This window comes from Bacteroides sp. An51A (assembly GCF_002161565.1).
GTDB lineage: Bacteria > Bacteroidota > Bacteroidia > Bacteroidales > Bacteroidaceae > Phocaeicola > Phocaeicola intestinalis.
In genome coordinates this window covers 115,344-230,686 of sequence record NZ_NFIC01000005.1, presented here as the reverse complement: position 1 = coordinate 230,686, position 115,343 = coordinate 115,344, and the positions used below count along the sequence as shown (strand labels likewise).

The window sequence follows — 115,343 nt, the reverse complement described above, 5'->3', positions numbered from 1 at the left end:
TTACAAAACACTCCACAACGTGAGGCTATGGGATAAATACGTACAGCCTGCAAAGCCAGTTCGTTCAACTCATCGATGCTTACTCCCAACAATACAGCCATCTGGTCGATAAAAGCTCCTGTACCTCCGGCACAATTGCCGTTCATACGTAAATCTGCAGCTTTCCCTTCCTTAAAAAACACCACTTTCGCGTCTTCACCTCCTATATCAACCATCGAAGCAGTCTGGGAATAATCGTGGTGAATGGCTTTGGTGGCCGCTACAACTTCCTGAATGAAATCAAAAGCATAGCGTTCTGCAAATCCCATGCCTACCGAACCTGTTATCTTTAGCCTGATTTCCCTATCCCCGACCTTTGCCTGCAATTCCTGCAAAAGGATGATTAAAATTTCTTTTGCACGGGCATGATGTCTTTCATATTTCGAAAACAATATCCGATCCGTTTCATCCAAAGCCACAACTTTGACCGTAGTAGAACCTATATCAATTCCTATTCTAATCATAAACCATCTTCCTTTTTACAATGCAAATATCGCACATTATCCGTTGACAACGCTTATCCTCCACGAATGAAAAATGTTCAATATTTCACATTCAGCCTCCTTACACTTACTTTGGCATACGGCATTTCCTTTCCTCGTGGTCTAATATTCAGAAGCTGTTTTGAATTTATCGTGCGATGATTTGGGATGAGTTTTTGAGGCATTTTCGCTTCTGTGATGAGGAAGATAGCGGGCTATCTGACGAAGAACAGGAGCGAAAAAGACCAAAAAATCGCCCAAAGCACACACGAAAACGTATACATCAAGACAAGAAAAACTTTTTGGAGAAATTCAAAACAGCTTCTCATATAAAAAGGAACCATGACAAATGTTCCGTCATGATTCCTTCCTCATATTTCCGCACATTGTCCGATAACGGACCTACAACTATCAATTAGCCATTTCTGAAATGAACTTGATGCGCACCAACCGGATTTCTTCTTCCGTATAATCACCTCCCAGCTCACTCATGGCATCGTCTATCTTGTCTGTAGTAGACTCTTTGAAATAATCATAAATATCAAGCATGTGGTCTTCATCCATGACTTCTTCCAAAAAGTAATCGATATTCAGTTTTGTGCCAGAATAGACTATAGCCTCGATTTCATCAAGCAATTCATTAAATTCGATTCCTTTTGCTACAGCTATGTCATCAAGCGCTACTTTACGGTCAATACTTTGAATAATAGAGACTTTCAGTTTCGACTTATTGGCAACTGTACGCACACGCAAATCTTCCGGACGGTCGATTTCGTTCTCCTCGCAATGCTTCTTGATCAAATCGCAGAACTCCTGTCCGTAACGTTTAGCCTTACCGGCACCCACTCCCGGAATATTCTGCAGTTCCTCCAATGTTATCGGATAGATGGTAGCCATTGCTTCCAACGACGGATCCTGAAATATGACATAAGGCGGTACATCCAGTTTCTTTGACATCTTCTTGCGCAAATCTTTCAGCATAGAGAACAGCACCGGATCAACGGCACACGAAGCACCGCCGCGCATCGGCACGTCTTCGATTTCTTCTTCATCGAAATCTGTATCTTCTACAATCTTGAACGATTTAGGCTTCTTCAAGAACTTGCGTCCCTCAGCCGTCACTTTCAGCAAGCCATAGTTTTCTACATCTTTACTTAAATATCCGGCAATCAGCGCCTGGCGAATCACGGCATTCCACAACCTTTCTTCTTCGCCCATACCCGAACCGAACACTTCCAGTTCTTCGTGTTTGTGCGCCAATACCTCGCTTGTCTCTTTTCCCAAAAGGATATCAACAATATAATCTTGTTTAAAGTTTTCTTTAACTGCAATGATTGTTTCAATCACTGCACACAATGAATCCTGAGCCTCCACTTGTTTCTTCGGATTTAAACAGTTATCACAATTACCACAATTATCTTCTGTATATTCTTCACCGAAGTAATGCAACAACACCTTTCTACGGCACACTGATGATTCGGCATAAGCTGCAGTTTCCAACAGTAATTGCTTTCCAATTTCCTGTTCGGAAACAGGCTTTCCCTGCATAAATTTTTCCAATTTCTGCAAGTCTTTGTTCGAATAGAACGTTATACATTGGCCTTCCCCTCCGTCACGTCCAGCACGCCCAGTTTCCTGATAATACCCTTCCAGGCTTTTCGGCATATCATAATGAATTACAAACCGGACATCCGGCTTGTCTATTCCCATACCGAAAGCAATGGTGGCAACAATCACATCAACGTCTTCCTTCAAAAAAGCATCCTGATTGGCATTCCGTGTAGCCGAATCCATACCGGCATGATAAGGACGCGCCTTAATGCCATTTGCCTGAAGGATTTCGGCAAGCTCCTCCACTTTCTTCCGGCTCAAACAATAAATGATACCTGATTTTTCCGGATTCTGCTTAATGAAACGGATAATATCCTTGTCTATATTATTGGTCTTAGGACGTACCTCATAATACAAGTTCGGACGATTGAAAGAAGACTTGAACTCAGTTGCATCCACCATCCCTAAATTTTTCTGGATATCCATTTTTACTTTAGGTGTAGCCGTTGCCGTCAATGCTATCACCGGAGCTTTTCCGATTTCATTGATAATCGGCCGAATACGGCGGTATTCCGGACGGAAGTCATGTCCCCATTCAGAAATGCAGTGCGCCTCATCAATTGCATAAAAAGAGATTTTTACATGCTTCAGGAAATCAACATTTTCTTCTTTCGTCAATGATTCGGGAGCCACATACAACAACTTGGTTTTTCCAGCCAAGATGTCCGACTTCACCTGATCAATCGCTGATTTCGTGAGTGAAGAATTAATGAAATGCGCTACTCCATCTTCTTCGCTGTAGTTGCGCATCGCATCTACCTGATTTTTCATCAGAGCAATGAGCGGAGATATCACGATAGCCGTACCTTCCATCAATAAGGAAGGCAACTGATAACACAAAGATTTCCCTCCACCGGTAGGCATTAACACAAATGTATCTTTGCCTGCCAGCAGGTTACGAATAATAGCTTCCTGGTTTCCCTTAAATGTATCGAAACCGAAATACTTTTTCAATTGTGCTGCTAAATTGATGTTTTCCGCCATTGTCTCTTCATTTTAAGTGATGTTAGTATTCAAGTTTTTCAAGAGAATAATTCCTTTTTCCTCTTAACAAAGTTATAAACAAGTTTTGATATTATGCAAATTTCTTAGGAATAAATTCAAGAAAAAACTACTTTTTTCATCACTTTCCATGTTTTTAAGCCATTTGAAGACGCGAGATGTTCGCTTTTCCCATCTGTTCTTTCGCATAATCGAGCGTCACGACAAAGGTATCCACCTTGTGCGAAGGAACCTCGAACATCGTGTCCATCATAATGGTTTCCACGATGGAGCGCAAGCCGCGGGCTCCCAACTTATACTCGATAGCCTTATCGACAATATATTCGAACACCTCCGGCTCGAACTCCAATTTCACGCCATCCATTTCGAACAATTTGATATATTGCCTGATAATGGAATTCTTGGGTTCGGTCAGAATGTTGCGCAATGCCGTACGGTCCAACGGGTTCAGATAAGTCAGTATCGGCAAACGTCCGATAATTTCAGGAATCAGGCCGAATGACTTCAAGTCTTGAGGTGCAATATACTGCATCAAGTTCTTGCGGTCGATATTCACCGTATTCTTTGCTGCACCATATCCTACCACGTGCGTATTCAGGCGTTGGGCAATCTTACGTTCTATCCCATCGAACGCCCCTCCACAAATAAACAAGATGTTCTTTGTATTTACCGGAATAAGCTTCTGCTCCGGATGCTTACGTCCGCCCTGGGGAGGCACATTGACGATAGACCCTTCCAAGAGCTTCAGCAAACCTTGCTGAACCCCTTCACCACTGACGTCACGGGTAATAGAAGGATTATCCCCCTTACGGGCTATCTTGTCTATTTCATCAATAAACACAATACCTCGTTCTGCCTCGGCAACATTGTAGTCTGCTACCTGCAACAGGCGGGTGAGGATGCTTTCGATATCTTCGCCCACATAACCGGCTTCGGTCAAGACCGTAGCATCGACAATGGTAAAAGGTACGTGCAGCAACTTGGCTATGGTGCGCGCCAGCAATGTCTTTCCAGTTCCGGTGCTTCCTACCATTATGATATTCGACTTCTCGATTTCCACATCATCTTTGCTCTCGGGCTGCAACAAACGCTTGTAATGATTGTAAACAGCCACCGAAAGGTAACGCTTGGCACTATCTTGCCCGATGACGTATTGGTCAAGAAACTCCTTGATTTCTTTCGGTTTCGGTAAATCCTGCAAATTCAGATTCAAACCGTTTCCTTTCTGGCGAACAGCTTCCTGTACGATTTCATGCGCCTGTTCGGCACAACTGTCGCAAATACATCCGTTGACCCCCGTTATCAAAAAGCCCACTTCATTTTCCGACCGTCCACAAAAGCTGCAACGCCGTTTGCCTCTTTGATTCGTTTTATCTTCCAATTTTCTTGTTTTTTAGTTGAAAAGTCAACAAGCTGGCAAGACTTCTTAATTACCATTCAGGTCTTTGCCAACTTGTTATCTGATACTTTGTTTACTCGTTAATACTACAATACCGGTTTACGCGACAACACTTCGTCAATCATACCATATTCCTTGGCCTCTTGTGCTGTCATCCAGTAATCACGGTCCGAGTCTGCCCATACCTTATCGAAATCGGTATGCGAATGTTCGGCGATAATCGTGTACAATTCTTTCTTCAATTTCTGTATTTCACGTGCCGTAATCTCAATGTCGGATGCCTGACCCTGTGCTCCTCCCATCGGCTGATGAATCATCACCCGTGAATGCGTCAACGCAGACCGCTTGCCTTCCTTGCCAGCCACCAGCAACACCGCAGCCATCGAAGCAGCCATACCGGTACAAATGGTAGCCACATCACTACCGATAAACTGCATTGTGTCATAAATACCCAGACCGGCATATACCGACCCGCCCGGAGAATTGATATAAATAGAAATGTCTTTACCCGAATCTACTGAATCCAGATATAGCAGCTGTGCCTGCAAGGTATTGGCTGTATAATCATCAATCTGGGTTCCGAGGAAAATGATGCGGTCCATCATCAAACGCGAGAACACATCAAGCTGCGTCACATTCAGCTGACGTTCTTCCAAAATATAAGGATTCAAATAACCTGCCTGCGACTTGATTACGTCATCAAGCACCATGCTGTTCATGCCTAAATGCTTGACAGCATATTTTCTAAAATCATCCATTCGTCTATTAAGTTTTTAATTGTGTTTTAATCTGAATAAAAAGAGAAGCTTTTAAACTGGCCTCTTCTTTCCGCTTGGGCAAAAGTACAAAAACTTCCACTCACTTAACGGAATGCCAAATTAAAAGCTCCTCTTTTAGCAAGTTTTAGCAATTCGCCTTCACCACAGGAAGGAAATCACTCAAACATCTTATTGAATTCTTCTGCCGAAACGGCCTTGTGGTTTAATGTAACCTGTGCTTTCAATGCTTCTGCCAGCTTGCTTTCCACAGCACGGTTTACCAAAGCTTCCACACTTTCGCGTTTCTTCAACATTTCCTTCGAATAGTTATCCAGCAGTTCATCCGGAACATTGATCATGCCATACTGGGCAAATTGAGCACGAGTAGCTTCCTTGGCCATTTCGTTAATATCTGCCTGTTCTATTTTAATTCCGTTGGCAGCCACCAGTTTTTCCTTAATCAGGTGCCAAGTCAGTTCTTCCAGGCTCTTCTCATAGTGTTCTGAAACGAACTCTTCGCCTTTATCCTTGTTGTTTTCCAGCATGATGCGCTTCATCAACTCATCAGCGAACTTCAATTTTCCGATTTTTCCGGATACATACGAGCGCACATCAATCAAGAATTTATAATCACTGTCTGCTTCGTATTGCTTGGCAATGGTTTCCTTGATTTGTGCACGGAATTCCTCTTCACTATGCACCTTGCCTTCACCCAAAACCTGATCGAACAGTTCCTGATTCAAGTCTCCCGGAATCATACGTGTAATCTCTTCTATCTGGAAGCTGAAATTGCCGGTATGTGCACCCACTTCTTCTTTCTTGATTTTCAAAAGTGACGACAATTCGGCTTCATTGTTGTCGAAAGCAACAGACGGGTTGAACACCAACACAGTATTCACCTTCGCACCGTTGAATACAGCCTTCTGGTCATCATTCTTCATATAAGTAGGCATCATTACTGCACCTTCTACCTGAATGCCGCCTTCTTTGGTATTTCCGTTTTCATCCAATTCGGCAAGCAAACCTTTCAACAAATCATTGTCCTGATAGTCTTCCACCTTTTCATATTTGGCCGTACGCTGAGTATACAACTTCACCTGTTGGTCTACCATCTCGTCTGTGACATTGATGTCGTAATAATCAATGGTATCAGCAGCCGACAAATCTACTGTAAATTCGGGAGCCAAGGCAATATCGAAAGAGAATTCAAAGTTTTCGTCATTGGCAAAATCTACATTGCTTTCTTTGGGAAGCGGAGCGCCCAACATATCCACTTTATTTTCACGAATATATTCGTTCACCTTTTCCTGCATCAATTTGTCAACTTCCTCTACCAATACTGACGTACCATACTGCTTCTTGAGCAATGTCATCGGAACCATGCCTTTGCGAAATCCCGGCATATTCACGTTCTGACGAAGCTTTTTCAATGTTTTTTCTACTTTTTCCTGATAGTCAGCTTTTTCAATCTGAACGGTAAGCACCGCGCTCACCTTGTCTACATTTTGCAATGAAATATTCATTTCCGACTTATTGTTTTAATTACTACTATATTTCCTATTCAATTTTTGAGGTTGCAAAAATAGTGTTTAATCTTACAATAACCAAAAAGTCAACGTAAAATTTCACAAAACACCTGGCAGATAATGCTATTCGCGTATATCTCTCATCTGAAAATCTTTCCGGCGGAGCACAAAACTGTTACTCAAATATTTCTCACGCACAATCTTGTTGGCCGCCAGTTCCTCGGGTGTGCCTTGAAACAAGATTTTACCTTCGAACAACAGGTAAGCCCGGTCAGTAATGCTCAATGTTTCCTGCACATTATGGTCGGTAATCAGAATGCCGATGTTCTTATCTTTCAATCTCCATACAATATGCTGGATGTCTTCTACAGCAATAGGGTCGACTCCGGCAAAAGGCTCGTCCAACATGATAAACTTAGGGTCGATGGCTAAGCATCGGGCTATTTCCGTACGCCGACGCTCTCCCCCTGACAACTGGTCCCCCAAGTTCTTCCGGACCTTCTGCAGACGAAATTCGGCTATAAGACTTTCCAGCTTTTCCTTCTGATACTCTTTTGAAGTCTTGGTCAGCTCCAATACTGAAGCGATATTGTCTTCCACGCTCATCTTCCTGAATACGGAAGCTTCCTGCGCCAGATAACCGATACCGTTCTGCGCACGCTTGTACACCGGATAGCTGGTTATATCCTGGTCGTTCAAGTAAATATGTCCCTCATTGGGCACAATCAGTCCCGTCGTCATATAAAAAGAAGTGGTCTTCCCTGCCCCGTTCGGTCCCAGAAGCCCCACGATTTCCCCTTGCTTCACATTAATGGAAACGTGGCTCACCACGGTACGCTTGCCATACTTCTTCACCAAATTCTCAGTACGAAGCACCATACGTCCGTCAGCCGGAAGCTCGAAATTGCCTGTAGCCTGTTGCTGGTTTTCCTGTTCTGCCATATTGCTCTAAAATTCGTTTGCGTGATAAAAATCTTCGGCAAAAGTAGTAAAAAACTTGGGTTATGTGGTCATTCGCCCTAATTTCCTCTTCCCTTTTATTATAATATAGCTAAAAAACCGTACTTTTGCACTAAAATCAGACTTGAATAAGATATGGTAAAGCCAATTTCAAACTTCGGAAAATACATCATGCTGATGGGCAGGGTATTCGCCCGTCCTGAACGGTTCAGGATGTATTTCAAACAATACGTCAACGAAATGGCACAGCTGGGCATCAATTCCATCGGAATCGTCCTGCTGATTTCCTTTTTCATCGGCGCAGTCATCTGCATCCAAATCAAGCTCAATATAGAAAGCCCTTGGATGCCACGTTTCGTGGTCGGCTATACGACCCGTGAAATCTTGTTGCTGGAATTTTCCTCCTCCATCATGTGTTTGATTCTTGCCGGAAAGGTGGGCTCGAACATTGCATCCGAACTGGGAACCATGCGCGTCACCCAACAGATAGATGCACTCGACATCATGGGCGTAAATTCGGCATCGTACCTGATTCTCCCTAAAATAATCGGACTGATGACCATGATTCCCCTTCTGGTGGTATTCAGCATCTTTGCGGGCATTATCGGAGCCTTCTGTACTGCCTGGTTTGCCGGCATCATGAATGCCACCGACCTGGAATATGGTATCCAGTACAGTTTCGTGGAATGGTATGTGTGGTGCAGTTTCATCAAGTCGTTGTTCTTTGCTTTCATCATCGCCAGCGTTTCGGCTTTCTTTGGATATACAGTCGAAGGCGGTTCCATAGCAGTGGGTAAAGCAAGTACCGACGCTGTAGTATCGAGCAGCGTACTGATTCTGTTTTCCGACCTGATTCTAACCCAATTACTCAGCTAAAGCGAAACCAATCATGATAGAAATAAAATCAATATACAAATCTTTCGAAGACAAGAATGTGCTGGAAGACATCAGCTTCACTTTCGAAAACGGGAAAACCAACCTGATTATCGGACAGAGTGGCTCGGGAAAAACCGTGCTGATGAAATGCCTGGTAGGACTGCTCGCTCCCAATAAAGGTGAAGTATTATACGACGGGCGTAACTTTCTCACAATGGACAAGAAAGAAAAAAAATCATTGCGCAGAGAAATGGGGATGATTTTCCAAAGTGCAGCTTTGTTCGATTCGCTCACCGTACTGGAAAACGTGATGTTTCCCCTCGACATGTTTTCCAACAAGAATTACAACGAGCGGGTCAAACGTGCCCAGTTTTGTCTGGACCGGGTCAACCTGCTTGATGCCCAAAAGAAATATCCCGGCGAAATAAGTGGAGGTATGCAGAAACGTGTGGCAATCGCCCGTGCCATTGCTCTTCAGCCCCAATACCTGTTTTGTGACGAACCCAACTCCGGACTGGACCCGAAGACATCGCTGGTAATTGACGAGCTGGTACACGACATTACCACAGAATACAATATGACCACCATCATCAACACCCATGACATGAACTCGGTATTAGGTATCGGCGATAGCATCCTTTACATTTACCAAGGGCACAAGGAATGGGAAGGCAACAAAGACCAGGTATTCAGTGCCACAAACGAACGGCTGAACAATTTCATCTTTGCTTCCGACCTGCTTCGGAAAGTGAAGACCGAAGAGGCCTCGAAAGTAAAATAACCTTTGCAAAAGAAATGAACCTATGTTCATCAGCCCACGAACTTATCTTCGCCCGCTGATGAACATAGGTTCATAAGCATACGGACCTATATCCGCCCATATCATCTTTTATACTTCCAGTTGTATTTCATCACCAAGTCAAGGAATGTCAAAGAGGCTTCCTTCATCCGGTTCTCCATTGTTGCAATCCGATTCTGGATGTAAATGTAAAACACATAAAGCACAATGGCCGCAACCAAAGCAAATATCATAGGAAACAGAGCCGTACGTATATTCCCCGCCATATCCGATACCGAAAATCCACCGGTATAGCAAAGAGAATCAAAAGCCATAGCCATACCAATTACTGTGCCCAATACGCCTAACGCCAACGTCGTGACAATAAACATCCTTATCCACAAGCACCTTTTCTTCAGATTACCCGATTGTACTTCCCGATAAGAAACGACCATCCGTTCTACCACATCCGAGTCCTCATCGATTCTCGACAAGCCGTGATAACAAACAGCCGCTACTGGTCCACGCGTGTTATGACAAAGATTCGTAGCTCCTTCCACATCACCTTTTTCCAATGCAGACGCTACTTTTTCCATCAATTTCCGGATATCGATATCCGCCAAGCCCAACGACAGGATACGCTCTACGCAACAAGCCAAGCCTAATACGAAAGCAATGCCGACCAATGACATCAAGCCAGAATCTCCTTCTTTCCATCCTGAGGTCAGAACTCCGGGCACACCTCTTTGCCCAGCGGTCTCAACTGTGTCCTTGTCCATCACCTCATACTCTTCCGCTTGTTCGAATCCCTTGCTAATATCTGCATCTTGAGCCCTTGCAGAATGAACCATTCCCAATGACAGAATACCTGCCACCGCGAAAAATGCAAAAAACTTCTTCATCTTGGATTTGTTTAAAGATTCATATAAGACCTGATAAATCTTACCTTGCTGCGGAGAGAACGGGATTCGAACCCGTGATACGCTTTTGACGTATACACGCTTTCCAGGCGTGCCTCTTCAACCACTCGAGCATCTCTCCTTGACTCTTATGACCGTATCTTAGAAATTCGTGTGCAAAAGTATTCTTTATTTTTGGTTTTGCCTAAGATTTGGCGTACAAAAGTCTTCCAGCAAAGATGAATTTAATATATTTTAAAAACTTTCAGTGCGTTTGCTGATGTCACAGAGGCTATTCCAGCCATCGGGACTCCATAAATCTCAGACAACCTCTCTGCTACTTTCACAATAAATGCACTTTCGTTCCGCTTTCCCCGATAAGGCACCGGAGCCAAATAAGGCGAGTCGGTCTCCAGCACCAAACGCTCTAATGGCACCGACGATGCCAATACAGCCGGTAAGGTACTCTTCTTGAATGTCACAACGCCATTTATCCCCAACATAAAACCGGGATAATCCAACAAGCGGAGCGCCTCTTCCTCTGTACCTGTAAAACTATGGAAAATACCTGTCAGACTCTTTTTGTCATACCGCGAAAGCACTTCCAACAATTCGGAACAGGCGGCACGGCAATGGATGACCAACGGCAAACCATACGTCAATGCCCATTCTATCTGTCTGTGCAACACCTCTACCTGCTCTTTCAGGTAAGTCTTGTCCCAATACAAGTCAAGCCCCACCTCTCCGATACCATAAAACCTCCAGTCTGAATGCAACCACCGTTCTACACGCTCCAGACGGATTTTCCAATCAGCATCTACCGATGTGGGATGCAATCCAATCATCGGATAACATCCTTCATGTTCGTCGCACAAAGCCAGCATCTGCTCTACCGATGCATCATCAATGTTGGGCATAAACAAACGTGTCACTCCTGCTTCACGGGCACGAATCAATGCCAGTTCGCGGTCTCCGTCAAACTCTTCGACAAACAAGTGTGTGTGTGTATCTATCAAATGAACCATAACCCCTCCTTTCATTTATCCGGTTACAGGTTACGGTGCATCAGACCGACTACAAAATCCAACAGATGCCGCTTGTTCTCCTGCGGAACCTGCACCTGTTCCAATAAACGCATCCCTTGCCCGTAATAATCTTCTATCTTCTTCTGGCACAGTTCTCCGATTTTCTCCTTATTATATATAGCCGTCACAGCAGCTATCTTTTGTTCAGGCATATAATCTCCGGCAGTAATCCAGTGCATCAGTTCGGTACGGGTTCCGGCATCAGCTTGCTCGAAAGCCGTAATCAGCATAAAGGTTTTCTTGTTGCAAAGAATGTCTCCCCCGATATTCTTACCAAAGACTTTCGGATCGCCATACACATCCAAATAGTCATCCTGCAATTGGAAAGCCAAGCCGATCTGGATGCCGAAGTCATACAACTTCCGGGCATCTTCCTCGGATGCACCTCCTAAAATCGCCCCTATCTTCAACGAACCCGCCAACAACACCGAAGTCTTCAAGCGTATCATCTCAATGTATTCATCTACCGACACATCATTACGGTGCTCGAATTCCATATCCCATTGCTGCCCCTCGCAAACTTCCAGTGCCGTTTGCGAAAATACTTCCATTACCGGTTTGACATACTGCGTAGGACAATCTTTCATCAAGAACTGATAAGCCAAGATAATCATGGCATCGCCCGAGAGAATTGCCGTATTTTCATTCCAACGCTTATGTACCGTCGGCTTCCCTCTCCGCTTGTCTGCCTTATCCATCAAATCATCATGCAAAAGAGTAAAATTATGATATGTCTCCAGTGCAGCAGCCTGCGAAAATACAGCCTCCACATCTTCCTTATATAAGTTGTATGCCAATAGCAACAACAATGGACGGATACGTTTTCCGCCAATGGCAAGTACATATTCTATCGGTTCGTACAAACCTTTCGGGTCGCGCATATAAGCCAGTTTTTCCATATACACATGGAAAAGCCCTTGCATTTCTTTCGTGGTCAATTGTTTCATAATTCTTTGGTATAAATAATGCTCCGGAATACTCCGTACTGCAAATATAACAGAAATCTTTAAAGGGTTGTCAAGAAAGAAAAGAAATCTAACAAAAATGTGTATCTTTGAAGCGCAAACCATAAAAACGAAACAACGTATGAAAAAAATAGTCATCGCCATCGACGGTTTTTCGTCGTGCGGAAAAAGCACTATGGCAAAAGACTTGGCAAAAGAAATCGGCTATATCTATATCGACAGCGGTGCCATGTATCGTGCCGTAACCCTATATTGCATCGAACATGACTTATTCGACCCGGACGGAAACATCCGGACCGAAGCCCTCAGACAACACATGGACGAGATACACATTACGTTTCGCATAGACACAGCCACCCAGCGCCTGCACACCTTCTTAAACGGAAAAGATGTAGAAGAACAGATACGTACACTTGAAGTGTCCTCAAAAGTCAGCCCTGTGTCAGCACTTGATTTCGTGCGCCATGCTTTGGTGCGCCAACAGCAAGACATGGGCAAAGACAAAGGCATTGTAATGGACGGACGCGATATCGGCACCGCCGTATTCCCCGATGCCGAACTGAAGATTTTTGTCACAGCTTCACCCCAAATCCGTGCCAAACGCCGCTACGATGAGTTGTGCGCCAAAGGACAGAAAGCTTCATTCGAAGATATCCTGCACAATGTAGAAGAACGCGACCGTATTGACCAGACCCGTACCGTAAGCCCCTTACGAAAAGCTGAAGATGCTATCTTACTGGACAACAGCAATCTGACACTCAGCGAACAGAAAGACTGGTTGTTGGATCAATTCAAACGTGTAGTCTATGAATAACAAGACATCCCCCCAAATAGAAATAGACGAAAGTTCAGGCTTCTGTTTCGGTGTGACTACTGCTATCCAGAAAGCCGAAGAAGAATTGTCTAAAGGTGCTCCTCTGTATTGCCTGGGAGACATCGTCCACAACGGACAAGAATGCGAACGCCTGAAAAGGCTCGGGCTCCTTACCATAGACCATGAGAAATTCGGCACACTGGAAGAAGTAAAAGTCTTACTACGGGCACACGGCGAACCTCCCTCTACATACGAACTGGCTCGGCGAAAACACATCGAAATCATCGATGCCACTTGCCCCGTCGTATTACGGCTTCAGAAGCGTATCAAGCAAGAATATGACACCCCTGCCCCTGAAGGACGAAAAAAACAAATAGTCATTTTCGGGAAAAACGGACACGCGGAAGTTTTAGGACTGGTAGGACAAACCAATGGTGAAGCTATCGTAATTGAGAATCTGGAAGAAGCCAAACAACTGGATTTCAACAAAGACATCCGGCTCTATTCACAAACTACAAAATCCCTGGACGAATTCAGAGAAATCGTTGCTTATATCCAAGCACATATTGCCCCTCATGTCACGTTCCAGTTTTACGATACCATCTGCCGGCAAGTAGCAAACCGCATGCCAGAAATACGCCGTTTTGCTGCAGCCCACGACTTGGTATTTTTCGTTTGCGGACATAAAAGCTCGAATGGAAAAATACTTTACCAAGAATGCCGCAAAGTAAACCCCAACTCTTACCAGATAGACCAACCTGAAGAAATAGACCGCAACTTGTTACAACAGGCACGTTCAATCGGCATTTGTGGAGCGACCTCTACCCCTAAGTGGCTGATGGAAGCCTGTAAAGAAACCATTTTGTCACTCAACCGACAGCCCGGATAATGTCAAAAAATGGAAATATTTATTTGCTTGTAAACTAGTTTTTTGATACCTTTGCAGTATCACTATATAACGAATAACAATTTTATGGGAACTATTAAATGTATTGGTATTCTGACTTCGGGAGGAGACGCCCCAGGTATGAACGCAGCCATCCGTGCCGTAACACGCTCTGCTATCTATAACGGCTTGAGAGTAAAAGGCATTTACAGAGGATACAAGGGATTGATTACAGGAGAAATTCAAGAATTCAAAACGCAAAACGTAAGCAACATCATCCAACAGGGAGGAACAATCCTGAAAACAGCACGTTGCCAGGAATTCAAGACCCCGGAAGGACGTAAGATTGCATACGAAACGATGCAACGTGAAGAAATCGATGCCTTGATTGTCATCGGAGGGGACGGTTCGCTGACGGGAGCACGCTTGCTGGCCCAAGAATACGACATTCCGTGTATCGGCCTGCCCGGAACCATCGACAATGACCTGTATGGCACAGATACAACCATCGGTTATGACACCGCACTGAACACCATTCTGGATGCAGTGGATAAGATTCGTGATACAGCCACCTCACACGAACGTCTCTTCTTCGTAGAAGTAATGGGACGTGATGCCGGATTCCTTGCCTTGAATGGCGCTATTGCCGCAGGAGCTGAAGCTGCAATCATCCCCGAATTCAATACAGAAGTCGACCAACTGGAGGAATTCATCAAAAACGGATTCCGCAAGTCAAAGAGCAGTTCCATTGTGCTCGTTGCAGAGAGTGAAATCACTGGCGGAGCCATGCATTATGCCGAACGCGTAAAGAACGAATATCCGCAATATGACGTACGTGTCACTATCTTAGGGCACTTGCAACGCGGAGGAAGCCCCACGGCACATGACCGTATCATCGCCAGCCGTATGGGAGTGGCAAGTATCCAAGCGCTCATGGAAGGTCAGCGCAATGTAATGATCGGTATCGAAAACGACCAAATCGTATATGTGCCGTTCAGCAAAGCCATTAAAAACGACAAGCCCATTGACCGTGAATTAGTCAATGTATTGCATGAATTGTCCATCTAAACTTTCATTTACAGAGAACAAAATAGTCTCAAAACAAGGGTGACAAAGATTTAAGAAATCATGCCATTTCATGTTTTGAGACTATTATTCGTCTATGCCTCTTAAATTATATCATACTTTATTCTTGATAATCATGACTTCGATAATAGAGACCGCTGTCTGCACAGGTATCTGCAAAACCTCTGCCAACTGATTAATAATCGACTTCTCTTCCTCCTCCAAAACGCCATCTGCCAAAGCAATATCTACCGCACAAGCAAATGCTGTCAGTTTCAAATCATCAGACAAGCCTTCTGCAGAAGCTTTCACCAATGCAGCCGCACCATCTTTCTTCAAAATAGTAAAGAGTTTATCAAATAATTTATCAAAAGCCGGACCTGAGAAGTTATCGTATATCCTTAACCGACGGATATAATTAACGATGCCATCCCATTCAGAAGTAGCAATATTTCCGTCCGCACCAGCCAAAGCTACAGCTATTCCCGCAAAAGCCTCTTGCTGTGTCAGCTTTGTTTCTTCCGGAGTTGCTTGGAAAATTTTGTCAAACAGTCCCATAATACAAGAATTTAAAAGTTAATAATAAGTTTATTTAGCAAGCTATGCAGCTTTATTCTCAAAGGTAGTAAAAAATTAAAGAAGGTTGTTTTACCTCCTATTATTTAACACATATTTAATGTTTTAGATTTCTTATCACCTTCCTCGCTTCTTTAATCCTGAGGAACAAGACGAATGCCTTCTTTTTCCAAGACAATCAGACGTTTCTTGTATAAATCGCCGACCGCCTTTTTAAATGTTTTCTTACTTACCCCGAATGTATTGTAAATCACAGCGGCATCGGTCTTATCGTTCATCGGTGTAAATCCGCCTTGTGCCTCAATATATTGAAGCAAGGTCTCCGCAAAGTCGTCTATCTTTTCAAATCCTGCTTTCTGCAAAGCCAAATCAATCTTTCCGTCTTCACGTACCTGCCTGATATAAGCCAGGACACGTTTTCCCGGACTCAATGGCTGGAACACCTCGTTGTGATATAACATCCCGCTGAATTTATTATCCACAATGACTTTATAACCTAAATCCGTACGTTGCCATACCAACGCATCCACTTCTTCACCGGCTTCATATACCGGATGTTCTTTCGACAAGAAATGCTCCACTTTGGCAGAAGCGGCAATACGGTAACTTTCCTCATCTATGTATACATAAACAATATACTTACCACCCTTCACCATCTTTGTCTTCTGTTCCCGATAAGGGACAAACAGGTCTTTCATCAACCCCCAGTCCAAAAAAGCACCAAACTGATTGACCCACGCCACTTCCAGGCAAGCAAACTCTCCTACCTGTACATAAGGTTGGAGTGTGGTAGCTATCAGCCGCTCTTCCATATCCAGATAAATGAAAACATTCAAGACATCACCTGGAACGCAACCTTGTGGAACATAGCGTTTTGGCAACAAGATTTCCCCGTCTTCCCCACCATCCAGATACACACCGAAATCTACCTCCTTCACAACCTCTAACTGATTGTATTTTCCTAACCGTATATGACTCATAAAAATATTTTTGTTACAAAGATAGAAAGTTTTTTCCATATATTTCGTATCTTAGCCGGATATAAGGAACATCCCGTATAAAACCAACCTATCAAACCATTATAAAGATTATGAAAAGACTTTTTTTAGCCATTGCCGTTATCACATCGGCATTCTTCTCCTTACCCTGCCAGGCGCAAACGATTACTTGGGCGACATTCAACATCCGGTATGATAACCCTGCCGACCAATCGAACAACTGGCAATTCCGCAAAGACACCGTCACACGGTTCATCCAGGCACAAGACATGGACATCGTAGGCATGCAAGAAGTGCTGCACAACCAATTGGAAGACCTGCTGCAGCGCCTTCCGGGCTATAAATCTATCGGAGTAGGACGCGATGACGGGAAAACCAAAGGCGAATATGCTCCTATATTATATAAGGAAGACAGATTCGAAGTATTAGACAGCAACACATTCTGGCTTTCACAATATCCTGACAGCATAGGGTTTATCGGATGGGACGGAGCCTGCACACGCATTGCAACCTGGGCGAAAATGAAAGACAAGCAAAGCGGAAAAATCTTTATGGCAGTCAACACACATTTTGACCATGTCGGTGTTACTGCCCGACGGGAAGGCGCCTTGCTGATTATCCGGAAAATAAAAGAAATAGTAGGCGACCGCCCCGCAGTACTGACGGGCGACTTCAACGTAAACGACCAATCGGAAGCTTACCGCACCATTACCTCCAACGCATTCGTACTGAAAGACGCGGCTAAGATTGCCGGCAAACAGACGGGAGTGGACTACACTTTCCACAACTTCGGGCAAATTCCTTCGGAGCAATGCGAGAAAATAGACTTTATCTTTGTCACCCCGCAAATAAAAGTACTCGACAGTTTCATTCCGAAAGAAGCGGCACCGGGAAGCAAATTCCTGTCCGACCACAATCCGCAAATCGTACACCTTATATTATAACAATATATACAAAAGACTAAGTGACATGAAACAACAAAATCAAACGGAAGACCTTACCGGCCCGATGAAAATGATATTCAACTACAACAACATTTTCTTCAGCTTCTTCTACGATGATACCAGCGGATGCATTCACCGCTCCCGTGAATTTGCCATGAATTATGTTTATTCGGGGGAAATGTTGCTCGATAACGGCAAAGAACAAATACACGTGGGCAAAGGCGAATGCGTATTTATCCCTCGCGACCATCATATCACAATGTATAAACGGACAGCCAATGGCGAAAAATATTGCGGTATTTTCCTGATGTTTACCCGCAACTTTTTAAAAGAGATGTACACCAAATCCGAACAATACAAAGCACCGGCAAATACTCCTAAATTGGATTCGGGAGTCATCAAACTGCCCAAGACAGCGGAAATCACCAGCCTTTTCGCCTCCATGACTCCTTATTTCGACCCCGATGTAAAACCGCAAGACGACCTTATGCAACTCAAACTGCAGGAAGGATTGCTTGCCTTGCTCCATATCGACAAGCGTTTTGCTCCTACACTTTTCGATTTCAATGAGCCCTGGAAAATAGACATTCTTGATTTCATGAACAAAAACTATATGTACGAGTTCACGATGGAAGAACTGGCACATTATACAGGCAGAAGCCTTGCCACCTTTAAACGTGACTTTAAGAAAGTGAGTGACCTTACTCCGGAGAAATGGCTGATACGGAAACGGCTGGAAGCAGCATACGACTTAATGAAAGAAGGCAGACGAAAAATAGCCGATGTATATACGGAGGTCGGCTTCAAGAACCAGTCTCATTTTTCGTCTGCTTTCAAGAAAATGTATGGCGTATCCCCTACGGCTTTGTAACCGTACGCCCTTTAACGGGGATTCTGCACCATATTCGGATTGGCATCTATTTCGGTTTGCGGGATAGGCAAAGCAATACGAAGGTCATTGGGCTGGATAGTCCATGCGTCAGAGGTATCCAACGTCACCAAGTGCCAGCCCTTGTTGCGCACAATAGGCTTGCCGTTGCGCAGGAAATCAAAAAACACTTGCCCCTCTCCTACCAGTTCCCGGCGCACTTCTTCCAAGATGCGGTCAATGGTAAAACCTGCAGTCGAGACCTGCATACCGGTATTCGGCGTACGCTGGCTGATTAAATCATTCAGGTAAGTACGCCCCGTTTCTGCATACGAGCCTCCTAAATGGAAGCCAGCCTCTGCAGCATTCAGATAGACTTCGGAAAGACGGATGATACAGATGTCATTGTCTTGCGGATTGCCGGTCTTTCCGGGAAACTTCGTAAGAAACACTTTCCGGTCTCGTGCCGCTTCAGGCAATCCGCCATTGTTGGGCGTAACAGAAGCAACTGTCACACTATGACGCACATCGTCAGGGTCCTGTTCCAGCAAGTCTAAGTAGTCTTCAGTCAATATCAAGTTGTTCCAGTCGAAAGTCGCTTCATTGGCATAAACCATCGGAGCGCCTTCACCTCCTGTTCCTCCCGCAGGTTCGGTCATCGTTATATACAGTTCGAAAAGTGATTCGGACTGGAAATCCTGTCCCCATACAGCAGCATATTCACTCTGCGTATAAAGATGATAAAGCCCTCCATTATTCTCGATGACATCCGTCGCAGCATCCCATGCCGCCTGATACTCTCCCATATCCAGATAAACACGTGAAAGCAAAGCCTGTGCCGCCCAATAATTGACATATCCGTCCGCTTTCTCACGCGTCAGGTCAGGCAAAGCCTCCGTAAAATCCGCTACAACCTGTCCGTAACATTCAGCAACCGTATTACGGGCAGGAGCCGAAGTCGGATCAGTAGGAGACGTAACAATAGGTACGCCCAGAGACGCACCGTTATCATACATATAAGGCATGCCGAAGAAACGTGTCAAATTGAACAATGCCAACCCACGCAAGACCAATGCTTCAGCCTTGATGCTTGCCAAATCTTCATCGACAGCTCCTTCAATGCCTCCTTCCTCAATACGCTGAAGAATATTGTTCGCCTGACGGATGACAATATAAGGCTGTTGCCAAGGCAGAGTAATGTTCAGGTTATCGGTAGCCTGGACATTGTACTCGTAATAAGGAGACACACGCCGTCCGTCTCCTTTGGTAACCCGCGCCTGTACATCCATGGCACGGCAATCTCCGTAATACCAGTAATTGTCGCCATAATAGCTATGCAAGGAAGTCTCACGATAGACTCCGTTCAAAGCAGTTTCAATATCAGTCAGTGTAGACAAAGCCTGGTCTGTCGTGACCGAAGTAGACGGATTCAAATCAAGCCAACTATCTGAACAAGAAGTTGCTGCCAACGAAGCCGCCATCATTCCTATATATAAAATAACTCGTTTCATACTGTTTCTATCCATTGAATTAGAAAGTTAATTGTACACCAAAACTGAATGTGCGCATAGTCGGAGCTTCACAGAACACCTCGCCATTCACCGGAGTTTCCGGATCGTAATATTTCCATTTCGCCCATGTCAGCAAATTGCTTCCGGAAAAATAAACACGCGCATTCTGCAGCAATACCTTTTGTGTCCAACGTTCGGGCAAAGTATAACCGAAAGTCAAGCTCTTCAACCGCAAATGGTCGGTACTGTGAATATAACGTGAAGAGTTTTGCGGTCCAGCCGCTTCTCCATAGACAAAACGCGGCACATCGGTCACATCACCGGGCTTCGTCCAACGGTTGAGCGTATAAACGGACAAGTTATAACCCGTACTTCCGGTTTCGTTCCCATAAATTCCTGTTGTCCCGTTTTCAATATAAGTTCCGGCTTTATCGAAAGAATATCCTCCCAACGAATAAGTCAAGGTAAAGCTCAAATCAAAGTCCCGATAACGGAATTGGTTGGTCAAACCGCCCGACACCTTCGGCTCCGCTCCCTTATAAGCGATGGCTTGAGCTGCATTTGCATCCGTCGTAAGCGAACGGTTCAGGCTTCCGTCTTCATTGGTGGTATTCAAGTAATATTGCGCCTGTCCGGTCTGCGGATCCACACCGGCGTACTCCTTTACATAAAACGTATGATACGGCAGGCCTACCTTATGAATGAACCACGTGCCTTCGATAGACTGCTCCAGCTCGCCGTTCAGCGATACAATCTTATTCCGGTTATGGCTCAAGTTGAAAATGGTAGTCCAGTTAAAACCGTTCGAAGAAAAGTTCAAGGTACGCAATTCCAATTCCACCCCTTTATTGTTCAATTGTCCCACATTGGCAAGGTAACTGGTAAAACCGGTTGTAGAACTGATTGGCAAATTATACAGCAAGTCTTTCGTGTCGCGGTTATAATATTCCAGACTGATAAAGATACGGTTAATGAAAGACAAATCCAATCCGATATTCAAGTTATAGTTCTTTTCCCACTTCAAGTTCGAATTCGGCTGGGACGATTCATACGAGCCCGCATTGCCGATATAGTTCTGCCCATACGAATACAAACCCATATATCCGTATAACGAATTCGGCTGGTTTCCGTTCACACCATAGGATGCACGTATTTTCAAGTCACTCAAAATATGGCGCACAGGCTGCATGAACGATTCGTTGCCGATGTTCCACATGCCCGACACAGACCAGAAATTCCCCCAACGGTTATCCGGCGAAAGGCGCGAGCTTCCGTCCCGGCGGAAACTTCCTGCCACATAGTAGCGGTCATCATAATTATAATTCAGGCGCGACAAATACGAAATCATCCGATAAGCTTGCGTCGATGACATAAAGTCGCTCAATGAGGCGGCATTGTCCGGTTCTGTCAATATTCCGGAAGGCAAACCGAACGCCTCGCCTACGGCATGGTCGGTCTCATAACTTTCTACTTCATAGGCTGCCAGAACATCCAGATTATGCTTGTCCGCAAATGTATGCACATAATTGATAGAGGTAGACGAGTTCAGCCGTCCATATTCGATAAACCCTTTCGCCGTACGGGCATCGCTCCCGCTTTTGGGTCCCGCCGAACTGAGCGGATTGTAATAACGGGCATCCTTCTGGATATTGTAATCGTAACTCAACGTTTCCTTCAGCTTCAGTCCCTTTAGGGGTTCTATCTGGGCATATCCCGTACTGAACATACGAGTCATGCGGGTACGGTTGTAGTCGGTCAAGATATCCCGCAACGGATTCAATGAAGACCCCGGATAAGCTCCCGTATAATTGCCTTCCTCATCGCGTACAGTCATTGAGGGATTCATCGTCACAGCCACATCAAAGAAAGGATTTATGGCAGAAGTACGTTCCTCGTTCAATTCCTGGTTCATCTGCGAGAACATCATGTTAGCTCCCACTTCACCATACCTGCCAACCTTTTGGGTCAGGTTCAGACGGGCAGAATAACGTTTCAGGCTTGAGTTCTTGGCAAGCCCTTCCTGCTTGTCATACCCCAACGAAGCATAATATGTCGTGCGTTCGCTTCCTCCCGAAACCGATGCCTCATAGCGCTGCTGGGAAGCCGTACGAAGCAATTCCTTACGCCAGTCCGTATATCCCATCGAAGGAATGGAAGCATAATTGTCTATCAGCCCGTCGGCATATTCCGTGGGCGATTCCATCCCCTGGTCTGTAGCATAATTCACCAAGCCCTCATACAATAATTCACGCCGTTGGTCACCGTTCAGTGTCGGCCGGAAATCGACAGCAGAGTTTGAGAATCCTCCCGACACATTCAGCGTGACTTGCGTCCTGCCTAATTTCCCCCGTTTGGTGGTAATCAAGATAACGCCGTTAGCCGCGCGCGAACCGTAAAGCGAAGCTGCAGCCGCATCTTTAATCACCGTTATGTTTTCAATATCAGAAGGGTTCAGCGTGCTCATGATATTTGTTTTCGAATTATTCATATACGATGCGTCAAAGCCTCCTGTACTTAAATTTCCGGAAGTAACCGGCACGCCGTCAATTACGAACAAGGGTTCTTGCGACGCGTTAAACGATCCCATACCACGGATACGGATGCTTTGATTGGCACCCGGTTGCCCCGAACTTCCGGTAATGTTCACACCGGTAGTCATCCCTTCCAGTTTCTGCTCCACATTCATAACAGGAATGTCTTTCATCATATCCGCCCGCAAGGTATTGGCAGAACCGGTAAATGACGACTTGGTAAAATTACCATATCCTGTCACTACGACTTCCTGCAACATCTGATTATCAGGCTGCAAAATGATATTCAACTTGTCACGCCCATGAGGGATACGGACTTCCTGAGTTTTCATACCTACATACGAAACAATCAAAGCCTGAGTCTCAGAAGGCACATCAAGCGTATAATGCCCGTTGATATCAGTAATCGTACCTTGAGCTTCGTTTCCTTTAATGGCGATGACAGCCCCGATCAAGGGTTCGCCGTCTTCAGCCGAAGTGATAATGCCTTGCAATGTACGGTTTTGAGCGACAACCGTCTGCCCCACTAAAAACAAGGCAATGAAAATAAACAATACTTTCTCTCTTGACATAAGTTATAAATTTTTGCCTATACACTACTTCCCTTGCAAAACAAATACCAAACACTGGCTTTTCACATCCGATTCATCAAAACACATTAAACAACAACATTTTACCATTGCAAAAAATAAAGAAGGAAATCAAACCGGCAGATATTATTGTAGAAAAAATCCACAATCTGTGCAACATTGCCACACTATTAAAAAATGAATGTCCGCAAAATGTCAATGGTATGAAAGGAGTTAGAAGAAGTTATGCTCGCTTCGCCCACAGGAGTTAAAGGACAATAGTTCTGTTAGGATTTCCATTAGTAAATGCATTGGCTTCTAACTCCCTTTAACTCCCTGAAATAACTTCTTATTAGTGAAATGCGGACAATCATATTATAAAAAGCATATCTTTCATTTTGAACTTTTCAACAATATAAATTGAGCCTTTCAGCAATCAGACTAAATAAGTTCTGCCCTATCTTTGTCTTTGTAATCATAAAAAATGAATCAACATCATGAAACCTTACATCATTTGCCACATGATGGCATCCATAGACGGACGCATTGACTGCGATATGACGGAACGCATTGGCGGAAACGAATATTACGAAGCACTGGAGCAACTGGCTTGCGACTCCGATTTATCAGGACGTATAACGGCGGCCATGCACATTGCCTTACCCGAACCTTTTCACACCGACAATCCGAAACCGGCAAACCAATCTTCGTTTTACAAGGCAACGGAAGCAAAAGGATATTCCATCGTACTCGACTCGAAAGGCAAGCTGAAATGGCCTGGCAACAATATTGACGGAAAACCAATGCTCGTCATCGCAAGTGAACAAGTGGCGCAAACCTATCTTGACACCTTATGCAGCCAAAACATTTCGTGGATAACAACCGGAAAAGAAAAAGTTGACTTGACCCAAGCCGTAAAGATGCTGAATGAACATTTTGGCGTAGAACGTCTTGCCATCGTAGGAGGAGGACACATCAACGGAGCCTTTCTGAAAGCCGGACTGCTGGATGAAGTAAGTCTGGTAATCGGTGCCGGAATCGATGGAAGGAAAGGAATGACCGCCGTATTCGATGGCATTGATGATAAAAATTACCCCACCACCCTTCTGAAACTGAAAAGTATGGAACGCATCGGTGAAAACTCCGCCTGGTTGCGCTATAACGTCATTGACACTACAAACCCAAGCAGGCCTTAACCATGAAACATCCACTGAAAAGACTTTATACAACCCTGCTGGCAGGCTTATTTGCCACCTCCAGCCTTATGAATAATCCCATCAATTCTAACAGCTTTATGGAAGAAAAACTGATTTAACACAAACGTAGAACAAAGTATTCCCACAGAGCGACAAGGTAGACCACAGCAAGGCTTACTACAAAACCAAACGCGGCTACCACAAACGTTCGCTCAACTCGAACGGTGAATGGAATCAGACTTCTTCACTTTCGTTCCTCAACATGCCGATTCTGACGTACGCCGGTGAAATCCGCAATGCCGTATTGCTTGTCCACGGCGAGAAAGCACACTCACGTTAATTCAGCGAAAAATCCCGTTCGATAAAATCGAACAGTTCTACCACAATATAGCTGCACCGTTTGTAAGATTAATAATCTTACAGCGTGAAGATTAATAATCTTTCGGCATGAAGATTAATAATCTTACAAACAAGGCAGTCATGTGAACACATGAAACGAACACATCAAACCCAAAAAACTATTTGTAGAAATTCAAAACAGTTTCTTCTAAATACCGATGTTCATATAAAATAATGTAAGCAAGACTCTAATAAAAAAAGAAGTTAAATTATTTCCTTTTATTGGTTTATAAAATAAACTATTCTATATTTGCAAAACAAAAGCAAGGGAAAGCGCGCACTCTTGCTTTTATTTAACGTATTCGGTTTATATTATAAACTTATTTATCAACTTAAAACAATAAATGATTATGAAAACAATCTGCTTTATAATCGCGCTGTTAAGCTTGTCTGTATCTGCTTCAGCCAAAGGATTTTCTATCTCCATCGGCAATATCCGCAATGATAACGGGAATATCTTGGTCATGCTTCAAGCGGACGGACAAAACAAACCTGTTTACGGAATGGCAAAAGCACAAAAGGGAGAGGTGACCATCACAATAGAAGAAGTGACTTGGGACCACTTTACCATTTCTGTCTTTCACGATGAAAACGAAAATTGGCAAATAGATACAGACGAACAGGGAAAACCTGTAGAAGGTTTTGCACGGGAAAAGCATCATCCGAAGAAAAAAGAAGATGCATGTAAGTTGAAATTGTTTTATTTCGATAATCCTTTAGAACGATGAAACGCCTGGTCTTTCTCTACCTATTATATACAGGAGGCATTGCACTTCTACATGCGATGCCTATCGCCCCACAGGCATTGACGGACAGCATCCATGCTACATTGAAAACCTACGACCTGCCAGAGATAACGGTGAGAAGCAGTAAAATCAAGCGGAATGCCGACCGGTTTATCATGCAAGTGACACCATCCTCGGGAAAAAACGGAATTGAATTGTTGAAAGAAGCACCCGGTGTATGGCTTTCCGACAAAGGGATTTCCATCAACGGAGCGTCTGGAGCCAAAGTCTATATCAACGGACAGGAAGTGAGGCTGGAAGGAGAACTTCTGCACTTCCGCCTGCAGTCCTTGCAATCGGCAGACATCCAGCGCATCGAGATACTTCCCTTCTCCGGAGCTGAAAAAGATGCAAACACTCAAGGCGGCACTGTCTATATCCTGTTAAGAAAACCCAAGCAGAAAGGTTGGCAAGGGCATTTCTCGCTGATGTCCACAATAGGACATTCCGTCCAGCAATATCAGCCTAACGGAAGTTGGCATGCACATTGGGACAAATGGGACTGGTACGCTTCCGCTTCCATAACCTGGAAACCGGAAGATGCAAGCGATTGGAACGAAGACCGCATCTATCGCCAAACAGGCAAACAGTTTCAAAGCACAGGAGCACGAAAGCAAACATCAGATTATGAGACGTTCCGCTCGGGCATCATCTTCTCGCCCGACACGCTGAATACGTTCGGACTGGAAGTGGAATACTTCCGCCATTCATCCGATAACCCGTCGCATAGCCGTGACGCAATAAGCAACAGACATGAAACGGTCTATAGCCATGGGAATTACCACCAAAAATCTGATTACGACATGACATCCGTTAATTTCAGCTACCAGCACCGCCTGTCACATTCCTGTTCGACATTAAAAATATTGGCAGACTATACCGGCAAACATGCAAAAGGAAAAAACCGCTACAACATCCTGCGCCAAGCCGGGGATTACAAAAAGGATACTTTATACCGGTCGCAAACAAAAGCCGATTACCGGATTATCAACGCAGATGTGTCATGGAATAGCAAATCTTTCCAAACAGGTGCCAAATACACACAAACCTATACCGATAACACTTCGGCATACGAAGGATTCCGTAGCGGAACCACGTGGACGCCCCTGCCCGATTTCGGTTACACACGGGATTACCGGGAACAGATAGCCGCCTGGTATGCACAATACACATTTACCCGAAGGAAATGGACGGTAAAAGCCGGACTCCGGTTGGAATATACCCATACCTCTAACCGGGAAAACAACGTAAACCAACGGTATTTCGACTGGTTTCCGCACATGGATGTCAGCTATGCGTTCGACCCTCTCCAACACTGGATGCTGGCAGGACAATATGGCAAGTACATCGAACGCCCGGCATTCGCGGCACTAAACCCGAACCGGACACAAACCTCCGACTATAGCTACCAGATAGGAAACCCTTGGCTGAAGCCTACTTACATCAACCGCTTCAGCCTGACGCTAATCTACAAATACCGCTACACCTTAACCATAGGAGGCAATCTGCATAAAAACCTGATTCGCGAGTTTACCAAGCAAGACGAAGCAAATCCGGACATCGCATACGTCACCTACGAAAACCACCATCGGGAAAATCATTGGTTCGTTGCAATTTCCGCTCCTTGGCAACCCACAGGCTGGCTAAACCTTACCGCCAATTTTATCGGATCCAGGCAAGACATCTATATGAATCCCGAAGAGGAACGGCAAAGCCATTGGCTTTATTTCATCCGCGCCCAAGCCGAATGCTTCCTGCCTTGGGATCTTTCACTTGAAATGAAATACAGCGGAACTTCACGCTTACATTCGGGGAATAGCGAAATCAATCCCTATCACACGGCAGACATCCGCTTGCAGAAAAAATTCAATCAAGGGAAATGGATACTCACGCTGGGCATAGACAATCTGTTCGACCGTTCTTCCGGCTATGCATGCCATACGGAAGACTACGAGAGAGACATACATATCCACACAGCTTCGCAAGGGAGGACATGGAAAATAGGAATCGCATGGAACTTCGGAAAAGGGAAACAAGCGAAAAAGACGGAAGTGGAAAAAGGCAAATTTTCCCAGCGGAACCGTTTGGCAGATTGATGAAACCGTTTTATATTTGCAAGCAAAAGCAAGTCCTCGTTTTCTTGCTTTTATTTTTCCGCATAAAGTTTATAACATAAACCATTTTATTAAGACTATGGAAGAAAAGACATTAAACGAAAAAGAAAGTCTGGAAATCATCACACGCATGATTCAGGAGACGAAAAACAAATTGGAAGTAGGCGACGGGAATATGTTGTTACTATGGGGATATGTGTCGGTATGCACGGCTATACTTGTCTATGCCCTGCTTTTATGGGTTCAAACCCCACAAGTCAACTGGCTTTGGTTCCTGATTCCCCTCATCGGGTATGGGGTTACGCAAAAACAAAAAAGGAAAGAAGCCAACGTAAAGCCACATTCGTCCAGCTACGTTGATAAGGTTTCCGCCGGAATCTGGAAGAGCGTAGGCATTATTGCCTGCTTGTTTGCAGCTATTTGCATGGCTTTTATGTTTTGCGGATACAACTGCTGGGTACTGATGTTTGCATACGCTTTCATCATTATCGGATTCGGAAGCATAGCGCAAGGGATTATCATCCGTGAACAAAGTCTGACATTCGGAGGGTTGTTCAGTATAGCCGCGGGAGGAGTCGTGGCAAGCTGCGCCATCTGCGACATACCGATTTATATCACTTGGGCGATACCTTTGTACATCCTTTGTTTTATCTTGATGATGATTATCCCCGGACATATCATTAACCGTAAAGCCAAGAAGCTATGCCGAAAGAACTGAATCCGTTGCTGCATTCCCAGCTAAGACTTGGCGTGATGTCTATCCTGATGGTAAAAGAGGAGGCAGACTTTGTATACCTGAAAGAGAAGACCGAATCCACCGCCGGCAATTTGAGCGTACAGCTCGACAAGCTGGCGGGAGCAAGTTATATCACCATCGAAAAAGGCTTTGAAGGGAAACGCCCACGCACCACATGCCGCATCACCCCCGAAGGAAGGGCCGCTTTTGAGGAGTACGTCAATACACTGAAGGTGTATTTGCACTTAGAATGAACGGCGAAGGCAACTATATGCACAAGTCTGAAAGGGGCATGCCTAGGGACATGGCATGTCCCCTTTATCATAGTAGAGACGATTGCACATCATCTCTAATGTTTAGGAAGACTGAAACAGTTTCTATATCTCAGCGGTTCCGGATGCTGTATTTTCTTCCTGCTGCACACTACGTTTTCTTTTTTTCAACCTGCCGCTCTTCCGCAACGCTTCGGTAATAATCCACTGAAGTTGCCCGTTGGTACTACGAAACTCATCGGCTGCCCATTTCTCGACAGCCTCCATTGTATCCGCATCCAATCTCAAGACGAAACTTTTGGTTGCACTCTCTTTCTTTGCCATAGGATTAATGATTCAACGTACCCGTATTCAGAACAGGTTGGGCAGACTCATCGGCACAAAGCACTACCAGCAAATTACTCACCATAGCGGCCTTCTTGTCATCGTCCAGTTCTACTATCTGGTCTTTTTCCAACTTGTCGAGTGCCATATGAACCATTGATACAGCACCTTCTACTATCTTCTCGCGTGCGCTGATAATTGCCGAAGCCTGTTGGCGACGAAGCATTACGGCAGCAATTTCGGGTGCATATGCAAGGTAATTGATACGTGCTTCCACAACCTCCATACCCGCCATTGCAAGCCGTTCGTTCAGTTTCTGTTCCAATTGTTCGTTGATTTCATCTCCTCCCGAACGAAGAGTCAGTTCACCTGTCTCGCCTTCATTGTCATCATAAGCATATTGTCCCGCCACCTGACGCAATGCAGCATCACTCTGTATTTTCACAAAATTCTCAAAAGCATTCATCCGTCCGGCTATGGCATTGCCGGCATTGGCTGCAGCTTCTTTTCCACTTGCCGCCATCGTTTGCGAATCAATTTCAAACATAGCCTTGTACGTATCCTTCAGCTTCCATACCAGCACCAGTCCGATAAGAATGGGATTTCCTATCTTATCATTGACCTTAATGGGTTCCACATCGAGATTACGTGCACGGAGCGAGAGTTTTTTCTTGGCAAGAAACGGATTGACCCAGAAAAATCCGGTTTCCTTAAACGTACCTTTATATTTACCGAAAAACACCATAGCACGTGCTTCATTAGGCTCCAATTGCATATAACCGGCAAACAGCACACACCATACAAGGAAAAGCAATACGCCGATAGCATATCCCGCTTCGGATACCTGTACAAAACAGCCTACAATAGCAGCACTTACGATAATCAGATGCACGAATAACATTGCAAATCCATTCAGCCTGAATCCTTTGAAAATCATTTCTTTTGTTTCCATAAACATGACATTATAGTTGATATTATTTTAATATCACAAATATATATAAATGAATTGATACAAACAAGAGTAAAAGGAATATTTTCAAATTGATTGCAGGGGGCATATCGCATACGCTCTGAAAAAGCTCTACATGGATAAGTTGGTGCATTCGGGCGTATGCGATACGCCCCTACATTGGCTGTTTATGAATCTTCATTTATTTTTATTCGATTCAAGAGTTAGAAGCTGCGTTCCATCAGACACCACGCCAAGAACATTTTTTATGGAAATCCGAAACAGTTTCTTAATGTTCTTGCCTATTTCCCATTCATTATATATATATTTGTGCCCACATTATCTAAATGAATATCCGCAATACGCTCCTACAGCAAATTGGACTAAATGCGGATATCAAATTATCTAATTACAAAGAAAAATGGAACTGGAAGAATTGTATAGCCTTTTTCTGACATGCAAAGGAATTACGACAGACAGCCGTCATTGCCCACAAGGAAGTATGTTCGTAGCCCTGAAAGGAGAAACATTCAACGGCAATGCCTTTGCAGCGCAGGCATTGGCACAAGGGTGCCGCTATGCCGTAGTAGACGAACCGGAATATGCAGGCGAACATTGTATCCTGGTAGACAATTGCCTGACAACCTTGCAACGCTTGGCTACCTACCACCGCCGTCAACTCAAAACGCCGATACTCGGTATCACCGGAACAAACGGAAAGACCACAACCAAGGAATTGGTATCTGCTGTACTGAGTTGCAAATACAACACCCTGTTCACTCAAGGAAACCTGAACAATCATATCGGAGTTCCGCTGACTTTATTGCGCCTTACTCCCCAACATGAAATGGCAGTAGTAGAGATGGGAGCCAATCATCCGGGAGAAATCAAGACCTTGGTACATATAGCCGAACCCGACTACGGACTGATTACCAATGTAGGCAAGGCACATTTATTGGGGTTTGGCTCATTCGAAGGGGTTATCCGTACAAAAGGAGAATTATACGATTATTTACGCGGGAAAAGCGGGTCGACCATCTTCATCCAAAACGAGAACCCTTATCTGAACAACATTGCCAGCCAACTGCATTGCATACGTTACGGACAGGCTCCAGGTCTGTTTGTAAGCGGAAAGACAACAGGGTGTTCTCCGTATCTTTCCTTCTGCTGGACATCGGAAGGTATTTCACACGAAGTACAAACCCATTTAATAGGTAGCTATAACCTGGACAATGCATTGGCAGCAGTAGCAATAGGACGTTATTTCGGAGTTCCCGATACAGATATTTGCAAGGCTATTGCCTCTTATCTTCCCCAAAACAACCGTTCAGAACTGAAAGAAACCGCTTCAAACCGCCTCATCATTGATGCCTATAATGCCAACCCTACCAGCATGCACGCTGCACTGGAAAATTTCCGGCAAATGCAGGTTCCCCACAGGATGGTTATTTTGGGCGATATGAAAGAGTTGGGCAAATCCAGTATTGAGGAACATCAAAAAGTAATAACCTATTTAAAGACATGCCCTTTCGAGCGAATCGTACTGGTGGGTCCTGAATTTGCGGCTATACCTTCCGGATACGAACATTATCAAGATGTATACCAACTTATCGAAACCTTGAAGCAGGAAAAGCCCGAAGGATACACCATTTTAATAAAAGGTTCCAACAGCATGAAATTGAGCCAGATTCCCGATTATTTATAATTGCTCAACCGCCATTAACCTGCAAAACCTGAATCATGTGAATCAGGAGTTATAGGGAGTTATAAGGAAGTTATAGGGAGTTATAAGGAAGTTATAGGGAGTTAAAAGGAAGTTATAGGGAGTTAGAGCCAATATTTCTAACTCCCTTTTAACTCATTGATGGCTAAATGCCGGCTTTCTGAAACGGTTTTATCTCTTGTCCTGCTTTAAGTATTCGGTAGGAGTCACTCCATATTCGTCCTTGAAGCATTGACGGAAATAAGCCACACTACTAAATCCGGTCAAATCTGCTATTTCAGCGATGGAATATCCTCCATCACTGATAAGTTCCAGGCTTTTCCGTATCTTGATTTTGCGGACAAATTCATTGGCAGACATTTCGGTCAGACCTTTGATTTTCCGATAAAGAGTAGAATGGCTCATACACATCTTATCCGCAATGAAAGCCAAATCCATTTTTTCCATATTCAAGTGTTCTTCCACGATAGCCGTAACTTTTTGCAGAAACTCTTTATCCAGATTACTCAGCTTTTGTTCTGGTTCTCCAGCATTTTCCGGTTCATCTTCTGTTTTCAATCCAGCAATGATAACCTTTGCCAGTTTCTTACGGTTATCCAGGATATTGTCTATACGGCTGTTGAGCAAACGGGCGCTAAACGGTTTGGTGATAAATGAATCGGCACCGGCTGCATATCCTTCCTCTTTATCCTGAATCGTATCTTTTGCCGTCAGCAAAATAACCGGTATATGGCTGGTACGCATATCTTCTTTCACTGCCTTACAAAGCTCGATGCCATCCATCACCGGCATCATAATGTCAGACACAATGATATTGGGTATCCGGTTCGAAGCAATATCCCATCCCTCTTTTCCATCGTTAGCAACCAACACCTCATATTTCTCACCAAACGAACTGCGGATGTATTCACAGATATCCCGGTTGTCTTCTACCAGCAGAATAATGGGTTTTGTCTCACTCCGTGCATCCGCCAACTCTGTCTGTTCGTTTCTGTTTCGGGTCACGATACTCCGATGACTGGTATTAGGATACGTGTTTTCGGTCAACAGCCTGAGGGTAAACCGGCTTCCTTTATCCACTTCACTTTGTACATCGACAGTTGCCTGATGTAAATCAGCAAGCGACTTGACGAGCGAAAGCCCAATACCCGAGCCGGAAGCCTGGTATTTTCCCTCTCCCTGGTAATAACGTTCGAATATATGATTCAGTGATTCCTTCGAAATGCCATGCCCGGTATCAGCCACCGTAATCTCCGTATAGCGCACACCGTTTTCCTCGCTTGCATCGAGTGACAAAGTAATTTCTCCTTTAGGAGTATATTTCAAAGCGTTCGACATCAAGTTATCTATAATAATTGTGATAATCTCACTATCATAATAAATCACTGTATTGTCAGCCGTAATCCGGATATTGATGCCGACATTCGGATTACGATTCAATTCTTTATACTTGATGCCTATTTCTTGGACCAGTTTGCCCAAATCATCCTGTGCCACTTTCAACTTCCGGTTCTCTGTTTCCGTTTTCCGGAATTCCAGAATCTGATTGATAAGATTCAAAAGACGGTTGGCATTATCGTGAATAATACTGATTTTATTGACAACTCCAGCCGGAAGCGTCTTGTCGGCAAGCAAGTCTTCCAGCGGCCCGAGAATCAGTGTAAGTGGTGTACGCAGCTCATGGGTTATGTTGGTATAAAACCGCAATCGTTCGTTATTCAGCTTCTTGTCATTTTCATGCTGATGATGCTCCAGGCTGAGCCTGCTTTCAAGAGTAAGTTTCCGCTTGTATGAACGCATCAGCCAATAACAGAAACACCCCACAAGAACAACATATAATAACTTGGCATACCAGGTCAGCCAGAACGGAGGAGTTACCACAATCTTCACCGCAGCAAAATCATCTCCAAAAGGTTGATTGGGAAGACGCGCCTTAACTTTAAACACATATTCACCAGGCAAGAGGTTATGGAATGTAATACTGTTCTGGCTATGTGTCTCAAACCATGTTTTGTTAAGCCCTTCCATCAGGTAAGCATATTCCACCTGCTGGCTTTGGGTAAAGTCCATCACATTAAACGACAGAGTGAGGGTATTGCTGTTATAAGGAATTCTCACTTCATTGTCTTCAATGGGTTCAAAAGTAGCGTTTTGTTCGTTTTGGGCATTGTCGCCATAGCTTCGTACGCCCGTTATCTTGATAGAAGCGATTTGTTCATTGTCTTCAATCAAGGACGGATGGAAATAGCAAATGCCGTTCTGTGAACCGAAATAAAGATTTCCATCCTTATCTTTGCCCACAGCACCATCCATAAAATCACCCTGGGGCACCCCTTGCGTGTAAGTATAGTTACAGAATTGCCCCCTGTCGTTTTTCCACACCGAGATTCCCTTATTCGTACTTAACCAGATTTGTCCTGCATCATCTTCTATGATGCTTCTTACATTGTTGTCCGGCAATCCCTGGGAGGTACCGAATACTTGAAAGCTGTAAGTCTTTGTATCGGTAATATGTACCAATCCGCCACGCGTAGCAGCCCATATATCCCCCTCAGAAGCCTGATAAAGATAATTTATGGCATTAGAAGTCAGTCCGCCGGAGGTATCTATCCGCTTTACCAGTTTATTTTCAGCATTAAATATGAAAAAGCCCTTTCCGAAAGTACCTACCCAAAGTTTTCCTTGCCGGTCTCTTAAAATGCCATGCACCATAGGGTCAACAAGCTGCCCGTTGATACGGTCCTCCCGCCGGATTTTATCATTCTGGCACGAGAACAATCCGTTTTGAGTGCCTATCCAAAGCTTGTCAGTATCCTCGTAAAAAGTACATATCTCGGCATAAGGCTCATTTATCGGTATACGCGTAACCGTACCTGTATTCGGGTCACACCTCAACACTCCGTCACGGTACATGCCGAACCACAGCATTCCGCTCCTGTCTTTATAAATAACAGATACATGCGTATAAGGCATGATTCCTTTTTTCAGCGGGATTACCTTCCAAAGGCTGCGATTCTGAAATATAGCCACTTCGTTTTCGCCTCCAACCCAAAGCCTGCCACGATTATCAAAGGCAATTCCCCAGACCTGTTTGCCAACCGCCTTTCCGTCGCGGGAAGTATCAAACGCCAGCATCTGGAAATCGGGACGCTTATAACTCAGGAAATCCAGCCCTCCCCGATAATTTCCAATCCAGATATTCCCGAAGCAGTCTTGCAGGAAACAACTGGCATTGGGTGAAGAAAGTCCATGCAAGTCACCGGTCACACCAATGTTGCAAAATGTCATATTCTCGGGCGAAGTAAAGGTGTTGGCATGCATATTCAGCATGCTGACACCCCCCATATGAGTACAAATCCAGATATTCCCGTCCAAGTCTTCCCCTATGCTATTGATTTGGTTGGATATAAGCGAATGCGGATTATTCCCGTCGTGACGGAACGAAATGAAACGTTCCTGTTCCATGTTAAACAAGGCAAGCCCTTGCGTGGTGCCTACCCAAATGTTTTTCCCCTTATCAATATAGATACATTTCACCGTATTGCCCGGCAGGCTGTTCGGGTCATCCGGATTGTGACGGTAGTTTTTACAAGTACGTGTTTTCAGGTCAATCACACTCAACCCATCTGCATGTTGTCCTACCAGCAACTGACCTTTCCCATTATCGGCTGCGCACCAGAAATTGCCTTCCAATCCCTTTACATCTTTGGTGCGAAAAGATGTAAAAGACTGTTTCCGATTATCATAATAATCTACTCCCAAATGATAGTGTACAATCCATAATCCTCCATCGGTAGCAGGAACGATATTGGTCACGTCATTGGTTATCATGTCATTGGCATCGTAGAAATGCGTAAACCGTTGCTGCAGGCAGTCAAATACACACAATCCGTCGCGTTGGGTCCCTACCCAAAGCGTATTATCGTATGCATTGTAGTAAATGGCATTCAGTTCATTGCTGGTTATGTCCGAATTGGAAGTATTATATTGTGTAAACTGGCTTCCATCGAACCGGCTTAGCCCCGATTCGGAAGCAATCCAGATATTACCTGCTTTGTCTTGCGCCAGATCGACCACGTAATTGCTCGATATGCCATTGGCAGCATTCAAGCGTTTGAATGTAAATTCACGCTGAGCCGAAACTGACAACGAACCTATTAGCCCAGACAGTAATATAAGTGCAACGATACGTCTTATCATAATAACCCGATTTCTGTACAAAATGTGTATTATCCAAGTTTGCGGAGTATCCATAAAAAAGCACACCTGAATCGCATGATTATCACAAAGATGCGGGACAACCAACCGATTGAAAAAGACCAGTGATTGCCCCACATTTTACCTACTGAAAACTCGTTGTGATATTGATATTTTGAGAAACTGTTTAGTTTGTCGTTTCTTCATCGGCAACCGCCTCTTCCCAGTTGGTAAACATCGGAACCGAATCGTCATAACCATCATAACCGTAATTCTGACGCAACGGAGCGTAAATATTAGCAGTAATAGCCGAGTTCGGGACAGGCCAGAACAGGTTGTGCTTATCTACCTGATAATTCAACGTTACGCTTGAAAAGATCGGGCCATGATTAAATAAACTGTAGCGTGTACAACGTTTAAACCAATAACTTCCACCGTTCAGGTCAGTTCCGCTCTGTTTGTCCCAAGTGTTGAGGTCGTAAGTCTCGCCCCATTCATCCGGTTGTCCGCTGCGGGCAAGGCACCACGAGATACGGGTCAGCTCTGGCTGACGCCATTCTTCCAGATAAAGTTCACGGGCACGTTCATCGGCAATGTCACCAATGGTAACGGTAGTGAACATCTTCTGTGCGTTGGCACGGCGGCGGATGACGTTAACGTCTTCGGCAGCTTCAGCAGCACGTCCCTGATAGAACTTGGCTTCGGCACGAAGCAGGTAGGTTTCCGCCAAGCGGAACAGGTACATATTGCCATTCGAACAAGTTCCCCCCAAACGGGCACCTCTAAAGTCATTCGAACTCATGCTTTCTTCAGCAGCCTGGTCAAGGATATATACTTTATATAAAGGTATCGGATACCAGCTGCGGATGGTGTCCAAGCACAACAATTGACCTTTTGTGATGAGCAACTCGTTAGTTTCAGGGTCACGGTAATCTTCCGGTGCATACAACATCATGTTTTTCCCATAATAGGCTGAATTCGGATTATTGTATTTCAAGTCGGTCATTTCTAACCAGTTTCCTGTCGTGCGGTTGTGGCGCAAGTCTTGCCAGTCGGTTTCACCATCATAATTCCAGATGGTCTGGTTATAATGGTAAGAAGTACGGAAACAACCAATACCACGCCCAATGGCACGTACCCAATCCAAATTACTGTCATATTCAGCCGCTGTACGTGCATAGTTGAAGGTGGGTGCTGTCAGACCATGCGGGTCCATAATCGCACTGTTGCTCCAATGTACACACGTCGTACGCATCACGTCATACAAAATGAAGCCTTGCGAATTATAATTCAGAATCGGCATAATAGTCTCCGTATTTTCTGCTATAGGCATATTTTCTCCACGATGCAAGTCCCAAATCACATTCCGTTCTACTGTCCATGTATCTGAATTTCCTGATTGAACAAAGGTTCCGAACGGTTGAGTCATCAGTCGCAAACCATGGTTGCTAATCAAATCGGTTGCCATCTGTTCTGCTTTTTGGTATTCGCCTACTACCAGATAACACTTGATAAGCAGTTGCATGCAGGCTTCCTGATTGACGGTACCTACATAGCCGATTTCGCTTTGTGGCGGCACATGCTCTACGGCAAACTCCAGGTCGTGTACCAACATTTGGAAAATGGCTTCCTTACTGGTCGATTTGTAGTTTTGTTTAGGCACTTCAATCACTTTTGTAATCAAAGGTATGTCACCAAACAACAATACACCGTGATAGTAAGCATACGCACGATGGAAATAAGCACGCCCTAAATATTCATCGCGCAGGGTCGGATCCAAGCCTTCCACATTATCTACATTTGAAATGATGGTATTGGCAAAAGTCACACTGTTCCACGTACGGTTCCAAATGCGTTGCATGGCATTCGAGTCACCACCATCTGCCATACCTGAAGTCGGAGTGATTTTGTTGGCTACGTCATCCATAATACCGCCTCCTCCGTCTGTTTTCCCGTACAGGCCGATATCACTCATAAAATAGGTAGAGGCGATAGGGAGCATATTTTCGTTGCCGTCAAGCAGCATTTCTTTCAAGCTGTAGTCACACATCGCCATAGCGGCTTGCAAGCCGGCTTCGGTGGTGTAGGTGTTTTCCGGATTGTAGAATGACAAGGGGTCTTGTGCCAAAAAGTCGTCAGAGCATCCGGTGTTCAGCAAGGCGACAGATGCCAGCACCATACATCCCTTTGCAAATATCGAATTTCTTTTTTTCATAACTGTTTTCCATTTAAAGATTAAAGTGTTACATTAATACCAAAGTTAAAGGTACGCGTAGCCAGCCCACCCGTCTCCGGGTCTCCATATTCCCATCCGCTGATTGTACATACATTCTTACAGCTTGCCGTTACACGGATACGGTCTACCATGAACTTGCGGGTCCATTTCTTCGGAATGGTATAACCGATAGTGATGTCATCCAAACGGACAAAGCTACGATTATATACCTTATTTACTCCTCCAGACAATCCGGTGTTAGGTCCTGTAGCTTCCAAACGGCAATAGTCATTGGTCGGATTTTCGGGAGTCCAGTATTCCTTTTCCGGCAAATTGAATGCATTGATGATTTGCGAACCACCGTTATCGATATTCAGCCAATAACCGTTCGAACTCTTGTGTCCCATGTACGAATAGAACGAAATAGAGAGAGTCAAGTCTTTCCACAAGGTAAAGTCGTTGCGGAAATTCCAGTAAATAGGAGGAGTGGTGGTGCCTTGATATACTTTATCGTTATCGTTATACACCGGGATACGGGTACCGTCTTCCGCTATCTGGTCGTCTTCCGTATAGTGGTTGATTACCTTCGGGTCACCAGGCTTCTGACCAACCAAAGCAGCTGCGGCAATGTCTTCGGGCGTATTCTGCCATACACCGTCAGTCTCATAATCCCAGATGGTACCGACAGGTTGTCCGATATACCATTTGTTTGAAGTATCGTCCAGTTCGTTACCGTTTTCGTCATACGTATAATAGATGTGGTTGATCTTGTTCTTGTTGATGGAGAAGCCTACCGAGGTGTTCCAAACGAACTTGTCGTTCTCGATGTTGGTCGAATTGACGGCGATTTCGAAACCTTGGTTCTGCACTTCACCCAAGTTTGCCATAATGTCGCTAAAACCAGAGAAGTTCGGCAGACGCTGGCTCATAATCATGTCTGTAGTCTTCTTGAAATAGTAATCCATGTTAGCAGTCAGCCGACCTCCAAAAAACGAAAGGTCAAGTCCGACGTTCCATGCTTTAGTCTGTTCCCATTGCAGATTAGGAGCGGCAAGGCGGCTCATATAAAGCGGATTGACAATAACAGAATTACCATTTTGATAATACACCATTTCACCACCAGCCAAAGCCAAGTTTGCCAAGGTCCTATACCAACCTTCAGGATGATCATTGTCACTGAAATCACGGTTACCGTTTGTACCCCAAGAAAGACGGAGTTTACCCATGTCCCACCATTCTTTCGTTCCTTCCATGAATTTTTCTTCCGTAAAGATCCAGCTGGTACCTAATGAATAGAAATTACCCCATTTGTTATTTTCACCGAAACCAGAAAAACCGTCGCGGCGGAACGATCCGGTAATCATATAGCGGTCTTTAAATCCATAGAACAAACGTCCTAAATAGGAAGCTGCCGAGTAGTGATAGTCGTTTGTACTAAAATTACTTTGTTCTTTATTGGCACCTGAAGTATAGTGGAAACCAAGTGCATCGGTCGGTGTGATGTTACGGGCTTCGATGCGGTCTTGCCAATATTTGTGATCTTCGGCTTCTTGCACCAACGTCAAAGTGAAATGATGGTCACCGAACGTCTTGTCCCACGTCAAGGTATTGTTCAGGTTCCAGTCGAAATTTTTACTCCATTCACGGTCTACGCCCCGGCTGGAAGCTGAAGCATCGGGCAGGTCTGCCGACATCCAGTAACGGTTATAGAACCATTGGTAGCGAGGTGAAATATTAAACTGGTAAGTAATGCCGAACGGCAAGGTTACTTTGGCATTGAAGATGGTGTTCAATACCGTATAGCCTTTTTCCAAATCATAATATTGGCGATAATGGTAATAGTTGTATCCCCCGTTCATGGCAACTCCCGACATAGGGTATTGCTCGTAACCGCCTTCTTCGTCATACATCGAAGCGTATGGAGAGTTGCGAAGCATGTTGCTATCCCAATAATCGCTGCCTAAAGATACTTGGATATCACCGTCCGAACGGTCTTGGAAATTGACGTTGGCACCGATTTCCAGCCAATCGGTAATCTTGGCGTTTACTTTCATGTTGGCACGGTAGGCATTGTAGTCATTGCCTTGTACGGCACCTTCATTTTTCATATATCCAAGCGACATATAATAATTCACCTTTTCGGTAGCCCCCGAAATGCTGGCATTATAATCCTGGTTCAAACCGGTGCGGAACGTAGCGTCATTCCAGTCGGTTACCCTCCCTGCCAAAAAATTCTGATATGCCAAAGGAGCGATATCCAGACCTAAGCGGCGTGCATACAGGCTCAGAACAGAACCATTGTCTACCTCTGAAAATCCGAATCCGGCTGTTCCCGTATTGCTTGCCCATGCATTTTGGTCTGCTGAACTCAGACCCATCGGATTATCAAAATATCCTGCCGGATAAGCCAGGTTGCCATTTCCGTCTTTAGCTTGGTAATAACCGTATAGTCCGTCTTCACCTTGTCCATAGGTATAATACATCTTATACCAGTCCTCACGGTATTTCATGTAACCGGCAGCGTCGTAATAGTCACGGTAAGCCGATTTGTTATTTACGGCAAGATTGGCACTGACATTGATAACCGGCTTGCCTACTTTACCTTTTTTAGTCGTAATGATAATAACGCCGGCAGCTGCTTTTGCACCGTAGATGGCAGCCGAAGAAGCGTCTTTCAGAACATCAATCTGACCGATATCATCCGGATTGATTTCCGATAGTTCACCGAAGAAAGGCATGCCGTCCAATACAATCATCGGGCTGGCATTCGTTCCCAATGAGTTCTGACCACGCAACTGGATACTTGGGCTGCTCTTGGCAGAAGCATCATAGCCAATTTGCAGACCCGGCGTGCCGCGCAATACATCCTGCACGGTAGAAGGATTCTGGTCGGCAAGCTTGGTCGGATTAATTTGCACCACCGAACCGGTCAAGTCTTTCTTGCGCATCGAACCGTAACCTACTACCACCACTTCTTCCAGCGTTTCAGAGTCTTCCTGCAACGTGATTTGAAGTGTTTTGCCCGGAACAGCCTCTACGGTCTGTGTCTTGTATCCTATAAAAGATATTTCCAATACAGCGCCGCTTTTTACTTTTAAAGTAAACTTTCCGTCCAAATCGGTAATGATACCATTATTTGTACCTTTTTCTACTACACTTGCACCGATGACAGCTTCTCCTGTTGCATCCCGAACGATACCGCTCACTTCGTTCGTTTGCTGTTGGCTTACGGCAGCAGCCGGTTCAGCCATTGCCGTCAAAGGATGACCAGCAATAAAACCTGCACACACCAGTAAAGCAAACAAGGCTTTTCGATTGTTGATAAACGAATCTCCCATTTGTTTTTCAGATTTAAGTTAAACATATTTATTATATAAATACTTATCCCATCAAGTGTTTTTACTTAATCGAATGGTGCAAATATAATAGTTTAATTTAAAAAATAAAATAGAAAAATTAGTCAAAAAAGAAAGAAATTCATCAATATCGCTTTTTAGAAGCTCACCTGAAAAAACTGCATACAAGTCTTACAAGCAATAATAAGCATAAAAACTAAGCATAAATAGTAAAGAACTAAGCATTCTTGATGGAAAAACTGTAAATGCCGAATTAATGCACTATTCAGCCGATATATATATCTTTGATACATATCCACAGAAAACGAAGATATACTGCATTAGTTTGCGATATATACTTACTTGGTAAGAGTACTATTGCATTTTTTATGCTGCCCTATTGACAAATCATTAGCGATACAGAAATATATCTACAGAAAGGGCTCATGATTATATCTCTACATTTTAATTTTCTTAACTACATTCCACCCATTGAGAAAGAAGTCAATTCTATAATTAGCGAAGCATATTGTTTGCACATATTTATATTTGTATAATTCTTTAGATAGGTTTTTCTTGCGTGATTGCGTTTACTTTTAATAGCTTCTACAGTTATTGGCTTTATAGTATTGGAAACAATAAAGGCGTTATCTGGATGGAACATGTCTCTTACTCCATAAGCAGATGTAGCTATAACAGGTATTCCATGCATCAAAAATTCAATGCCAACGTAACTACATTGCTCATGATAAGAGGGGAATAAACCTAATTGAGTAATAGAGTAAAGTTCTAACATTTCCGAACGTTTTTTAAACCCTAATGGTATAACAGATTTAGTCATCTTTGGAGAAATCCATTGGTATATATCGCTCGAACCAGCATATATTAGTTTATAATTGAGTGAAGGGGCTATTTGATCTAATAGTTTTTCAATTTTATTTGCTCCTTTTGAATACGTTAGGCGACCTACAAGTAGTATGAGCAATTCAGTTTTAGGCAAACCGTATTTTTTTCGTATAGCATAACTTTTTTTTTCTTGATATTGCATCGAATAATCTTTCATGCCATTAGCAATTAATCTCACTTTTTTTGAAGGAATTTCATAAAAGTCAGTTATTAATTGATAAGTTGATTGACAGAGGCTTATTATCATATCTATTTCTCTGAAAGAAGTAATAATATCATAAGTACAATATCTTACAAATTTGTCTTCTTGTGGAGATAATATTTCATTTTCATCGCTTTGAATATAATTCATATAAGCAGTTTCATTTCCATTGAAGATTGTTAGCCAAGGCAAATCATGTACGATGTGCATTATTTTAGCTTTGGGGAATAACTTGCGAATTGTTTTTACGTTAAAAATAGCAGGGAAAGAATTGGATATGAATATCATGTTGTTAGTTGGCTTTATACATTCTTTCATATAATGCTCTAAAATAGAAAACCTTTTTTCTCTGATTCGAGGAAAATAAATATATGTAATATTCTCTTCTTTCTTTTTTACTAATTGTTGTTCCGGAGAATCTTCTACGATAACATGGAGATTAAGAAAATTCCATTGTTTCATTCCGTCTAAAAATTCTTTTCGGAATGTGTCATATCCAGAATAAGAAGTGTTATGCGCTTCTAATAAATATACATCAATACCATTTTTGTTATTGGCTATAAAATGCTTTGATAATGTTTTCATAAATTCAAAAATTTGATAATAAGCATAATTATTTTCTCATTTTCATTCAAAGGGTTTGGCAAATAAAATAAAGTAAGTGCCAAAGCTATTGTAATTATTAGCATAATAATAACTCCACTTATAAATAATTTATTGGGAATGGGACCAATAATCCGTCGGGTATTCTTGCTTTTTAATTCTATTTTATTCATTTAATTGAAGCTGTTTTTTTACTAAGGAATAATATGGGCCTTGCATTTTTATTAAATTTTCATGTGTTCCTGACTCTATAATACGTCCATGTCCTATAACGAGAATGTTATCAGCGTCCATAACTGTACTTAAGCGATGGGCTATAATAACTACAGTCTTGTCTTTAAAAAAGGTTTTAAGATTCTCTACTATCTTGTGTTCATTTACTGTATCCAAAGAATTTGTAGCTTCATCTAAAAAAATATAGTCAGGATTACGATAAATGGCACGTGCAATTAATATGCGTTGCTTCTGACCTTGGCTGATACCAATTCCGTTGCGTCCTATCACTGTTTCAAATTTTAGTGGCAATGATTGAATAAAATCATATATACAAGCCATTTTGGCAGCCTTCACCAGTTGTTGGGTATCAATCTCTCCATCGTTTACTGCTATATTGCGAGCTATTGATTCAGAAAATATAACCCCATCTTGCATTACAATCCCACATCGTTTGCGCCAGTATTTTAAATTCACTTTTTTTAACTCGCTTCCTTCTATATAAATTTGTCCTTCATAATGCAGATAATAACCTAACATTAATTTTAGTAAAGTCGTTTTTCCGCTACCGGACAAGCCTACTATAGCCGTAACCTTTTGAGCTGGAAATATTGCATTTATGTTATCTAATGTTTTTGTGCTGGCACATTTGTCATATTTGAAATTTAATTGAGAAAGTACGATACCTTGTTTGAAAAAGGTTCCATCTAAAATTACTTTAGAAACATTATCTTCGTCAGGTTTTTCTTGAATTTCATTTATTCGTTCTAAAGATAATTTTAAATCTTGAAAAGAATAGATGAAACCAATAAATTGAATCACAGGTGAATTTAACTGACCGATAATATATTGAATAGCTAACATCGATCCTAATGATAGCTTCCCTTCTATGACTGCATTGGCTGACATAATTGTTATAAAAATGTTTGTCAGTTCATTTAGAAAAATACTTCCTGCTTCTTGCGTTTGTTGTAATTTGAGTGATTTTAATTGAAGTTCAAATAATTCCGTCTGAATATCTTCCCATAGCCAGCATCTGCGTTGGCAGCAATCTTGTAATTTAGTTTCTTGTAGAGTGTTTAGAAATTCAAACGTATTATTCTGTTTTTCAACTTGTTTTTCAAATAATGCAATGTCTAACATTTTCCTTCTTTTTAGAAATAGCATAATCCATCCGGCATAAAATGATGTACTGATTATAAAAATGAGGAATATTAATTTATTATAGACTAAAAGAACGAAGCCAAATACCAAGAAACTGAGAATCGTAAATAAAATGCTTAATACTTTTTCTGTTAAAAATGTTTGGATGCGTGAATTATCAGACATGCGTTGTACTAAGTCACCGATATGCTTCACCTCAAAAAAGGCCATAGGCAAACGTAATAGTTTAATAAAAAAATCGCTGATTAAGGATATATTTACTCGAATAGAAATGTGGGTCAACAACCAACGCCGTATAAAATCTGTTGCCGTCTTCCCTATAACAATAGCTAATTCTCCTAATAAGACAAGCCAAATAAAATGAAGGTTATGGTTTTTTATGCCGACATCAACAATACATTGGGTAAGGAATGGCATAAGAAGCTGCAATATACAGCCTAAAAACAAACCGGCTACAATTAACCCCAAATGCTTTTTGTAACGGGACAAGTATCCTGTAATCACCTTAAACGGATTTTTGTTCTCATCCTTTCTTATTCGGGATGTCTTAACAAATTTTTGAGTCGGTTGAAATGTTAAAGCTATACCTTGTTCAAAGCCATTTTTTACGGATGAAATCCAGTGCTCTTTAAATGTTTCAGTATTATATACTAACAGTCCTTTCCCGGGATCTGCGACATAAAACCGATTCCGTTTCGTTTTATATAAAACAACGAAATGGTTTTGATTCCAATATAAAATACAAGGAGATCCTATCTCACAAATCTGGTTAACTGTAAACCGTGCCGCACGGGTATGGAAACCTAAATCTTGCCCTCCCTCGGAAATGCCTAATAAAGAAACGCCACGTTTGCTTATTGGACAAAATGCTTCAGTTTCTTCCAACGACAACACTTTTCCATAATAACAGCAAATCATGGCAAGGCATGCAGCCCCGCATTGCATAGAATCGTGTTGCCGTATAAGATGAAACTTCTGAAACATGACCTGTCTTTTCCTTTATTTTTTTCCTTTCGGCTGGCTATTGAACCGCCATTGCGCATGGAACATCACGTAACGGGGCAATACCGTACGGTAGGTCTCTGTCCTTGCCTGTGCATTGATGGTATAGGACACGTTGCTTAAGTCGTGCAAGATGTCATAACCGTCCAACATCAGCAGCAGCTTGCCTTTCAAGGCACGGTAAGTCAGGCGGGCGTTCCATACGAAGTTGTCGGTATTGAGCCGTGCGTCGGTATACCCTCTCCGGTTGTAAACCGTAAAATCCGTAGCTAATTGGAAGTTGGCTGGAAGTTCGAATACGGCATTCAGTCCCGACTGTACCGTCCAAGTGTTCTGTTGCGAGAAGTCTGTCCGGTTGGAGGTGAAACGGTCGTGCTGGGCAGTTACGTTCAATCCTATTTGATGTTTGCCGAAACGGTATTCCGCCCTGAACTCATCGGAAAAGTTCCAATTGTAGATTTTGCTTCGCGTTAGCTGGGGAGAGTCTTGCCCTACCAGGTCAACATTGGTGGTGTGCAAGGCAGCAAACAGGTTGCTTATAAGCCCCCCCCCTATGGGTTGTCCATAGGCGATTCTGCCTCCCGCACTCCAGTTTCCGTTCACATTGTAATAGCTTGCTTCGCGGATACCCGTGCGGGTGTCGTATGTATAACCTTGCGACAAGGCGTTGGACAATACCGAGTAGCGTCCTTCTATCGCCATACGGCTTCTTGTTTCCCTGTTTGTCAATCGGTATTGGAGGCGGGTGTTGAACTGCAGTGCGTTCTTCAGGTCCGGATTCCCTTTCGTGATGTAGAGCGGGTCTGTATCATCCGTAAAGTTGACCATCGTCACCAAGTCCGGCGTTTGGCTTTTCAGTCCCCATGACCAAATAAGCCTGTGGTTGCCCTTACGCCAGTCGAATAATGCTTCTCCGATATCGAATACGACTGATTTGCGGGTGAAAGCCGTATCCGTCCTTCCTCGTTCGTAATCTAATTGTTGTTGTTTGAGCGTGACAGGCAAATTATATTGGATATGGAGGTTTTGCGTAGCATAGCTGTATCCTACGGTTATCCGGTGGTTGTTGTCCGTTTCCCGGCGCAGGTAGCTGTTGTTCCGGTCCAAGGAAGCTTCGTAATCGAATACGGAGGGCATTTTCCCGAACAGGAAGTCGTCTGCCGATTCAAGCGATTCCAATAAGAAGAGGTCGGAAGCCGCCTTTTGATAGAGATGGTCGTAGCGGTACGAAAGGGTCAATACCATGCTTCTTGCCAATGTCCGCGAATAGCTGACTTCCGCCGCTAAGTTGGAATTGAAATCGGGATTGTTCTTGAAGTACCGGTTGACAGTTTGCGCAGGAACGGCATCTTGTCCGTAATTGATTTCATACCGGTTGAAACGCTCGTCATGACGGTTATTATATTTCCCTATCAAATTTACCACCAGCAAGTCATTAGTTCCGGGCATCCGGATGCCTTGCCAAAGATTCATTCCTGTGGATAAAGCATGCCCGTCCTGCCTATTCAACGTCAGGTTACGGTTTATCAAGCTTTTTAATGCACCGTTACTGTTTCCATCGTAGATGTGCCGGACGAAATCGGTTGTTACGTTATTAAACGATTCGTTGAAAGTGGCGTTGATGTCTTCGCTGTAATTGTCCCAGTTCCGGTAGTTGAAGAACGGTTCGGCGGCAATACCGTATCCCTTGGGTGTTTTATAATAGATTTTGTGTTTGGTGTTCAGTGACCACGATTTGTTCCGCGAGCGGTTGAACTGGTAATCATACGTAGAGCCTGTCACCAGGTAGTTGTTGCGTACCACGTCTGTACCGTCTGTTTCGCGGGCTGTCTCACCATTGATGTTTCCGTTCAGCTCCCAACGGTTGTCTAACGTCTTTACATTGTAATCAAAGCCCCCTGATATGGTTTTTCTTACTCCGGTAGGCATTTTCTCGGGAGTCCAAGAAGTTTGTTGTCCGGGTTTGCGGCTATCGTTCAGGTTATTGATATTGAAATAAGCTGCATACTGCCCTTTGGGTGTGAACATCATGGCGAAAAGTCTGCCCAAATAACGGTCTTCACTTCCATAACCTCCTTCTATGTTTATCGAACTCCCTGCCATGAATTCCTTTTTCAGCTTCACGTCCATCACATATTGGCTGTCTCCTAAATCCGCTCCAGCCAATTCGCTTGCCATGCCCCGTTTGTTGTACACTTCAATGTTCTTTACAGTGTAAGCGGCTAAGTTCTGGAGCATCAGTTGCTTGTTGTTATCAAAGAACCGTCTGCCGTTCAGCAGCAGTTCGTCTACGTATTTGCCGCCCACGTAAATGCCTCCGTCATCTTTCAGTTCCACACCGGGCATTTGTTGAATCAGTGCATCGAGCATGCTGCCTTCCGCTAACTTGAAGGCATCGGCATTATATACCAAGGTGTCTCCTTTGTTATAGAATTTCACTTTCGAGGCTTTCACCGTCACTTCATCCAATTGTTTGGAAGCCGTAGCAAGGTAAATTGTTCCCAATTGGAACAGGTATTCACGTTTGCCGAGCTGGGTCAGATCCACATTCATGAAGGCAGGTTCGTACCCGATGGAGCTGACGGCAAAAATGTATTTCCCTTCTTCCCTCGGCAAATCGATGCTGAACTCTCCCGTATATCTTTTTTGATTGTCGGATCCGGTAATGTATTCATCGTATATATATTTGTCGGCACTCGCTAGGGCGACAATCGTGCTGTCGGCAACTTCTAAAACCCTGATTGTAGCAAAAGGAACAGGATTATGAAAGCCTTGGCTTTCCAATACTTTCCCTGTAACCGTTATATTGTCTTTAGCAAAGACCAACGAGGGAAGAAGAAAAAACAAAATGCATAGCTTCCACTTCATTAGAAAATGATATTCGACAACATGCTTCATGGCAAATAAATACTTAAAAACATTTCTATTGTTGAGCTTTTATTGCATAGTGCATCATTAAAAAATCCTCTATGTGTTCTTTAAACAAGGAACATGTATCTTGCTGACGGTCTTCTTTCTCATTCTGTATCCGTCTGTTTGGGCAGCCGCCATCGCATACTGGAAAAAACGTACACGCATTGCATTGAGGGGAGTTTAAATAATCCGCCTCAACCAAGTATTCATACAGCACGGTTTCATGGGTCATCCGTCCGTCAATATAGCCATAACTGCGATTGAAATCACCCACATCATTCCAGCATTTGTAAAGTTCACCTAAGGGACCGATAACAATGGCATTCAGATTTCTGACGGCACATGTATGTGTAAAATTGGAAGGATAAAAAAGATGGCTGCAATAACCGTGGTCTTGATAGGCTGTTTTTAGAAAAGCAGCCATGGCATCGCTGTCATATACGCAATGGTTTCTATCTTCTTTCGAAGGGACTTCGTTTACAAATCCCGGATATACGGAGACATTCGGATAATTCTTAGTACGGAAATAAGCAAGGACATCGAAAAATTCGTTGCTATTTGTACGGTCAATGTTGACCCGGATGCTGATAGCTGTTTGAGGCGAGCGCTTTTGAGCCTCTTCTATGTTTTTGAGGATAGTTTGATAAGTAGGACCTCCGTCTTTCCTGCATCGACGGGCATTATGGGTCTGTTCTGTTCCATCAATGGTTATTTGAATAGATTTGATTTTAAGCTTTTCCAATAAACTTATTTTTTCTGGCGTCAATAAATATCCATTGGTAATCATGCCTGCGCTATATTTTATGCCTAAATTCAGAATCCGTTGAGAAAGTGATTTTATTCTGTCGAATGCTAAGAGCGGTTCACCGCCGAACCATGTAACGTGCAGTTGGGTTACAGATTTGTGTGTTTGAATAAATGTAAGAATGGCGTCTTCCACTTGGTCATTCATGAATATGTTTGAGTGTGTTGCCTCAAAGCAATAGGGACAAGCAAAATTGCAGGCTAAAGTCGGATTTATGGTTAATAGTAGTTTATGAGGATTATACCTTTGTAATAATCGGTTCGATTTGATTTTGTTGATTTCTAACCGGTCATCCACATCAATTACTTTCATTTTACGCAATTGATTGCTGATTTCTTCATCTAAAGTCATTAGAAACCCATTACCTCTTTGGGCGGAGAGAAGTACTTCATATACGCTCTTGTCTAATTCTGCAAAACTATTGGATAACGGAGCATAAAGGAAGTAATTCCCTTCTTTTTCAAAGAGGTAATGGTATTTGGATAATTTCAAAGGCATTGGCAGATAGATTGTTGGTTAAAAAGTGTATAAGCCACAAAAATTTACGTTTCTGCCATCCTGACATATACCATTATGGAATGAAGTGCATGTGTCACTCCACCATCCATCTTCATAAGTCCCGCAATTCCATCCTCCTAATGCTTCTTCTAGTTCCGCACGTAAAAGTTCCTCACTCTTAGGTTCTTCAATCAGTTGAATTTTCTTTAATTTTTTCTTTTCCATGGCTATATAGTTAAAGTTATATTGCAAAAATAGTTTTTTATTTATAACTTGTCATTGCAAATGTATACTTTTATTGATTGTTAACAGTTTGAGCTTATGAACAGATGGTTACATATACAAAGAATCTAAATAGACATTATAGGAAATGAATGTCCGCATTCATCCAATACATACCCCTAAAAAATGAATATGAATGTCCGCATTTCAACAATAAGGAGTTATTTCAGGGAGTTAAAGGGAGTTAGAAGCCAATACTTTTACTAATGGAAACCATAGCAGGACTATTGGCGTTTAACTCCTGTGAGCGAAGCGGGCATAACTCCTTTTAACTCCTTTCCATCCATTGGGATGTTTGCGGATATTCAAAAAATGAATATATACTGCATCCGCAGTTGAATATATACTGCATTCGCGGTTGAATATATACTGCATCCGCCTACGAATATATACTGCATCGGCAAACGCAGTACTACTGCATTTTCAACTCAGTCGAATTGGCTAATTGCGGACATTCATTTTATAGGATATCATAAAATTCGTCTGATTCACGTTTGACAGGATGAAATAATTTGTTCTGAATATTTAATAACGCATCATATTTAAAGTTCGGTTTATGACGCATTGTCCCTAAATGAAATGGTGCTTCAGGACAAGCGTCAACGTAATAAAACCGTTCTTCGTATCCTCTTAATGTGAATTGACCTTTTCCTCCAAAATCCAAGAGAGAAAAGCCTGAATAAAGTAATGCGGTAGGAAGCAAAAGCTCATAGTGTCCGCAATTGCCGGATTTTTGAAAAGAATGCATAAAACATAAGGCTTGTCTTGATATGCGGTAGATAGGATTGAAAGAGCGGATTCGTTTTTGCAAAGGGACATGCAGGGTTGTTCCTTGATAACTATTCCACCAATACCAATTGGGATTTTCGTTGAAATATTCAATGTGGCTGGCAATGAAATCAGCTTTCTTATTATAAAATGCGTCAAATAGCAATCGCCAGTTCCCAGTAAATTCTACATCATATTCGATATTCCAATAATATTCATAATGAGGGTGAAGGCGGTAAAACCATAAAAGGGCGAAGTGGCTGCTTCCAGGAACGAGTGTTTCGCATAGTGGATTATATTCCAGTCCGTTAAGGTCTTCTACTGAAAATGACAAGTAAGCGATGTCTTTATTTTCAAAAAAAGGCATTTGTTCGTTTTCCCAATTTAGTAAAATAAATGTATCTCCATAATCAGCAAAAGCTTGTTTTAGGCGGAAATATTTTTCTATCAGAAAATTGTCTATCCAGTGAGCTGAAAGTAATAAAACATATTTTTTCATATCCGTTCAAAAAGCATTATCGTATGTTTTAACCACCAAGAATCGGCATATTTTCTGAGATAGTTACTGACTGGGGTGTTTACTGCGAACCCTTGTTCTTTCATTTTATTTATGATGTATGAATTAGGACGGCAATTAACGTGTCCATCACCAGTTTGTCCTTCTATTGCCCAACTCAATAGAACATAACGAACAGCATTTCGTGTAAGATTGGTTAAATAAATATCTTCCCATTGAGCTGGAATATGTTCTCCCACTTCCAAGCTAAAGATTAAATCAAAAGGCTCTTCTGCCTCCAATTCATCTGTAAGGTCAACGCATTGGCAGTAGAATCCGTTTCCAAAAAGCGGTGCTGACATTTCTTCTACATTGGGATTGCCATCGTAACCGTTTGCATCATATCCGTTGCGCCGGAATAAAGCGACATACCAACCTGGTCCACAACCCAAGTCGGCTATAGTCTTCACATTCATGAAAGGCAGCAACTTTATCAATCCTTTAGCTAAGCCGTTGTCATAATAGTGTCCGGCGTAACTCGCGCTTTGCCAGTACCCGTGAGTTGTAATAGAAACAGTATCTTTTGTTTGAATATATTTTTTTATAAGGAATATGAGTTGTGCAGAAATCTGCCAATCAAACTTTCGGGCAAACAGGCAATCAGTAGTAACGATATTCCACCAATCCCGTTCTGTTAATATTGTTGGTGAAGAAAAATTTTGTACCCAAGATATATATCGCAAACTGTCATTTTTAACAGAAGCAGCAAAAGATGAGTTCAAAATAAGCGTGTGAAAATAAACTTCATCTGGAGCAAAAGTGTATTTCAAGCGATTATAAAAAGATTTATATTGTTGTTGATTATGAATAATATAAGCAGCACATTCTCCGGTAAGTGACATCCAATTTGAACCTCCGTATAGTTTGTCAAATTGATCGGGAATCCTTCGTTTCATGCCTGATTTGTGTTGCCAACAAATTAAGTTATCAATCAGTTTACATCCACAAAGTGTTTGATAATCTATCCAGTCATTTAAATAGTAATATTGGAAACGTTTATATGTACCTTGCTCCCATTGCTTGTAGGGCAAGTCTACATATTCAATAAATTCTTTTCCTTTGTGTTCTTCAAAGAATTTTTTAATATGATTTAAATTCTTGATTGGATAATCTTGACCGCTTAAAAAGTGTACATAATCATATTGCTGTCCGCTTTTTACAATTTCGTTCAACAAAAAAAGTTCAGTTTTTAAGATGCTGAAACCACCCCAACGGATTTTATATTTACTATAAAAACGCACTTTACTTTTAATCGTTTTCAACCATATCCATTTTCCCGGCTCTATTTTAGCTTTCCGGTCAAGATGTATATAGCAGTCAAAGTCTTCGTCAAAGAAACGCAGCAGATGTTCTACTTGTTTCGGTTCTGTATGGCAAAGTATCAACAAAGCGTGTTTCATAATTATTTATGTTTAGTTTCATTAGTCCATGCCCATGTTTGGATATAAGAGCGTAACTCATTTGGCATCATAGCGCATATACGGATATATTCCCGTTTGGTGCCCATCGCTAAATTTTGTTCAAAGTCGCCGCTATTTATTCCTCTCGTGTGGTACAGATGATAAAGTGGACCTGCAATTCGTATGGGTCGCTTGCCTAAAATTTCTAACCTATGATACCGTTCTACATCTTCTGGTCCCCAGCCGGCAAAATGTTCATTCTCTCCTCCACATGACCAATAAGCCTCTATATTAACTAAAAAGGCTCCGCCAACTGAATGATAACCTGCCATATAGATCCGAGGCATATAATCACTTTGAAAGATTTCAATCTGTTTCTTTTCATGAAATAACTTTGTATAGGCATAATTGACTTGCCAAAAACACCCATCATAAGGATATACCATGACGCTTTCATGTTTTAATAAGTAATCATAAGCTTGTTGCAATTGATTGACAGGTGAAATTGCGTCAGTGTCCCAAATTGCTGCAAAAGGTGTCATGGCAGTACGCAGCATTTGATTGATGTAATGCGTTCGGTGAAAAATGGGATTTGTATCAGATACGAACATATAATGTAATCCATCTATGGGTGGTAAAGATTTTATGTGTTGTTTGCTGTCTGCTTCCAATATAAGATAGTTTGTTCGAATATAGCGGGAATAGAATGATAAGATGCTTGTTAAATTCTGCAATCGATAGGTTGAGTCAATGCGTACTGGAATGCAAAATGTTAAAAATGACATATCAATCAATTCGCACTTTTTGCCTGATTCCTTTGAAGAGTCTTGTTTCTCAATTATGTTTTCTCCTAAGGTAATAATCTTTAAATTTGTTTGTTGAAACAATGTCTGTTTTCTACAGTTATCAGGTTTTTCATTGAGTAATAAGCCATATCCCCAACCTAAAAGCGTAGTCAATGGCAACTCTTGATTAGTAATTAAACAAGAAGTGGCTTGAATAAAATTGGGGTGTTGGGAAACAATACTGCGTAGTGTATTATGGAAAAGTTGTGGTTTCGCGTATAGTAAGCTATAAAAGCCTATTTCTCCTATGAATTTAAATGATTCTATAGGATTCATTAAAGGTATATGTGACGTTTTCCCCTCATTATGAAGAAAATGAAAAATGGTTTTATGATGTATAGGTATATCTATAAGTTGAGCATATCTTTTTTCAATTATTGTCAATAGACTCAATGCTTTATAGGTGGAGATTTTTTTGTGAATACATTCTTGTAAAAAGTACTGCAAAGAATGTAACATAGGAAGAGATAATTCTTCGGGTGTATAAGCATAATCTATGCTTTGGGTAAGTAGGCGTTCGCATTCATCGACTAAATTGATGAGTTTTTCACACACATAATAATTTTCGAGAGAATCTTCTGTTGAAAGTTTCATTTGTAAGAAGATTCCGACCGAGAATAATTTGTCATTGATAACGGGTATTGGTGAAGCAAAATACCGCATGTTAAATTCTTTATAAATGCTGTTTACAATTCCACTAGAAGTAATAGCCCAATTATCTATAATCTCTTTCCGATTAAGATATAGTAGTGCCCACGCCAATCCTAATTTCCCCTCAAGAAGAGTATCAGAAGATATTTTTTTATCATTAATAAGTAATTCTAATATTTTCTCAGCCAAATTGCGTGCATGCAAGTTATGGAAATACTCTGAATAGAGTGCCAAAAATAAAGCTAATCCTACTTTGCCATTTTTTAATCCGAAGGGCAGGGACTCTAATTTTAAGTTTGATAATTTTTTGTAAATAATATCAGCTAATTGATTTTGTATAAGCATTTACTGAGAGTTTGTTTTAATTTAATTAGAAAATAATATTATAAGCTTTTATAAATGTTAGAATCAGTGCACAACCATAATGATGTTATGTCATTAATGCTTTTTAAACTAAAAAGTAATAACATCGTATTTATCTGATATGACTGAAAAACGATGGCAAGTTACGAAAAAGATTCTAACTAAGCAAAAACTGAAATGAAAAACATTCGATAAGGTCAGGTGATTTTTGGTGATTTTTGGTGGGGCAGCGAAGGCGTATAGCTGTGGCTGTCGCTTTGCGTATGCGAGATGATATAGTCCGGATTGCCGGCATCGTACATACGGCTGCGGCTGTCACCATAAGGGACATTGTATAACGAATTGTGGAATGCTACATTCAGGGTATAATTGTCCACATCGTACAGGTTATAAGTAAGGTCGATGTTATGCCATGCGTTTCTATAGGGTGCATACAGCCCCTCCTTAATGCGATGGATAACCCTGTCTCCTAAATAGAAAGATTCATCGGTATCGAAATAAGATTTCTTTGCATCTCGGAATGTACTGGAATAATAGACCCCCCATTGCGATTTCTTATGATTGAGCTTAAGGCTGAATGTGGGGTCTAAATGAAGCTGGTAAGGGCACGACATGATTTTGGCATACACTGTGCCGCCTATCTCCCTTCTTTTTACAATCAGGTCTACTACCATACCTATACCCGTGTCGCCATACCTCATGCCGGGATTATCTACCACCTCAATGCGCTTGATGTCTTCTGCAGGAATGGCAAGGTATTCGGCTTGGGTCGCTTTTACTCCATTGATACGGATTTGTACGGAACCCCCATCCGTCTCCAAAGCCTTATTGAACTGATTGACATGCAAACGGGGAATCATCAGGTTGGCTATCAGGTCATAAGGGTCATACGAATGTTTTACGGCATCAGCCGAAGGATATACTACCATGCGGTCTATCTTCCGCACGATGGAATTGGCTTCTACCGCTACTTCATCCAATGCGGCAGCTTCCGGAACCAATTCTATAATGCCCATGTCCAGCTTGTCTTTCAATCCCTTGAGCGCCACATAAGCCGGGGCGTAACCGATGCAAGACACTTTCAGAAAATAATCGCCTCCGGCTATATCCTTTAATTGGAATTTCCCTTTCAGGTCGCTTGTCGTATTGTTTACCAAGGTAGAATCTGTCCTCCACAAGGAAACGGTAGCGGAAGGTACAGGCAGTGCGGCATCGTCTTTATATTCCACCACCGTCCCCGAAATGCGGGAAACGGTTTGTGCGATTCCGTCGAGGCAGGAAACCAGCACGCTTAGTAGCATAAGCAGCATTTTCATTTTGTGTGTTTTCATAACGTATGACATTAAAAAAACACTGTCTAAAGTATGCAAAAAACCGCAATCCCTAACAAGAAATACAGTTCATTTTTTAGCAGCCGCTTAAAATTGACGAATTTTTATCGGTGTGTGACCGATTTTTCTATCACGTGTGACATTTCTGTGAAGATAGCGATTCATTTATGCGAACCTCCTTTTCTGCTTTTGAATGTCGCTCGATTATACTATATGCAGAGAAAAAAGAAAATAAAACAGGGTTAACCCTGTGCATGAATAGTAATAATACGAGTCAACCCATACTGCGAATAAGGTATAAAGTAGTCAACCTTTTCTACAAAGCTACATTGACTTTTCTACAAAGCTACACTGCATGTCCAGTCCCAATAGCATAGGACTACTGTCTTACAGTGTCAGGACTGCAGTCCTAGTAGATATAGGACTGCAGTCCTTGCCTATTAGGATTATGCGAGGACTGGGAAGCAAAGGACTACGAAGCCTGTTGCATTCCTGTTTCCTATTTATTTTATTTTGAATTTCTACAAAAAGTTGTTCTTGGCTTGATGTATCCGTTTTCGTGTGTGCTTTGGGCGATAAATTCAAGACAGTTAATGGCAGAGTTCCGGCTGGAAGATTAGCCTTGTGTCTTCCAGTCGTCAATGGTTCCGGTCTGCGAGGAAAAACTGGCACCTATTTTATATATAGGCCGCCTGTCGGAAGCATACGGACGGGCATAGCCTTTTTCTTCGATTTGGCGTAATGACTCATCTGCCGAACCGTCCAACTTGAATTCGAAAATATAGACGTAATCGGGTGTCTCTACGATGCAGTCCACCCGTCCTTCGCTCTGTTCCTTTTCGGTATAGACCGTGTAGACGCTGACCAGGCGGAATATCAGGTAGAACGTATAGTGGAAATAACGCTCCCTTTCCCTCTCGTCCTGTTTGCGACGCATGGTGTAGGGAATGTCGGCAAGGAAGGAGGTGAACAGCTTATGCAGCTTGTCTGTATCACCTTCCTCCAGCGCATCGATAAGGTCTTGTATCCAACTATTTACATTTTCCCGTTGGGGCTTGAAATAGTCGGAAGCCACCAGAGATACAAATCCTTTCTTCACTTCATTGTTGGGGAAGTCGAGCAGGAATGTGCCTCGGCGTGGTTTATAGTCCTTAATGGTAAGGTATCCGCTCTGGTAAATCATCGGCAACGGTTTTTCTACGTTTGCCTTGTAGTCGACAAACTCCTGCGGGTCGTAATATTTTCCGGTCAGTTCATCCAGGTTCTCATCGGTATGCGCAAGCAGGCGGATTAGGTATGAAGGCGTACCGCTACGGAACCAGTAATCACGGATAGAGCCGGAAGCAAAAGCATTGAGCAGGCTGAAAGGATTGTAGACATCGGTCATCTTTTCACTGAAATGGTATCCGTCGTACTGGCGTTTGAGCAGACCGGTCATCTCTTCCTTGGATATGCCTTCCCTGTCTGCCATATCACTTATCGGACCGGCAAAGTAGTGTTCCAGTTCTTCCTGGGTGATACCGCACAGGGCTTCGTACCGCCTGTCCATGCTGATGTCGGCAGGCTGGTTGAAACCGCTGAACACGCTTACCTGCGAGAACTTGGTAACTCCGGTGAGCAAGACGAACTGCAGGTCATCGTCCGCAGCCTTGAATACCGAATAGAATCCTTTCAGCACTTCCCGGTTCCGGTCCTCCAGCAACATTTCCTCCTGTTCTCCCTTAATGCCCGTATCAAGCACGTCCAGGATAGGCTTGTCGTATTCGTCAATCAACACCACACAACGTCTACCCGATTGTTTGTGAGCCTGTTTGAGCACGTAGGCAAAGCAGTCTCCCACATCCGTCAGATAAGTGCTTTTCCCGTATTGGGCTTCCCAACCGGCAATGTATCCTTCCAGTTTCTTTTCCAACGTTCCCGGAACGGTGAAGTTGCTTCCGTTGAAGTCGATGTGGAATACGGGATATTCTTTCCATTCCGTTTCCAGTTTCTCGATGGCAAGTCCTTTGAACAGCTCTTTCTTACCTAAGAAATAATTTTTCAAAGTAGATACAAGCAGGCTTTTCCCGAACCTGCGGGGACGGCTGAGGAAATAAATCACACCTTCCTTTACCAGTTGGTAGAGTAAATCCGTTTTGTCTACATAACAGTATCCTTCTGTTATCATTTTCTCAAAGCTCTGTATGCCTATCGGGTATTTCATCATAGCGTATATTCTTATGGAATTTCTTGTTTATGGAGATTATTGAAAAAGGTATGCTGCTTGAAACGTTCGCTTTGCACTTTCCAGCCGTCAATGGCTCCGGTTTCCGATGAAAAGCTGACGCCTATTTTATATACCGGTCTTTTATCGGAAGCATACGGGCGTGCGTAGCCTTTTTCTTCTATCTGCTTTAGGGCTTCATCTGCCGAACCGTCCAGCTTAAATTCGAAGATATAGACGTAATCGGGTGTCTCTACGATGCAGTCCACCCGTCCTTCACTCTGTTCCTTTTCGGTATAGACCGTGTAGACGCTGACCAAACGGAATATCAGGTAGAACGTATAGTGGAAATAACGCTCCCTTTCCCTCTCGTCCTGCTTGCGACGCATGGTGTAGGGGATGTCGGCAAGGAAGGAGGTGAACAGCTTGTTTAATTTCTCCAATTCTCCTCTGCGCAAAGATAGGACCACATTACGCACCCAACTGCCCATTTCTTGCCGGGGCTTCAAATAATCTGAAGCAATCAATGCCACAAATCCTTTCTTGACTTCGTTGTTGGGAAAATCGAGCAGGAATGTCCCGAAATCGCGATCATAATCTTTGATGGTGAGGTATCCGCTCTGGTAAATCATCGGCAACGGTTTTTCTACATTTGCCTTATAGTCGACAAATTCCTGCGGGTCGTAATATTTTCCGGTCAGTTCATCCAGGTTCTCATCGGTATGCGCAAGCAGGCGGATTAGGTATGAAGGCGTACCGCTACGGAACCAGTAATCACGGATAGAGCCGGAAGCAAAAGCATTGAGCAGGCTGAAAGGATTGTAGACATCGGTCATCTTTTCACTGAAATGGTATCCGTCGTACTGGCGTTTGAGCAGACCGGTCATCTCTTCCTTGGATATGCCTTCCCTGTCTGCCATATCACTTATCGGACCGGCAAAGTAGTGTTCCAGTTCTTCCTGGGTGATACCGCACAGGGCTTCGTACCGCCTGTCCATGCTGATGTCGGCAGGCTGGTTGAAACCGCTGAACACGCTTACCTGCGAGAACTTGGTAACTCCGGTGAGCAAGACGAACTGCAGGTCATCGTCCGCAGCCTTGAATACCGAATAGAATCCTTTCAGCACTTCCCGGTTCCGGTCCTCCAGCAGCGTTTCCTCCTGTTCTCCCTTAATGCCCGTATCAAGCACGTCCAGGATAGGCTTGTCGTATTCGTCAATCAACACCACGCACCGTCTTCCCGATTGCTCATGGGCTTGTTTGAGCACGTAAGCAAAGCGGTCTCCCACATCCGTCAGATAAGTGCTTTTCCCGTATTGGGCTTCCCAACCGGCAATGTATCCTTCCAGTTTCTTTTCCAACGTTCCCGGAACGGTGAAATTGCTTCCGTTGAAGTCGATATGGAATACGGGATATTCCCTCCATTCCGTTTCCAGCTTCTCGATGGCAAGCCCCTTGAACAGCTCTTTCCTACCTGAGAAATAGTTCTTCAGGGTAGACACAAGCAGGCTTTTCCCGAACCGCCTCGGACGGCTGAGGAAATAAATCTTCCCTGTTGATACCAGCTGGTATATCAGGGCGGTTTTGTCTACATACGTGTAGTTGTCCTCTCTTATCTGTGCAAAGCTCTGGATGCCTATCGGGTATTTCATATCGTATGGCTTATTGGTATAGCACAAAAATAGTGAGAATATTTTAGAAACTGCTTTTAATTTCTACAAAAAGTTTTTCCTGGCTTGATGTGTTCGTTTTCGTATGCGCTTTGGACAATAAATTCGAAACTATTTCTGAATATACGCAATCAGACTAATCAGGAATTACCAAGAAGCATTTCCTGGAGACTGTTTACACCTACGGATATTCTCACGCCATGTATTTGCGCATTCTAATGGAACATTCAGGGGCAAAAAATACAGATTGCAGATTTTTCCATCTTTTTTGCTTATTTTTTTGCCTTACTTTCTCAATGGGAAAACCTATCTTTGTGTGACATTTTTTTATAAAAAACATACGACCATGAAAAAAACATTTTTGATTGCTGGAATCATAAGCTTGTTCCTGGCTTTCCCACTGGTGGGTAAAGCACAATACACAGAGTTCCGTCCTGGAGAAGTATGGAACGATACGGAAGGAAACTATATCAATGCACACGGTGGAGGCATTCTTTACCACAACGGTACATACTATTGGTATGGAGAATACAAGAAAGGAAAGACCATTTTGCCCGAAGGAGCTACGTGGGAATGCTACCGTACGGATGTGACAGGAGTGGGATGTTATTCATCGAAAGACCTGATGAACTGGAAATTCGAGGGTATCGTACTGCCTTCGGTAAAAGATGACCCTAACCACGACCTGCATCCATCGAAGGTATTGGAACGCCCGAAGGTTATCTATAACCGAAAGACGGGAAAGTTTGTGATGTGGATGCACGTAGACAGTGCCGACTATGGCAAGGCAAGTGCCGGTGTAGCAGTATCCGATTCGCCTACGGGAACATTTACTTATTTAGGCAGTTTCCGCCCCAACGATGCGATGAGCCGCGACCAGACCGTGTTTGTAGACGATGACGGACGTGCCTATCAGTTTTATTCTTCGGAAAACAACGCAACGATGTATATCAGCCTCCTTACCGATGATTATCTGAAACCTTCGGGACGTTTTACACGTAACTTTATCGGCATGTCGCGCGAGGCTCCGGCTGTATTCAAGCACGATGGAAAATATTATCTGATTACATCGGGATGTACAGGTTGGGACCCGAATGTGGCGGAAATAGCCGTAGCGGACTCCATTATGGGTGAATGGAAAACCATCGGTAATCCGTGTACAGGACCGGACGCCGAAAAGACATTTTATGCCCAAAGTACATTCGTAATGCCAGTAGCCGGCAAGAAAGATGCTTATATCGCGATGTTCGACCGGTGGAACAAAACGGATCTGCGCAACTCGCGCTATGTATGGCTTCCAATTGTATTCAAGGACGGAAAGGTTACGATTCCCTGGCGCAAAGAGTGGACATTGGACGTATTTGGCAAATGACAAGTTTTTGCCTGTTTACTTAGGAATTCTGCCGGAATAACCGTATCTTCGCAGGAAAAGACCTGTCAAACAATTTAAACTTTTGGTAACATGAAATGGAAACACTGGGCTGCTTTAGGGGTAGCGTTATGCTTTTTGCCGGATATGTCTTATGCACAAGACGTAGCAAACCGGCTTGACTCGGTTTATATTTTCTCGTATGCTACAGCCTCTGATGCCGGACGTAGCGGACTGAAACTGGCGTGGAGCCGGGATACTGAACGCTGGTACAGCGTGGGCGACGGTTATGGCTATGTAAAGAGCGACTATGGAGCATGGGGCTCGGAAAAAAGAATGATTCGCCCACATCTCATGCGGGGAACAGACGGCAAATGGCATTGCGTATGGCAATTGAACGAAGAGGGAAAAGAACTGGCACATGCAGCATCTGCCGACCTGACCGACTGGAAACGCCAGACGTATTTCCTAAAAGGGAACGAAAGACAAATAAAACCGGAATTTACTCCTGCCGGCCATGAGCAACCTGCAAGTGTATGGGTAGAAGGTACCCTGCAACAAGGCTATGTGCAGAAAGCCGCCTGGACGGAAGTGGATCACCTGATTCGGTTTGCAAGCTATCGTGCCAATAAAGCAAGAATGGAAGGTGAGCAGACTGTACAAGATGCCGAACGCTTTGCAGGACTGAAAGAAGTGAACCTGCAAGTAGATGTACATCCTGACAAGGCACGCCCCATCAGCGATAAATTAATAGGTGTATTTTTTGAGGACATCAACTATGGAGCCGACGGAGGACTTTATGCCGAGCTGATACAGAACCGGGACTTCGAATATTCGTCTGCCGACCGGAAAGAATGGAACGGAGCGTATGCCTGGACCCTGGAGGGTGATGGTGGAAAATTTACAGTAGAGGCCGGTAGCGAACCGATACACGCCAACAATCCTCATTATGCCATACTCGACATACACCAGCCGGGAGTAATGCTGAAAAACACAGGCTATGACGGCATTGTATTAAAGAAAGGTGAAAAATACGACTTCTCTTTGTTCGGACGGATACCTGCAGGCAAAAAGGGAGGCAAAATACATGTGCTGCTACTGGATAAGGACGGAAAAGAAGTAGCAAGGACTTCGGTGAAAATCACCTCGGCAAACTGGAAGAAGCAACAGGCAGTGCTGAAGGTGAACGCAGATGTCAATGCAGGCTCACTGGCACTGATACCCCAGCAAGCCGGTACGTATGAACTGGACATGATTTCGCTCTTCCCACAGCACACGTTCCACGGGCATACAAACGGGCTTCGTGCCGACCTGGCACAGGCTATAGCCGACCTTCATCCACGTTTCGTACGTTTTCCGGGTGGATGTGTAGCTCATGGAAACGGTATTGCCAACATTTACGACTGGAAAGGTTCTATCGGTCCGCTGGAAGCCCGCAAGCCTCTGCGCAACTTATGGGGTTATCACCAGACACGCGGATTGGGTTATTTCGAATATTTCCAGTTCTGCGAGGATATGGGAGCCGAACCCGTTCCGGTAGTAGCTGCCGGCGTACCCTGCCAGAACTCGGCATGTATCCCGGGCAAGCTCTTGAGCGGAGGCCAGCAAGGAGGTATCCCGATGGAAGAAATGGATGCCTACGTGCAAGACATACTTGACCTGATTGAATATGCTAACGGTGATCCCCAAACCAACAAGTGGGCAAAAATGCGTGCCGAAGCCGGGCATCCCGAACCGTTCAACCTGAAATACATCGGCATCGGCAACGAAGACCTGATAACCGACATATTCGAGGAACGCTTTACGATGATATACGAAGCTGTAAAGAAACAATATCCCGAAGTGACCGTCATCGGTACGGTAGGACCATTCTACGAAGGATCTGACTATGAGGAAGGCTGGGAACTTGCCACTCGCCTCAACGTGCCGATGGTGGACGAACATTACTACAACACACCAGGATGGTTTATCAACAACCAGGACTTTTACGACCGCTACGACCGCTCGAAACCGAAAGTCTATCTGGGAGAGTATGCCGCGCACTTGCCTGGACGTCCCAACAACATCGAGACAGCACTTGCCGAAGCGCTTTACCTCACTTCGGTAGAACGGAACGGCGATGTAGTACAGATGTCATCATACGCTCCGCTGCTGGCAAAGGAAGGACACACCCAATGGAACCCTGACCTGATTTACTTCAACAACCAAGAAGTGAAGCCTACGGTGGGCTATTATACCCAGCTGCTTTACGGACAACATACAGGCGACAGTTACTTGCCTTCGGAAAACCGTACAGATAATCCACGCGCTGATGTGAATAAACGCATCGCCTCATCGGTAGTACGTGATAGCCGCACAGGAGATATCATCGTGAAGCTAGTCAACCTCTTGCCTGTAGCGGTAAATACCCAAGTAAACCTTCCGGCAGGTATTGATGGAAAAACGGCAACCTTGTACATGCTTTCAGGCAAGCCTGATGACAAACAGGCAAAACCTACAGAAAGTACGCTGGAGGTAAACAATGCATTCGCATACCAAATGCCAGCATACTCGCTGAACGTCATCCGTATCCCGATGGGAACCGAGAAATAATGGTAAATGTAAATGAAATCATGAAACAGCAAACATTCATTTTGTGGATACTTCTTTTCGTCTCCAGCACCATCTGTGCCCAGCAGTTGGTGAGGGTAGGCGAAGGATATAGCAATACATCGGTCAACACCACGGTGTTCCGCAACAATTCGCTGGTGACCCAAGGCAATACGCAATACATCGCCTATTACGCCCCCGACGGATACCTGATGCTGGGCAAACGTACACTGGGTGATACCGAATGGACTTTGCACCGTTCCCAATATAAGGGAAATGTGGAAGACGCACACAACATCATCAGCCTGATGGTGGACGGAAAAGGATACCTGCATGTAGCCTTCGACCATCACGGGCATCCGCTCAATTATTGCCGAAGCATAAAACCCGGCTCGCTGGAACTAGGTGACAAGGAATCCATGACGGGTACGGATGAACAAGACGTGACTTATCCGGAGTTTTACCGTATGCCCGATGGGAACTTGATATTCGTCTATCGCTCCGGAGCATCGGGACGAGGCAATCTTATCATGAACCTATACGACGTGACGACACGCCGGTGGGAACGGATACAGGATGTCCTGATTGACGGTGAAGGCAAGCGTAATGCTTACTGGCAACTCTATGTAGATACGAAAGGCACAATACACCTCTCGTGGGTATGGCGCGAAACCTGGATGGTAGAAACCAACCATGACCTGTGTTATGCCTATTCGCCCGACAAAGGAAAAACCTGGTACAAGTCGACAGGAGATGCATATACCCTACCCATCCGCGAATCAAATGCCGAATGTGCCTGGCATATTCCTCAGAACAGTGAACTGATAAACCAGACCAGCATGTGTACCGATGCCGAAGGACATCCTTACATCGTCACTTATTGGCGTGATGCCACCTCGGAAGTACCGCAATACCGAGTGGTATGGAACGACGGTACCCGCTGGAACATGCGTGAAGTGATGCATCGCAAGCTGGCCTTTTCCCTGAAAGGTGGAGGAACCAAGATGATTCCGGTTTCACGCCCGCGCATTGTAGTAGACGGAAACAAGGCTTACTTTATTTTCCGTGATGCAGAAAGAGGAAGCAAAGTCTCGATGGCATACACCGATGATTTGAAGCAAGATGACTGGCAAGTGAAAGACCTGACCGACTTTCCGGTAGAAGCCTGGGAACCAAGCCTGGACACTGAGCTTTGGAAAAGCCGGAAACAATTGCATCTCTTCGTACAGGTCACCTACCAGGGTGATGGAGAGAAAACCGTCGACCAGGCTCCTACACCGGTATATGTACTGGAATTGGAATGAACGCAGGCTACAAGTTGACAAGCAGACGAGTGTAAAAAACTTCAAGCAAGCATTTAAGACCTTGTCTTCTTGTCAACCGATACCTCAATCAAACACTAACCATAAAAATAATAAGACCCATGAAAAAACTTTACCTGTTGGCTAGGGCATGCCTACTCGCCCTCTTACCCCTTACTTGCGCTTTCGCCAAGCCCTCTGAGGCAGAGAAGGTGCGCCAAATTATCGACAAAGTGAATCAGCACTGGCAAGCGGAAAATCCGCCCGAAGTACGTGCCTTTTGGGACAATGCCGCCTACCATACTGGCAATATGGAAGCTTATTACCTGACCGGAAACCCTGCTTATCGAGCTTATTCCGAAGCATGGGCTACACATAATGAATGGAAAGGAGCAAAAAGCAACAACCGCTCCACATGGAAATATTCGTATGGCGAGACTGATGAGTATGTGCTCTTCGGTGACTGGCAAGTGTGTTTCCAAACTTACATCGACCTATACCAACTCGACCCAGACGACCGGAAGATACGCCGCGCCCGTGAGGTAATGGAATATGAAATGAGTACCCCCCGGCATGACTACTGGTGGTGGAGCGACGGACTGTACATGGTGATGCCCGTCATGACCAAACTCTACAAGCTGACCCATAACCCACTGTACTTGGACAAGCTGTACGAATACATCTCCTACTCAGACAGTATCATGTTCGACCCCGAAGAGAACCTGTATTACCGCGATGCTAAATACGTCTATCCCAAACATAAAAGCCTGAATGGGAAAAAAGACTTTTGGGCACGGGGCGACGGATGGGTATTGACCGGACTGGCGAAAGTGTTAAAGGACTTACCCGCCGACTATGCACACCGCAGGTTCTTTATAGAAAAATACCAGAAGATGGCACAAGCGGTAGCAGCAATCCAACAACCCGAAGGATACTGGACACGCAGCATGATGGACCCCGAACATGCTCCCGGACCTGAGACCAGCGGTACAGCTTTCTTTACCTACGGACTATTATGGGGAGTAAACCATGGTTATCTAGACGAAACCACCTACATGCCTGTCATTAGCAAGGCATGGACGTATCTATCAGAAACCGCATTACAAAAAGACGGTTCAGTAGGTTACGTGCAACCCATTGGTGAAAAGGCGATACCCGGACAGGTGGTCGATGCCAAGTCTACCGCCAATTTCGGTGTAGGAGCTTTCCTGCTGGCGGCATGCGAGTACGTACGCTATCTGGAAGCTGGAAGCCAGCCCGACCGTGCTTACTGGTGTAAGCTGGCTTATGACATGGCAGCTCCTGTATTAAGCAACATGGCAAAAGGAGAGCTGCAGAAAAACATGCAAGTGGAAGTCAGTCCTACCTGGGACGGACGCGACAAGCGAGTCACTTATATGGAATGTTTCGGACGCCTGATGGCAGGCATTGCCCCATGGCTTGCCCTGCCCGATGATGAGACCGAAGAAGGAGCCATGCGCAAGCAGTTGCGTGAATGGGCATTGCAGAGCTACGTTCATGCAGTCGACCCTGATTCGCCCGACTATCTCTTATGGCGCAACGAAGGTCAGCCGCTAGTGGATGCCGCATACGTGGCAGAAAGTTTCCTCCGTGCCTTCGACCAGCTTTGGATGCCACTTGATGAAACCACAAAGAAACGTTACATCGAAGAGTTTACCCAGCTTCGGCGTATCGACCCGCCTTATACCAACTGGCTGCTCTTCTCAGCTACTATCGAGAGTTTCCTCGCCAAGGCCGGTGCACCTTTTGATATCTACCGCATCAATTCTGCCATCCGCAAGGTAGAAGAATGGTATACAGGCGACGGCTGGTATGCCGACGGACCTTCATTCGCCTTCGACTATTATAGCAGCTATGTATTCCATCCTATGTACCTCGAAACCCTTGATGCACTGATTGACGCCAATAAGCATTCACGCCTTGACTATCCGAAGTATTACCGCCGTGCACTGAAGCGTGCGCAAAAGTACAGCCTGGTACTGGAACGGTTTATCTCGCCCGAAGGAACCTTCCCTGTCTTCGGCCGTTCTATCCCTTACCGCATGGCTACGATGCAACCTTTGGCTCTGATGGCATGGTACCGTGAATTACCAGCCAGTGTCACTCCAGCCCAAGTGCGTTGCGGACTTACTGCCGTACTGAAGCGTATGTTTGCCAATGGGGATAACTTTAATGAAGGCGGATTCCTTACCATCGGATTTACCGGACGCCAACCTAACGTAGCCGACTGGTACACGAATAACGGAAGCTTGTATATGACCTCGCTCGCCTTCCTTCCGCTGGGACTTCCGGCAAGCGATGCCTTCTGGACAGATGCTCCGCAAGACTGGACCAGCAAGAAAGCATGGAGCGGCCAACCCTTCCCGAAGGACCATCATTGGAGCGATGACATCGTAACAAGAGACCTTTATTGATTGGGAGACATGTCAACCATCATAACAGGCAAATGACCCGGAAAGGCATAGACGGACACAGATTTTCATTTACTCTTCTGTGTTTCTCTATGCCTTTCCGGGTCATCTGTATGCCATGAGACAATTACCGTACACCATATATATTATTCGAAACGGATGGAACGTGCCGGATGGATACGGCTAATCAGGTAAGAAGGTCCCACCAGCATCAGAACCGATACTACCAGCGTACCGGCATTAAGTAACAACCATATCCATAGATTCAACTCTATAGGGACGGCATCGATGTAATACACCGCAGGGTCGAGCCTGACAGGACGGAAAAAATACTGCACGGCACAACAGGTCAGGGCAATGACATTTCCCCACAACATCCCTTTCCGGATAAGGAACACGGCAAACGAAAGGAAAACCTTACGGATAGCAGTATTGTCTGCACCCAATGCCTTCAGCACACCAATCATGTTGGTACGTTCCAGAATAATGATAAGCAACCCTGAAATCATTGTGAAACCCGCCACACCAACCATCAAGACCAGAATAACCCATACGTTGATGTCAAGCAGGTCGAGCCATGCGAAAATTTGCGGATATACCTCTTCAATGGTTTGTGCATAATAACGACCTCCATACTTGTCGGTCTTCTTATCGAGTGAAGACAGTATATACCCGTTTGTTTCATCTAGCAAGTCATAATCGGTCACCTGTATTTCCAAGCCACCCACCTGCCCAGGCTCCCAATTGTTCAGCCGCTCCACCGTGCGAAGGTCGGTCAGCAGGAAAAGGTCGTCGTATGAAGAAAAATTAGTTTGATAGATACCAGCTACGGTCAGCCGACGGGCACGAATATTGTTTTCCAAATAATATGTATAAAGTTTGTCTCCCACTCTCACCCCCAGACGGTCGGCTATCGTTTTCGAAACCAACACCTGATTGGAAGAAACCGAATCGGTAAAAGCGGGAATATGCCCTTCCTGCAAATGACGGTGGATGAACGTCGTGTCATATTCTTGCCCGATACCTTTCAATACGATTCCCTGAAAATTATCGGAAGTCATAATCATACCCGGCTTGGTGGCATAGCGCTGCACATGTTTTACCCCCGGCATCTTTCCCAATGCCGATATCAGACTATCGTCACCTACCACGGGAGTGACTTGATACGACTGTACTACATCCAGACTGGTTACCAGAATATCCGCCCCTAGCCCGATGACCTTATCGCGCACTTCATGCTTGAAGCCGACAACCACTGCCACCGAAAGAATCATCACGGCAAGCCCGATGGCAATGCCCACCATCGCAATGCGTACGGCAGGCTTCGAAACATTCCGGTCACCTTCCTTTTCTTTGGTCTGATAAATCCGGCGGGCTATGAAAAGCTTCCAGTTCATGATTAGTCGTCTACACGTCCGGGATAAGCCTCCAATGCCTTACGTAATACAAACAACGCCCGGAGCAAGTCTTCTTTCTTCAAGACGTATGCCAAACGCACCTCGTTCACTCCAGCCCCCGGTGTGGTGTAAAACCCTGCAGCAGGAGCCAGCATCACAGTCTCGCCTTCGTAATCGAAATCGCTCAGACACCATGCACAGAACTTCTCGCTATCATCCACCGGAAGCTTTGCTACGGTATAGAATGCCCCCATCGGGATAGGAGAATATACGCCCGGTATGCGGTTCAACCCGTCTATCAGACATTTACGGCGTTCCACGTATTCATCGTACGTTTCCCGTGCATATTCTTCAGGTTCGTCGAGCGAAGCCTCGGCTGCTATCTGCCCGATGAGCGGAGGACTCAAGCGTGCCTGACAGAACTTCATCACCGCCTTACGCACTTCTTCATTCTTCGTAATCAACGCACCGATACGGATGCCACACTCCGAATAGCGTTTCGATACCGAGTCTATCAGTACCACGTTCTGCTCAATCCCCTCCAGGTGACAGGCAGAGATATAAGGAGAGCCGGTATAAATAAACTCGCGATACACTTCATCGGAAAAAAGAAATAGGTCGTATTTCTTCACCAGGTCACGAATTTGGTTCATCTCGCGACGTGTATAAAGATAACCGGTCGGATTATTGGGATTGCATATCAAAATGCCTTTGGTCCGTTCATTAATCAGCTCTTCGAACTTCTCCACCTTGGGCAACGAAAAACCTTCATCGATGGTAGTAGTCACCGTACGGATTACCGCCCCTGCTGATATGGCAAAAGCCATGTAATTGGCATACGCCGGCTCGGGCACAATGATTTCGTCGCCCGGATTCAGACAGCTCAGAAAAGCAAACAATACGGCTTCCGACCCGCCTGTGGTGACGATAATATCATCGGCATCCAAATGGATATCGTATTTCTTGTAATAGCCTACCAGCTTCTCGCGATAGCTGCGATATCCCTGACTCGGACTATACTCCAGCACCGTGCGGTCGATATGGCGAATCGCATCAAGGGCCGCTCGCGGGGTAGGAAGGTCTGGCTGACCAATGTTCAGGTGATAGACGTGGATTCCTCTCGCTTTCGCAGCTTCTGCCAACGGCGCCAATTTCCGGATAGGCGACTCGGGCATTTCTGTTCCTCTGATGGATATATGTGGCATAAATACAAATTTTATTAAATGTGCTCGCAAAGATAGTTATTTTTGAACACAGAGACACAAAGACACCGTGTTTTTTTATTTTTTAGACAGGAAGAGGTTGAATACTGAATACAAGAACACCCGTATCCGCCCCATTATACATAAAGGATCATTCGCCGTAAGATTAATAATCTTCAGGCTGCAAGATTATTAATCTTACAAGCGGAAGATTATTAATCTTACACCAAACGAAGTTATCTGCGTGCAAAACGAAGATATCTTCATAAGGCATTTCAGTTGGTTGCTACAGCCCATGAAGACAACTGAAACGATAAAGGTATCCCCTCAAAAAGAAAAAGGCAGTTCACTTCTGCCCTCGAATAAAAGGACACTAAACTCTATCAAAAAACATAAAAAGCCCTTGCCCGTTTGCCCGCTTATCAGGAAAAAGCCCTATATTCGTCCACGTTAATAATCTCTTCTGTTTTAACTTAACGATTATGGATTTATATTTGCTCATATTCACATCTGAAGACTACCGCGCGGAACAAATTTACAAGTGCCATCAAGAACTTTTCATGGCATTAGAGAAGCATTTCACCCTCCATCTGGTACCCTACACCGAAGTAGACCACATTCCGGCAGGAGCCTACAAGATGCCTTTCATCGCCGACGGATGTGTGGCAGATGTCGTAATCCGCAACTTCAGCATATTCCCCTATCCCATCACCATATTGAGCGACGGACAGAACAATTCGCTGGCAGCAGCCCTCGAAATAGCAGCTTGGATAAGGACCAAAGACATGCGGGCGACTATCATTTACGGAAAAGTATCCGACATGGTACGTCAAGTATTGTTTCATTACCAGGCTTTTGCCGCCAAACACAAGCTGAAAGGAAAGCGCATCGGACTGATAGGAACACCTGCCCCGTGGCTAGTGGCAAGTCATGCCGACTATCTGCTGACCAACCGCCGGTGGGGAGTAAACTTTATTGACATACCGGCCGAAGAAGTGTACAAGCTCTATTACGGCATCACCGATGAAGAAGTAGGCGTGGAAGCCTCGATACTTGCCAACAGAGCCCAAGCCTGCCAAGACACCACCCCTGAAGACCTGCTCCGGGAAATGCGTCTGTATTATGCTACCAAGCAAGTATGCGAAAAATACCAGCTGGATGCCGTGACCCTTTCCAGTTTCTCGATGTATCAGGATTTAAAAAGTACGGGCTGCCTGGCGGTGGCACTCTTGAATGATGAAGACATACCAGCCGGAAGTGAAGGCGACCTGCAAGCCATCATGACTCTGCTGATGGTGAAAGTGCTGACCGGACAACAGGGCTTCATCGCCAATCCATCGTTCATCGATGTTGGAAAGAACGAAGTATTGTTGGCACACGACACCATCGGTACAAAAATGGCCGAACGGTTCATCCTCCGAAGTCATTTCGACACCGAAAAGGGCATCGCTGTACAAGGCATCCTCCACGAAGGAGAAGTAACCGTATTCAAATGTGGAAGCGAATGTCTGGACGAATATTATGTGTCGCCCGGCTACCTGACCGAAAACACCAACATCATCTCTTTATGCCGCACACAACTGCTGGTAAAACTGGGCAAGCCTGTAGAGTATTTCCTGAGAAATCCGCTGGGCAATCACCACATCCTCATTCAAGGGAACTATTGCGACATAATACAGGAGTTCATGCAACAAAACCGGTGTAAACTGAGGGATTAAACACAGCAGACAGGGTATCGGTTGACAAGGTTCTGAATGCTATCCAAAACCTGGTCAACTTGCCAACCGATACTCCGTCAACCCATAAATTTACACCCCGCCAAGCATTACCGTATCAAATTTATGCGTACCTTTGCACGAAAAGAAAACAAATATATTCATCTTCAAAACAGAAAAAAGACATAAATTATGATGCATAATTGGTTCGAATGCAAAATCCGCTACGAGAAAGTGGCAGAAAATGGCATGAACAAGAAAGTAACAGAACCCTATCTGGTCGATGCGCTGAGCTTCACAGAAGCCGAATCACGCATCATCGAAGAAATAACCCCGTTCATCAGTGGAGAATTTACCGTTGCCGACATCAAGCGGGCAAACTACAGCGAACTTTTCCCTTCTGAAGAAGAAGCCGCCGACCGCTGGTTCAAGTGCAAGCTCTATTTTATCACCCTTGACGAAAAGAGCGGAGCGGAAAAGAAAACATCCGCCAACATGCTGGTACAAGCGGCCGACCTGCGCGATGCCGTGAAAAAACTCGATGAAGGCATGAAAGGCACTATGGCGGATTACGTCATCGCATCCATCGCCGAAACTGCTATCATGGATGTATACCCTTACTCGGCAGAGCCTGACGTGAAGCCAGAGTTTCCCGATGCTGACAAAAGATAAAAACGACCTATAAATGTCCTGTTTTTTAGTTTTTGAGTTTGTAAGTTTATCAGTTTTGACATACTTCAGCTTAAAAACTAAAAAACGTACAAACTCTAATAAACGTATCTATTTATGGACATCCAGACAAATTTACGAAACGTGCTTGCCGAACTGCCCGACGGCGTACGGCTAGTGGCGGTATCCAAGTTCCATCCCGCCGAAGCCATCCGCGAAGCCTACGAAGCAGGGCAACGCATCTTCGGTGAAAGCAAGGAACAAGAACTGGCAGAAAAACAGAAAACACTGCCCAATGACATCGAATGGCATTTCATCGGGCACCTGCAAACCAACAAGGTGAAATATATCGCTCCTTACATCGCCCTGATACAAGCCGTAGACTCGTATAAGCTGCTGGCGGAAATCAACAAGCAGGCAGCAAAATATAACCGTGTCATCCCCTGTCTGCTCGAAATACATATTGCACGCGAAGAAAGCAAGTACGGATTCACCCCCCAGGCTTGCCGGGAAATGCTGGAAGCAGGTGAATGGAAAAAACTGGACCACGTCCGCATAGCCGGTGTGATGGGAATGGCGACCAACACCGATGATGAGGAACAGATAGCACACGAGTTTCATACCCTGAAAGACTTGTTCGATGAATGGAAACAGGCTTTTTTCGCCGAAGAACCGACTTTTAAGGAAGTCTCGATGGGTATGTCGCACGATTATGAAATCGCTCTCCGAAACGGTACAACCCTGGTGCGGGTAGGCACCAAAATATTCGGAGAAAGAGTTTATTAAGTTGACAACTTGCCAACAATCCATTAACCTAATTATACAAAGCCATGGCAAACCTGAAAACCACATTTGCGGGACTGAAACTGAAAAACCCCGTTATCATCAGCAGTTCGGGACTGACCGACACCCCCGACAAAATCAAACAACTGGAAAATGCTGGTGCGGCAGCCGTTGTACTGAAATCGGTATTCGAAGAACAAATCCATGCCCAGACTGGAACTCTTCATGGATATGGCTCACCCGAAGCCGACGATTATCTGAACACCTACGTCCGTTCGCACATGCTTGATGCGCACATAAGCCTCCTGAAAGAAACAAAAAAACATTGCACCATTCCCGTTATAGCCAGCATCAACTGTTACAGCGATCAGGAGTGGACCAACTTTGCCGTGCTGATGGAGCAGGCAGGCGCCGATGCTTTGGAAATCAACATTCTCGCTCTACAGACCGAAAAGAACTACATCCCCGGCAGCTTCGAACAACGTCACCTTAACATTCTACGCCGTGTGAAGAAGGAAGTGAAAATACCTGTCATCATGAAACTGGGAAACAACTTCACCAATCCCGTAACTCTTATCGACCAACTCTACGCTAACGGTGCAGATGCCGTGGTTTTATTCAACAGGCTCTACCAGCCCGACATCGACATCGACCGACTTACCATCGGTAGCACCGATGTGATGAGCCAGCCGGGCGAACTAGCCTCCCGCCTGCGTTGGACCGCTATAGCTTCCGCTGCCGTACCCCAACTAGACTACGCCATATCAGGAGGCGTACACAACGGGAAATGCCTCGCTAAGTCAATCTTGGCAGGAGCTGCAGCCGCTGAAGTCTGCACGGCTGTATACCGTCATGGTACCCCTGTCATCGCTACCATGCTTGATGAATTGTCACAATGGATGGACAACAAAGGTTTTGATACGCTGGCGCAATACAAAGGCAAACTCAACGCACAAGTGGCAGGCGACATCAATCCTTTCGAGCGCACGCAATTTATGAAATATTACAGCGAACACCACGAATAAATAAATTCAGGACAAATCGTCAAAAGCCCCCTTAAACGAACATAAGTGATAAGACTGACTCACTTATGTGAAACGCCCGACTTACTTATGTGAAACGGCCAACTCACTTATGTTCATCAAAATGCTTGAAGTCACGATGACGCAGGGAAACACATATTTTGCAAAGAAAACGCCCGTATCATTGCACAGGTAAGAATAAAAGGATATATTTGCACAATATCGCACGAGTTGTGCAACCAATATACCCTAATTATGGAAAAAAGTTTCTTAGCGCTCATAGAGCAGAGCATCAAAACGAACTGGGACCTTGATGCGCTGACCGATTACAAAGGTGCCACCCTGCAATATAAGGATCTGGCACGAAAAATAGAAAAGCTGCATATCCTGCTAAAGGAAAGCGGCATACAGGCCGGCGACAAGGTGGCCATCTGCGGCAGGAACAGTTCGCACTGGGGAGTGGCATTCCTCGCCACACTGACCTACGGCGCAGTGGCAGTACCTATCCTCCACGAATTCAAGGCAGACAATATCCATAACATCGTTAACCATTCGGACGCGCGTCTGCTCTTTGTGGGTGACATGGCATGGGAAAGCCTCAACGAAGCTGAGATGCCCCGGCTGGAAGGCATCATTCTGATGACCGACTTCACCCTGCTGGTATGCCGGAGCAAACAACTGGAATACGCACGCGAGCACTTGAACGAACTGTTCGGTAAGAAATATCCCCGCAATTTCCGCCGCGAACACGTGACCTACCGTCGCGATGCGGAAGAAGAACTAGCAGTAATCAACTACACATCAGGTACTACCAGCTTCTCAAAAGGAGTTATGCTACCCTACCGCTCACTTTGGTCGAACACCCAGTTCGCCTTCGAAGTACTTCCCCTCCAGCCGGGTAACCGCGTAGTGTCAATGCTTCCTATGGCGCACATGTATGGGTTGGCTTTCGAGTTTCTTTACGAGTTATGCGCCGGGTGCCACGTATTCTTTCTCACGCGTATGCCCAGTCCGAAAATCATCGCTCAGGCATTTACTGACGTGAAGCCCCACATCGTTATTGCCGTGCCGCTCATCATCGAGAAAATCATCAAAAAAGGTGTACAGCCAAAAACTGAAACACTCAAGATGAAAATGCTCATGAAACTCCCCATCATCAACGGAAAGATAAACGAAGCCATCCGTGAACAACTGGTGAAGGGATTCGGAGGACAGTTCTACGAAATCATCGTAGGCGGCGCCGCTTTCAACAGTGAAGTGGAAACTTTCCTGAAAGGGCTGGATTTCCCCTACACCGTAGGCTACGGAATGACAGAATGTGGTCCCATCATTAGTTACGAAGACTGGAAACGATTCCGCCCAGGCTCATGTGGAAAAGCTGCGCCACGGATGGAAATACGTATCGATAGCCCCGAACCACATTATACGGTGGGCGAAATTCTGGTGCGGGGTGACAACGTAATGTTAGGTTACTACAAGAACCCCGAATCTACCGCCCAGGCAATTGATAAGGACGGATGGCTACACACGGGCGATTTAGGCATCATCGATGCAGAAGGAAATCTCTTTATTAAGGGACGGAGCAAGAACATGTTGCTCGGTCCGTCAGGACAGAACATCTACCCGGAAGAAATCGAGGAACAACTGAACAACCTTCCGTTTGTAGCAGAATGCATCGTCATCCAACAACGCGACAACCGGCTGGCAGCCTTGATATATCCTGACTTTGAAGCTGCCTATGCTCAGGGGATGACCGACCAGGACATTGAAGCAAAAATGGAAGAAAACCGGACGATGCTGAACGCCGCCCTCCCTTCGTACTCGCAGATAGCCGCCGTACGCATCTATCCCGAGGAATTTGAGAAAACCCCGAAGAAAAGTATCAAGCGTTTCCTGTATCAGGAAGTCAAGTAAAGAGAACGGATTCAATGTATGTCATTTATTCTCATCACGGAGTATGCAGATTCACACGGAGGTTTTTATTTTTCAACGTCCGGTTTTCTCCGCAACTGTATACTGTGATAGACAACATTCAAATTATATGAAACCAAACACGCTATTGGCAGGTATTTTATATACCTGCCTGCTTATGGCCACAGTGCTGCCGGCAAACGCCCAGCTACGCACCCAGAAAGGACAGAAAAAGGGCATCCACCTTGCACTGAACATTACAAATCAGAAAAAGCAACCTTCGCGCACATACTTCAACCTTGGACTACTGAGTAACTACCCATGCTTGAACGGTATGGGCATCAACGCCTTGTCCAGCGTAACCTACCACCATTCAAAAGGTCTTCAGGTAACAGGACTGACCAATATCACAGGGTTGGACGCTGCAGGATTCCAGCTGGCAGGCATTGCCAATGTAACGGGCAGGAACACATCCGGCATCGTGTTGGGCGGCCTGGTCAATGTAAACGGAGGAACGATAAACGGATTCGCATTGTCAGGCATTGGCAATATGAGTGCAAGAAACACGCGCGGCATTCTTTTCAGCGGGTTGCTGAATATGAGCAATGGAAATTCATCGGGAGTGCAGCTTGCAGGAATAGCCAATATTACCGGACAAGACCAAAACGGACTGATGTTGGGAGGACTGATGAATGCTTGTAAAGACACCATACGCGGTATGCAACTCACCTCTTTACTGAATGTAGTGGGCAGTGCCAACCAAGGCGTACAACTAGCAATGTTAGGTAATGTAGCGGTCACGAACCAAGGCGTGCAACTAGGTCTGGGAAACTACAGTGCTGAAAACAAAGGAGTACAGCTGGGAATAGCCAATATCTCCAGCCATGGTCACAAAAGCCTGCAACTGGGCTTTTTCAACCTCAGCTCAGACAGCCTTGCTCACCAGATAGGGTGCATCAATATTTCACCACACACACACATTCAGCTGATAGTTTCGAGCGGGAACTTGAATAAAGCAAACGTGGCGGTGCGCTTCAAGAACCGGTTCACTTACACCGAACTGGGCGGAGGTGCATGGTACTTCGATCTTGACCACGATCTCTCGGCTTCTGCTTTCTACCGCGCCGGTATATACCTCCCGCTTTGCCGCCTGTTGGAAATCAGTGCCGATGCTGGATTTTACCACATCGAAACACTTGATAACAAACACAAAGGATATCCTGCACGGACTTATGCCCTTCAACCACGCCTGAATCTGGAGTTCCGCATAACGAAAAGACTGGGCATCTTCGCCTCGGGTGGCTATGCCTGGACACGCCCGTATAGCAAGGGACACACCTTAGACCACAAAGGGACTTTCGAAGCCGGTATCGTTCTATTCTAAATGCAACACATTCCAAACAAAACTACATCTTTCTGCTACAAATAATAGGAATTCAACAATAATTCGCTATTTTTGCAAAAACAAAAAAGAAACAAGAGAAAAAGCATGAATGTAGCGATTATCAAATACAATGCAGGAAACATCTTCTCGATAGACTATGCCTTGCGCCGGTTAGGGATAGAGCCGGTCATTACCGCCGACAAGGAACTTATCCGAAAAGCGGATAAAGTCATCTTTCCGGGCGTCGGAGAAGCCAAGAACACCATGGAATACCTTCAGGAGCATCAGCTGGACCGGCTGATCACCGACCTGAAACAACCCGTTTTAGGCATTTGCCTGGGCATGCAATTGATGTGCCGGCATTCGGAAGAAGGTGATGTCCCGTGCTTGGGCATTTTCGATGTAGATGTCAAGCGTTTCCAGCCTGTCCGCCACGAAGACAAAGTGCCCCACATGGGTTGGAATACCATCCAATGCACAGACAAGCTATTGTTCAACGGTTTCGAACAAGAAGAATTTGTCTATTTCGTGCATAGCTATTACGTTCCGCTAAACGATTTTACGGCAGCCCGGACAGACTATATCCTGCCCTTCAGTGCCGCCCTGCACAAAGACAACTTCTATGCCACCCAGTTTCATCCCGAAAAGAGCGGGAAAACCGGAGAACGTATATTACAGAACTTTTTAAACATAGCATACTGACATGATAGAACTAATCCCAGCCATCGACATCATTGATGGAAAATGTGTCCGTCTCTCGCAAGGCAATTACAATTCGAAGAAGGTCTACAACGAGAATCCGCTGGAAGTAGCCAAAGAGTTCGAAGCATACGGCATCCGCAGATTACATGTGGTCGACTTAGACGGAGCCGCATCCCACCATATCGTGAATTACCGCACATTGGAACAGATTGCCACTCATACCTCGCTCATCATCGATTTCGGCGGAGGAATCAAGACATCGGGCGATATCGAAATCGCATTCGAGAGCGGTGCCGAAATGGTCACATTGGGCAGTGTAGCCGTGAAACACCCCGAATGGTTCTGTGAATGGCTGCAAACCTACGGAAACGAGAAAATCATTCTGGGAGCGGATGTGAAAGACCGCAAAATCGCCATCAACGGCTGGAAAGAAGAAAGCCCGATGGAACTGATGCCCTTCTTAGAGCAATACACACAAAAAGGAATCACCAAAGTATTGTGTACCGACATCAGCCATGACGGAATGCTGGACGGTCCTTCTCTCCCGCTCTATCAAGACATACTGAAAGCCTGCCCCGGAATTTACCTGATAGCCAGCGGAGGCATCAGCTGTATGGATGATATCCTGAAACTGGATGAAGCAGGCATCCCAGCCGTTGTATTCGGGAAAGCCATTTACGAAGGACGGATTTCACTAAAAGAACTTAGCCACTATATAATATAATAAGGAGTAGAGCGCATGTTAGCAAAACGAATCATACCCTGTCTGGATATAAAGAACGGACAAACCGTAAAAGGAACCAACTTCATCAACTTGCGCGAAGCAGGCGACCCCGTGGAACTGGGACAACTCTACAGCGGGCAAGGAGCCGATGAACTGGTCTACCTGGACATTACAGCCAGCCACGAAGGACGGAAAACGTTTACCGACTTAGTGAAACGCATAGCTGCCTGCATCAATATCCCGTTTACCGTAGGCGGAGGCATTCACGAGCTAAGCGATGTGGAGCGCCTGCTGAATGCCGGTGCCGATAAAGTATCGGTCAATTCTGCCGCTATCCGGAATCCCCAACTCATTGATGACATAGCCCAGCATTTCGGTTCTCAAGTATGTGTGGTTGCCATTGATGCCCGCCAAACGGAAAAAGGATGGAAATGTTATCTGAACGGAGGACGGGTGGAAACCGAAAAGGACTTGTTCAATTGGGCACATGAAGCCAACGAACGGGGAGCCGGAGAGATACTTTTCACCAGCATGGACCACGACGGAGTGAAAAACGGATACGCAAACAAGGCACTGGCAATACTGAGTGACACATTAACCATTCCGGTCATCGCTTCGGGAGGAGCCGGGAACAAACAGCATTTCAAAGACGCGTTCACGCAAGGGAAAGCCGATGCGGCACTGGCGGCAAGTGTATTCCATTTCGGCGAAATACCCATACCCGAACTGAAAGCATACCTCCATACGGAAGGCATTAACGTAAGAATTTAACTGATTATATATCTCATAACCCTTAAAATGAAAAAACTATGCAACCCGACTTTGATAAAATGGACGGATTAGTCCCTGCCATTATCCAAGACAGCTATACCCAAAAAGTGCTTATGCTTGGATTCATGAACAAAGAAGCCTACGAAAAGACCTTGACAACAGGCAAAGTCACGTTCTATAGCCGTACCAAACAACGCTTATGGACGAAAGGCGAAACCAGCGGGAACTTTCTGGAAGTAGTTTCCATAAAGAGCGATTGCGACAATGATACCTTGCTCATTCAGGCACACCCGACCGGTCCTGTATGCCATACGGGCACCGACACCTGCTGGGGAGAAAAAAACGAGCAAGACATCATGTTCTTGAAAGAATTGCAAGACTTCATCGACAAGCGCCACAAAGAAATGCCCGAACACTCGTATACTACCAGCCTGTTCCGCTCCGGAGTCAATAAGATGGCACAAAAAGTAGGCGAAGAAGCTGTAGAAACCATTATCGAGGCTTGTAACGGTACTGATGAACGTCTGATTTACGAAGGAGCCGACCTGCTGTATCACCTGATTGTACTACTCACCTCAAAAGGATACCGCATCGAAGACCTGGCACGGGAATTGAAAGAACGTCATAGCGCAACCTGGAAAAAACATTGATGACTTATGGACGAAACACCGCTAATCCGATACAAAGGAGTGGAAATCGACCAACAGGCTCTCTGCATCCTGCATGATGTGGACTTCGAACTGCATAAAGGAGAGTTCGTCTACATCATCGGCAAAGTGGGAAGCGGAAAATCTACTCTCCTGAAAACAATTTACGGAGAACTGGACATTGCGAAAGGAGAAGCCACCGTATTGGGCTATGATATGAAAAAACTGAAGCAAAAGAACATTTCCGAATTGCGGCGTAAACTGGGTATCGTGTTCCAAGACTTCCAGCTACTTATCGACCGGACCGTACACGACAACCTGGAATTTGTGTTGCGTGCCACCGGATGGAGACAACGGCAAGCCATCGAAAACCGTATTGCGGAAGTACTCGAACGGGTAGGCATGGAAAACAAAGGCTATAAGATGCCCAACGAACTGTCCGGAGGCGAACAGCAACGCATCGTGATAGCGCGCGCCATACTGAACAGTCCAGATATTATCCTCGCCGATGAACCGACAGGAAATCTGGATGTGGAAACCGGACGAAACATCGTGGAACTGCTGAAGGAAATATGCAATCAAGGCTCGGCTATCATTATGACTACCCATAACCTTCACCTACTCTCCGAATATCCGGGAATCGTTTACCGTTGCGAACAGCATCATTTGCAACGCATTGGCGAATCCTAAAAAAAACAAAGAGACCAAGATTTTAGCGGCAAATCATAAAAAGACCGTGAAATATTCGTATCTTTGCGCACAGAAAAGAAAAAAGTATTTAAACAGAACAATTAAAAATTCGAAACTGAAAATGAAAGTTTTAAAGTTTGGAGGAACGTCGGTAGGCTCGGCACAGAGAATGAAAGACGTTGCCAAATTGATTACCGACGGCGAACAGAAAATCGTAGTCCTGTCTGCCATGTCGGGTACAACCAATACCTTGGTCGAAATTTCAGATTATCTGTACAAGAAAAACCCAGAAGGTGCGAATGAAATCATCAACAGGTTGGAAAGCAAATACAAACAACACATTGATGAACTTTATTCTACAGAGGAGTACAAACAGAAGACACTGGAATTTGTAAAATCGGTATTCGATTACATCCGGTCGTTTACAAAAGATATTTTTACGTTGTTCGAAGAAAAGGTAATCTTGGCACAAGGAGAAATCATCTCTACCAACATGGTTACCAACTACCTGTGCGAACAAGGCGTAAAAGCCTATTTGATTCCTGCACTGGAATTCATGCGCACGGACAAAAACAGTGAACCTGACTTGAATTATATCCGCGAGAAACTTGCCGCACAGCTGGAAGCACATCAGGGACAAGACATCTACATCACCCAAGGATTCATCTGCCGCAACGCATACGGCGAAATCGACAATCTGCAACGGGGTGGAAGCGACTATACCGCATCCCTCATCGGAGCCGCTATCAACGCTTCTGAAATCCAGATATGGACCGACATCGACGGCATGCACGACAATGACCCGCGTGTGGTTGACAAAACATCGCCTGTACGCCAGCTGCATTTCGAAGAAGCCGCAGAACTGGCATACTTCGGTGCTAAAATCCTGCACCCCACCTGCATCCAGCCTGCCAAATATGCCAATATTCCGGTGCGCCTGCTGAATACGATGGAACCAAGCGCCCCCGGTACCTTGATTTCAAATGATACCGAAAAGGGGAAAATCAAAGCCGTAGCTGCCAAAGACAACATAACAGCCATTAAAATCAAGTCGAGCCGTATGCTGCTGGCTTACGGGTTCTTACGGAAAGTATTCGAAATATTCGAAAGCTACCAGACCGCCATTGATATGGTCTGCACCTCGGAAGTAGGCGTATCGATGTCGATAGACAATACCAAACATTTAAATGAAATTGTCAATGACTTGAAGAAATACGGCACCGTTACCGTTGACCACGACATGTGCATCGTCTGTGTTGTGGGCGACCTGGAATGGGAAAACGTGGGCTTCGAAGCCAAAGCGCTCGATGCGATGCGTGACATTCCGGTACGTATGATTTCATTCGGAGGCAGCAACTACAATATCTCGTTCCTGATTCGGGAATGCGACAAGAAGAAAGCCTTGCAATCCTTGAGCGACGTGCTGTTCAATACCGGCAAGTAATGAAATCTTCTTCATAACTTTTATATAACACGAAAAGCGGATGGTACGGTTGTAACACAAACCGCATCGTCCGCTTTTTTTATAATACTTAATACAAATCGATTATGAAAGGTATTTTTCCTGTAGAGAGATTCCAAAACGTAGAAACTCCTTTTTATTATTACAACGCCGACCTGTTGCGCGAGACATTGAACGTTATCCGCACCGAAGCCGGAAAGTACAACAAATTCTGTGTGCACTATGCCATCAAGGCAAACGCCAATCCTAAAATCTTAGGCATCATCCGCGAGAGCGGACTGGGAGTAGATTGCGTAAGCGGCTGGGAGATAGAAGCGGCTATCCAAGCAGGGTTTCCCGCAAGCAAGATCGTATTTGCCGGAGTGGGCAAGACCGACAAGGAAATCAACCTTGCACTCGACCACGACATCTTTTGCTTCAACGTAGAGTCTGTTCCCGAACTGGAAGTCATCAACCAACTGGCTGCCGGCAAGAACAAGATAGCACGCGTAGCTTTCCGCATCAATCCCGATGTAGGAGCACATACACATGCCAATATCACCACAGGACTTGCCGAAAACAAGTTCGGCATCAGCATGCAGGATATGGATAAGGTTATCGACCGGGCACTCGAAATGAACCACGTGAAGTTCGTCGGCCTGCACTTCCACATCGGTTCGCAAATCCTGGATATGGGAGACTTCATCGCCCTGTGCAACCGTGTAAACGAATTGCAGGAAAAACTCTACGCACGCCAAATCATCGTGGAACATATCAACGTAGGAGGAGGGCTGGGCATCGATTACGCGCATCCCAACCGGCAATCCATCCCCGACTTTGCCGAATACTTTGCTACCTACCACAAGCACCTGAAGCTTCGCCCACAACAGACTTTGCACTTCGAGCTGGGCCGTTCTGTAGTAGGACAATGCGGAAGCCTCATCACACGCGTCATATACGTGAAACAAGGCACCAACAAGCAATTCGCCATCGCCGATGCAGGCATGACCGACCTCATCCGCCCTGCCCTTTACCAGGCATACCACAAGATAGAAAACATTTCCTCCGAAGAACCGGTGGAAACCTACGATGTAGTAGGGCCTATTTGCGAATCGTCCGATGTCTTTGGAAAAGCCATCGACCTGAACCGCACACATCGTGGCGATTTTCTTGCCATCCGATCTGCAGGCGCATACGGAGAAATCATGGCATCCGGGTACAATTGCCGACCGCTCCCGAAAGGCTACACGTCGGACGAACTGAGATAACACATTCCCGGTTCTTTACTCCTGCAAACAAATACCTGACCGCTCCGCCAGATGCGTGCAGATGCATCTGGCGGAGCGGCTTAGTTTCAGACCGGTTTCAACAGGCTGAAACTACCGTTTTCACCTGATAAAACTATACGCTCAACCCGATAAAACCTTTAATACAAACCGGCATTCCTTCCCGTACAGCCCCATAGCTTCATCCGCTTGCCCCGGCACATCATGTCACGCCATTTGATTCTGCTAATTTTATATGCATATTCCAAAGAATTTATTACCTTTGCACGCTGAAGCAGAATAAGGTAAACATTAAAAACGAATAAAATAAGATGGAATTAGCAAGTAAGTACAATCCCGCAGATGTGGAGGGGAAATGGTACCAGTATTGGCTGGACAACAAACTATTCAGTTCGAAACCCGACGGACGTGAGCCGTACACCATCGTCATCCCGCCGCCCAACGTGACCGGCGTGCTCCACATGGGACACATGCTTAACAATACCATTCAGGACATCCTGGTGCGCCGCGCACGCATGACCGGCAAGAATGCCTGCTGGGTGCCGGGAACCGACCATGCCTCGATTGCCACCGAAGCAAAAGTAGTAAACAAGCTGGCACAAGAAGGCATTAAGAAAACCGACCTGACACGCGATGAATTCCTGAAACACGCATGGGCGTGGACAGACGAACACGGAGGCATCATCCTGAAGCAATTACGCAAGCTGGGCGCATCGTGCGACTGGGACCGCACGGCATTCACCATGGACGAAACGCGCAGCAAGAGCGTCATCCGTGTCTTTGTAGACTTATACAATAAAGGACTTATCTATCGCGGTGTGCGAATGGTGAACTGGGACCCGAAAGCCCTGACCGCACTTTCTGACGAAGAAGTTATCTATAAGGAAGAACATAGCAAGCTCTATTATCTCCGCTATAAGGTAGAAGGAGATTCCGAAGGACGCTATGCCGTAGTAGCCACCACCCGTCCCGAAACCATCATGGGTGATACGGCGATGTGTATCAACCCCAACGACCCGAAGAACCAATGGCTGAAAGGCAAGAAAGTGATTGTTCCGCTGGTGAACCGTGTGATTCCAGTTATCGAAGATGATTATGTGGATATCGAATTCGGTACAGGCTGCTTGAAGGTTACGCCGGCACACGATGTAAACGACTATATGCTGGGCGAAAAGCACAACTTGCAAAGCATCGATATCTTCAACGACAACGGAACCATCAGCGAAGCCGCCGGACTTTATGTAGGCATGGACCGCTTCGAGGTACGCAAGCAAATTGAAAAGGACCTGGAAGAAGCCGGACTGATGGAGAAAGTGGAAGCCTATACCAACAAGGTAGGCTTTTCGGAACGCACCAACGTGCCTATCGAGCCGAAGCTCTCGATGCAATGGTTTCTCAAGATGCAGCACTTTGCCGATATGGCATTGCCTCCGGTAATGAACGATGAACTGAAATTCTATCCCGCCAAGTACAAGAATACGTACCGCAACTGGCTGGAGAACATCAAGGACTGGTGTATCAGCCGCCAGCTTTGGTGGGGACACCGCATCCCGGCTTATTACCTTCCCCAAGGCGGATACGTAGTAGCTGAAACGCCGGAAGAGGCATTGAAGTTGGCACAAGAGAAGACTGGAAACGCCGCTTTAACCATCTCCGACCTCCGTCAAGACGAAGACTGCCTCGATACGTGGTTCTCTTCATGGCTTTGGCCTATCTCGCTCTTCAATGGCATTCTCGACCCGGACAATGAGGAAATCAACTACTACTATCCGACGAGCGACTTGGTGACCGGACCGGACATCATCTTCTTCTGGGTGGCACGTATGATTATGGCAGGTTATGAATACAAACACGACATGCCGTTCCGCAACGTGTACTTTACCGGTATCGTGCGTGACAAAATCGGACGCAAGATGTCGAAGTCGTTAGGCAACTCGCCCGACCCGCTGGAACTGATAGAGAAATACGGTGCCGACGGCGTGCGCATGGGGATGATGCTTTCGGCTCCCGCCGGAAACGATATCCTGTTCGACGATGCGCTTTGCGAACAAGGACGTAATTTCAACAACAAGATATGGAACGCCTTCCGTCTGGTGAAAGGATGGAACGTGGCCGACATCGAACAGCCCGAATATGCCCGCATCGCCACGGAATGGTTCAAGGCAATGCTGGCAAAAACCACCCTTGAAGTGACAGACTTATTCGGCAAATACCGCCTGAGCGAAGCGCTGATGGCAGTTTACAAACTCTTCTGGGACGAATTCTCAAGCTGGTACCTCGAAATGGTGAAGCCCGCATACGGACAACCCATCGACCGCACCACCTACGAACAGACCCTGAAGTTCTTCGAAGCCTTGCTCATGCAGTTGCATCCGTTCATGCCGTTCATCACCGAAGAATTGTGGCAACACATCTACGACCGCCAGCCCGGCGAAAGCATCATGACGCAACAGCTGGACAAAGCGGAAGGGTTCAACGAAGCTTTGGTAAACGATTTCGAGAAGGTAAAAGAAGTCATCGGAGGCATCCGCACCATCCGCTTGCAAAAGAACATTGCACAGAAAGAAACCCTGGCTTTGGAAGTGGTTGGAGCAAATCCGGTATCCGCATTCAATTCTATCCTGGCAAAGATGGGAAACCTGTCCGATATCCATACGGTAGAAGCAAAAGCAGAAGGCGCAGCGGCCTTCATGGTAGGTACTACCGAATATGCCGTGCCATTGGGCAACCTCATCAATGTAGAAGAAGAATTGAAAAAGCTGGAAGCCGACCTGAAATATCAGGAAGGATTCCTGCAGAGCGTGCTGAAAAAGTTAGGCAACGAGAAGTTCGTAAGCAAAGCGCCTGCCAATGTGATTGAAATGGAGCGCAAGAAGCAGGCAGATGCTGAAACTAAGATTGCCGCACTGAAAGAAAGTATCGCCGCACTGAAGAAATAACTTTTTTAGAATGAAGAATGAGAATAAGGTTAACTGATAAGTTTCTCTTCTTCATTCTTAACTCTTCAACCTTACCGATATGAAAAAACGCTTCCAATTCTGCCTGCTCGTATGCAGTACCTTAATTATCTCTGCTTGCAACCTGAATGTCCCTTTGCGATACGAAAAGCCAAGCAATAACGATACCTATACGATAGATTACCTGTTCCAGCACGACGGAGTAAAAGTATACCGTTTCCGGGACAGAGGAAACTACGTATATTTCACGACTCGTGGAGATGTAACCAGCATCCACGCAGATTCAACCCAACAACGTACCATCACCATCCATCGGGAAGACAGCATTGTTTCCCCGATTTGGTAAGAAAGGATTTAATCCGTTCAGCAATTTAGTCGCACATTTTTTCGGAGATATGGAAGAAAACTTGTAATTTTTCCGCCGGAAATAAACATATAAGTTCATCTGGTGTAAGATTATTAATCTTCAAGCTGCAAGATTATTAATCTTCAAGCTGCAAGATTATTAATCTTACAAGCGGAAGATTATTAATCTTACACCAGACGAAGCTATATTTTAATTTTACGATTTGACAATTTACTATCTACTATTTGAGCATTAAATCGTACTTCGTAAATCGAAAAATAGTAAATCAAAAGAATCTGCGAAAATCTGTGTTTCTGATAATATCATTTCATTTTGCACACCTGCTTAATACATAGATTTACCGCAAAGGCTTCAGCTTGACAATCTCCCCCAGTTCAGGAACAATGACGGGCATGTTACGCTTCTTTGCTTCCGCCTTAAACACATGGGGAGGGTCGAACAAAGGTTCGTCCGAGAGGTCGAACGTACCGTAATGCATCGGGATAGTCATGCAGGCATGCATCTCGGCAGAAGCCGTCAACGCATCGTACGGAGAAATGTGGTTCGGTTTCATAAACCAGCGAGGCTTGTAGGCACCGATGCCGATCATGCAATAATCGATATGCGGAAACATGTCGGGCAATTCTTGAAAATGTTGCGCATAACCGGTATCTCCACTATTGTAAATAGTAATTCCGCCCGCTTCTATCATAAAAGACCCCCAAAGCCTCATTCCCCCATCATTCACGCCCCGTTTGCTCCAATGCTGGGCAGGCAGGAAAGTGAGCCGCACCCCGTCTGCCTCATATTGCTGATACCAGGCAGCTTCTATCACTTCCATTGCCGGGAACCAACTCTGAATCAACGTACCTGTATTAATGCCGCAAAACAACTTCATCTGCGGATTATCGGCAAACAAGCGTGCCACACTCGGCTTGTCCAAATGGTCGAAATGGTCGTGGCTGATAAGCAAATAGTCGATGTCCCTAAAAACAGATACATTGGCGGGGAACGGGCTCCGGCGTTTCACGAAAGGAATGCTTCCATACACCGGGTCTATCATAAACCGCTTGCCTCCCAACTGGAGAAAGAAAGAATTATGTCCCAGCCAAATCAACGAATTGCCCACTACGGCGTCCAGCGAACGAAGGAAATGCACTTTCGGATCCCATTTGATGGTGCGTTTTTCTTTCCGTTGCGGATTGGGAGACAGGCGCCATTTCAATACACTCCCCATCCCCGGCCGCCAACGGTGCTGGCGGTTAAAAAACTTTCCCCCTGCTGTAGGATTGCCACGCCAATGTGGATTGACCGTGCGCAACCGCTCGTTTCTGCGAAATGAAATGCGCTCTCCCATAAGCCTTTTAGTAATGAAGAATGAAAAATTAAGAAACAACGTTCGGCGTAAGCCAATGAAGAACAACGTACTTCATCCACATCTTATTTTTCCAACAAGTCTTTCAAAAATGCGTCCAGTTCCTCATCCAGTCCTTTCAGCAATTCATCGTTTAAGAACAAGGTTTCATTGTCATCCATCAGCAACAGGTCTGCTACAGTCTCCTTCTCGTCATCCACCAGCACAAACGAATACGGCTTCATCAGCGAAAGCTTGTCCAGCAATCCCTGTTCCTTCAATGCCGTCACTTCAGCACGAAGCAGAGGTTCTATTTCCGTATAGAAATCGTCTCCTTCATAATTCACCCATTCGGCAATGACCGTACGTGCCAGCACTTCATCATCATCGTCATAAATCACCAACTCTCCATTCTCCTGTCCCGGATGCAAATGTATGTCTGTCAGCACCGATTCCTCGCCGTTACCACGATATCTCCCGATAGCTTCTTTCAGAGCCGAAGCAATAGCCTTATGCGACTGTTCACTAATATCCATCATATCTACGTTATTATCTTGACCAAATGTACAAAAAAATTCAATAACAACAATTTTATTCCGACAAATTGTTTCCAAAACGCCCCATTTGGATATTCAGATGAGGGAACTGCCGCATCCGTTTCTCCAGTTGCAGAGCCGAGAACTTCCATACCTGCTCCTCTTCCGAGCCGGATCCGACATACTTCTTTGCATCATCCAGCCATTTCCTTGCTTCATCCAGCTTACCCAACATTTCAGAGGCTAAAGCCAAATTGATAGCAGCACGCCCTTTCACTTTACCCGATTTGCGCTTCCCGTAAAGCGAATGCCACAACGCTTTGGCTCCTTCCCAGTCACCTTCATTGACACATACCGCCGCATCGCGCATTTCGACACACCCTCCGGCAAAATAAACCCGGTCGGTACGCTCCCAATAAGGTGCAACCTGACGTGCCAGCAAGTGTGCCGAGAAATCTGCCACATATTTCAGCAAGACTTTATCGGAAGGCATCTGGTCCAGATCCCAGTCCAGACTGTCTACCGGAGCCACCATACGGAGCGGCCGTTCGCGCACCGGCGAATAAATACTCAATACCGGAGTGACCTGTGTCAGTACAACAGGCCAAGGCTCAATCAGTCCCGGATACATCACTTCCCGCTTAACGTTCTGCACAAACACACGGTCTAATGAAAAAAGCATGTCCACACCCAATTCCCGGGTCAATCTGCCCACTTCCTCCTTCGACAACGGACGGATTTCGGCATTATCCGAAGCAACCTTGTCATTCAGTGCCGAATCGCATATTATCACCTGATTGAAATATCTGGAATCGGCCAATGCAGCGGCAAATGCTTCCGCCGTCTGCTTTCCGTCACCGTTTAAGCTGCCCAGTGTAGCCACACTGTTCTTTGCCAGCGGTATCGAAGGCATATTATTGACTACTGCAACCGATTCAACCTGTCCCGGCAAGCTGACTTCTGCCGGACATAGCTGGTCGAACGAAAGGGTCTGCACAGACACACACGATGCAAATCCCCATGCCACCAGCATACAACAACATAAAATCCGTATGTTCATAAACATATTCTTTTTCCTTGGTAATGCACAAAGATAAGGAGAAAAAGTGAAACTCCCCCTCATCCTGCATGGTTTTATCACATTTTCATAACCGATAACAGCATGAAAAACATCCCGCCGGCACCAAGGGCACAAATATCGCGAATCATAAAAAGAAACAAAGAAAGCGGAAGTCACCGATTATGTCACCCAAAAAAGTGTCGGATTTTCGGGATAGCAAGAGCAAAAAACACAAAAAGCCCACTAAAGCGGTTACTTTAGTGGGCTTTTATCCGTTTATGACTTGGCAGTAGTACACCCGTGGGGAGTCGAACCCCAATCGTCGGAACCGGAATCCGATATTCTATCCATTGAACTACGGGTGCATTGTTTTTTTAATTGCGGCACAAAAATACAATTATTCTTCATTCTATCCTAATGATTCGGATAAAAAATTCGTATGAGCCTATGAAAACAAGGAATAAAAGCATGTCATTTTTCCCATAAACAAAAATAATCCATTTACATTATGACAATATTATCAATAAAAGCATTGCAATTTTACAAAACATTTATACCTTTGCATAACTTTACAAATAATTAATCACGCAAAAATTATGAGCTATCTGATAAAACCAGCAAACTACAAACCCCTGCTCGACATGAAACAGACAGAGCTTGGCATCAAACAAATCAAGGATTTCTTCCAGCAAAACCTATCCTCCGAACTACGCCTGCGAAGGGTGACAGCTCCCCTGTTCGTCTTAAAAGGTATGGGAATCAACGATGACCTGAACGGTGTGGAACGTCCCGTCACATTCCCCATCAAAGACCTTGCCGACCAACAGGCCGAAGTGGTACACTCGCTTGCCAAATGGAAAAGAGTGACCCTTGCCGACTATCACATCGAGCCGGGATATGGCATCTACACAGACATGAATGCCATCCGTGCCGACGAAGAACTGGGCAACCTGCACTCGCTTTACGTCGACCAATGGGACTGGGAACGGGTCATCACGCCCGAACAACGCACCGTAGAATTTCTGAAAAGCATCGTGACACGCATCTATGCCGCCATGCGCCGCACTGAATTCATGATTTGCGAAGCATATCCGCAGATTACCCCCTTTCTTGCCCATGATATCCACTTCATCCATGCACAAGACCTGCTGGACATGTACCCGGACAAGACTCCCAAAGAACGTGAGAACCTGATTACCGAACGGTTAGGCTCTGTTTTCATCATAGGAATCGGAGGCAAACTAAGTGACGGAAAGCCTCATGACCTCCGTGCCCCGGATTATGATGACTATACAACCATCGACCCCAAAACCGGACTTCCGGGACTGAACGGTGATCTGCTGGTATGGAACGAGGTATTAGGCCGCGCCATTGAGCTCTCTTCCATGGGTATACGCGTAGACAAAGCCGCCATGCTGAAACAACTGGAACTGGCAGGCAAAGAAGAACGTACCAAGCTTTATTTCCACAAACGGCTGCTCGAAGGTTCGCTGCCCCTCAGTATCGGTGGTGGAATCGGACAGTCACGCCTATGTATGCTCTACTTGAAAAAAGCACATATCGGAGAAATACAGGCAAGCATCTGGCCCGAAGACATGCGGAAAGAATGTGCCGATTGGGGAATGCAGTTGATATAATTTAATCAGGGACTAGGTGACCAGGTTTTGAATACCTTAGTAAATCTATCTAAAACCTAGTCCCTAGTCACCTAGTACCTAGTCACCTAGTCCCTAGTACCTAGCCACCTAGTCACCTAAAAAAGAACTCATGAATGTACAGATAGAAGAATCGTGGAAGCAAATTTTGGCTCCCGAATTTGAAAAAGACTATTTTATCCGTCTGACCGACTTCGTCAGGCAAGAATACCACAACACAACCGTTTATCCGCCGGGCAAGCTGATATTCAACGCGTTCAACCTTTGCCCTTACGATAAAGTAAAAGTAGTCATCATCGGACAAGACCCTTATCACGGACCCGGACAGGCACACGGACTATGCTTCTCCGTCAATGACGGCGTGCCGTTTCCTCCTTCACTACAAAACATTTTCAAAGAAATACACGATGATTTGGGAAACCCTATGCCTGCAAGTGGCAACCTGACCCGCTGGGCACAGCAAGGCGTGCTGCTGCTCAACGCCACACTTACGGTACGTGCACATCAGGCAGGTTCGCACCAGAAAAAGGGTTGGGAAGAATTTACCGATGCAGCCATCCGTGCCTTGGCGGAAAACCGCGAGCACCTGGTGTTTATCTTATGGGGGTCGTATGCACAGAAGAAAGGTGCCTTTATCGACCGGAACAAGCATCTCGTACTTACTTCTGTCCACCCCTCTCCCCTATCTGCCTATCACGGCTTTTTCGGCAACAAACACTTCAGCCGTACCAACGAATACCTCATCCAGCATGGGAAGACACCGATTAACTGGTAGATTCAACATTTGAAAGTTGACAAGGTGACGAGTTGACAAGGTACTAGGCTTCAGATAGCTTTGGTTGGCGCCTACAAAAACAATTCAGAACCTAGCCAACTAGTACCTGTATGCTGCAAAGGTACGCAATCCTTTCCATACGGCAATGGATTTGGAAACGGTTGGTTTGAAAATCTATTAACAGCATTCTGTTTTACCCCGTATGTAGCTGCAAATAAGCAAATAACGGAATCAAAAAAAATAATATATCATACAAGTCCATATTTTCGATGCCATAGATAAACAAAAGCAATTGTCATAGCCCGTTGTGATGCAACTATATTGGATGCAGGATACACATATATGCACATGCGGACGGACATAGCTGCGCTGCGCAGTGCACTCGGTATCCCCAAAAGGAACTGGCGGATATTCAAATAAATCAAAGATGTTCAGCTGCTTGTATCAATCGTTCGATTTCGGGCGGAGAAAGTGTTTATCGGAATGGATTAGCACTTTCTCCACTGATTTTTCCATCCACCAGATGAATGGTCCGGTCTGTTTGCGAGGCAAGTACCTCATCGTGAGTCACGATAACGAACGTCTGCCCCAGCTTGTCACGAAGTTCGAAAAAGAGGCGATGCAATTCTTCCTTGTTCTGCGTGTCCAGACTGCCCGAAGGTTCATCGGCCAAGACTACAGAAGGATGGTTTATCAAGGCACGCGCCACAGCTACCCGTTGCTTCTCGCCGCCCGATAACTGGGCAGGCTTATGCAAAGCGCGTTCTCCCAACCCCAAAAATGAAAGCATCTCCTCCGCTTCTCTACGGGCAGACTTTCCTGACACGCCCTGTATCAAAAGTGGAATCATCACATTCTCTTCTGCCGTAAACTCGGGAAGCAATTGATGAAACTGAAACACAAAACCTATTTCCTTGTTGCGGAACGCCGCCAACCCTTTATCTTTAAGACGGTTCACCTCTACACCATTCAGTACAATCCGTCCGGCGTCGGGCTTGTCCAAGGTGCCCATTATCTGCAACAACGTAGTCTTTCCAGCACCACTCGGTCCCACGATACTGACCACTTCTCCCTTATTTATTGTCAAGTCGATTCCTTTCAATACTTGCAGCGGACCAAAACTTTTCGTTATTCCTTCCAGTTGAATCATAATTTCCGAATTAAATAACTAATCTTAATTAGTTTGTATTAACGAGTCTGTTTTGAAACACGGATCAACGCGGATAATAATTTAATTATTAATTCAATCTGCGTAAATCCGCGAATATCTGCGTTTCTCCGTCATATCAATTAATTTGTACATTACTTATTATAATTTACGTATGACATATTCTGCCAGATAGCAGCCGAACACTGCCGGCATATAGCTGACGGTACCAGCGGTAGACTTCTTGTTCTGCTCGCCATCTACCAGCATCACAGCTTCCGGGTCTGCCTGTTCGGTACTGAACACAACAGGTAATTTCCGCTTCATCCCCATCTTCTGCAACCGCTTGCGCACCGCTTTGCTCAACCCGCAATGATAGGTTTCCCATAAGTCGGCAAAACGTATCTGGGTTATGTCTTTCTTGGCACCTGCCCCCATGCTGCTTACTATTTTCAGCCCACGCTGTAAAACATGATAAATCAAATAACACTTAGGGGCAACGGTATCGATGGCATCTACGATGAAATCGAACCGCGCACTATCCAGCAGTGCGGGTATCGCCTCGTCTTTCAGATACACGGGTAATACCTTCAGCTGTATATCGGGATTGATGTCGCGGAAACGTACCGCAAGAACTTCTGCCTTAGTCTGTCCCAATGTAGAATGCAACGCCGGAAGCTGACGGTTGATATTGGATGGCTGCACCGTGTCGGCATCCACCAAGGTCAGTTGTCCCACTCCTGCCCGGCACAGCATCTCGGCGGCATACGCTCCTACTCCTCCCAATCCTACTACCAATACATGCGCCCGGCGCAGGCGTCCTGTCTTGTCCTTGCCCAACAGCAATTCCGTACGTTGCTGCCACTCTTTGCCTGTCATGCTTATGAATTTTTCTTGAACCATTTATAAATCCAGTTTCCTACTTTATCATAATACTGCGTTTCCGCCCATCCACGCGGGTCAGAGAAAGAAAGACTCTCATTCGGGTCACCCTTCTGCTCGGGATAAAGCAACATGATGCTGTTGTTATTGAAATACTTCGAAACTTGCATCGGAAGTTTCTCGAACGAAGAATCATACGATATCGAGCCACGCCGTGCACTCACGATGACCAGCAAATGATCATAGTTAACCTGTCCGGTCAGCAACAGCAAGTCGTCCCACTCTTCCAGCTCCGAATAGACGGCACGCGTATCCTTGTATTTCTTTTGGATAAAGCCACTGATATACCCCAATGTCCGCGAAGAAGCATAAAACTGCACCCGGCACCCTAACTGGCTGCTCAGCCGGCACATATAAGTTATCCACTTGGTAAACCCGTGCTCGAACTCGGCTTTCGGGGGAACTGCCACAATAATGCGGCGCAATGTATTGACCGGCATCAGGAAGCGCACCACCATTACCTGCAGATAAGTATTCTTCAACAGGTTCTCGGTCAGATTGCCGAAAAACGAATCCACAATACTCGCCTTATAATGTAGCCCCACGATGATGCCCGTAGCCTCGTATTCCTTGGCTGTATGCAAGATACCGGTTGTAATGTTCAAATCAAAACGGCTGACCGTCTTCAACTGTACATTGGTAGATGCAGCAATCTGCGCAGCTTTTTCCAAATTACGTTTACTGCGCATTTCCTGCTTTACCGAATCATTACTGTCATTGATAACACTCAGTGCTACCAGATTATCGTTTATCTTCTCATCGCGCAACACCAATGCCAGGCTCATCAGTCCTTCCAAGGTTTCGGGGTTGGCGATGGGAACCAAGAAACGTTCTTTTTCCTGCTCCTTTTCCTCGTTCACTCCAATATCATCACTCGTCGCAATCCGCTTGGCTGCATGTTCGGTTATAAAAGAACTGACAATGCATGTCACCAAAATCAGCAAAATCGTACCGTTCAGCACATCTTCGTTCAGCAAACGTTCGCCCGAAGGCAGAATGATATCATAACCTACCAATACCGCAGCCAGTGTAGCAGCGGCCTGTGCATTGCTCAAACCGAACATCAATTCCCGTTCGACAGCACGCATCCGGTAAATCTTCTGGGTAAGCCACGAAGCAATCCATTTTCCCACCAAGGCAACCACTATCATAACGCCCGCTACCTTTATCGAATCAATATGCCCGAACAGAACGTTGACATTGATAAGCATCCCCACACCTATCAGGAAATAAGGGATAAACAAGGCATTGCCCACAAACTCCAGATGGTTCATCAGCGGTGACACGTGCGGAATAAGCCGGTTCAACACCAATCCGGCAAGAAAGGCTCCCAAAATCCCCTCCATACCGACTACCTCCATCAATCCGGCACCAAGGAAAACCATCGCCATCACAAAAATGTATTGCACCACATTATCACTATACCGCCGGAAAAACCAACGGGCTATGGGCGGGAAAGTATACATAATGACAGAGCCAAGTATAATCACTTTCAAGACCAACCATACCCAGAACATATCCGACGATTCGCCTTTATACAAACCACCGATAACTGCCAGCACCAGCAAAGTCAACGTATCGGTCACAGCCGTACCACCTACAGCAATACCCACCGCCCGCTGACGGTTGATGCCATAACGGATTACAATAGGATATGCGATAAGGGTATGTGATGCATACATACTGGCAAGCAAGACAGAAGTAACAACACCATAATCCAATATATGAATATTGGTCCAGAATCCGATACCCAGCGGAAAGATGAATGCCAGCAAGCCCAATACCATCGCCTTGGCACGGATACTTTTGAAATCCTCCATATTCATTTCCAATCCGGCAAGGAACATTATATAATACAGCCCCACTTTGCCAAACAATTCGAAACTGCTGTCACGGGCCAGGATGTTAAACCCATGTTCGCCGATTACTACTCCAGCCAATATCATCCCGATGATGTGTGGTATACGCAACCGCTCCAAAATAATAGGAGCAAAAAGAATAATCACCAGTACAAGAAAAAAAATCCACGTAGGATCGGTAATCGGAAAATGGATATCAAGACCAAAAAAATCAAGCAATTCTTTCATAAACCGGTATCGTCATTTTGCATTCATCGAACAAAAGTAGAAAAAAACTTCCGAGTTTCCATATTAATCGGACAGAATGTTTTATTTTTGCAGTCGAAATCGTCATAAACGATACAGTCCGATTAAAAATAACAAGATATAGTCAGAAAAAGTATTAACTTAACAGAATTACAAAAACATGAAAGTAGCAATTGTTGGTGCAAGCGGAGCCGTAGGACAAGAGTTCCTGCGTGTGCTCGATGAAAGAAATTTTCCAATAGACGAACTGTTGTTGTTCGGTTCCCAGCGCAGTGCCGGGCGAAAATACACCTTCCGCGGAAAAGAAATCGAAGTGAAACTGCTGCAACACAATGATGATTTCAAAGGAGTTGACATTGCTTTCACTTCTGCAGGAGCAGGAACTTCCAAAGAGTTCGCAGATACCATTACCCGATACGGAGCAGTGATGATTGACAATTCAAGTGCATTCCGCATGGATGCAGACATTCCGCTGGTAGTACCCGAAGTCAATGCCCAAGATGCATTGAACCGCCCGCGAGGCATCATCGCCAACCCCAACTGTACCACCATACAGATGGTTGTGGCACTAAAAGCCATCGAAAACCTGACCCATATCAAGCGGGTACACGTTTCTACATACCAGGCTGCCAGCGGTGCGGGAGCAGCCGCCATGGACGAACTTTACGAACAATACCGTCAAGTATTAAACAATGAGCCGGTGAAAGTAGAGAAATTCGCCTACCAGCTCGCTTTCAACCTGATTCCGCAAATCGATGTCTTTACCGATAACGGATATACGAAAGAAGAAATGAAAATGTACAACGAGACGCGTAAAATCATGCACTCCGATGTAAAGGTAAGCGCTACATGCGTACGCGTTCCGGCACTTCGTTCGCACTCGGAAAGCATCTGGATAGAAACAGAACGCCCCGTGTCGGTAGAAGAAGCCCGCAAAGCATTCGCCGAAGGAGAAGGACTGGTACTGATGGACAATCCGGAAAAGAAAGAATATCCGATGCCGTTGTTCCTTGCCGGCAAAGACCCTGTCTACGTAGGACGTATCCGCAAAGACTTAAGCGACGAAAACGGACTGACCTTCTGGATTGTAGGCGACCAGATAAAGAAAGGAGCAGCACTAAACGCCGTACAGATTGCCGAATACCTGATTAAGGTGGGCAACATCAGATAAATGGCTATTCAAGCCAAACGCAAAGACGCAAAGGATACCTCACCTTTGCGTCTTTATGACAACACTCATCTTCATTCAATCAAAACAAAGACTATGAAACTCACCCGATATGCACTTACCCTGCTGCTTGCCGTAATGGCATGCACCGCCTCTATGGCACAAAACAAAAAACACCCCACATTCCGTACTGCAATCCCACGTGATTCCATCCGGCTCAGCGATCCTTGCATTCTGGCCGATGATGAAACCCGCACCTATTACATGACCGGAACAGGAGGATTATTATGGAAAAGCAAAGACCTTGACCGATGGGACGGACCTTACATCGTAGCCGAAACAGATCCAGACTCATGGATGGGGCACAAGCCACAAATATGGGCAGCCGAACTCCATAAATACAAAGGAAAGTATTATTATTTCGCAACTTTTACCAACGACTCCATTCTTATCGGGAACTACCGGGGAAACGACATTCCCCGACGCGCCTGCCACGTACTGGAAAGCGACCGTCCTGAAGGACCTTACCGCCCAATGAAAGATAAAGTCTACCTCCCCGCTAATGTCCCCACACTAGACGGTACACTATGGGAAGATACCGACGGAAAGCCTTACATGATATATTGCGGCGAATGGCTCCAGAACTGGAACGGCACAATCGAGAAAATAGCACTCAAGACAGACCTCAGCGGAACAACGGGTAAAAGCGAAGTGCTGTTCCGTGCAAGCGATTCACCTTGGAGCCGCGAGACAGGAACAGACAAGCCCAATCGTGTGACAGACGGACCATGGCTCTTCCGCACCGGAACCGGAAGACTGGGAATGCTATGGACAAGCTGGATAGAAGACATATATACCCAAGGAGTAGCCTACTCGGAAAGCGGAACCCTGGAAGGCCCGTGGATACAAGAAACCGAACCGATTACACCTCCAAACTATGGACATGGCATGCTGTTTAAAGACTTCAACGGATGCTGGCTGATGTCTGTACATAGCCACAACAACGACAATGGAAGATACATACGCATTCCTCAGTTATTCGAAGTGGATTTATCGGGTGACAAACTCAAGCTGGGACGACGCCTGTGCACCTCAGAGCAAAACATGGGAGCGTATCTATTTGTATTTTTCAGCGACCCGACACATAGCCTGTTCATGGCTACGAGCCGCGACGGCTATACATTTACTGCGGTCAACGATGGACAACCAATCATCAGCGGAGATACCATCGCCGAACAACGAGGCATACGCGACCCACATATCTATCGCGGACCAGACGGTGCTTTTTATCTTGCCATGACCGACTTGCATATCTTTGCCCAACGGGAAGGCATACGCGAAACCGAATGGGAACGGGACGGAAAACAGTACGGATGGGGGAATAACCGCGGACTGGTACTGATGAAATCGCACGACCTTATCCACTGGACTCACAGCAACATACGGGTAGACAAAGCTTACCCCGATAAATTCGGCGATATCGGATGTGCCTGGGCACCCGAAACCATCTATGACCCTCAGGCAGGTAAAATGATGATTTATTTCACGATGCGTCACGGCAACGGAAGGAGTACACTTTATTACGCCTATACCGACAATGATTTCACCCAGCTCACCAGTGAACCCAAACAACTCTTCGAATATCCTGACCCCAAAATCCAAATACTGGATGCCGACATATCCCTATTGCCCGACGGACGTGCCTGCATGATGTATGTAGCCCAAGAAAATCCCGGAGGAATCCGCATGGCTATCAGCAATAACGGAAACGTAACCGGTCCCTACCGCTACATAGATAAATGGATAGACTTTGAACCGGGAGCATGTGAAGCACCGAACGTATGGAAACGTATCGGTGAAGATAAATGGGTAGTGATGTACGACATCTTCAGCATCCAACCACACAACTTCGGGTTCTGCGAAACCAGCGATTTCAAACATTTCACCAACCTGGGGCATTTCAACGAAGGAGCAATGAAAGCCGTTAACTTCATCTCACCCAAGCACGGCACTGTAATTCAAATCACTCCTGCCGAAGCTGATGCACTGGAAGCATACTGGAAGCAGCATTAATACCCACATACAGAGACACACAGAGACAAACTTCTTCGTTCTGTGTGCCTCTTCCAACCGTAATATCTTGACGGATAAAATCAACCGGAAAAACGTTGAAAAATGCTCTAGAAGCTATCAACCTATCAGTTCTTGCAATTTTTTTTCAGAAGCGCCAGGCAGCAAACTACGAAGATGTCCATATATCTGCCGATACGACTCTTCGGGTGTGCATCCGGCATCCTGCCTGCCATAAAGCACTTCAGGAGAAGTATAACGGGCAACTCCCCAACCATAAGGACGACCGTGACGATCAATATTGTATTCAAAATCGGAAATAACAACATGCATCCCCATCATCAACCGTGTCAGTATAGGTTCAAGCGAAATCTTGCCATCACTCTGCATTGCATCCACCAGATCTGTCTCGCATCGACGCCCACGCCTCTTGGCAAAACCGAGTAAGCAGCGTAACTCTTTCACCGTCACACTGCCTTCTCCCCAAATAGCCTGAAGCACCACATCATCAAGTGCAGCAGTATCTTCGTCTTTCGCATAACGGCGTGAACGCCGCCAGTTCATCAGATGAGGAAGCCATTCCAGACTGACATAACCCGCTTTCTTATTGTACAGCTTGCCATAGGCGCAATGTCCCTCGCGGATGACGGGGCCTTTCCATTCCCACGGACCTTCTTCTTCGTCCGAGAACCAATATTCAGTTGCCGTCCGTTCTTCGATGGAGAAACCGGGAATGCCGCATCGGAAAAACGGCAGGAAGCCCAAAGCCAATACCTGCCGTTCCATATCTTCCGCCGTGCGTATCTTGTCTTTGGTGCACATCATCATTTTTTCAATGCTATACCGTCCTTGAACGCACTGCCCACATGCCCGCCTACTTCCAGATAGGCATTGTGTACGGGGTCGAACGAAATCGGGCGCAATTTAGCAGGATCTATCTTGCCCTTCTCGTCCAAAATGCGCTCGTCGGCAGATACATTCACAATCCGACCTACCAGATGGCACATTTCCGGGTCGTAAGAAACAAGCTCGCACTCCACCGCCATCGGCAATTCTTCGATGAGAGGCGCGTTGACAAACTCCGACTTTACGGCATGGAATCCCGCACGGAAAAACTTGTCGGGCACATCGTTTGCCGAAACGATGCCTACATAATCGCAAGCCGTCAGCTGGTCTGCCGTACCGATGCTCACGGTAAAAGCCTTTGTTTCCAGCAGGTTCTTCACGGTCTTATGCCCTGCACTCAGACACAGGTTGATTTGATCATCGTAATCGATGCCTCCCCAAGCGGCATTCATCGCATCGGGGTTTCCTTCTCCATCATAAGTAGCAACGATAAATACAGGCTGTGGATACGTCCACGGCTTTGCTCCAAAATTCTTTCTCATAAAGCTTTCCTCCTTATTTTAATGTGACAATGTGGCAATGTGATAATGTGGCAATGTGATAATTCATTCACACATTAACAAACTATTCATTGGCAAATTACCACATTTGCACATTAACACATTTGCACATTGTCACATTTGCACATTATTTATGCGTCTTCACAATCTCGGTGGGAGCCAGCTCGGCATTGCGTTTCTCTGTCTGTGCAACCACGTTACGTGCCAGTTCCAGAAAAGCCTGCCCCGTCACCGAATCATCGTCAAGAGCTACGGGAGTTCCCTCATCACCGTGCTCGCAAATACTCTGCACAATAGGTATCTGCCCCAAGAGAGGCACATGAAGTTCTTCTGCCAGTCTTCGTGTGCCCTCCTTGCCGAAAAGGTAATACTTGTTTTCGGGCAACTCGGCAGGGGTGAACCATGACATATTTTCTACCAGCCCCAAAATAGGCACGTTCACCTTATCGTTCATATACATATTGATACCTTTGCGGGCATCGGCAAGAGCCACTTCCTGCGGAGTGCTGACGATAACCGCTCCTGTGATGGCAAGAGTCTGCAACAACGTCAGATGGATGTCGCTCGTGCCCGGAGGCGTGTCAAGGACGAAATAATCCAAATCTCCCCAGTCGGCATCGCCCACCAGCTGTTTCAAAGCATTGCTTGCCATGCCGCCGCGCCAAAGCGTAGGTTGATCAGGATCAACAAAAAAACCGATAGACAAGAGCTTGATGCCGTATTTCTCAATCGGAACTATCAAGTCCCGCCCTCCAATAGTTTCGGCATACGGACGTGCATCTTCCACCTGGAACATCTTAGGAACAGAAGGACCAAAGATATCAGCATCCAGCAATCCTACCTTATATCCCAGCTTCGAAAGTGCCACAGCCAGGTTGGCAGCAATGGTAGACTTACCCACGCCGCCTTTTCCCGATGACACGGCGATGACATTCTTCACCTGCGGAAGCATCTTGCCCGGTTCAGGGCGTGCCGCCTGACGGCTTTCGGTCGTGATTGTCACTTCCACGTCTTTCGACACATAAGTATGAATAGCCGTTTCTGCCGACTTCACTACTGATTTCATAAAAGGGTCGGTCGGTTTCTCGAAGACAAGCGAGAAACTGACCTTCATCCCGTCGATACGCATATTGTCCGCCACCATTTCTGCTTCGACAATATTTTTCCCGTTGCCAGGATAACGCACCGTTGCCAGCGCGTCTAAAATCAATTTCGGATACAATGTCATATAAATGAAATTTACGATTTGACTATTTACAATTTACGATTTGACATTTTACGGTTTATGACATGGCTAACAATAAATAGTAAATCGTAAATTGTCAAATCGTAAATGAGTATTATTTGCTTGTTTGCAGTCCGCTCCGCTTGCTACGGTTATAGCTGCGGTAATCGTCCAGTTCGATTTCCACATCCGGCTCCTGTAGTTCACCCGTTTGGGAAAGACGAAAGCGGATATACTTAATGCTCAGCCCACGGTCCAGCCATTGCTGTTCGTAATAGGTACGGATGCGCAGGATATCATCGTCCAACCCCGAATGATATAAATCATCCGTGACGAACTCAACGGGAAAATGATTGACTTCAACCATATATTTCGTATAGGTGAACATGAAATTGCTGTCCGTCTTCAGGTGCACCAGCCCGTCGGGCACAAGAAACTTGCGGTAACGCTCCATGAAATACGTCGAAGTAAGCCGCTTGGTCACCTTTTTCATCTGCGGATCAGAGAAAGTCAGCCAAATCTCGCTCACTTCACCCGGAGCAAAGAATCGGTCGATAATTTCAATATTCGTGCGCAAGAAGGCTACATTCTTCAATCCTTCATCAAAAGCCTCTTTCGCTCCCGTCCACATACGTGCTCCTTTGATATCGACCCCGATGAAATTCTTGTCGGTATACCGGCGTGCCAGCCCTACGGTATATTCTCCTCTTCCACAACCCAACTCCAGCACGATCGGATGTTCGTTCTTAAAAAAATCACGGTTCCAGTTTCCTTTCATCTCACAAGGCGTATCCGCCACCTGTGAATACGGATATTCGAATACATGCGGGTATTCCGCCATGTCTGCAAATTTCGCTAGTTTTCCTTTTCCCATTGCGTACAGATTAATCCTAGTTCAGGGAACAAATGTACAGATTTTCGGCGGAACCCACAAATGAAAACATGGAAAAACACCTGCAAAAACGATAGACTTATTCTTTTTACGGGTGCCGTAATCCGCCCATACAATTACGTTCAAAAACGAAAATATATTACTTTGCCGTTTCAGATATCTTCATGAGCTGTAGCAGTTAACTGAAATCGCCCATGAAGATATCTGCATTTTTCTGCGAACACTTTTTCCGAATCCATTGCCAGCTGAAAGAAAGGAATTATCTTTGCAACCAGACATAACACTCAAAAAAACGACAACACCGATGACCGATAAAATAACCTCTTATACCTTAGCCGCACTATTGCTTTCATCGCAGGCTCTGCCATGCCCTGCATCCTTATGGCAACAAAGCACCGTATCTGACACCATAACCACGGTAAGCGAGAACCAATGGAAAGGGAAAAAAGTGGCTTTTTTAGGCGATTCCATTACCGACAAGAAACACGTAGGAACTACCAAGAACTACTGGCAATACCTTGCCGAAATGCTGGGACTTACACCGCTGGTATATGGCATCAACGGCAACCAATGGAACGGTATTCTGAAACAAGCCGAACGGCTGAAGGCGGAAGCCGGTGATGACGTGGATGCCATCATCGTATTTTGCGGCACAAACGACTACAACGCCGGCATACCTTTAGGAGAATGGTATACATATACTTACGAAGAAACAACCGTAAAAGGCGGAACAAAAGAAGTGCGCAAGAAACGACATGCAGCACCCAACCCGCACACGTTCCGCGGAAGAATCAACGAAGCAATGCTATACCTGAAGAAAAATTTCCCAATGAAACAAATTATCCTGCTGACCCCCATCCACCGTGCCCAAGCAAGATTCAGCAAGGAAAACATCCAACCCGAAGAATCGTTTCCCAACAAACTGGGATTGTATGTAGACGAATATGTGAACGTTGTAAAAGAAGCTGCCAACGTATGGGCAGTACCCGTTATCGACCTGAACAGCATCAGCGGGCTGTATCCTTTACTGGATGAACATGCTCCATACTTCCACGATGCACAGACCGACCGCCTGCACCCGAACGCTAACGGACACTACCGTATGGCAAAAGCACTTGCTTACCAGCTGCTGGCATACCCGGCAAACTTCTAAAAAGGATGCGGCCAGAAGTGAAAAACATTCATGTGTCGCAAGAATTACGGCTTTGTCAGGGAGTCGAAAGCCAATGCCTTATAAAACAGACATACAAGGCATTAGCCTTTAACTCCCTATAACTCTATCTCATTCCTGACTCTGTATGCAGCATTAAAAAGGCAAATCATCTTTTTCATCACCTGCCGAAAAGTCTACAGGAGCAGCCGGAGCAGCACCTATCGGCGGGAATGGAGCTTCGGGTTGCATAGGTTGTGATGCACTTACACGTTCCACTTTCCATGCACGGATACTGTTAAACCAACGTCCTTGCCATTCGCGTGCATCAATGTCGAACGAAACGTTTAGTTCTTCACCTATCTTAATAGCAAACTGCTGTATCTTGTCGGCACCAAACACGTCAAAACACATCCGGCGGGGATATTGGTCGTGTGTTTCAATGACATACTCCTGTACCATCCATTCGTTTCCATTTCTGGAAGTACCGCTCTTCGGTTCGAGAACGGCAATTACTTTTCCTGCTAATTCCATATTTTCATTTTTAAATTTGGCTACGAAAATACGTTTTTCTACACAAGTAAACTAATTTTTTAGATACTTTTTGCGATGCATCTACAATCTTTTCGTAACTTTGGCTGATAAAATAAAAATAAGGATAAAACATACAAATATGAAATTTATTGTTTCAAGTACAAGCTTATTCAGCCATTTGCAGGCTATCAGCCGTGTTATCAATTCGAAAAACTCATTGCCAATTCTGGACTGCTTTTTGCTCGAGTTGCACGACGGGACACTGTCGATGACCGCATCAGATAATGAAACCACACTTTCTACCTCGATTGAAGTGAATGAATTTGACGGAGACGGACGCTTTGCCGTATCATCGCGTACACTACTGGAAGCATTGAAGGAAATTCCTGAACAGCCGCTCTCGTTTGCCATCAACCCTGAAAATCTGGAAATAACGGTGCAATACCAAAACGGGAAGTACAGTCTGATGGGACAGAATGCCGATGAGTATCCGAAACCGCAAGCATTGGGAAACAATGCTGTACAACTCACGATTCCTGCCAACGTCCTGCTGGACGGAGTAAACCGCTGTATCTTTGCCACTGCTGATGATGAATTGCGCCCGGTAATGAACGGTATCTATTTCGACATCACATCCGAGGATATCACACTGGTTGCTTCCGACGGACATAAGCTGGTACGCAACAAGACCTATGAGGCACACGGTTCGGAAAAAGCAGCTTTTATCCTGCCCAAGAAACCTGCCAATCTGCTCAAAAACCTGCTAACGAAAGAACAGGGTGATGTCCAGATAGGTTTCGACGACCGCAACGCAACATTCATCCTGGAAAATTACCAGATGGTATGCCGGCTGATAGAAGGACGCTACCCCAATTACAATTCGGTTATCCCACAAAACAATCCGCACAAGGCCGTCATCGACCGTAGCTCGCTTATCAGTGCTTTGCGCCGTGTATCTGTATTCTCGTCACAAGCCAGTAGCCTCATCAAGCTCAACCTCTCGACCAACCAAATGAAAATCTCGGCACAAGACATTGATTTTTCGACCTCTGCCGAAGAGACCTTGATGTGCCAGTACGAGGGAAATGACATGAGTATCGGATTCAAATCATCATTCCTGATTGATATCCTGAACAACATACCTTCGACCAACGTAGTGATAGAGCTTGCAGACCCTTCACGCGCGGGAGTAATTGTACCCGAAGAACAAAGTGAAAACGAAGACCTGCTGATGTTGTTGATGCCGATGATGCTGAATGACTAAGCGATAACAAGAGTTAAAAACCAATAGTCCCGTTTATGACATCAGCATAATAAAGCATAGACATCCAATTGTTTTTAACTCTTAAGCCACATGATATAGACAATTCATAAAAGAATCCGAATGAAACTGAACCTGAAGAATCCGATAGTGTTTTTCGACTTGGAAACAACCGGAACCAATATTAATACCGACCGTATCGTGGAAATATGCTACCTAAAAGTATATCCCAACGGCAACGAAGAAAGTAAAACGATGCGCATCAACCCTGAAATGCACATTCCCGAAGCATCGACTGCCATCCATGGCATCCACGATGAGGATGTAGCAGACTGTCCTACCTTCAAACAGATAGCCAAAGAACTGGCCCGGTCTATCGAAGGTGCCGATATAGCCGGATTCAACTCAAACCGATTCGATGTACCGGTACTGGTAGAAGAGTTCTTGCGTGCAGGCATCGATATCGACCTGAGCCGGCGGAAATTCATTGACGTGCAGGTCATCTACCACAAACTGGAACAACGCACACTCTCGGCTGCCTATAAATTCTATTGCGGCAAAAACCTGGAGGATGCACACACCGCCGAAGCCGACACACGTGCTACCTATGAAGTGCTGAAGGCACAGTTGGATCGCTATCCGGAAGTATTACAGAACGATGTTGCGTTTCTTTCTGAATACTCTACATACAGCAAAAACGTAGACTTTGCGGGACGCATCGTGTACGATGATAAAGGAGTGGAAGTATTCAACTTCGGTAAATACAAAGGAATGCCTGTATCAGATGTCCTGAAACGCGATCCCGGTTATTTCGGCTGGATGATGAATGGCGATTTCACGCTGAACACCAAAAATGTATTGACAAAAATCAAATTGCGCGAAAGCGGACTGGTAAAATAATATTCAAGTATCAGGTTTTAGACACCAGATGCCAGATTATTTTATCTTATTATAAAATCTGGCCAACCGGTACCTAACATCTAGTCTACTTAAAAATATGAAAGGCAAAAAAATTGTATTAGGCATAACGGGAAGCATTGCTGCTTATAAAGCGGCAGTACTGGCCCGTGCATTGATAAAAAAAGGAGCAGAAGTGCAGATTGTCATCACTCCCGCAGGAAAAGAATTTATCACTCCCATCACACTCTCGGCACTGACCAGCAAACCGGTCATCAGCGAGTTCTTCGCACAACGCGACGGGACATGGCATAGTCATGTTGACCTTGGGCTATGGGCTGATGCAATGCTCATTGCACCTGCCACGGCTTCCACCATCGGAAAAATGGCACACGGGATAGCTGACAATATGCTGGTCACCACTTATTTGTCAATGAAAGCTCCGGTATTCATCGCTCCGGCTATGGACCTTGATATGTTCGCTCACCCGTCTACCCGCCACAACCTCGACATCCTGCGTTCGTATGGAAACCACATTATCGAACCCGCTTCGGGCGAACTGGCAAGCCACCTTGTAGGCAAAGGACGTATGGAAGAACCCGAAAAGATAGTAGAAGTACTGGAAACATTTTTTGCCCGGGCCGAAGACTTGAAAGGCAAACACATCCTGATAACAGCAGGCCCTACGTATGAAAAGATAGACCCAGTACGGTTCATCGGAAACTATTCTTCAGGGAAAATGGGATACGCACTGGCTGAAGCATGTGCCAGACGGGGTGCAGATGTTACCCTCATCAGCGGACCAGTCGCTCTCCAGGTACAGCATCCTGCTATCCGGCGCATTGATGTGGAAAGTGCCGAGCAAATGTATCAAGCTGCTATCCGTATTTATCCACAAGCCAATGCTGGTATCTTGTGTGCAGCGGTAGCAGACTTCACCCCCGAAACTGTAGCCTCCAACAAAATCAAGCGCGAAGGAGAGGACCTGATTGTCCGTCTGAAACCTACCCAAGACATTGCCGCTGCTTTAGGAAAGATAAAACGTCCGGACCAACGACTGGTAGGATTTGCTTTGGAAACGTATGACGAACAGATACACGCCCAAGAAAAACGGAAACGGAAAAATTTCGACTTTATCGTACTGAACTCGCTGAATGATGCCGGAGCCGGATTCAGATGTGACACCAACAAGATAACCATTCTCGACGAATCGGGAATCACCCCCTATCCACTGAAAGACAAACACGAAGTGGCAAGCGACATTATCGACAAATTAAGTGCAATCTTATAATTCTTACAGACAAACCCGAAGACTACATTATGTTACAGTCTATTCACATACAGAATTATGCGTTGATCGACAAGCTGGATATTGATTTCACACCAGGTTTTTCGGTTATCACCGGTGAAACCGGAGCAGGAAAATCCATCATCCTTGGGGCTATCGGACTGCTGTTGGGCCAACGTGCCGATGTGAAAACCATCAAAAACGGAACTTCCAAATGCATTGTGGAAGCACGCTTCTGCATTGCTTCATACGGACTGGAAGCATTTTTTCAAGAACTCGACTTGGAATATGACCCTGAAGAATGTATCCTCAGACGTGAAGTATATGCCAGCGGAAAAAGCCGGGCATTCATCAACGACTCTCCAGCCTCACTGAACCAGATGAAAGCTTTGGGTGAAAAACTGATAGACGTCCATAGCCAACACCAGAACCTGCTGCTCAATAAAGAAGGATTCCAACTGAATATCCTGGATATTCTGGCACAAGATGAAAAACAACTGGAAGCATACAAACAGGTCTACCGGCACTATAAAGATATAAGCAACACACTGGAGGAACTGATTATACAAGCAGAAAAAAGCAGGCAAGACGAAGACTATCTGCGTTTCCAGCTGGAACAACTGGAAGAAGCCAGCCTCCATTCTGGCGAACAAACAGAACTGGAGCAGGAGGCCGAAACCTTAAGCCACACCGAAGAAATCAAAGCAAACCTTTACAAAGCCCAACAGCTGATAGACGGTACCGAAGCAAATGGTATCCTCTCACAGACCAAAGACTGCCAACAGGCATTACAAAACATTTCCAATGTATATCCTTCGGCATCCGAATGGGTAGAACGTCTGAGAAGCTGCTACATCGAACTGAAAGACATCGCACACGATCTCTCGGTAGCAGAAGCAGAAACAGAATTCAACCCCGAACGGCTGGATTATGTAAACGAACGGCTGAACCTGATATACAATCTTCAGCAAAAACATCGGGTAACGACTATCGAAGCCTTGTTGGAACTTGCAGAAAATTACCGCCATCAACTGAATGACATTTCATCGTTCGACGAACGAATAGCTGAACTCAACCAACAGAAAGAGGCCTTGTATAATAAGGTATTGGAACAAGCCCGCCAGCTGACCAATCTCCGTACAAAGTCGGCACATCATATCGAAGAACAGATAAAAAAACTCTTAATACCACTGGGTATGCCCAACGTACGTTTTGCCGTAGAGCTGACTTCGCGTAAAGAGCCCGACCTTAATGGACTGGACAACGTAACGTTCCTCTTCTCTGCCAACAAAAACGGGGCATTGCAAAACGTTGCTTCGGTAGCTTCGGGAGGAGAAATAGCCCGTGTCATGCTTTCGCTCAAAGCAATGATAGCCGGAGCTGTAAAGCTGCCTACTATCATTTTCGACGAAATAGATACAGGCGTATCAGGCTCGATAGCTGAAAAAATGGCACTTATCATGCGCGATATGGGACGCCAGAACCGGCAGGTAATCAGCATTACTCACCTGCCTCAAATTGCGGCACGAGGCACAACACACTATAAAGTATATAAAAAAGATACAGAAACAGGCACCAACAGTTACATACACCGGCTTACACCGGAAGAACGGGTCAAAGAAATCGCACACATGCTGAGTGGAAGTGTACTGACAGAAGCCGCATTAAACAATGCACGTGCCTTACTGGAAAACCAATAACTAATAAAACATTGATTTTATGATAGAAAAAAATGAAATGATATTCGGCGTACGGGCGGTCATCGAAGCCATACAAGCCGGAAAAGAGATTGATAAAGTATTGATAAAAAAAGACATGCAAGGTGAAGTGGCAAAAGAATTGTTTGCCATACTGAAGCAAACAGATATTCCAGTACAACGCGTACCTGTGGAACGCATCAACCGCATTACCCGGAAAAATCATCAGGGAGTGGTAGCATTCATCTCGCCTGTTGCATACCAGCGCACGGAAGACCTTGTACCGTATCTTTTCGAACAAGGAAAAACACCATTGTTCATCATGTTGGATGGCATAACCGATGTGCGTAACTTCGGCGCCATTGCCCGTACTTGCGAGTGTGCAGGCATAGACGCTATCATCATACCCGCCAAAAACAGTGTCAGCGTAAATGCTGATGCCGTAAAGACTTCGGCTGGTGCCCTGCTCACCCTTCCAGTATGCCGCGAAAACAACCTGACACAAACCATCCGTTTTCTGAAAGACAGTGGATTCAAGATTATAGCAGCTACCGAAAAAGGAGATTATGATTATACCAAAGCCGACTTCCATTCACCTACCTGCATCATTATGGGGGCCGAAGATAAAGGAGTCTCTTACGAAAACCTGGCCTTGTGTGACGAATGGGTAAAAATTCCACTCTTCGGAAACATTGAATCGCTAAATGTATCGGTAGCTGCAGGCATCCTTATCTACAAAGCCATAGAACAGCGCGGATTTGCCGAAAATGAAAAACAATAACCTTTATATACCGTTTACACACATGAAAAAAACTATAGCTATTTTATTTGTATTCGTTATGCCATTCTCTGTCCTGTTGGCACAAGAATTGCCTAAATGGGCAGAAAATGCCAGAAAAGCCGTTTTCTCCATCGTGACTTATACCAAAGACGGCCAAATTTTGAGCACTGGAAACGGGTTTTATATCGATGAACAAGGTACAGGAGTTTCCGATTATAGCCTCTTCAAAGGCGCCGAACGTGCCATAATCATCACCGCAAACGGTAAAGAGCTGCCCGTGAAATACATGATGGGGGCAAACGATATGTATGATGTAGTGAAATTCAAAACTGATTTTGACAAGAAAGCCGAGGCTTTGCAACCAGCCACATTGCCTTCATCGACTGGCGAAACCGTGTATCTGGTTCCCTATTCTACCCAAAAATCATCAAAAGGACAAACAGGCACTATAGCCAAAGTAGATACCATTGGCGAACAACAATACTACTACACCCTTACCATGCAGACTACAGAAAAAACCGTAAGCTGTCCCATTATGAATGCAGCAGGACAAGTAGTAGGCATGATACAAAAAAACAACGACTCTGAAAGCAAAGAAAGTTTTGCCATTGGCATCCGCTATCTGACCGACTTAACTATCAACGCTCTCTCTGTCAATGACCTTGCCCTCAACTCCATCGGGATAAAAAAAGGACTTCCCGAAGACGAATCGCAGGCTTTGGTCTATCTGTATATGGCATCCGGCGTATATGCCCCCAACCAATACTTCGATTTGCTGAACGACTTTATCAGCCAATATCCCAATAATATGGAAGGCTACCTGCGCCGTGCTACTTATTACATCAATATCGGCGATGATACTCATTATGCCCTGGCTGTTGAAGACTTGAAAAAAATGCTTGATGTGGCCGAGAAAAAAGACGAAGCACATTACAACATAGCCAAACTCATCTATTCGTACCAGTTGAATATAGGCGACAAGAAGCCCTATGCTTCCTGGACATTCGATTATGCCCTCAATGAAATAAACGAAGCGTTAGCCATCACCCAAGAACCTATCTATTACCAATTGCAAGGAGACATCTATTTTGCCATGCAAAAATTTACAGAAGCCTATACTGCTTACGACAAGGTGAACAAGAGCAAACTGGCTTCAGCCGCAACTTTCTATTCTGCAGCAAAAGCCAAGGAACTGATAGAAGGAACCGACAAGAAAGAAGTCATAGCCCTGATGGACAGCGCCATTGCTTTTTATCCCAAACCCTACGGAAAAGATGCAGCCCCCTACCTGTACGAACGCGCCCGTATCAAATCGGACATGGAAGACTATCGGGGTGCCGTAACCGACTATAATGACTTCTACGATGCCATGCTGGGACAAACTTCTGCCGAATTCCATCTCATCCGTTCACAAGCAGAATTAAACTGCCGTATGTATCAGCAAGCTATCAACGACATCAACAAAGCTGTTGAACTTGATCCTAACAACGTAACCTATTGGGTAGAAAAAGGAGGCATACACATTCGAGTCAACCAAGCTGCAGAAGCTATACAAGCCCTGACACGTGCCATCAAGATGGATCCCGAAAATGCTCCTGCCTATCGTATGCTGGGATATGCACAAATCCAGAATAAAGAGAAAGATAAAGGCCTGGCCAACTTACAAAAAGCCAAAGACTTGGGAGATGAAGTGGCAGACGGGCTATTGCAAAAATACAAATAACAAAGATTGATGTTACCGCCACAGAAAGACACAAAGACATTCCGGTTTTTCCAATACCACTTGCCTGTCTTTCTGTGGTGAACAAACAATATGTATGGAAAAATTCGAATTACATATTCTAGGATGCGGGTCAGCACTACCCACGATGCGTCACCAAGCCACCTCACAAATCGTCAATATCCGGGAAAAACTTTTTATGATAGACTGTGGAGAAGGCACGCAAGTACAATTGCGCCGTTCACGACTGAAGTTCAGCCGGTTGAATCATATTTTCATTTCCCATCTGCATGGCGACCATTGCTTCGGGCTGATTGGACTGATTTCTACATTCGGCATGCTGGAACGTACTGCCGACCTGCACATTTACAGTCATCCCGACCTGATATCCTTACTTCAAGCACAAATCGCATTCTTTTGCAAAGGAATGAGCTACAAGGTCATATTCCATCCTTTTAACCCGAAAGAACAAGCTGTTATTTATGACGACCGTTCCATATCTGTAGAAACCATTCCTTTATGCCACCGTATGCCTACATGCGGATTCCTGTTCCGCGAAAAACCTACCCTAAACCATATCCGGCGAGATATGATTGACTTCTACCGCATACCCTTATGGATGATAAACCGCATCAAAGAAGGCGAAGATTTTATCACGGACAGCGGTGAAACCATCCCCAACAAATGGCTTACCACACCTTCCGACCCGCCACGCACATACGCCTATTGCTCGGATACCGCCTATTATCCCCGTATCATCCCTCAAATACACGGTGCCGACCTGCTGTTCCATGAAGCCACATTTGTCAATGCCGATGAAACGCGTGCCCGCCAAACCCAACACTCCACTGCCCGTCAGGCTGCCCAAATAGCCCATGATGCAGAAGTGAAACGTTTGGTCATCGGTCATTTTTCGGCACGGTACGACGATGAAAAGCAACTTTTAAAAGAAGCACAGGAAGTTTTCCCTGCAACCTTATTGGCACAAGAAAACCTGCAAATCAACTTATAGGCAAGTTAAAAAAACTTATCCCATTTAAACGTTGGCACTTCATTTTATCTAAAAACATATACAAAGACACCATTATGAATAACTATAACGAGGAAGAGATAATTGCCCAGCTACAAGACCCAAAGCTGCAACGGGAAGCTTTCGGGAAAGTGGTCAGGCACTACAGCGAACCACTGTACTGGCAAATACGACGTATGGTACTCTCCCACGATGATACAAACGACCTCTTGCAAAACACATTCATCAAGGCATGGAGCAATTTGGAATATTTCCGGGGAGAAGCACGCCTGTCTACATGGCTTTACCGCATTGCCATCAATGAATCACTGAATTTCCTGAACAAACAACGTGCCATAAACCAACTCTCATTGGATGAAGCCGAAACAACAGCGCTTGCCAAGTTGGAAAGCGACCCCTATTTCGATGGTGACCATACCCAGCTACTTTTCGAAAAAGCCATACAAACCTTACCGGAAAAGCAACGTATCGTGTTCAACCTGAAATACTTCGAGGAAATGAAATACGAAGATATGTCGGAGATTCTAGGAACCAGCGTAGGTGCCCTGAAAGCCTCTTACCACCATGCCGTGAAAAAAATAGAAGAATTTTTAAACCAAAACGATTAAACCTTGTACCGGATTATCAATCTAATAAACAAAGGAAGGAGGGATGATACGATGAAAAAAAACGACCTTGAACTACAAAAGAAATACGGGAAACAAAATCCATTCACCGTACCGGAAGGATATTTCGAGCATTTTACCGAAAACCTGATGGAACGACTTCCCGAAAAAGAAGTCAAAGCACTTCCTGAAATCAAGTTATGGGACCGTGTGAAACCATGGATTTACATGGCGGCCATGTTCGTAGGCCTGATGTTCACTGTCCGTGCCTTTGTAGGCACTACCCAATCGGCAGATGACTCAGACAACCTTACCGATATGCCGGATGAATACATCGAATCAATCGTAGACCAAACGATGATGGATGATTATGAACTATACCAATATTTAACGGATGCCGATGCCGGTATCTATAACTAAAAGACCAATTCAATGAAGAAACTATTTTCGATTATGATTCTTCTTACCTGCTTCTGCACATACATGCATGCGCAGAAAAACAAATTGAGCAAAGAAGAATTCCGTGCACGGCAAGAAGCGTTTATTACCGAAAACGCCCGACTCACTCCACAAGAAGCCAAAGAGTTTTTTCCACTCTACTTCGAACTGCAAGATAAAAAAAGCAAGTATAACCGTGAAGCCTGGCAAGAAATAAGAAAAGGAAAACAACCCAACGTAAGCGAAGAAGAATACAACCGTATCGTAGAAGACGTAATACAAACCCGAATCACCATTGACCAGCTGGACTTGGAATACGTACGGAAATATAAGAAATTCCTCTCATCTAAAAAGATATACGATATCCAGCGGGCGGAAATGAAATTCCACCGCCATTTGTTAAGACCAGAGAGGGAGAAAAAACCGAAAAAATAAATTACACGAATCAGAAGAGGCTGTCTCAAAATAGAAACAGGCACTCAGGATGAAATTACTTTCTGATACTCA

Annotated in this window: 91 protein-coding genes, 2 tRNA genes and 1 pseudogene (1 of these 94 only partly in view); 49 read left to right on the top strand and 45 right to left on the bottom strand. The window is 45.0% G+C overall.

The features are described from left to right. Positions 1 to 503, bottom strand: partial view of an acyl-CoA dehydratase activase gene (locus B5G04_RS11475; RefSeq protein WP_087397241.1) — the 5' end (the start) only. Its footprint begins 3,697 nt before the window's first position; the window shows 503 of its 4,200 coding nt (coding positions 1-503); the start codon lies at positions 501 to 503; its stop codon lies off the left edge, out of view. Positions 504 to 679: 176 nt separating this feature from the next. Between B5G04_RS11475 and B5G04_RS19865 the strand changes: the two genes are divergently transcribed. After that, positions 680 to 940, top strand: coding sequence for a hypothetical protein (locus B5G04_RS19865; RefSeq protein WP_158100097.1), 261 nt, complete (start codon positions 680 to 682; stop codon positions 938 to 940). Here B5G04_RS19865 and recQ read toward each other — a convergent pair. The 5 genes from recQ to lptB form a co-directional block, all read right to left on the bottom strand. Beyond that, entirely contained in the window at positions 933 to 3,116 is a 2,184-nt protein-coding gene (recQ, locus tag B5G04_RS11470) for a DNA helicase RecQ (RefSeq protein WP_087208545.1), read from the bottom strand. The two genes, B5G04_RS19865 and recQ, sit on opposite strands and share 8 nt — an antisense overlap. A 154-nt stretch (positions 3,117 to 3,270) precedes the next feature. Further along, positions 3,271 to 4,515, bottom strand: a complete 1,245-nt coding sequence (gene clpX / locus B5G04_RS11465) for an ATP-dependent Clp protease ATP-binding subunit ClpX (protein WP_022040077.1) — start codon at positions 4,513 to 4,515, stop codon at positions 3,271 to 3,273. Positions 4,516 to 4,619: 104 nt separating this feature from the next. Next, positions 4,620 to 5,291, bottom strand: coding sequence for an ATP-dependent Clp endopeptidase proteolytic subunit ClpP (gene clpP, locus B5G04_RS11460; protein WP_022040078.1), 672 nt, complete (start codon positions 5,289 to 5,291; stop codon positions 4,620 to 4,622). Between the two features lie 176 nt (positions 5,292 to 5,467). Further along, positions 5,468 to 6,814, bottom strand: coding sequence for a trigger factor (gene tig, locus B5G04_RS11455; RefSeq protein WP_087397239.1), 1,347 nt, complete (start codon positions 6,812 to 6,814; stop codon positions 5,468 to 5,470). A gap of 126 nt (positions 6,815 to 6,940) precedes the next feature. Continuing rightward, entirely contained in the window at positions 6,941 to 7,759 is an 819-nt protein-coding gene (gene lptB / locus B5G04_RS11450) for an LPS export ABC transporter ATP-binding protein (RefSeq protein ID WP_022040080.1), read from the bottom strand. A 153-nt stretch (positions 7,760 to 7,912) separates the two neighbouring features. On the opposite strand from lptB, the gene B5G04_RS11445 reads away from it, so the two are divergent. Then, on the top strand, positions 7,913 to 8,653 hold the full coding sequence (locus B5G04_RS11445; RefSeq protein ID WP_022040081.1) for an ABC transporter permease: 741 nt from the start codon (positions 7,913 to 7,915) through the stop codon (positions 8,651 to 8,653). A 13-nt stretch (positions 8,654 to 8,666) separates the two neighbouring features. Further along, a complete protein-coding gene (locus tag B5G04_RS11440; protein ID WP_022040082.1) occupies positions 8,667 to 9,434 on the top strand; it encodes an ABC transporter ATP-binding protein in 768 nt (255 codons plus the stop codon). A gap of 101 nt (positions 9,435 to 9,535) precedes the next feature. On the opposite strand, the gene B5G04_RS11435 is transcribed toward B5G04_RS11440, so the two are convergent. From B5G04_RS11435 to B5G04_RS11420, 4 genes are all read right to left on the bottom strand, one after another. Beyond that, a complete protein-coding gene (locus tag B5G04_RS11435) occupies positions 9,536 to 10,333 on the bottom strand; it encodes a MotA/TolQ/ExbB proton channel family protein (protein WP_022040083.1) in 798 nt (265 codons plus the stop codon). A 51-nt stretch (positions 10,334 to 10,384) separates the two neighbouring features. Beyond that, positions 10,385 to 10,472, bottom strand: a tRNA-Ser gene (locus tag B5G04_RS11430). Positions 10,473 to 10,575: 103 nt separating this feature from the next. Then, positions 10,576 to 11,355, bottom strand: coding sequence for a TatD family hydrolase (locus tag B5G04_RS11425; protein ID WP_087397237.1), 780 nt, complete (start codon positions 11,353 to 11,355; stop codon positions 10,576 to 10,578). Between the two features lie 23 nt (positions 11,356 to 11,378). Continuing rightward, positions 11,379 to 12,362 (bottom strand): polyprenyl synthetase family protein, encoded by a 984-nt coding sequence (locus B5G04_RS11420; protein ID WP_022040085.1) that lies wholly within the window; start codon positions 12,360 to 12,362, stop codon positions 11,379 to 11,381. Between the two features lie 139 nt (positions 12,363 to 12,501). Here B5G04_RS11420 and cmk point away from each other — a divergent pair, with 139 nt between their 5' ends. The 3 genes from cmk to pfkA all read left to right on the top strand — a co-directional run bounded on the left by cmk (position 12,502) and on the right by pfkA (position 15,148). Continuing rightward, positions 12,502 to 13,194: a (d)CMP kinase gene (gene cmk, locus B5G04_RS11415; protein ID WP_022040086.1), complete on the top strand. Its 693-nt coding sequence runs from the start codon at positions 12,502 to 12,504 to the stop codon at positions 13,192 to 13,194. After that, positions 13,187 to 14,083, top strand: a complete 897-nt coding sequence (locus tag B5G04_RS11410; protein ID WP_087208537.1) for a 4-hydroxy-3-methylbut-2-enyl diphosphate reductase — start codon at positions 13,187 to 13,189, stop codon at positions 14,081 to 14,083. The genes cmk and B5G04_RS11410 overlap by 8 nt, the downstream gene beginning before the upstream one ends. Positions 14,084 to 14,167: 84 nt before the next feature. Continuing rightward, a complete protein-coding gene (gene pfkA, locus B5G04_RS11405) occupies positions 14,168 to 15,148 on the top strand; it encodes a 6-phosphofructokinase (RefSeq protein ID WP_013619221.1) in 981 nt (326 codons plus the stop codon). Positions 15,149 to 15,259: 111 nt separating this feature from the next. Here pfkA and B5G04_RS11400 read toward each other — a convergent pair whose 3' ends face one another. Then, on the bottom strand, positions 15,260 to 15,703 hold the full coding sequence (locus B5G04_RS11400; RefSeq protein WP_022040089.1) for a tellurite resistance TerB family protein: 444 nt from the start codon (positions 15,701 to 15,703) through the stop codon (positions 15,260 to 15,262). Between the two features lie 152 nt (positions 15,704 to 15,855). Beyond that, positions 15,856 to 16,701, bottom strand: a complete 846-nt coding sequence (locus B5G04_RS11395; RefSeq protein ID WP_087249546.1) for a S1-like domain-containing RNA-binding protein — start codon at positions 16,699 to 16,701, stop codon at positions 15,856 to 15,858. Positions 16,702 to 16,811: 110 nt separating this feature from the next. On the opposite strand from B5G04_RS11395, the gene B5G04_RS11390 reads away from it, so the two are divergent. Together B5G04_RS11390 and B5G04_RS11385 are read left to right on the top strand one after the other, a co-directional pair. Then, entirely contained in the window at positions 16,812 to 17,663 is an 852-nt protein-coding gene (locus B5G04_RS11390) for an endonuclease/exonuclease/phosphatase family protein (RefSeq protein ID WP_140400064.1), read from the top strand. Positions 17,664 to 17,727: 64 nt separating this feature from the next. After that, the gene (locus tag B5G04_RS11385; protein WP_087397365.1) at positions 17,728 to 18,534 is read left to right on the top strand and encodes an AraC family transcriptional regulator; all 807 of its coding nucleotides are present in this window, start codon (positions 17,728 to 17,730) and stop codon (positions 18,532 to 18,534) included. Positions 18,535 to 18,545: 11 nt separating this feature from the next. Here the strand turns inward: B5G04_RS11385 and B5G04_RS11380 are convergent, their stop codons facing one another. Next, positions 18,546 to 20,042, bottom strand: a complete 1,497-nt coding sequence (locus B5G04_RS11380; RefSeq protein WP_087397235.1) for a RagB/SusD family nutrient uptake outer membrane protein — start codon at positions 20,040 to 20,042, stop codon at positions 18,546 to 18,548. Between the two features lie 19 nt (positions 20,043 to 20,061). Next, a complete protein-coding gene (locus tag B5G04_RS11375) occupies positions 20,062 to 23,145 on the bottom strand; it encodes a TonB-dependent receptor (protein WP_087208531.1) in 3,084 nt (1,027 codons plus the stop codon). 494 nt (positions 23,146 to 23,639) lie between these two features. Between B5G04_RS11375 and B5G04_RS11370 the strand changes: the two genes are divergently transcribed. The 6 genes and pseudogenes from B5G04_RS11370 (at position 23,640) to B5G04_RS11350 (ending at position 28,626) form a co-directional block, all read left to right on the top strand. Beyond that, on the top strand, positions 23,640 to 24,338 hold the full coding sequence (locus B5G04_RS11370) for a dihydrofolate reductase family protein (protein ID WP_087397233.1): 699 nt from the start codon (positions 23,640 to 23,642) through the stop codon (positions 24,336 to 24,338). Positions 24,339 to 24,510: 172 nt separating this feature from the next. Beyond that, a pseudogene (locus B5G04_RS20525) lies at positions 24,511 to 24,675 on the top strand (alpha/beta hydrolase); the annotation flags it as partial. Positions 24,676 to 25,087: 412 nt separating this feature from the next. Further along, positions 25,088 to 25,465, top strand: a complete 378-nt coding sequence (locus B5G04_RS11365; RefSeq protein ID WP_239414087.1) for a DUF2141 domain-containing protein — start codon at positions 25,088 to 25,090, stop codon at positions 25,463 to 25,465. Next, positions 25,462 to 27,618 (top strand): outer membrane beta-barrel family protein, encoded by a 2,157-nt coding sequence (locus tag B5G04_RS11360; RefSeq protein ID WP_087397229.1) that lies wholly within the window; start codon positions 25,462 to 25,464, stop codon positions 27,616 to 27,618. Before B5G04_RS11365 ends, B5G04_RS11360 begins: the two co-directional genes overlap by 4 nt. A gap of 97 nt (positions 27,619 to 27,715) precedes the next feature. Continuing rightward, positions 27,716 to 28,354 carry a hypothetical protein gene (locus B5G04_RS11355; RefSeq protein ID WP_022039110.1) on the top strand — a complete coding sequence of 213 codons (639 nt, stop codon included), beginning with the start codon at positions 27,716 to 27,718 and terminating at the stop codon, positions 28,352 to 28,354. Continuing rightward, positions 28,339 to 28,626, top strand: a complete 288-nt coding sequence (locus B5G04_RS11350; RefSeq protein WP_087208521.1) for a transcriptional regulator — start codon at positions 28,339 to 28,341, stop codon at positions 28,624 to 28,626. Before B5G04_RS11355 ends, B5G04_RS11350 begins: the two co-directional genes overlap by 16 nt. A 123-nt stretch (positions 28,627 to 28,749) precedes the next feature. On the opposite strand, the gene B5G04_RS11345 is transcribed toward B5G04_RS11350, so the two are convergent. Further along, positions 28,750 to 28,968 (bottom strand): Arc family DNA-binding protein, encoded by a 219-nt coding sequence (locus tag B5G04_RS11345; protein ID WP_022039108.1) that lies wholly within the window; start codon positions 28,966 to 28,968, stop codon positions 28,750 to 28,752. A gap of 4 nt (positions 28,969 to 28,972) precedes the next feature. Next, positions 28,973 to 29,920 (bottom strand): SPFH domain-containing protein, encoded by a 948-nt coding sequence (locus tag B5G04_RS11340; RefSeq protein WP_087208547.1) that lies wholly within the window; start codon positions 29,918 to 29,920, stop codon positions 28,973 to 28,975. Between the two features lie 418 nt (positions 29,921 to 30,338). On the opposite strand from B5G04_RS11340, the gene murF reads away from it, so the two are divergent. Continuing rightward, positions 30,339 to 31,622: a UDP-N-acetylmuramoyl-tripeptide--D-alanyl-D-alanine ligase gene (gene murF, locus B5G04_RS11335; RefSeq protein WP_022039106.1), complete on the top strand. Its 1,284-nt coding sequence runs from the start codon at positions 30,339 to 30,341 to the stop codon at positions 31,620 to 31,622. A 189-nt stretch (positions 31,623 to 31,811) separates the two neighbouring features. Here murF and B5G04_RS11330 read toward each other — a convergent pair whose 3' ends face one another. From B5G04_RS11330 to B5G04_RS11255, 15 genes are all read right to left on the bottom strand, one after another. Beyond that, positions 31,812 to 35,840 (bottom strand): hybrid sensor histidine kinase/response regulator transcription factor, encoded by a 4,029-nt coding sequence (locus tag B5G04_RS11330; protein ID WP_087397227.1) that lies wholly within the window; start codon positions 35,838 to 35,840, stop codon positions 31,812 to 31,814. Between the two features lie 184 nt (positions 35,841 to 36,024). Continuing rightward, positions 36,025 to 38,052, bottom strand: coding sequence for a RagB/SusD family nutrient uptake outer membrane protein (locus B5G04_RS11325; protein WP_087249527.1), 2,028 nt, complete (start codon positions 38,050 to 38,052; stop codon positions 36,025 to 36,027). Positions 38,053 to 38,072: 20 nt separating this feature from the next. Then, complete coding sequence (locus tag B5G04_RS11320) at positions 38,073 to 41,390, bottom strand: TonB-dependent receptor (RefSeq protein ID WP_087249525.1); 3,318 nt, start codon at positions 41,388 to 41,390, stop codon at positions 38,073 to 38,075. Between the two features lie 475 nt (positions 41,391 to 41,865). Further along, entirely contained in the window at positions 41,866 to 43,080 is a 1,215-nt protein-coding gene (locus B5G04_RS11315; protein ID WP_087249523.1) for a glycosyltransferase, read from the bottom strand. Then, positions 43,077 to 43,271 (bottom strand): hypothetical protein, encoded by a 195-nt coding sequence (locus tag B5G04_RS11310; protein ID WP_087249521.1) that lies wholly within the window; start codon positions 43,269 to 43,271, stop codon positions 43,077 to 43,079. Before B5G04_RS11310 ends, B5G04_RS11315 begins: the two co-directional genes overlap by 4 nt. Continuing rightward, positions 43,264 to 45,459, bottom strand: a complete 2,196-nt coding sequence (locus tag B5G04_RS11305; protein WP_087249519.1) for a peptidase domain-containing ABC transporter — start codon at positions 45,457 to 45,459, stop codon at positions 43,264 to 43,266. Before B5G04_RS11305 ends, B5G04_RS11310 begins: the two co-directional genes overlap by 8 nt. Positions 45,460 to 45,474: 15 nt before the next feature. Continuing rightward, on the bottom strand, positions 45,475 to 48,345 hold the full coding sequence (locus tag B5G04_RS11300) for a hypothetical protein (RefSeq protein WP_087249517.1): 2,871 nt from the start codon (positions 48,343 to 48,345) through the stop codon (positions 45,475 to 45,477). A gap of 55 nt (positions 48,346 to 48,400) precedes the next feature. After that, on the bottom strand, positions 48,401 to 49,693 hold the full coding sequence (locus B5G04_RS11295) for a radical SAM protein (protein ID WP_087249516.1): 1,293 nt from the start codon (positions 49,691 to 49,693) through the stop codon (positions 48,401 to 48,403). Positions 49,694 to 49,711: 18 nt separating this feature from the next. Further along, positions 49,712 to 49,918, bottom strand: a complete 207-nt coding sequence (locus B5G04_RS11290; RefSeq protein ID WP_087249514.1) for a hypothetical protein — start codon at positions 49,916 to 49,918, stop codon at positions 49,712 to 49,714. A 517-nt stretch (positions 49,919 to 50,435) separates the two neighbouring features. Further along, positions 50,436 to 51,242, bottom strand: a complete 807-nt coding sequence (locus tag B5G04_RS11285; protein ID WP_087251692.1) for a DUF3405 domain-containing protein — start codon at positions 51,240 to 51,242, stop codon at positions 50,436 to 50,438. Then, a complete protein-coding gene (locus tag B5G04_RS11280) occupies positions 51,239 to 52,699 on the bottom strand; it encodes a beta-1,6-N-acetylglucosaminyltransferase (RefSeq protein ID WP_087251691.1) in 1,461 nt (486 codons plus the stop codon). The genes B5G04_RS11285 and B5G04_RS11280 overlap by 4 nt, the downstream gene beginning before the upstream one ends. A gap of 2 nt (positions 52,700 to 52,701) precedes the next feature. Further along, complete coding sequence (locus B5G04_RS11275; RefSeq protein ID WP_087251690.1) at positions 52,702 to 54,540, bottom strand: galactosyltransferase-related protein; 1,839 nt, start codon at positions 54,538 to 54,540, stop codon at positions 52,702 to 52,704. Positions 54,541 to 54,755: 215 nt separating this feature from the next. Next, a complete protein-coding gene (locus B5G04_RS11270; protein WP_158100096.1) occupies positions 54,756 to 55,889 on the bottom strand; it encodes a TonB-dependent receptor in 1,134 nt (377 codons plus the stop codon). Positions 55,890 to 56,505: 616 nt separating this feature from the next. Beyond that, entirely contained in the window at positions 56,506 to 58,092 is a 1,587-nt protein-coding gene (locus tag B5G04_RS11260) for an ATP-binding protein (protein WP_087397363.1), read from the bottom strand. Positions 58,093 to 58,106: 14 nt separating this feature from the next. Then, a complete protein-coding gene (locus B5G04_RS11255) occupies positions 58,107 to 59,744 on the bottom strand; it encodes an ATP-binding protein (RefSeq protein ID WP_087397361.1) in 1,638 nt (545 codons plus the stop codon). A gap of 364 nt (positions 59,745 to 60,108) precedes the next feature. Here B5G04_RS11255 and B5G04_RS11250 point away from each other — a divergent pair, with 364 nt between their 5' ends. The 4 genes from B5G04_RS11250 (at position 60,109) to B5G04_RS11235 (ending at position 67,456) form a co-directional block, all read left to right on the top strand. Continuing rightward, positions 60,109 to 61,134: a glycoside hydrolase family 43 protein gene (locus B5G04_RS11250; protein ID WP_022040208.1), complete on the top strand. Its 1,026-nt coding sequence runs from the start codon at positions 60,109 to 60,111 to the stop codon at positions 61,132 to 61,134. A gap of 90 nt (positions 61,135 to 61,224) precedes the next feature. After that, positions 61,225 to 63,723, top strand: a complete 2,499-nt coding sequence (locus B5G04_RS11245; protein ID WP_087397223.1) for an alpha-L-arabinofuranosidase C-terminal domain-containing protein — start codon at positions 61,225 to 61,227, stop codon at positions 63,721 to 63,723. A 20-nt stretch (positions 63,724 to 63,743) separates the two neighbouring features. Next, the gene (locus tag B5G04_RS11240; RefSeq protein ID WP_087250915.1) at positions 63,744 to 65,024 is read left to right on the top strand and encodes a BNR repeat-containing protein; all 1,281 of its coding nucleotides are present in this window, start codon (positions 63,744 to 63,746) and stop codon (positions 65,022 to 65,024) included. A 119-nt stretch (positions 65,025 to 65,143) separates the two neighbouring features. After that, positions 65,144 to 67,456 (top strand): DUF2264 domain-containing protein, encoded by a 2,313-nt coding sequence (locus B5G04_RS11235; protein WP_143270463.1) that lies wholly within the window; start codon positions 65,144 to 65,146, stop codon positions 67,454 to 67,456. A gap of 143 nt (positions 67,457 to 67,599) precedes the next feature. Here the strand turns inward: B5G04_RS11235 and B5G04_RS11230 are convergent, their stop codons facing one another. Both B5G04_RS11230 and B5G04_RS11225 read right to left on the bottom strand, forming a co-directional pair. After that, positions 67,600 to 68,850 carry an ABC transporter permease gene (locus B5G04_RS11230; protein ID WP_087397220.1) on the bottom strand — a complete coding sequence of 417 codons (1,251 nt, stop codon included), beginning with the start codon at positions 68,848 to 68,850 and terminating at the stop codon, positions 67,600 to 67,602. A 2-nt stretch (positions 68,851 to 68,852) separates the two neighbouring features. Continuing rightward, on the bottom strand, positions 68,853 to 70,055 hold the full coding sequence (locus B5G04_RS11225; RefSeq protein ID WP_022040203.1) for a pyridoxal phosphate-dependent aminotransferase: 1,203 nt from the start codon (positions 70,053 to 70,055) through the stop codon (positions 68,853 to 68,855). Between the two features lie 479 nt (positions 70,056 to 70,534). On the opposite strand from B5G04_RS11225, the gene B5G04_RS11220 reads away from it, so the two are divergent. The 15 genes from B5G04_RS11220 (at position 70,535) to B5G04_RS11150 (ending at position 87,100) form a co-directional block, all read left to right on the top strand. Further along, positions 70,535 to 71,770 (top strand): fucose isomerase, encoded by a 1,236-nt coding sequence (locus B5G04_RS11220; RefSeq protein ID WP_087397218.1) that lies wholly within the window; start codon positions 70,535 to 70,537, stop codon positions 71,768 to 71,770. A 186-nt stretch (positions 71,771 to 71,956) separates the two neighbouring features. Further along, entirely contained in the window at positions 71,957 to 72,439 is a 483-nt protein-coding gene (locus tag B5G04_RS11215; protein WP_087207283.1) for a DUF4494 domain-containing protein, read from the top strand. A 114-nt stretch (positions 72,440 to 72,553) separates the two neighbouring features. Next, a complete protein-coding gene (locus tag B5G04_RS11210) occupies positions 72,554 to 73,222 on the top strand; it encodes a YggS family pyridoxal phosphate-dependent enzyme (RefSeq protein WP_022040200.1) in 669 nt (222 codons plus the stop codon). A 44-nt stretch (positions 73,223 to 73,266) separates the two neighbouring features. Continuing rightward, positions 73,267 to 74,244: a dihydroorotate dehydrogenase-like protein gene (locus B5G04_RS11205; protein WP_022040199.1), complete on the top strand. Its 978-nt coding sequence runs from the start codon at positions 73,267 to 73,269 to the stop codon at positions 74,242 to 74,244. A gap of 252 nt (positions 74,245 to 74,496) precedes the next feature. Next, positions 74,497 to 76,155, top strand: a complete 1,659-nt coding sequence (locus tag B5G04_RS11200; protein WP_022040198.1) for an AMP-binding protein — start codon at positions 74,497 to 74,499, stop codon at positions 76,153 to 76,155. Between the two features lie 127 nt (positions 76,156 to 76,282). Further along, on the top strand, positions 76,283 to 77,536 hold the full coding sequence (locus tag B5G04_RS11195; RefSeq protein ID WP_087397216.1) for a hypothetical protein: 1,254 nt from the start codon (positions 76,283 to 76,285) through the stop codon (positions 77,534 to 77,536). A 105-nt stretch (positions 77,537 to 77,641) separates the two neighbouring features. Continuing rightward, complete coding sequence (gene hisH / locus B5G04_RS11190) at positions 77,642 to 78,238, top strand: imidazole glycerol phosphate synthase subunit HisH (RefSeq protein ID WP_087207291.1); 597 nt, start codon at positions 77,642 to 77,644, stop codon at positions 78,236 to 78,238. A 1-nt stretch (position 78,239) separates the two neighbouring features. Beyond that, on the top strand, positions 78,240 to 78,962 hold the full coding sequence (gene hisA, locus B5G04_RS11185) for a 1-(5-phosphoribosyl)-5-[(5-phosphoribosylamino)methylideneamino]imidazole-4-carboxamide isomerase (protein ID WP_087250892.1): 723 nt from the start codon (positions 78,240 to 78,242) through the stop codon (positions 78,960 to 78,962). 15 nt (positions 78,963 to 78,977) lie between these two features. Continuing rightward, complete coding sequence (gene hisF / locus B5G04_RS11180; RefSeq protein WP_087397214.1) at positions 78,978 to 79,733, top strand: imidazole glycerol phosphate synthase subunit HisF; 756 nt, start codon at positions 78,978 to 78,980, stop codon at positions 79,731 to 79,733. A 38-nt stretch (positions 79,734 to 79,771) separates the two neighbouring features. Further along, on the top strand, positions 79,772 to 80,383 hold the full coding sequence (gene hisIE, locus B5G04_RS11175) for a bifunctional phosphoribosyl-AMP cyclohydrolase/phosphoribosyl-ATP diphosphatase HisIE (RefSeq protein ID WP_087207293.1): 612 nt from the start codon (positions 79,772 to 79,774) through the stop codon (positions 80,381 to 80,383). 6 nt (positions 80,384 to 80,389) lie between these two features. After that, a complete protein-coding gene (locus tag B5G04_RS11170; RefSeq protein ID WP_087397212.1) occupies positions 80,390 to 81,070 on the top strand; it encodes an ATP-binding cassette domain-containing protein in 681 nt (226 codons plus the stop codon). Positions 81,071 to 81,191: 121 nt separating this feature from the next. Continuing rightward, positions 81,192 to 82,514 (top strand): aspartate kinase, encoded by a 1,323-nt coding sequence (locus tag B5G04_RS11165; RefSeq protein WP_022040193.1) that lies wholly within the window; start codon positions 81,192 to 81,194, stop codon positions 82,512 to 82,514. Positions 82,515 to 82,618: 104 nt separating this feature from the next. Beyond that, positions 82,619 to 83,779, top strand: coding sequence for a diaminopimelate decarboxylase (gene lysA / locus B5G04_RS11160; protein ID WP_022040192.1), 1,161 nt, complete (start codon positions 82,619 to 82,621; stop codon positions 83,777 to 83,779). Between the two features lie 329 nt (positions 83,780 to 84,108). Beyond that, on the top strand, positions 84,109 to 86,736 hold the full coding sequence (locus B5G04_RS11155; RefSeq protein ID WP_087397210.1) for a valine--tRNA ligase: 2,628 nt from the start codon (positions 84,109 to 84,111) through the stop codon (positions 86,734 to 86,736). Between the two features lie 79 nt (positions 86,737 to 86,815). Beyond that, positions 86,816 to 87,100, top strand: coding sequence for a DUF4884 domain-containing protein (locus B5G04_RS11150; protein ID WP_087397208.1), 285 nt, complete (start codon positions 86,816 to 86,818; stop codon positions 87,098 to 87,100). 358 nt (positions 87,101 to 87,458) lie between these two features. On the opposite strand, the gene B5G04_RS11145 is transcribed toward B5G04_RS11150, so the two are convergent. The 4 genes from B5G04_RS11145 to B5G04_RS11130 form a co-directional block, all read right to left on the bottom strand. Continuing rightward, on the bottom strand, positions 87,459 to 88,457 hold the full coding sequence (locus tag B5G04_RS11145; RefSeq protein WP_087397206.1) for an MBL fold metallo-hydrolase: 999 nt from the start codon (positions 88,455 to 88,457) through the stop codon (positions 87,459 to 87,461). Between the two features lie 83 nt (positions 88,458 to 88,540). Further along, positions 88,541 to 88,990 carry a hypothetical protein gene (locus tag B5G04_RS11140; RefSeq protein WP_022040524.1) on the bottom strand — a complete coding sequence of 150 codons (450 nt, stop codon included), beginning with the start codon at positions 88,988 to 88,990 and terminating at the stop codon, positions 88,541 to 88,543. Positions 88,991 to 89,045: 55 nt separating this feature from the next. Further along, a complete protein-coding gene (locus tag B5G04_RS11135) occupies positions 89,046 to 90,050 on the bottom strand; it encodes a DUF6340 family protein (RefSeq protein ID WP_087397204.1) in 1,005 nt (334 codons plus the stop codon). Positions 90,051 to 90,343: 293 nt separating this feature from the next. Next, a tRNA-Arg gene (locus B5G04_RS11130) sits at positions 90,344 to 90,415 on the bottom strand. 231 nt (positions 90,416 to 90,646) lie between these two features. On the opposite strand from B5G04_RS11130, the gene asnA reads away from it, so the two are divergent. Together asnA and B5G04_RS11120 are read left to right on the top strand one after the other, a co-directional pair. Next, positions 90,647 to 91,687: an aspartate--ammonia ligase gene (asnA, locus tag B5G04_RS11125; RefSeq protein WP_022040522.1), complete on the top strand. Its 1,041-nt coding sequence runs from the start codon at positions 90,647 to 90,649 to the stop codon at positions 91,685 to 91,687. A 130-nt stretch (positions 91,688 to 91,817) separates the two neighbouring features. Beyond that, positions 91,818 to 92,480, top strand: coding sequence for a uracil-DNA glycosylase (locus B5G04_RS11120; RefSeq protein ID WP_087397202.1), 663 nt, complete (start codon positions 91,818 to 91,820; stop codon positions 92,478 to 92,480). 475 nt (positions 92,481 to 92,955) lie between these two features. On the opposite strand, the gene B5G04_RS11115 is transcribed toward B5G04_RS11120, so the two are convergent. The 3 genes from B5G04_RS11115 to B5G04_RS11105 all read right to left on the bottom strand — a co-directional run bounded on the left by B5G04_RS11115 (position 92,956) and on the right by B5G04_RS11105 (position 96,656). Next, on the bottom strand, positions 92,956 to 93,630 hold the full coding sequence (locus tag B5G04_RS11115; protein ID WP_087397200.1) for an ABC transporter ATP-binding protein: 675 nt from the start codon (positions 93,628 to 93,630) through the stop codon (positions 92,956 to 92,958). 159 nt (positions 93,631 to 93,789) lie between these two features. Beyond that, positions 93,790 to 94,530, bottom strand: a complete 741-nt coding sequence (locus B5G04_RS11110) for a tRNA threonylcarbamoyladenosine dehydratase (RefSeq protein WP_204247013.1) — start codon at positions 94,528 to 94,530, stop codon at positions 93,790 to 93,792. After that, positions 94,509 to 96,656, bottom strand: coding sequence for a cation:proton antiporter (locus tag B5G04_RS11105; RefSeq protein ID WP_022040518.1), 2,148 nt, complete (start codon positions 96,654 to 96,656; stop codon positions 94,509 to 94,511). Before B5G04_RS11105 ends, B5G04_RS11110 begins: the two co-directional genes overlap by 22 nt. 178 nt (positions 96,657 to 96,834) lie before the next feature. Between B5G04_RS11105 and B5G04_RS11100 the strand changes: the two genes are divergently transcribed. Next, complete coding sequence (locus B5G04_RS11100; RefSeq protein WP_022040517.1) at positions 96,835 to 97,845, top strand: aspartate-semialdehyde dehydrogenase; 1,011 nt, start codon at positions 96,835 to 96,837, stop codon at positions 97,843 to 97,845. Between the two features lie 93 nt (positions 97,846 to 97,938). Then, on the top strand, positions 97,939 to 99,915 hold the full coding sequence (locus tag B5G04_RS11095) for a family 43 glycosylhydrolase (RefSeq protein ID WP_239414086.1): 1,977 nt from the start codon (positions 97,939 to 97,941) through the stop codon (positions 99,913 to 99,915). Between the two features lie 117 nt (positions 99,916 to 100,032). Here B5G04_RS11095 and B5G04_RS11090 read toward each other — a convergent pair whose 3' ends face one another. The 4 genes from B5G04_RS11090 to trmB all read right to left on the bottom strand — a co-directional run bounded on the left by B5G04_RS11090 (position 100,033) and on the right by trmB (position 103,417). After that, positions 100,033 to 100,740, bottom strand: coding sequence for a hypothetical protein (locus B5G04_RS11090; RefSeq protein WP_022040515.1), 708 nt, complete (start codon positions 100,738 to 100,740; stop codon positions 100,033 to 100,035). Next, entirely contained in the window at positions 100,737 to 101,300 is a 564-nt protein-coding gene (locus B5G04_RS11085; RefSeq protein ID WP_087397196.1) for a flavin reductase family protein, read from the bottom strand. The genes B5G04_RS11090 and B5G04_RS11085 overlap by 4 nt, the downstream gene beginning before the upstream one ends. Before the next feature lie 145 nt (positions 101,301 to 101,445). After that, positions 101,446 to 102,546, bottom strand: a complete 1,101-nt coding sequence (locus B5G04_RS11080; RefSeq protein WP_022040513.1) for an Mrp/NBP35 family ATP-binding protein — start codon at positions 102,544 to 102,546, stop codon at positions 101,446 to 101,448. A gap of 112 nt (positions 102,547 to 102,658) precedes the next feature. After that, entirely contained in the window at positions 102,659 to 103,417 is a 759-nt protein-coding gene (trmB, locus tag B5G04_RS11075; protein ID WP_022040512.1) for a tRNA (guanosine(46)-N7)-methyltransferase TrmB, read from the bottom strand. A 322-nt stretch (positions 103,418 to 103,739) separates the two neighbouring features. Between trmB and B5G04_RS11070 the strand changes: the two genes are divergently transcribed. After that, entirely contained in the window at positions 103,740 to 104,588 is an 849-nt protein-coding gene (locus tag B5G04_RS11070; RefSeq protein WP_022040511.1) for an SGNH/GDSL hydrolase family protein, read from the top strand. A 153-nt stretch (positions 104,589 to 104,741) separates the two neighbouring features. Here the strand turns inward: B5G04_RS11070 and B5G04_RS11065 are convergent, their stop codons facing one another. Then, a complete protein-coding gene (locus B5G04_RS11065; RefSeq protein ID WP_022040510.1) occupies positions 104,742 to 105,119 on the bottom strand; it encodes a DUF3127 domain-containing protein in 378 nt (125 codons plus the stop codon). Between the two features lie 139 nt (positions 105,120 to 105,258). Between B5G04_RS11065 and dnaN the strand changes: the two genes are divergently transcribed. From dnaN to B5G04_RS11015, 10 genes are all read left to right on the top strand, one after another. Continuing rightward, on the top strand, positions 105,259 to 106,383 hold the full coding sequence (gene dnaN, locus B5G04_RS11060) for a DNA polymerase III subunit beta (RefSeq protein ID WP_022040508.1): 1,125 nt from the start codon (positions 105,259 to 105,261) through the stop codon (positions 106,381 to 106,383). A gap of 120 nt (positions 106,384 to 106,503) precedes the next feature. Beyond that, entirely contained in the window at positions 106,504 to 107,280 is a 777-nt protein-coding gene (locus B5G04_RS11055) for a 3'-5' exonuclease (RefSeq protein WP_022040507.1), read from the top strand. A 97-nt stretch (positions 107,281 to 107,377) separates the two neighbouring features. Next, a complete protein-coding gene (gene coaBC, locus B5G04_RS11050; protein ID WP_087397194.1) occupies positions 107,378 to 108,568 on the top strand; it encodes a bifunctional phosphopantothenoylcysteine decarboxylase/phosphopantothenate--cysteine ligase CoaBC in 1,191 nt (396 codons plus the stop codon). Between the two features lie 29 nt (positions 108,569 to 108,597). Further along, positions 108,598 to 110,265: a DNA repair protein RecN gene (gene recN / locus B5G04_RS11045; protein ID WP_087397192.1), complete on the top strand. Its 1,668-nt coding sequence runs from the start codon at positions 108,598 to 108,600 to the stop codon at positions 110,263 to 110,265. Positions 110,266 to 110,284: 19 nt separating this feature from the next. Next, the gene (gene rlmB, locus B5G04_RS11040; protein WP_087397190.1) at positions 110,285 to 111,043 is read left to right on the top strand and encodes a 23S rRNA (guanosine(2251)-2'-O)-methyltransferase RlmB; all 759 of its coding nucleotides are present in this window, start codon (positions 110,285 to 110,287) and stop codon (positions 111,041 to 111,043) included. A 22-nt stretch (positions 111,044 to 111,065) separates the two neighbouring features. Continuing rightward, a complete protein-coding gene (locus tag B5G04_RS11035) occupies positions 111,066 to 112,766 on the top strand; it encodes a serine protease (RefSeq protein ID WP_087207320.1) in 1,701 nt (566 codons plus the stop codon). 94 nt (positions 112,767 to 112,860) lie between these two features. Beyond that, positions 112,861 to 113,775, top strand: a complete 915-nt coding sequence (locus tag B5G04_RS11030; protein WP_087207322.1) for a ribonuclease Z — start codon at positions 112,861 to 112,863, stop codon at positions 113,773 to 113,775. Positions 113,776 to 113,849: 74 nt separating this feature from the next. Next, positions 113,850 to 114,401 carry a sigma-70 family RNA polymerase sigma factor gene (locus tag B5G04_RS11025; protein WP_087207324.1) on the top strand — a complete coding sequence of 184 codons (552 nt, stop codon included), beginning with the start codon at positions 113,850 to 113,852 and terminating at the stop codon, positions 114,399 to 114,401. Positions 114,402 to 114,452: 51 nt separating this feature from the next. Then, a complete protein-coding gene (locus tag B5G04_RS11020) occupies positions 114,453 to 114,818 on the top strand; it encodes a hypothetical protein (RefSeq protein WP_087207325.1) in 366 nt (121 codons plus the stop codon). Between the two features lie 12 nt (positions 114,819 to 114,830). Beyond that, positions 114,831 to 115,271, top strand: a complete 441-nt coding sequence (locus B5G04_RS11015; protein ID WP_022040499.1) for a hypothetical protein — start codon at positions 114,831 to 114,833, stop codon at positions 115,269 to 115,271. The last annotated feature ends 72 nt before the right edge of the window (positions 115,272 to 115,343 follow it).

Bases quoted from the DNA above. Each gene is read 5' to 3' on its own strand.
- B5G04_RS19865 (WP_158100097.1), top strand. From the start codon at position 680: ATGATTTGGGATGAGTTTTTGAGGCATTTTCGCTTCTGTGATGAGGAA.
- recQ (WP_087208545.1), bottom strand. From the start codon at position 3,116: ATGGCGGAAAACATCAATTTAGCAGCACAATTGAAAAAGTATTTCGGT.
- clpP (WP_022040078.1), bottom strand. From the start codon at position 5,291: ATGGATGATTTTAGAAAATATGCTGTCAAGCATTTAGGCATGAACAGC.
- tig (WP_087397239.1), bottom strand. From the start codon at position 6,814: ATGAATATTTCATTGCAAAATGTAGACAAGGTGAGCGCGGTGCTTACC.
- lptB (WP_022040080.1), bottom strand. From the start codon at position 7,759: ATGGCAGAACAGGAAAACCAGCAACAGGCTACAGGCAATTTCGAGCTT.
- B5G04_RS11445 (WP_022040081.1), top strand. From the start codon at position 7,913: ATGGTAAAGCCAATTTCAAACTTCGGAAAATACATCATGCTGATGGGC.
- B5G04_RS11440 (WP_022040082.1), top strand. From the start codon at position 8,667: ATGATAGAAATAAAATCAATATACAAATCTTTCGAAGACAAGAATGTG.
- B5G04_RS11435 (WP_022040083.1), bottom strand. From the start codon at position 10,333: ATGAAGAAGTTTTTTGCATTTTTCGCGGTGGCAGGTATTCTGTCATTG.
- B5G04_RS11425 (WP_087397237.1), bottom strand. From the start codon at position 11,355: ATGGTTCATTTGATAGATACACACACACACTTGTTTGTCGAAGAGTTT.
- B5G04_RS11420 (WP_022040085.1), bottom strand. From the start codon at position 12,362: ATGAAACAATTGACCACGAAAGAAATGCAAGGGCTTTTCCATGTGTAT.
- cmk (WP_022040086.1), top strand. From the start codon at position 12,502: ATGAAAAAAATAGTCATCGCCATCGACGGTTTTTCGTCGTGCGGAAAA.
- B5G04_RS11410 (WP_087208537.1), top strand. From the start codon at position 13,187: ATGAATAACAAGACATCCCCCCAAATAGAAATAGACGAAAGTTCAGGC.
- pfkA (WP_013619221.1), top strand. From the start codon at position 14,168: ATGGGAACTATTAAATGTATTGGTATTCTGACTTCGGGAGGAGACGCC.
- B5G04_RS11400 (WP_022040089.1), bottom strand. From the start codon at position 15,703: ATGGGACTGTTTGACAAAATTTTCCAAGCAACTCCGGAAGAAACAAAG.
- B5G04_RS11395 (WP_087249546.1), bottom strand. From the start codon at position 16,701: ATGAGTCATATACGGTTAGGAAAATACAATCAGTTAGAGGTTGTGAAG.
- B5G04_RS11390 (WP_140400064.1), top strand. From the start codon at position 16,812: ATGAAAAGACTTTTTTTAGCCATTGCCGTTATCACATCGGCATTCTTC.
- B5G04_RS11385 (WP_087397365.1), top strand. From the start codon at position 17,728: ATGAAAATGATATTCAACTACAACAACATTTTCTTCAGCTTCTTCTAC.
- B5G04_RS11380 (WP_087397235.1), bottom strand. From the start codon at position 20,042: ATGAAACGAGTTATTTTATATATAGGAATGATGGCGGCTTCGTTGGCA.
- B5G04_RS11375 (WP_087208531.1), bottom strand. From the start codon at position 23,145: ATGTCAAGAGAGAAAGTATTGTTTATTTTCATTGCCTTGTTTTTAGTG.
- B5G04_RS11370 (WP_087397233.1), top strand. From the start codon at position 23,640: ATGAAACCTTACATCATTTGCCACATGATGGCATCCATAGACGGACGC.
- B5G04_RS11365 (WP_239414087.1), top strand. From the start codon at position 25,088: ATGAAAACAATCTGCTTTATAATCGCGCTGTTAAGCTTGTCTGTATCT.
- B5G04_RS11360 (WP_087397229.1), top strand. From the start codon at position 25,462: ATGAAACGCCTGGTCTTTCTCTACCTATTATATACAGGAGGCATTGCA.
- B5G04_RS11355 (WP_022039110.1), top strand. From the start codon at position 27,716: ATGGAAGAAAAGACATTAAACGAAAAAGAAAGTCTGGAAATCATCACA.
- B5G04_RS11350 (WP_087208521.1), top strand. From the start codon at position 28,339: ATGCCGAAAGAACTGAATCCGTTGCTGCATTCCCAGCTAAGACTTGGC.
- B5G04_RS11345 (WP_022039108.1), bottom strand. From the start codon at position 28,968: ATGGCAAAGAAAGAGAGTGCAACCAAAAGTTTCGTCTTGAGATTGGAT.
- B5G04_RS11340 (WP_087208547.1), bottom strand. From the start codon at position 29,920: ATGGAAACAAAAGAAATGATTTTCAAAGGATTCAGGCTGAATGGATTT.
- murF (WP_022039106.1), top strand. From the start codon at position 30,339: ATGGAACTGGAAGAATTGTATAGCCTTTTTCTGACATGCAAAGGAATT.
- B5G04_RS11330 (WP_087397227.1), bottom strand. From the start codon at position 35,840: ATGATAAGACGTATCGTTGCACTTATATTACTGTCTGGGCTAATAGGT.
- B5G04_RS11325 (WP_087249527.1), bottom strand. From the start codon at position 38,052: ATGAAAAAAAGAAATTCGATATTTGCAAAGGGATGTATGGTGCTGGCA.
- B5G04_RS11320 (WP_087249525.1), bottom strand. From the start codon at position 41,390: ATGGGAGATTCGTTTATCAACAATCGAAAAGCCTTGTTTGCTTTACTG.
- B5G04_RS11315 (WP_087249523.1), bottom strand. From the start codon at position 43,080: ATGAAAACATTATCAAAGCATTTTATAGCCAATAACAAAAATGGTATT.
- B5G04_RS11310 (WP_087249521.1), bottom strand. From the start codon at position 43,271: ATGAATAAAATAGAATTAAAAAGCAAGAATACCCGACGGATTATTGGT.
- B5G04_RS11305 (WP_087249519.1), bottom strand. From the start codon at position 45,459: ATGTTTCAGAAGTTTCATCTTATACGGCAACACGATTCTATGCAATGC.
- B5G04_RS11300 (WP_087249517.1), bottom strand. From the start codon at position 48,345: ATGAAGTGGAAGCTATGCATTTTGTTTTTTCTTCTTCCCTCGTTGGTC.
- B5G04_RS11295 (WP_087249516.1), bottom strand. From the start codon at position 49,693: ATGCCTTTGAAATTATCCAAATACCATTACCTCTTTGAAAAAGAAGGG.
- B5G04_RS11290 (WP_087249514.1), bottom strand. From the start codon at position 49,918: ATGGAAAAGAAAAAATTAAAGAAAATTCAACTGATTGAAGAACCTAAG.
- B5G04_RS11285 (WP_087251692.1), bottom strand. From the start codon at position 51,242: ATGAAAAAATATGTTTTATTACTTTCAGCTCACTGGATAGACAATTTT.
- B5G04_RS11280 (WP_087251691.1), bottom strand. From the start codon at position 52,699: ATGAAACACGCTTTGTTGATACTTTGCCATACAGAACCGAAACAAGTA.
- B5G04_RS11275 (WP_087251690.1), bottom strand. From the start codon at position 54,540: ATGCTTATACAAAATCAATTAGCTGATATTATTTACAAAAAATTATCA.
- B5G04_RS11270 (WP_158100096.1), bottom strand. From the start codon at position 55,889: ATGAAAACACACAAAATGAAAATGCTGCTTATGCTACTAAGCGTGCTG.
- B5G04_RS11260 (WP_087397363.1), bottom strand. From the start codon at position 58,092: ATGAAATACCCGATAGGCATACAGAGCTTTGAGAAAATGATAACAGAA.
- B5G04_RS11255 (WP_087397361.1), bottom strand. From the start codon at position 59,744: ATGAAATACCCGATAGGCATCCAGAGCTTTGCACAGATAAGAGAGGAC.
- B5G04_RS11250 (WP_022040208.1), top strand. From the start codon at position 60,109: ATGAAAAAAACATTTTTGATTGCTGGAATCATAAGCTTGTTCCTGGCT.
- B5G04_RS11245 (WP_087397223.1), top strand. From the start codon at position 61,225: ATGAAATGGAAACACTGGGCTGCTTTAGGGGTAGCGTTATGCTTTTTG.
- B5G04_RS11240 (WP_087250915.1), top strand. From the start codon at position 63,744: ATGAAACAGCAAACATTCATTTTGTGGATACTTCTTTTCGTCTCCAGC.
- B5G04_RS11235 (WP_143270463.1), top strand. From the start codon at position 65,144: ATGAAAAAACTTTACCTGTTGGCTAGGGCATGCCTACTCGCCCTCTTA.
- B5G04_RS11230 (WP_087397220.1), bottom strand. From the start codon at position 68,850: ATGAACTGGAAGCTTTTCATAGCCCGCCGGATTTATCAGACCAAAGAA.
- B5G04_RS11225 (WP_022040203.1), bottom strand. From the start codon at position 70,055: ATGCCACATATATCCATCAGAGGAACAGAAATGCCCGAGTCGCCTATC.
- B5G04_RS11220 (WP_087397218.1), top strand. From the start codon at position 70,535: ATGGATTTATATTTGCTCATATTCACATCTGAAGACTACCGCGCGGAA.
- B5G04_RS11210 (WP_022040200.1), top strand. From the start codon at position 72,554: ATGGACATCCAGACAAATTTACGAAACGTGCTTGCCGAACTGCCCGAC.
- B5G04_RS11205 (WP_022040199.1), top strand. From the start codon at position 73,267: ATGGCAAACCTGAAAACCACATTTGCGGGACTGAAACTGAAAAACCCC.
- B5G04_RS11200 (WP_022040198.1), top strand. From the start codon at position 74,497: ATGGAAAAAAGTTTCTTAGCGCTCATAGAGCAGAGCATCAAAACGAAC.
- B5G04_RS11195 (WP_087397216.1), top strand. From the start codon at position 76,283: ATGAAACCAAACACGCTATTGGCAGGTATTTTATATACCTGCCTGCTT.
- hisH (WP_087207291.1), top strand. From the start codon at position 77,642: ATGAATGTAGCGATTATCAAATACAATGCAGGAAACATCTTCTCGATA.
- hisA (WP_087250892.1), top strand. From the start codon at position 78,240: ATGATAGAACTAATCCCAGCCATCGACATCATTGATGGAAAATGTGTC.
- hisF (WP_087397214.1), top strand. From the start codon at position 78,978: ATGTTAGCAAAACGAATCATACCCTGTCTGGATATAAAGAACGGACAA.
- hisIE (WP_087207293.1), top strand. From the start codon at position 79,772: ATGCAACCCGACTTTGATAAAATGGACGGATTAGTCCCTGCCATTATC.
- B5G04_RS11170 (WP_087397212.1), top strand. From the start codon at position 80,390: ATGGACGAAACACCGCTAATCCGATACAAAGGAGTGGAAATCGACCAA.
- B5G04_RS11165 (WP_022040193.1), top strand. From the start codon at position 81,192: ATGAAAGTTTTAAAGTTTGGAGGAACGTCGGTAGGCTCGGCACAGAGA.
- lysA (WP_022040192.1), top strand. From the start codon at position 82,619: ATGAAAGGTATTTTTCCTGTAGAGAGATTCCAAAACGTAGAAACTCCT.
- B5G04_RS11155 (WP_087397210.1), top strand. From the start codon at position 84,109: ATGGAATTAGCAAGTAAGTACAATCCCGCAGATGTGGAGGGGAAATGG.
- B5G04_RS11150 (WP_087397208.1), top strand. From the start codon at position 86,816: ATGAAAAAACGCTTCCAATTCTGCCTGCTCGTATGCAGTACCTTAATT.
- B5G04_RS11145 (WP_087397206.1), bottom strand. From the start codon at position 88,457: ATGGGAGAGCGCATTTCATTTCGCAGAAACGAGCGGTTGCGCACGGTC.
- B5G04_RS11140 (WP_022040524.1), bottom strand. From the start codon at position 88,990: ATGGATATTAGTGAACAGTCGCATAAGGCTATTGCTTCGGCTCTGAAA.
- B5G04_RS11135 (WP_087397204.1), bottom strand. From the start codon at position 90,050: ATGAACATACGGATTTTATGTTGTTGTATGCTGGTGGCATGGGGATTT.
- asnA (WP_022040522.1), top strand. From the start codon at position 90,647: ATGAGCTATCTGATAAAACCAGCAAACTACAAACCCCTGCTCGACATG.
- B5G04_RS11120 (WP_087397202.1), top strand. From the start codon at position 91,818: ATGAATGTACAGATAGAAGAATCGTGGAAGCAAATTTTGGCTCCCGAA.
- B5G04_RS11115 (WP_087397200.1), bottom strand. From the start codon at position 93,630: ATGATTCAACTGGAAGGAATAACGAAAAGTTTTGGTCCGCTGCAAGTA.
- B5G04_RS11110 (WP_204247013.1), bottom strand. From the start codon at position 94,530: ATGGTTCAAGAAAAATTCATAAGCATGACAGGCAAAGAGTGGCAGCAA.
- B5G04_RS11105 (WP_022040518.1), bottom strand. From the start codon at position 96,656: ATGAAAGAATTGCTTGATTTTTTTGGTCTTGATATCCATTTTCCGATT.
- B5G04_RS11100 (WP_022040517.1), top strand. From the start codon at position 96,835: ATGAAAGTAGCAATTGTTGGTGCAAGCGGAGCCGTAGGACAAGAGTTC.
- B5G04_RS11095 (WP_239414086.1), top strand. From the start codon at position 97,939: ATGAAACTCACCCGATATGCACTTACCCTGCTGCTTGCCGTAATGGCA.
- B5G04_RS11090 (WP_022040515.1), bottom strand. From the start codon at position 100,740: ATGATGATGTGCACCAAAGACAAGATACGCACGGCGGAAGATATGGAA.
- B5G04_RS11085 (WP_087397196.1), bottom strand. From the start codon at position 101,300: ATGAGAAAGAATTTTGGAGCAAAGCCGTGGACGTATCCACAGCCTGTA.
- B5G04_RS11080 (WP_022040513.1), bottom strand. From the start codon at position 102,546: ATGACATTGTATCCGAAATTGATTTTAGACGCGCTGGCAACGGTGCGT.
- trmB (WP_022040512.1), bottom strand. From the start codon at position 103,417: ATGGGAAAAGGAAAACTAGCGAAATTTGCAGACATGGCGGAATACCCG.
- B5G04_RS11070 (WP_022040511.1), top strand. From the start codon at position 103,740: ATGACCGATAAAATAACCTCTTATACCTTAGCCGCACTATTGCTTTCA.
- B5G04_RS11065 (WP_022040510.1), bottom strand. From the start codon at position 105,119: ATGGAATTAGCAGGAAAAGTAATTGCCGTTCTCGAACCGAAGAGCGGT.
- dnaN (WP_022040508.1), top strand. From the start codon at position 105,259: ATGAAATTTATTGTTTCAAGTACAAGCTTATTCAGCCATTTGCAGGCT.
- B5G04_RS11055 (WP_022040507.1), top strand. From the start codon at position 106,504: ATGAAACTGAACCTGAAGAATCCGATAGTGTTTTTCGACTTGGAAACA.
- coaBC (WP_087397194.1), top strand. From the start codon at position 107,378: ATGAAAGGCAAAAAAATTGTATTAGGCATAACGGGAAGCATTGCTGCT.
- recN (WP_087397192.1), top strand. From the start codon at position 108,598: ATGTTACAGTCTATTCACATACAGAATTATGCGTTGATCGACAAGCTG.
- rlmB (WP_087397190.1), top strand. From the start codon at position 110,285: ATGATAGAAAAAAATGAAATGATATTCGGCGTACGGGCGGTCATCGAA.
- B5G04_RS11035 (WP_087207320.1), top strand. From the start codon at position 111,066: ATGAAAAAAACTATAGCTATTTTATTTGTATTCGTTATGCCATTCTCT.
- B5G04_RS11030 (WP_087207322.1), top strand. From the start codon at position 112,861: ATGGAAAAATTCGAATTACATATTCTAGGATGCGGGTCAGCACTACCC.
- B5G04_RS11025 (WP_087207324.1), top strand. From the start codon at position 113,850: ATGAATAACTATAACGAGGAAGAGATAATTGCCCAGCTACAAGACCCA.
- B5G04_RS11020 (WP_087207325.1), top strand. From the start codon at position 114,453: ATGAAAAAAAACGACCTTGAACTACAAAAGAAATACGGGAAACAAAAT.
- B5G04_RS11015 (WP_022040499.1), top strand. From the start codon at position 114,831: ATGAAGAAACTATTTTCGATTATGATTCTTCTTACCTGCTTCTGCACA.